The sequence below is a fragment of the Williamsia deligens genome, from assembly GCF_024171765.1.
GTDB lineage: Bacteria > Actinomycetota > Actinomycetes > Mycobacteriales > Mycobacteriaceae > Williamsia_A > Williamsia_A deligens.
Map to the genome: position 1 here is coordinate 57,106 of NZ_JAMTCI010000001.1, position 114,441 is coordinate 171,546.

The window sequence follows — 114,441 nt, forward strand, 5'->3', positions numbered from 1 at the left end:
CGCCCTGCACGCCGACGCTGCGGACGTCGGCCAGGAGCACCACCGGACACTGCCAGATGGTGGAGTCCAGACCGGCGGCGGTGAGCTCCTCGCGGGCGATGCGGTCGGCGGCACGCAACGTCTCGAGACGTTCCGCGGTGACCTCGCCGACGATGCGGATCGCCAGACCGGGGCCCGGGAACGGTTGGCGCGCAACGATCTCCTCGGGCAGACCCAGTTCGCGCCCCACCGCGCGGACCTCGTCCTTGAACAGCAGGCGCAGCGGCTCGACCAGGGAGAACTCGAGATCCTCGGGGAGTCCGCCGACGTTGTGATGGCTCTTGATGTTCGCCGTCCCGCTGCCGCCACCCGACTCGACGACGTCGGGGTAGAGCGTCCCCTGCACGAGGAAGTCGATGGTGCCCTCACTGCCGTCGAGCACGTCGGCGACCGCACCCTCGAACGACCGGATGAACTCGCGGCCGATGATCTTGCGCTTGGTCTCCGGATCCGTCTGACCGGCCAGTTCCCGGAGGAAGGTCTCCTCGGCGTCGACGGTGACCAGTCGCGCGCCGGTGGCGGCGACGAAGTCGGTCTGCACCTGCTCACGCTCCCCTGCGCGCAGGAGTCCGTGGTCGACGAAGACACAGGTGAGCCGGTCACCGACAGCGCGTTGCACCAGCGCCGCCGCGACCGCGGAGTCGACGCCACCGGACAACCCACAGATGGCCTTGCCGTCACCGATCTGCTCACGCACCTGCTCGACGAGTGCCTCCGCGATGTTGGCGGGGGTCCAGCTCGGCTCCAGGCCCGCGATCTCGTAGAGGAACCGGGTCAGCACCTGCTGGCCGTGCGGGGTGTGCATGACCTCGGGGTGGTACTGCACCCCGGCCATGTGGCGCTCGAGGTTCTCGAACGCGGCCACCGGTGCGCCCGGCGTCGACGCGGTGACCGTGAAGCCCTCCGGTGGTTGCTGGACGGCGTCGTTGTGGCTCATCCACACCGGCTGCGATCCCGGGAGTCCGTTGTGCAGGACGGAGTCACCGATCACCGACAGCGTGGTCCGGCCGAACTCGCGGCCGCCGGTGTTGGCGACGACACCGCCGAGTCCGGCCGCCATCGCCTGGTAGCCATAACAGATGCCGAAGGCGGGCAACCCCATCGTCAACATCTCGGGGTCCAGCCCCGGCGCGTCGTCGGCGAAGACGGATGCCGGTCCGCCGGAGAGGATCAGCGCGACAGGGTTTTTCGCCCGGATCTCCTCGATGGTGGCCGTGTGCGGGATGACCTCGGAGTAGATCCGCGCCTCGCGCACACGACGTGCGATGAGCTGGGCGTACTGGGCTCCGAAATCGACGACCAGGACCGGTCGAGGGGCGGCGGCGGCGATCGGGTCGGTCTCCTGCGTCACCCGGGTGAGTCTAGGCGCTGACGTCTGCCCGCTTCACATCCGCGGTCGCCGCGCCGGCCCCGTCGAACAACGATCCGCGCTGCGGTGTGCCGCCGTGGTTCACCGCGACGATCGGGAGCCGCAGTGCACCGGGAGCATCGGCCGGGACGACCGGTGACACGGGTGCGACGACCTCGATGCGCCGGTACGGCTCACCCTGACCGGGACGACGATCCGCCTCACCCTTGTTCGGCCACAGCGCGATGGCGCGCTCGGCCTGCGCGCTGATGCTCAGCGACGGGTTGACACCCAGGTTCGCGCTGATGGCGGCACCGTCGGTGACGTGCAGGGTCGGGTAGTTCCACACGCGGTGGTACGGGTCGATGACGCCGGTCGACGGGTCGTCGGCGATGACGCACCCGCCCAGGTAGTGGGCGGTCAGTGGCATGTTGAACACGTCACCCCAGGTGCCACCGGCGAGACCGTCGAGCTTCTCGGCGGCGCGCTGGGTGGCCTCGTTGCCGGCCGGGATCCACGTCGGGTTGGGCTCACCGTGTCCCTGGCGGCTGTTGACGAAGCGGTACCTGCCGATCTTCTGGACGAACGTCGTCAGCGAGTTGTCCTTGTTCTGCATCACCAGCATGATCACGGTCCGCTGCGACCAGTCCTTCACCCAGAACAGACGACGCAGCGCGCCGGGGTTCTTGCGCAACTCGTCGAGCCACTTGAGCATGCGCGGGCGGCCGGGAGCACCGTCGGTCAGCAGGGTCTGCAGCAGCGCCATCGCGTTGGAGCCCTTGCCGTACCGGCAGGGCTCGATGTGGGTGTCGGGCGCAGGGTGGATCGACGACGTGATGGCGACACCCTCGGAGAAGTCCTCCGACGGGTCGACTTTGTGGCGCATGGCCCCGAGGATCGACTCGGAGTTCGTCCGCGTGAGGTGGCCCATCGCGTCCGACAGCTCCGGCAGGGACCCGTCGTCCTTCGCCAGGTGCAGCAGGCGCTGGGTGTTGTAGGTGCCCGCGGCGACGATGACGTGTGCGGCGGTGATCGTGCGCGGCTTACGGCCCAGTCGCGTCCAGCTGCCGGTGCGCTGTGTCTGCACCCACCACGAGTCCTTCGCACGGTTGGTGCGCAGCCCGGTGACGGTGGTGCGGTCGAGGATGACCGCACCGGCGCGCTCGGCGAGACCCAGGTAGTTCTTCATCAGGGTGTTCTTGGCGCCCACGCGGCAACCGGTCATGCACGATCCGCACTCGGTGCACGCCGTGCGGTCGGGTCCGACCCCACCGAAGTACGGGTCCGCGACGGTCTCGCCCGGGGCGCCTGTGCCGCCGGTCTTCTCACCGAAGAAGACGCCGACCGGGGTGGGACCGAAGGTGTCGCCGACCCCCATGTCGTCGGCGATCTCCTTGAGGATGCGGTCGGAGGGGGTGAACGTCGGGTTGGACACCACGCCCAGCATCCGACGGGCCTGCTCGTAGTGAGGCGTCAGCTCCGACTCCCAGTCGGTGATGTGCCCCCACTGCGGGTCGCGGAAGAACGGGGTCGGCGGCTTGTAGAGCGTGTTCGCGTAGTTCAGCGATCCACCGCCCACGCCCGCGCCGGCGAGCACCATCACGTCGCGCAGCATGTGGATGCGCTGGATGCCGAACAGTCCGAACTTCGGGGCCCACAGGAACTTGTTGAGACGCCAGCTGGTCTTCGCGAAGTCCTCGTCCTCGAAACGGCGTCCCGCCTCGACGACCGCGACGCGGTACCCCTTCTCCACCAGGCGCAGCGCGCTGACGCTGCCACCGAAACCCGATCCGATGATCAGGACGTCGTAGTCGTGGGAACCAGAGTCGGACACCGTGCCACCTCGCGAAGTCGTGTGCTCGCATCACCGGACACGACCGGGGTCGCTGTGACGCGCGCCCCATCGTACAACGCGCGTTGTCAGATGGAGGCACTCGCGGTCGACAGGTGCAGGAGGTCTTCCGACACCTCCCAGAGCCGCCGTGCGTTCGCGGCGTCGACAGCGAAGGGAGCCACCCCGTGACGGCCGTCGGCCTCCGACCGTGCACCCAGGAGGGGGGCCGGACCGCAGTCCTCCAGGTACAGGCCGCCGACCCCCTCGAGGGCGGGATGCACCGCTGCCAGCACCGTCGTCGCGGCACCCTGCCCCGGCGTCTTGAGATCCGCCGGGGCGCCGGCCGACCGCCGGGCGGCGGCGAGCACCTCCGGGTCGACGTGGCGTTGCAGTCCCGTCGCGATGCCACCCGGCATCACGGCGTTCACGCGGACGCCGGCCGCCGACCACCGTCGGTCCGCCTCGACGGCGAATAGGGCGTTCGCGGACTTCGACTGGCCGTAGGCCAGGAAGGGGTCGTATTCGACGAAGGAGAAGTCCAGGTCGTCGAACAGGACCGGACACCGCTGGTGTCCCGACGAGGTCACCGAGACGACACGCGCACCATCGGCCGCGACGAGTGCACCGCGCAGGCCCGTCGCGAGCTGGAAGTGACCCAGATGGTTGACCGCGAACTGCATCTCGACGCCGTCGCCGGTCAACACGCGGGCCGGGAGCGCCATCACGCCGGCGTTGGCGATCAGGACGTGCAGGGGTCCGCGCCACTGCTGCACGAAGGCGTCCACCGTCCCGCGGTCGGCGAGATCGAGATGACGGACCTCGACGTGGGCGGCGGGATGCGCGGCCACGATGTCCTCGGCGACCGATGCGCCTGCCGCGGTGTCCCGCACCGCCAGGACCACGTGCGCACCATGGGCGGCGAGCACCCGCGCGGTCTCGATCCCGATGCCCGAGGATGCGCCGGTCACGACGGCCGTGCGCCCGCCCAGATCGAGGCCGTCGGCGACCTCCTCTGCGGTAGTCGTGGCCCCGAAGCCGGTCGGCAGCTCGGGCGGCATCGGGTGTGGGCGCGTCGTCATCGGATCTCCTCGGTCACTGAAACGTAGTAGCCCTACGCTTCGCGCCGACGATACCAGGAAAACGGAGGAGCACTACGGTTGTCGGCATGGCCCCCGCTCGCTCCGACGCCCGTGCCAACCGTGACGCGCTCCTGACGGCGGCGTCGCGCCTGTTCGCCGACGTCGGGGCGGGCGTCCCACTGGACGCGATAGCCCGCGCGGCCGGCGTGAGCATCGCAACCCTCTACCGCCACTTCCCGAACCGCGAGGCGCTGGTCGTCGAGGTGTACCGCTCCGAGATCGACCGACTGGGCGACACCGACGGCATCCTGCGCGAGAGCGACACCGCGGCGGAGGCACTGGCCGTCTGGGTGCGACGGTTCATCGACTACGCCGACACGAAACAGGTTCTCGGCGAGGTGATCCATGCACTGCCCGACGACGAACGGCCGTCCGCGCGGGCGACGGTCACCGCAGCGATCACCCGACTGCTCGACGCGGGGCGCCGCGACGGATCGCTCCGCGACGACGTCGACGCCGACGACCTCCTGCTGATGTTCGGCGGCGTGTGGTCGCTGCCCGAGGACTCCCGTCGGCGCGAACGGGTGGACCGTCTCGCCGCGTTCGTCCTCGAGGGTCTGCGCAGGAACGCCTGACGCGTCGCCGCACCCGCTCAGGTGCGGGCGGTGAGACCGACCTTCTGGAACTCCTTGAGATCGGAGTAGCCGGTCTTCGCCATCGAACGGCGGAGTCCGCCGACGACGTTCCGGTCACCGAAGGGCACCGACGACGGACCGTGGAGGACGCACTCGAGGCTGGGGTTCTCCCCCTCGACCGCGACCTGCATCAGGGCGCCCCGGGGAAGCGACGGGTGCGCGGCGGCGGCGGTCCAGAACCACCCGCGACCGGGCGCCTCGGCCGCTGCGGCCAGCGGGGTGCCCAACATGGCGGCGTCAGCGCCACACGCGATCGCCTTCGCCAGGTCACCGGAGGTGTGGATGTCGCCGTCGGCGATGACGTGCACGTACCGGCCGCCGGTCTCGTCGAGGTACTCGCGGCGGGCGGCCGCGGCGTCGGCGATCGCCGTGGCCATCGGGACGCCGATGCCCAGCACCTCGTTCGTGGTCGTGGACCCCTCGGTGGACCCGTATCCGACGATCACGCCGGCCGCACCGGTGCGCATGAGATGCAGCGCGGTGCGGTGGTCGTGCACGCCGCCGGCGACGACGGGGATGTCGAGATCGGCGATGAACGTCTTGAGGTTCAACGGTTCCCGGTCGTTCTTGCTGACGTGTTCCGCCGAGATGATGGTGCCGTGCACGACGAGCAGGTCGATGCCTGCCGACAGCAATGTCGGGGTGAGCTCCAGCGCGTGCTGGGGGCTGACGCGGACGGCCGTGGTGACGCCGGCGTCACGGACACGGGCCACGGCCTCGCCCAGCAACGCGGTGTCGAGGGGGGCGGCGTGCAGCTCCTGCAGCCGGGCGATCGCGGCCGCGGGATCCGGGTCGCTGTCGGCGATCTCCGCGACCTCCGCGAGACGGGCGTCGGCGTCGCGGTGACGCGACCACAGCCCCTCACCGTTGAGCACCCCCAACGCACCCGACCGACCGAGGGCGATCGCCGTCTCGGGCGAGACGATGGCGTCGGTGGGGTGGGTCAGGATCGGGGTGTCGAACCGGTAGGCGTCGAGCTGCCAGGCCGTGGAGACCTCGCTGGACGACCGCGTCCGCCGGGACGGGACGATCGTGATGTCGTCGAGCTCGAACGTCTGCCGGGCGGTCCTGCCCATGCCGATGTCCACCAGGTCTCGCACCGGTGTGCCTTTCCTCGATGTCCGGCCCCGCCGCGGGGCCGGTGATCGCGCGGGTCAGCGCGAATAGTAGTTGGGCGCCTCGACGGTCATCGTGATGTCGTGGGGGTGGCTCTCCTTGAGCCCGGCCGCGGTGATCTGCACGAACCGCGCCTGCTGCAGGTGCTCGATCGTGGCGGACCCGGTGTACCCCATGGCGGCGCGCAGACCTCCGCGCAGCTGGTGGATGACCTGGGTCAGCGGCCCACGGAACGGGACCCGACCCTCGATTCCCTCGGGCACCAACTTCTCCTCCGACAGGACGTCGTCCTGGAAGTAGCGGTCCTTCGAGAACGACTTCTTCTCGCCACGGCCCTGCATCGCACCGAGCGACCCCATGCCGCGGTAGCTCTTGAACTGCTTGCCGTTCACCAGGATCAGCTCCCCGGGGGCCTCCGCGGTCCCGGCCAGCAGCGACCCCAGCATGACGGTCGACGCCCCGGCGGCCAGCGCCTTGGCGATGTCACCGGAGAACTGCAGTCCACCGTCGGCGATGACGGGCACACCGGCGCGCTTGCACACGGCGACGGCCTCCATCACCGCGGTGATCTGGGGCGCACCGACACCCGCGACGACGCGGGTGGTGCAGATCGAGCCCGGTCCGACACCGACCTTCACGGCGTCGGCGCCGGCGTCGACGAGAGCCTGTGCCGCCTCACGGGTCGCCACGTTGCCCCCGACGATCTGCACGCGGTCACCGACCTCGGCCTTCAGCTTGCTCACCATGTCGAGCACGAGCCGGTTGTGGGCATGCGCGGTGTCCACGATGATCACGTCCGCGCCGGCGTCGGTCAGGGCCATCGCGCGAGCCCACTGCGCGTCACCGGTACCGATCGCCGCGCCGACGAGCAGGCGCCCGTCGGAGTCCTTGGTGGCGTCGGGGTGCTGCTCGGTCTTCACGAAGTCCTTGACCGTGATGAGACCGGTGAGGCGTCCGTTGCCGTCGACGATCGGGAGCTTCTCCAGCTTGTTGCGACGCAGCAGTCCCAGTGCGGCCTCGGCCGACACGCCCTCCTGGGCGGTGATCAGCGGCGCCTTCGTCATCACCTCGGCCACGGGACGGTCCTGGTCGACCTCGAAGCGCATGTCGCGGTTGGTGATGATGCCGAGCAGGTTGTTGTCGTCGTCGGTCACCGGCAGACCCGAGATGCGGAACCGCGCACACATGGCGTCGACCTCGGCGAGGGTGTTGTGCGGCCGACACGTGACCGGGTCGGTCACCATCCCCGCCTCGGACCGCTTGACGGTCTCCACCTGTCCGGCCTGGTCGTCGATGGACAGGTTGCGGTGCAGGACGCCCATGCCACCGGCGCGGGCCATGGCGATCGCCATGCGCGACTCGGTGACGGTGTCCATGGCCGAACTGACGAGCGGCACCTTGAGTCGGATCTGCTTGGTCACCTGCGAGGAGGTGTCGACGTCGCTGGGGATGACGTCGGACGCGGCCGGCAGGAGCAGGACGTCGTCGAACGTGAGGCCCAGCATGGCGACCTTGTCCGGGTCGTCACCGCCGGTGTGGACCCGGGGGGTGACCGGCGTGGGGGCGTCGGATCCGGTGTCGAGGTGGGAGGTCATGGATCTGCACCCTCTCCTGGTTGCTGTGGCCCTGATGTGTGTCGGCGGTACACGGTGTGCTCGGAGCGCCTGCACGAGCCGCACCGACGCACACTCGGCGGTCCACGGGGGTAGGTAACCATCGTATAAGCCCCGACGCCGTGCCCCCGCCGCGCCTGCGCTCAGTGCTGCGAGGAAGTGGCGCCGGGCCGCTGCTGCTGGCTACGGTTGACGTGTGCGTGACCACCTGCCGCCCGGGCTGCCCCCGGATCCCTTCGCCGACGACCCCAGCGACCCGTCGGCCGCTCTGGACTCGGTGGAACCGGCGACCCCACTCGACGCCGACGAGCGGTTGGCCGTCGAGGAGGACCTGGCGGACCTCGCGGTCTACGAGGCGTTGTTGGCCAGGCACGGCGTCCGCGGGCTGGTCGTCATCTGTGACGACTGTCAGCAGGACCACTACCACGACTGGGACATGCTGCGGGCGAACCTGCTGCAGCTGCTCGTCGAGGGAACGGTCCGACCCCATGAGCCGGCCGTCGACCCCTCCCCGGACGCCTACGTCACCTGGGACTACTGCCGCGGATACGCCGACGCGGTCATGCACACCACCGACGACGCCTAGTCGTCCCCGTCTTTGACGACGCCTAGTCGACTTCCAGGTCCGACGACGCCGAGTCGTCACGCGCCACCGGACCGACGGTCCCCGCGGATCAGCCCGCGGGTGTCGTCGTGGTCGTGGTGGGTGTCTCCGACACCGGCGTGGACGGCGCGGGGCTCTGTCCGGTCGCAGGCGGCTCCGACGTCGGCGGCGTGACGGGAGCGCGCAACAGCATCCGCGGGTCCTGCGCCGAGGTCGTGGTCGGGATCGTCGGGACGGCCACCACATCGCTCGGGACCTGGATCGTCGGGAGACCCGGGACCGACGGCAGGGCCGTGATCGACGTCAACGGGTTCTGCGGGATCGGCCCGACCTGCTCGGCGAGTCGTTGCGCCCAGTCCTGCATCCGCTGACGGGAGTCGAGGCCGGACATCTTGGGGACGTCCTTCTGGGCCGCGACGAGGTATTCGGCGGCCAGGCGCTTGTCGCCTCCGGACAGGGCCTGCTCGGCCTTCTCCATGTTCGACTGGACGCTCGACGACGCGATCGTCGCGCTGGCCTCCGAGCCGAACATCGTCTCCTTCACCTTCCACAGCGGATCGCCGGGGTCGGCGTTCTGCGCGAGGACGGTCACGGCGCCGAAGGCGACGACGGCGACAGCCGCGGCACCGGCCACGTAGCGCAGTCGACGCAGCGACCCCCGGCGTGACGCCATGCGGCCGGCCGCGGCGATCTCCGCCTCGACCTCCTCGAGCGTCGGGTGCTGCGGGAACGGCTGTGCGTCGATCTCGTGACGCCACCCGGCGAGCATGCCGGCCAGCTGGTGATCGGAGTCGGTCAGTTCCCAGCCACCGGGCAGTCGGTTGCGGGACAGCGCGTCGAGCAGGGCGTCGTCGGCGCGGACGGCGGCGACGTCGAGCGGTTCGCGGTCGGCCGCGGAGGACTCCGTCGGCTCGGGGTCGGACCCGGGGAAGGCCGCGTCTCGATCTCGTCCGGTCATCGACCCTCACCTGCTCTCGTCATCTCGTTCTTCAGCTTGTTCAGTGCGCGGTGCTGGGCGACCCGTACCGCGCCTGGTGTGCTCCCGACGGCCTCGGCCGTCTCCTCCGCCGACATCCCCACCACCAGCCGCAGGACCAGGATCTCGCGTTGCTTCTCGGGCAACCGGCTGAGCAGCTCCCCCATCCGACGGCTGGCGTCGGAGTTGAGGGCCAGCTGTTCGGGCCCGTCGTCGACGTCCATCGCCTCGGGGATCGTCTCCACCGGATCGGACTTGATCCGCGCGGCCCCCCGGTGCGCGTCGGCGACCTTGTGCGCCGCGATGCCGTACACGAAGGCCATGAACGGCCGCCCCTGGTCCGAATACCTGGGCAGCGCGGTCATCACCGCCATGCAGACCTCCTGCGCCACATCGTCGGCGGACAGCGTGTGCCGTTCGCCTGCCCCCACCCTGGCCCTGCAGTACCGCACGACCAGAGGACGGACCGTCTCCAGTACGTCGGCGAGAGCCGACCGATCGCCCCGCCCTGCGGCGGCGACAGCACGGTCGAGCTCGTCACCTGTGAGAATCATCGTCGCGTCGGGGTCCCTGCGTTACATCACGGTCGGTCGGGCACAGCCGGGCCCCGCGGAAGGGCGCGCACCGCACACGCGGGCAGTCGGCGTGATGGCAAGCTTAGCCACCGTAGTGACCTGCCTCGGCCGATCACACGACCCATGCGGCGCCGACACACGCCCGTCGCGACCCGGTGTGGACCGGGCCCGGTTCACACCGTGTCGACGGAGAACTGTGCTCCCCGTGCGATCAGAGTCCGGTACGTGTCGTCGCGTCGCGCGGTCCAGATCGCTCGTCCTGCTGCGTCGCCGTTCGCGCCGCCGACGTCGCAGAGCAGGCCGGCGACCGCCCACAGCAGAGGCAGTTGGCCCAGTTCCGTGGCCCGGCGGGCGGCGTCGAGTGCGGTCGACACCGCGCGCTCGAGGTCACCGGTGGTGGACTGGCAGGCCGCGAGGAGGACCTGGGTCTTGAGGCGGTGACGCAGCGACGGACACTCGTCGAGCAGCGCCGACGCCCGCTCGGCCACGGCGAGCGCGCCGCGGGCGTCGCCACGGTAGAGATGCCACTCCGCGCGCACCCAGGCGGCCCGCAGGTGCGGACGGTCGGAGATCCACCACTCCCGCCCCAGGTGACCGCCGTCGCGGATGGAGTCCTCGACCCGGGCCAGGAGTCGATCACTCGCGGAGAGGTCACCCGTGCCCAGGTGGTCCGCGGCGAGCCCGATCGTCGCGTCCAGTCGGGTCGACAGTCGGCGCGGATCGTCGTCACGGGCACCGTCGCCGGCCAGCATCGCCAGAGCCGACCCGTCGGCGGCCGCGGCCCATCCGTGCCCGCCGGTCTGCCGACGACAGGACGCCAGGGCGGTCGCCGCGACGGCCCGACGCGTGACGCAGCGGGCTCCCCGGCTCCGACGCAGCACCTCCGTGAGGTCGTACCGGGCGCGGGCGTACCGACCCTGAGCTGCGAGGGCGATCCCGCGCAGACAGAGGTCGTCGAGGTCGGTGGCGGCCGCGACCACCGCGGGGTCGTCGACATCTGCGCCCGGGTGGGCGCCGAAAGCGACGGACGACAACGGAAAAGGGGTCATCGAGTTCCGCCCACCCTTCCAATTAGCCAGAATTTAACCTGCTCGATACATCGCTCCCGCACGCCTTCGCGTCACCTGCGCGTCACGTCGATATGTCCACGATGTGTCATCGACGGCCGGCGACGTCATCCCGGGCCACCCATTCGACACCATTTCGGACGTGCGTCCCCGGTGTCGAAGTGCCTGCTCACGGCCGTTTATGACCAGAAAATTCACCACCGATATCCGTTATTCGAACCACATCAGACCATGCCTGATCGTGGAAACACACAATTAACGAACTGCATCATCAGGAAGGGTTGCAGCCGCGATGACGCTTTGTTGACTCGTTTTCCGACGGTGCCCTACCGTGATTCCTCGACGGGCGGGACAACGGTGTTCCCGACGCCCGCACGCACGATCGGAATTCCGGTGTCGCCCCTCGCCAGGCGGCGACGTCGAGTTCACGGCATCCCCAAGGAGAGCCCCATGCCTGCACCGAATCACCTCCCCGGTCCGAACGCCGACATCTGGGACTGGCAGATGAAGGGGTTGTGCCGCGGGGTCGACTCCTCGATGTTCTTCCATCCTGACGGCGAGCGTGGCCGCGCCCGCGCCCATCGGGAACGCCGTGCCAAGGAACTCTGCCATGCCTGCCCGGTCATCGCTCAGTGCCGGGAGCACGCCCTCGCGGTGGCCGAGCCGTACGGCATCTGGGGCGGACTCTCGGAGTCCGAGCGCAGCATCCTGATGAAGCGCGGTGTCGGGCGCCGCCTCGCCGGCTGATTCTTCCGGCGCCGGCGACACCGCCGCGCCGACCGCACACCGACCACCCACGACAGAGGGGCACCCGGGTCTCCCGGGTGCCCCTCTGTCGTACATCGGCGGATGGTCATCCGCCCCGATCAGTGCGCGTGACCGTGTCCGTGCCCGGCGTCAGCGCTCTCCGACGGCTTGTCGGTGACGGCGCTCTCGGTGGTCAGGACCATGCGCGCCACCGATGCGGCGTTCACGACCGCAGAGCGGGTCACCTTCACCGGGTCGACGATGCCGTCGGCGAGGAGGTCACCGAACTGCAGGGTCGCCGCGTTGAAGCCGTGCCCCTTCTCGGCGGCCGCCACGGTCGCGGTCACCACGGCCCCGTCGACGCCGGCGTTGGTGGCGATCCAGTGCAGCGGGGCGCGGACGGCCTGTCGCACGACGGCCACGCCGAGCTTCTCGTCGCCCGAGAGCGACGCCTCGAGCTCGTCGAGGGCGGCCGCGGCCTGGACGATGGCCGAACCGCCGCCGGGGATGATGCCCTCCTCGACCGCGGCCTTGGCCGCCGCCACCGCGTCCTCGACGCGGTGCTTGCGCTCCTTGAGCGCGGTCTCGGTCGCAGCACCCACCCGGATGACGGCGACGCCGCCGGCGAGCTTGGCCAGCCGCTCGGCGAGCTTCTCCCGATCCCAGTCGGAGTCGCTCGCCTCGATCTCGCGGCGCAGCTGCTCGGACCGGGCCGCGATCGCGTCCGCGGTACCGGCACCGTCGACGATGGTCGTGGCGTCCTTGGTGACCACGACGCGACGGACCGTGCCCAGCAGGTCCAGGCCGGCCTCGGCCAGGCTCAGTCCGATGTCGGAGCTGATCACGGTGGCGTCGGTGACGACCGCCAGGTCGTCGAGGAACGCCTTGCGACGGTCACCGAAGAACGGCGCCTTCACCGCGACGACGCGCAGCGTCTTGCGGATGGCGTTGACCACGAGGGTCGAGAGCGGCTCGCCCTCGACGTCCTCGGCGATGACGAGCAACGGCTTGCCCGCCTCGGCGACCTTCTCCAGCAGCGGCAGGAAATCCGGCAGGGAGCTGATCTTCTCGCGGAAGAGGAGCACCCGCGCGTCCTCGAGCACGGCCTCCTGCGAATCGGGGTCGGTGACGAAGTACGGCGAGAGGTAGCCCTTGTCGAACTGCACGCCCTCGGTGATCTCGAGATCGGTCGACAGACCGGAGCTCTCCTCCACGGTGACGACGCCGTCGGCACCGACGGTGTCCATCGCCCGGCCGACCATCTCGCCGATCTCCGGGTCGCGGGACGAGACCGTCGCGACCTGGGCGATGGCCTCCGCACCCTCGACCGGGGTGGCGGCGGCGAGCAACGCGTCGGACAGGGCGTCGGCGGCGCGGGAGATGCCCGAACCCAGGGCGATGGGGTTGGCGCCGGCGGTCACGTTGCGCAGCCCGGTGTGGATGATGGCCTGAGCGAGGACGGTCGCGGTGGTCGTGCCGTCACCGGCGACGTCGTTGGTCTTGGTCGCGACGGACTTCACCAGCTGGGCGCCGAGGTCCTCGAAGGGATCGGACAGGTCGATCTCACGGGCGATCGAGACACCGTCGTTGGTCACCGTCGGGCCGCCGAACGACTTCGCCAGCACCACGTGCCGGCCCCGCGGGCCGAGGGTCACCTTGACCGTGTCCGCGAGCTTGTCGACGCCGCGCTCGAGCGCGCGCCGCGCGTCGTCGGAGAATGCGAGTTGCTTGGGCATGGATCTTCGCTCCTGAAGGGTGTGCGGGAACGATTCCGCCCCGGTACCTGCTGATCAGGACCGGGGCGGAATTCGTGAGGTCTTACTTGCCGACGACCGCGAGGACGTCGCGGGCCGACAGGATCAGGTACTCCTCACCGGCGTACTTGATCTCGGTGCCGCCGTACTTCGAGTAGATGACGGTGTCACCTTCCTTGACGTCGACCGGCACACGGTTGCCCTGCTCGGTCACACGACCCTCGCCCACGGCGATGACGGTGCCCTCCTGAGGCTTCTCCTTGGCCGTGTCGGGGATGACCAGGCCGGAGGCGGTCGTCGTCTCGGCCTCGTTGGCCTGGACGAGGATCTTGTCCTCGAGCGGCTTGATGTTCACGCTCGCCACGATGTGAGCCCTCCACTTTCAGCAGATCGGGTCAGGCGGTGCGCCTGGCCCGGTTGTCGATGAGTTCCACGCTTGAGGCTCCGCGCTCGGTCCCGTCGTCGCGGGTGCCGGAACCGCACTCGGTGCCGATTGGCACTCTATACATGCGAGTGCCAGCACTCAAGTACTGCCGAGTGCCAGCACCCGCATGATCACGAGCCGCGGTTCAGCTCGTCTCGACGACCTCCCGACGACGGCGCCGGAGACCGATCACGACGAGGCTGTAGACCATCGCCACGATCGACAGCCCGGAGATCACCATGATCGCGGTGTCCACGCCGCCGGGCAGGGCGCCGGGGGCGACCGTGACCCGGGAACTGGTGACGATCGCCGTCACCACGGCGAGCATGATCGCGCCGCCCACCTGCACCGACGTGTTCACCAGCCCGGACGCGAGGCCCTGCTCGTGGTCGGCGACGCCCGAGGTCGCCTGGGCGTTCACGGCGGGGAAGCACAAAGCGAAACCCACGCCGAGAAGGATGATCGTGGGCAGCAGGAACTGTGCGTACCCCTGCCCCGGTGCGGTGCGCAGGAACAGCAGGTACCCGGCGACGAACGCCGTCAGCCCGACCGCGATGAGGACGGGCGTCGCGATGCGGGCCAGCACCCGGTCCATACCGGTCGCGCTGATGGCGACCAGGAGCCCCGCCGGCAGGAACCCGAGAGCCATGGCGATGGGCGACCACCCGAGCGTGTTCTGCAGATAGATGGTCACCAGGAACTGGAAGGCGACGTAGCCACCGAACATCGCCGCCGCGGCGACGTTGGCGTGCACGAGCGTCGCGGACCGCAGGATGCCCAGGCGCAGCAGCGGCGCGCCGTGCCGTCGCTCCACGACCACGAACGCGGCGAACAGCGCGGCGGCGACCACGAAGAGCACGACCGTCTGCGTGCTGGTCCACCCCGACGACGGGGCCTGGACGACCGCGTACACGAGCGCGAGCAACGCCCCGGTACTGGTCAGCGCGCCGGCGAGGTCGAACTGGGCGAAGCGCACCCGGGTGCGCGCGGACCGCGGGATCACACGGACCCCGGCGAGGAGCAGCGCCGCCGCGATCGGCCCCGGGAACAGCAGGGTCGCCTGCCACGACACCTCGGTGAGCAGTCCGCCGAAGACGAGCCCCAGCGAGAAGCCGCTGGCGCCGCAGACGGTGTAGATGCTCAGGGCCTTGTTGCGTGCGGGCCCCTCGGCGAACGTCGTCGTGATGATCGACAGGCCGGCGGGGACGGTGAAGGCCGCGGCCACTCCCTTGACGAAGCGCAGGGCGATGATGGCCTGGTCGACCTGCACGAACGCGCTGACCACGGATGCGGTGGCGAAGACCGCCAACGCCCAGAGGAACACCCTCCGTCGCCCGAAGAGGTCGCTCGCGCGTCCGCCCAGGAGCAGGAAGCCGCCGTACCCCAGCACGTACCCGGACACGATCCACTGCAGTTGCGATTGCGTCATCGAGAGATCGGCCCCGATGGACGGCAGGGCCACGCCCACCATCGAGACGTCGAGACCGTCCAGGAACAGCACACCCGCCAGGACCACGAGCAGGATCCAGGTCCGGGCGGCCCATCCCCCGCCGGTCGTGACGGTCAGGTGCGCGGGCGTCGCACCTGACCCGTCGTCCGTCGCGTCTTCTCGTCGTGTCCCCGCGTGCCGATCCCCAGCCTTCCGGGCTGCGGTGGTGTCCACCGCATCGACGGTCGGCCAGGGCTCCCCCGGGCGGATGTCTTCGAGTCTCACAGTCATGGCGGGAACTATATGCACACGCATCCAATGTGTCTACAAATAATTTGTCTGCAACAAATGCACGAACATAGGGTAGGATGCGGCCATGACCGCAGATGTGTCCGCGTCGACGATGACGACGACGCCATGCGCCGACGACCGGCTCGCCGCGGCATGGCAGCAGCTGTCCGTCCGTTACCACCGGGTGTCGTGCGAGATCGATCGCACGCTGCAGGCGGCACACGGTCTCACCGGCAGCGAGTTCGAGGTGCTCGAGCTCCTGGCCGCCGCGGACGACCACTCCCTGCGGATGAGTGAACTCGCCGCACAGGTGCACCTGAGTCAGAGCGCCCTGTCGCGGCTGGTGTCCGGACTGGAGAAGGACGGGTTGGTCGGGCGATCGATGTGCGCAGCCGATCGCCGGTCGGTGTTCACCGCCCTCACCGACGCGGGCCTGGCCCGGTACGAGGCGGCCAAGCCCGCCCACCGTGCCGTCCTGCGTGCGACCGCAGTCGACGACGACGGTCGTTCGCTCTGTGGGACGACCGACCTGACGGACTGAGCGTCGCCCCTACCGGTAGGCGCTGATCTGCACCGACATGCCGGGGTCGGTGGCGACCGTGATCGCGGACGGCTGCGCTCCCCCGCCGATCACGTGCGCGCCGAGCGTCGCGATCATCACGCCGTTGTCGGTGCACAGACGCGGACGCGGAACACGCAGCGTGATTCCTGCTGCGGCACAACGCTCTTCCGCGAGCGAACGGATCCGTGAGTTCGCGGTGGCTCCCCCACCCAGGACGAGCGTGTCGACGTCGAGGTCCTCGCACGCCCGCATCGCCTTCATGGTGAGCACGTCGGCGACCGACTCCTGGAACGAGGCCGCGACGTCGGCGATCGGGATCGGATCGCCTGCGCGGGTGCACTTCTCGACGAACCGGGCCACAGCCGTCTTGACGCCGCTGAACGAGAAGTCGTATCGGGCGTCACGGGGCCCGGTCATCCCCCGCGGGAACGCGATCGCCGTCGGGTCGCCGTCGGCGGCCGCGGCGTCGAGCGCGGGACCTCCGGGATAGCCCAGGCCCAGCAGGCGCGCCACCTTGTCGAACGCCTCCCCGGCGGCGTCGTCGACCGTGGTGCCGAGCTCGACGATCGGCGAGCCGAGGTCGTCCACCCGCAGCAGATGCGTGTGCCCACCCGACACCAGCAGCGCGACGCAGGGCGGCATCGGCCCGTGTTCGAGGGTGTCGACCGCGACGTGCCCACCGAGATGGTTCACGGCGTAGAGCGGCACATCCCACGCCGCCGCATAGGCTTTCGCGGCCGAGACACCGACCAGCAGTGCCCCCGCGAGCCCCGGACCGATGGTCACGGCCACGGCGTCGGGACGGTCGATGCCGGCGACCTCCCGGGCGCGGCGCATGGTCGGCACGATGGCCTCGAGATGCGCTCGCGAGGCGACTTCGGGGACCACCCCGCCGAACCGAGCGTGTTCGGCGACGCTCGACGCCACCTCGTCGGCGAGCAGCGTCACGGTCCCGTCGTCGGCCAGCTCGACGACGCCGACACCGGTCTCGTCGCAGGAACTCTCGATCCCGAGCACGATCATCGGGAATCCCCCTCCTGCTCGCCCGCCGGTGGTCGGCGCATCGTGTAGGCGTCGGCCCCGACGGGTTGGTAGTACCCCTTGCGCAGGCCCAGTCGGGTGAAGCCGACGGATTCGTACAGCGAGATCGCGGGGTCGTTGTCGGTACGGACCTCGAGGAATGTGGGCGCCCGGTTCTCGTCGGCGACGTCGAGCAGGACGCGCAGCAACGAGCGCCCCAGCCCTGTCCCCCGGTGCGCGGGATCGACGGCGATGGTGTGGATCTCGCACTCGTAGCCGCCCACCCGCCCGAGCAGGCTGACACCCGCGTAGCCGATCAGGGACCCGTCCTCGTCGCGAGCACCGACGTAGCGGTTGGTCGGTGCACCGATCTCCGCCACGAACGCCTCGGCAGGCCAGGGGGATTCGTCGGCGAAGATGGCGCGTTCGATCTCGGCGCAGCGCCCGGCGTCGTCGACGGTGAGCGGACCGATCACCGCGGTCACGGGCGAGCCCTCTCGACGGCGTCGGGCCGACGCAGGTACAGCGGAACCACCGGATCGTGCTGCCCCGACCGCAGCTGCTGCGCGGCCGCCGCGACGAGTCCCGCCACAGTCGGCGCAGCAGAGTCGGGCCGTGCGGTCAGTCCCAGCAGGGCGGCGTGATCAGGGGAACCGAGAACGGTTGTCGGCGAGTCGATGCGGTCGGCGATGTCGCTCGGAGCGTTCACCGACGGCCCATCGGTGCGCACGGTGTCGACATAACGGGCCCAGTAGACCTCCCGGCGGCGCGCGTCGGTGACGACGAGCGCGTCACCGTGGGCCGCATCCGGCACCCCGTGGACGACCGCGTCGAGCGAACACACGCCCACGACGTCGATGCCGAGTGCGTCGGCGAAAGCCACCGCACTGGCCATCCCCACGCGGAGACCCGTGAACGGTCCGGGTCCGGTCCCCACCACGACCGCACGCAGGTCCGCCCGCGCGACGCCGGCCTCGGTCAGGCAGTCGAGGACCAGGCTCGACAGGAGTTCGGCGTGCCCGCGGGCGGTCGGGACGTGGCGGTCGACGAGGACGCGCAGGCCGTCGTCGTCGAGTACGGCGACACCCACGACGAGCGTCGGGGTCGCGGTGTCGATGGCCAGGACGAGCACGGTGACCCAGGGTAGTCGGCGGCCACGCCCCACCCCGAATCCCGCCATCTCCCACCCGTCGAGTGGGCGGCAGGACCCGTCGAGTGGGCGGTAGGAACCGTCGAGTGGGCGGTAGGAACCGTCGAGTGGGCGGCTGGTGCCACGCGGCGCGTCCGAACGCCCACTCGACGTCCGCAAACGCCCACTCGACGTCCGCAAACGCCCACTCGACGTCCGGAAACGCCCACTCGACGCGTGGGTCAGGGGTCAGGGGGTGGCGTCGATCCAGCCCCACGCGGCCGTGCGCACATCGCTGTCGTCGTCGCGGCGCAGACGGACCAGCAGATGGCGGTCGGCCAGGCGCTCCACCACCCCGGCACCCCACTCGACGATCACGACGTCGGACTCGAGGTCGGTGTCGAGGTCCAGGGCATCGAGGTCGGCCAGGACGTCACCGCCCGTCGATCCCAGCCGGTAGGCGTCGACGTGGACCATCCCGATGCCACCCTCCCGACCCGGCCGGTGCTCCCTGGCGAGGACGAACGTCGGCGAGCTGACCCGCCCGGCCACACCCAGCCCGGCCCCGAAACCGCGCGCGAACGCGGTCTTGCCCGCACCGAGCGGCCCGTCGAGGATCACCAGGTCGCCGGGGGCGACGGTGCCGGCGATCTCGGCGCCCAGCGCCTCGGTGTCCTCGACCGTGGGCAGCGTGCGGTGGCCGGGGAGGTCGTCGCTCATCGCTGGACGCTGTGGGCGACGAGGCGTTCGATCGCGTCAGAGACCACGTCGGGCTTCTCGAGCGGCAGGAGGTGCCCGCTGTCGGGCACGCCGACGAGTTCGCAGTCGCCGAGTTCGGAATGCAGTTCCACCGACCGGGCGAGCGGGGTCAGACGGTCCTCGTACCCGCACGCGACCATCGTCGGTATGCGCCGCAGCGCCGCCAGGCCGGCCGTCTCGTCGTGGTCCTCGAGCGCGCGCAGGAAGTACACGAGTGTCTCGACGGGGGTGTCGTCGATCATCGACGCGGCGAACGCGCTCAGCGAGGGCGACCGGAAGGTCGAGCCGAAGCTCGCGGCGGTGAACACCGGCGCGACGATCGCGCGGGTCACCCCGCGTCCGGTCTGCACGGTCCGCGGCGCGCGGCGCACCGAGAACCGCAGCGCGTTCAGCAACGGGTTGCGCAGACCGCGTCCGATGCCGACGTCGGCGATCCCGCTGGCCGCGGTCGCGACCAGTCCTGCGGCGATCACTTTCTCCCCGAACAGTTCCGGCTCCCGTGAGGCCAGTGCCATCACCGCCATCGCACCCATGGAATGGCCCACGAGCACCACGGGACCGCTCGGCACGACCGCACGGATCACCGCGGCGATGTCCGCGCCGGCCTGAGCCGTCGTCATGCTCTCCGGCGTCGCAGCACCCGATTCCCCGTGGCCGCGGTGGTCGAAGAAGACCAGCCGCACGTTGTCACCCCACGCCTGCGCGAGCCACAGACGCTGGAAGTGCCAACTCGACATGCGCAGCGCGAACCCGTGGACGAACACCACCGAGATCGGCGCGTCGGGCGGTCCCACCTCCCGCACGGCCAGCGGCACCCCGTCGTCGGCGATGACGATGCTCGCGCGGTCGTCGTAGACCGCGTCGAACCCCACACCGTCGTGCGGATCGTCGGTCGACGACCGCCGGGTGAGGTCGCGGGCCAGACCGCCGACGGCGAGGGCGCCGAGTGTCGCGGCTCCCGCGGCGCCGGCGAGGATCCCGATCCTGCGCGGCCGTTCCGGGCTCATGTGCCCACCTCGTCCCGACTGTCGACATACCGGCGGACAGCGCGGCCCCGCACTCCGGACACGATCTCGTAGTCGATGGTCCCGATGGTGTCCGCCCACTCCGTCGCCGTCGGGCCACCCTCGGCCCCGTCGCCGAACAGGACGGCGCGGTCGCCGGGTCGGACGTCCGTCGACGGTCCGAGGTCGACGACGGTCTGATCCATGCACACGCGCCCCACACCGGGGACGATGCGCCCGCCGACGGCCACCCGCAACCGGTTCGACAGCAACCGCGGCACCCCGTCCGCGTACCCCGCGGGCAGCAGGCCCAGCGTCGTGTCGCGGGGGGCGACCCACGTGTGTCCGTACGAGACCCCCTGCCCGGCCGACACCCGCTTGACCGCGGACACCTCTGCCGACAGCGTCATAGCGGGCACCAGACCGAGATCGCCGTGCTCGCGCTCGAGCGGGGAGAACCCGTAGATGGCGATACCGGCCCGCACCATGTCACGGGAGAGGTCCGGACGGGCCAGGGCCGCAGCGGAATTCGAGATGTGCACCACATCGGGCGGCGCGCCCAGGGCGGTGAGCTCGGCGACACAGGCGTCGAGGCGCGCGGCCTGCTCGTCGTTGAGGGGGTGATCCGGGATGTCCCCGTGCGCCAGATGACACATCGCCGTGCCCAGGACGATCGTCCCGTCCGCCACCGCGCGGACGAGCGCGTCGCGGACGTCGGGCCAGTCGTGCGGCCCGACCCCATTGCGGCCCAGGCCGGTGTCGATCTTGACCCCCGCACGGGCGGGTGTTCCCGTGGTCTGTGCGGCTGCGAGGACGGCGTCGAGTTGCTGTCCGGACGAGACGACGATCTCGACGTCGGCGGCGAGTGCCGGGGCGAAGTCTGTCGAGGGCGTGTGCAGCCACGCGATCAGCGGAGCGCGGACACCACCGGAACGCACGGCCAGCGCCTCGGCGACGGTCGCGACACCGAGGGCGACCGCGCCCGCGTCCAGCGCCGCTCGCGCGACAGGGACCGCGCCGTGGCCGTAGCCGTCGGCCTTCACGACGGCGAGCACCGGCGCCCCCGATCGGCGGCCGACGACGCCGACGTTGTGGGCGATGGCAGCCAGGTCGACGCAGGCGTCGAGCGCTGCGGGTGCCGTCATCGATCGTGTCCGGACCCGGCGGACCGGATGTCACGGATGGCGGCGGGCACCGCGGCCAACAGATCGGAGGCGCCGATGGGTGCGCCGTGTCCCGTCGGATCGCTCCCGTGCGCCGCGAGGCGCGCCGCATCCGCATGCACTCGGGCGGCCGCCGCGGCGGCTACCCGCGGGGCCAGGCCGGACGCCAGGAGTGCGCCGGCGATGCCCGACAGGACGTCGCCGGCACCGGCGGTCGCCGCCCAGGACGATCCGGCGTCGTTCGCGATGACCGGTCCGGCGGCGTCGGACACCAGGGTCACGCGGCCCTTCAGCAGCACGGTGACCTCGAGGCGCGCGGCGAGGTCGCTGACAGCGGAGACCCGGTCCGCGCCGACCTCGTGCCCGGCCAGGCGGGCGAACTCGCCAGCATGCGGCGTGAGCAGCGTCGGGGCATCCCGGCCGGTGAGCCACTCGGGGTGGCGGGCGACGACGGTCAGTCCGTCGGCGTCGACGAGGACGGGCACGTCGGCCGCCAGGATCCGGCGGAGCAGATCCTCGGCGGCGTCGTCGGTACCCGCTCCCGGGCCGACGACCCACGCCTGCACGCGACCGGCCGCGTCGAGGTCGGGTGCGGCCACGATCTCCGGCCGCCGGGCGACCACCTGTTCCGCGGCCGACCCGACGTACCGCACCATGCCGGAGGTGGCGGCCACCGCGGCGCCGCTGCACAACACCGCGGCGCCCGGGTACCGGTCGGATCCTGCGATCACCCCGACGACACCCTGGGTGTACTTGTCGTCGACGGGACCGGGGACGGGCCACTCACGGGCGATGTCGCTGTCGGACAGGGCGACGAGTCCCGCTGCGCCCGGGTCGATCCCGATGTCCACACACACCACCCGGCCGCATTGCGACGACGCGAGGACGTGTGCGCGACGACGCGCGCCGAAGGTCACGGTGACAGCTGCGTGCACCGCGGGGGTGTGGATCTCTCCGGTGTCGGCGTCGACGCCGGAGGGCAGGTCGACCGCGACGATCGGGGCGCGCACACCGGCGAACACCCCAGCCGCCACAGGACGCAGCGGACCGCTCCCACCGAGTCCGACGACACCGTCGACGACGAGGTCGACGTCGGACGGCATCGTCGACACCCACCGGCCACCGGCCGCGGTGAAGGCTCTGCTGCCGGACTCGTGCGCGCGGTCCCGGTCGAGCGCGACGGCCACGACGGAGACCCCGCGGCGCACCAACCGGGCCCCGGCGTACAGCGCGTCGCCCCCGTTGTCCCCGGACCCCACGACGAGTCCCACCCGGGCGCCGTAGACGGCGCCACGCCGGGCGAGCAGCTCGGCGATCACCACGGAGGCGAGGCCCGCCGACGCGCGGCGCATGAGCACCCCGCCGGTGAGCAGGTCGCCGGTGGCCTCCTCGGCCGCGCGGATGGCCGATGCGGTGTGGAAACCGAGCATCGGCTACTCCACCGTGACGGACTTGGCCAGGTTGCGGGGCTTGTCCACGTCGTATCCGCGGGCCTGGGCCACCGCGGCGGCGAACACCTGCATCGGCACCGTCGAGACGAGCGGCTGCAGCAGGGTGGTGGTCGCGGGGATCTCCACGAGGTGGTCGGCGAATTCGGCGGCGACGGTGTCGCCCTCCTCGGCGATGACGATCGTCCGTGCGCCGCGGGCCTGGATCTCGCGGATGTTGCTCACCATCTTCGAGTGCAGCAGTGGCCGACCCTGCTGGGAGGGCATCACCACGATGACCGGCACGCCGTCCTCGATCAGGGCGATCGGTCCGTGCTTGAGCTCGCCGGCGGCGAAGCCCTCCGCGTGCATGTACGCGAGTTCCTTGAGCTTCAGCGCGCCCTCGAGTGCGACCGGGTACCCGACGTGTCGTCCGAGGAAGAGCACAGTGCGGCTGTCGGCGAGACCGCGGGCGAGCTCACGCACCGGTTCGACGGTGGCCAGGACCTTCTCGACCGCCTCCGGCATTCGCTCGAGCTCGCGGTACTCGCGGGCGACCTCGTCGGGGTACTTGGTGCCGCGCGCCTGCGCCAATGCGAGGCCGACGAGGTAGGCGGCGGCGATCTGCGCGAGGAAACACTTGGTGGAGGCGACACCGATCTCGGGCCCGGCGTGGGTGTAGAGGACGGCGTCGGACTCGCGAGGGATCTGCGCACCGTTGGTGTTGCAGATGGCCAACACCCGCGCCTTCTGCTCCTTGGCGTGCCGGACGGCCTCGAGGGTGTCTGCGGTCTCCCCCGACTGCGAGATCGCCACGACGAGCGTCGAGCGGTCGAGAACAGGGTCGCGGTAGCGGAACTCGCTCGCGAGCTCGACCTCGACGGGCAGTCGCGTCCAGTGCTCGATGGCGTATTTCGCGAGCAAACCGGCGTGGTACGCGGTGCCGCAGGCGACGACGAAGACCTTGTCGGTGTCGCGGAGGTCCTGGTCGGTGATGCGCTGCTCGTCGAGGATCACGCGGCCGTTCTCGAAATGGCCCACGAGGGTGTCGGCGAGGGCCTGGGGCTGCTCGGCGATCTCCTTGAGCATGAAGTAGTCGTGGCCGCCCTTCTCCGCGGCCGCGAGGTCCCAGTCGATGTGGAACGGCGTGCCGGTCCGGGGCGATCCGTCGAACCCGGTGATCGTGTAGCCGTCGGCGGTGATCACGACGACCTCGTCGTGTCCGAGCTCGACGGCGTCGCGGGTGTGGTCGATGAAGGCGGCGACGTCGGACCCGACGAACATCTCGCCGTCCCCCACCCCGACGACGAGCGGCGTCGACCGGCGTGCGGCGACGATGGTGTCCGGGTGGTCGGAGTGGGTGAACACCAGGGTGAACGCACCCTCCAACCGAGCGAGCACGGCGTAGGCCGCCCCGACGAAGTCGCCGGCGTGTGCGCCCGAGGAGTACTCGAGGTCGAGCAGGTGCACCGCGGCTTCGGTGTCGGTGTCGGAGGCGAACTCGACGCCGGCGGCCTCCACCTCGGCACGCAGCGGCGCGTAGTTCTCGATGATGCCGTTGTGGACGACCGCGACCCGGCCGTCCCGCGAGGTGTGCGGGTGCGCGTTGCGGTCGGTGGGACGACCGTGGGTCGCCCACCGGGTGTGACCCATGCCGGTCGAGCCGGCAAAGGCCTCACGCCCGACCGTGGCGAGCTGCTTGTCCAGGTTCTCCAGGCGTCCGGCCCGCTTCTCGACCGCGGTTCCGCCCCGCCCGTCGAGGATGGCGACCCCGGCGGAGTCGTACCCCCGGTACTCCATCCTCCGCAGCGCCTCGACGACGATCTCGAGGGCATCGCGGCGACCGACGTATCCGACGATTCCACACATTCGTGACAGGGTACTGCCGACGCCCATACGCTCGCGAAACCGTGGCGGCGCCCGTCCGGTGACGCCTGCCACCGTGACTGTCATAGGGTCGTCCCGTGGCCCCGGTGAAGAAGCTCGTCTCGCAGTTGTCCCGACGCGGCCCGCATCGCGTCCTGAGGGGCGACATGGCGGTGGTCGGTCTGCCCGGCATCGTCTACACCCCCGAGAACGGCTCCGACCTGCCCGGAGTGGCGTTCGGTCACGGGTGGCTCACCCACAGCCGGCAATACATCGGCACCCTCGAGCACCTCGCGTCGTGGGGCATCGTCGTCGCCGTCCCCGACACACAGCGCGGACCGCTGCCGTCGGACCGAGCCCTGGCCTCCGACCTGCGCACGGCGCTCGAGGTCATCAGCTCGGTCCGTCTCGGGCCCGGCCAGATCACCGTCCATCCCGAACGCCTCGGTCTGGTCGGTCACGGCATGGGGGCGTCTGCGGCGGTTCTCGCTGCCGGTGACACCGATCGGGCCCGCGCCCTCGCGGCGCTGTTCCCCGCCCCGACCTCCCCGGCCGTGCTCCCCGCGGCCCACCGGGCACGCGTGCCCGCCCTGGTGCTGGCCGCCCCGAACGACCTCGACAGCGTCACGTCCAACGCGCTGGCCATCCGTTCCGCGCTGCAGGGCGAGCATGTCGCGTTGCGCACGGTGCCGAAGGCGTCCAACCGTGGGCTCGTCGAAGGGTTCAGCGTCCGCAAACGTCTCGGCGACGACTCCGACCAGCGCAGGACCCAGAAGATGGTGCGCGCGATCACCACGGGTTTCCTCCTCGCCACGCTCGGCGACCCGGGTCTGCGGCGCTCGGTGCCGGGCGATGCGACCTACGCCGCGTTCGCCGACCCGTCGGAGGACATCGGCAAGCTCGTCGCGGTCGACCCCGAGGCCGTCGAGGCGCCCGACGCCGACCAGCTCACCCGCCTGCTGCGTCGCTGACCGCCGCGGCCTGTTCGGCGGACAGGACGTTCTGCGCGTTCGCGTCGTCCCCGTCCTGAGCGGCGTCGGACTCCCCTCGTCCCGTCTCGTCGTCGTCCGGGCTGCGCCAGCCCGACTCGGCCTCGCCACGGCGGACACGATGGCGGCGGTCCACCGCGTCGAGGGTGCTGCGCGTCCGCGCGACGATCGCCTCGATCTGGTCGGCCGGGTTCACCGGTCACCCGCGAGGGCGAGCCCGCCGTCGTCACCCGGGTCTGCGGAGCCCGACGGCCGCGACTCGTGGACGGCCGACTCCTGTGCTGTCGGTGGCGCGGCGGGTGCCCGTTCGAGGTCCGGCTGATCGACCGGAGGGTCATCGTCGACACGAAGGTTGAGCTGCGGGGCCGGAGCGGGCGCATCCGACGCGGGCGGATCCGGCAGCAGTGGCCGCTCGACGGCCGGAGGACTGTCGGAAACGGCCGGTCTGTCGGGCACTGCCGGCCGGTCGGGATCAGCGGGCCGGTCTGTATCAGCGGGTCGCTCAGCGACCGGAGGACGTTCGACGACTGCAGTCATGGTGGGCCCGGGGTGCGCCTGTGGTCCGTGGTCCGGCGAGGGCACGTGATCGCCACCATGCGGCGGGGACGCCGTCGTCGGGTCCGCGGGCGGGTGCAGGGCGGTGTCGACGAGGTGGGCAACCATGCTCGCGGCGCCCGCGACGGCGGTACCGGTCGCGGTGGCGACCGCGATCCCCGCTCCGGCCAACGCCGACACCATGGCCGACCCGTCGACCTCGATCCGCGTGGTCGGCGCGCGGGAGACGTCCGGCCGCGGACGCGCCGGCCCCGGGACCCCGATCGGGTCGGCGAGACGCCCGACGGCGCCGCCCAGCACGGACATCACCTCGGTCACCCCGGCCGCCGCGGCCGTGAGTGCCGCATCCACCGCCGCGACCGCCGCCTGCAGGATCGCGGCGATCGCCGACGCGTTCGCCGCGAGGTCGACGTGGGTGAGCTCGGCCAGGGCGCGACCTGCCACGACCGCGGTCGGGACCGCGGCCAGCGTCGCGTCGAGCGCGGTCCGCAGATCGCCGACACCCCGCGCGGCGGACTCCGTCGCGGACGCCGCGGTGCGCAGACGCCACGCGACCGCGTCGGCAGTGCCGCGAAGGTCGGACGCCGACGCGCCCGCCTCGCCCGCAGCCACGCCGCGGAACACGTGCGGCAGTTCGTCGGCGACGCGGTCGATGACGGTCGTCGCGGCACCCACGTCGTCGGCCAGGGTGCTCAGTCGACGGGCGTCGTGGGCGAGTGCGTCGACGTCGGCGGCGGCGATCGTGGCCAGCCTCGACTCCCAGTGACCGGGCGGTGGGATGGCCACGCCCACAGCCTCACCCAGGGGGGCCAGAGCGGTCACGAAGGCGACGGCACGGTCGGCCGCGGGCACGGGGGTCATGGCAGGGCGGAACCGGTCTCGGCGACAGCCCGTGCCGACGCCGTGTCCCGGGTGGCGATCGCGTCGGAGGCCTCCCGGAGCGCGTCGGCGAGGTACCGGGTGCGCGCGGAGAGTTCCGCGATCAGGGCCGGCACGGCCGCCACACCGGCCTCGTACTCGGCTGCGGCGTCAGTGGTGCCCTGCACGCGCTCGATGGGGTCGACGGTGAGCGCTCGAGACCGCGCGGCTCCGTCGGCGAGGCCGTCCGCCGCGCCCGCGAGGTCCGCGGCGAGCGCACGGACAGCCGCGGTGTCGATCTGGACGTGTCCGGTCATCCGCGCCTCCCCTGGTGCTCTCCTGCGTTGGACGCAGCACGAGCCGGTCCGGTTCCGGTGGGGGTCAGGATAACCCCGCCGACCGCGGGTCCGATCGGTGCGATCGAGGTCAGAGCAGGCCGTACGCGGCGACCGCATCGAGCAGTGCCCGTGGCCGGTCCGGGATCGGATCGGGCTGCACGAGCGCGAACCGACAGCCCAGCGCGCGGGCTCCGCCGTCGGCCTCCTCGCTGTCGCCGACCATGAGAGCGCGGTCGGCCGGGACCCCGAGGGCGTCGAGAGCCGCGGTGAACAGGTCGGGCGCGGGCTTCACCGCGCCCACCTCGTGCGACAGCGCCCACGCGGCGACGAGCCCGTCGAGGTCGACCCGGGCGAGGACCCGACGCAGGTCGAACGCGATGTTGCTGACGATGCCGACGGGGACGCCGCGGTCGTGCAGTGCGTGCAGCACCTCGGCCGTGTCCGGGTAGGGATCCCACGACGCCGGGTCCAGCACCCGTTCGTAGAGCGACTCGGCATGACCGGGCACCCGCAGCCCGCTCGCGCGCAGCACGGCGAGGTAGGCCCGGCGGTGCAGTTCCGGGTCGAGATCCCGGCGCTCCCAGGCGCGGACGTCGTCGGGGTCCAGATCAGACGGCACCCCGGTGGGCGCCGTCATCCGCCGGATCAGTTCCGCCTGCAGGCCGACGTCGATCGGCGACCCGTCCTCGTCGTGCAGTTCGGAGAACCACTCCGGACGCTCGGTGAACCGGAACAGGGTGCCGGAGAAGTCGAACAGCACCGCCTCCACGGGCGCCACACTCATCGGCCGACCGCGCCGACGACGTCGGCGATGCGACCGGCCACCTGCTGGGCGTGGGTCTGCGTCGAGGCCTCCACCATCACCCGCACCAACTGCTCGGTCCCGGAGGGACGGAGCAGCACGCGGCCGCCGTCCCCGAGTTCCCGCTCGGCCCCGGTGACGGCCTCGCGCACCGAATCAGCCTGTGCGACCGTGTGTTTGTCGACGACGGGGACGTTGATGAGCACCTGCGGCAGCGCGGTCACCACCGAGGCGAGCTCCGCCAGCGACTGCCCCGTCGCGGCCATGCGGGCCATCAGCAGCAGACCGGTGAGGATCCCGTCGCCGGTGGTGGCGTGCGCGGGGATCACGACGTGTCCCGACTGCTCACCGCCCAGCGAGAACCCGCCCGCCCGGAGCTCCTCCACGACGTACCGGTCGCCGACGGCCGTGGTGCGTACCGCGACACCGGCCTGCCGCATGGCGATGTGCAGGCCGAGGTTGCTCATCACCGTCGCGACGAGGGTGTCCTCGTGCAGATGGCCGGCATCCTTCATGGCCAGGGCGAGGACGGCGAGAATCGCGTCGCCGTCCACGGGACGTCCGAGGTGGTCCACGGCCAGACACCGATCCGCGTCACCGTCGTGCGCGAGACCCAGATCGGCGCCGTGACGCCGGACGGCGTCGGCGACGACGTCGATGTGCGTCGACCCGCACCCCTCGTTGATCGAGTAGCCGTCGGGGTCGGCATGGATGGCGACGACCCGTGCACCCGCGGCCTCGTACGCCTGCGGCGCAACGGAACTGGCGGCACCGTTGGCGCAGTCGACGACCACCGTCAGACCCGTGAGGGACGCGGTGGTGGCGTGCGCGAGGTGCGACAGGTAGTCGGTCGCCGCATCGGCGATGTCGACGACGCGACCGATCCGCGCGCCGGTCGCGCGCGCGCCGTCGGATGCGTCGTCCATCCGCGCCTCGACGGCGGCCTCGACCTCGTCGGGGAGCTTGTGCCCGCCGGCGGCGAACAGCTTGATCCCGTTGTCGGGCATCGGGTTGTGCGACGCGGAGATCATGACGCCGAACGCCGCGTCGTGGTGGGCGGTGAGGAAGGCGACCGCCGGGGTGGGCAACACCCCCACGCGCAGGGCGTCCACGCCGGCGGCGGTCAGACCCGCACACACCGCGGCCTCGAGCATCTCCCCCGACGCACGCGGGTCGCGACCCACCACCGCGACCGGTCGCGCGCCCGGCGATGTCGGAGCGATCCCGCTGTCGGCGATGCCGCTCGTCAGTTCCGCCGCGGCGGCGCGGGCGACCCGCATCGCCAGCTCCGGCGTCAGGTCGCCGTTGGCCAGACCGCGCACGCCGTCGGTGCCGAAATACTGTGCCACAGTTGCTGTTCCCTCCCGTGGTCGTCCGGGCCGATCACGCCCGGGATAGCACACGAGCAGGTGTCCGGTGGTGCTGGACACCTGCTCGGTGCGGTGCATGCACCGGTCGATGCCGGTGCGAGCGCGTCAGCGCTTGGAGTACTGCGACGCCTTGCGCGCCTTCTTCAGTCCGTACTTCTTGCGCTCGACGGCGCGGGGGTCACGGGTGAGGAAGCCGGCCTTCTTCAGCGCGGGACGATCGTCCGGCGCGACCTCGATGAGGGCGCGGGCGATGGCCAGACGCAGCGCACCGGCCTGGCCCGAGGGGCCGCCGCCGACGAGCTTGGCGAAGATGTCGAACGACTCGGTGCGCTCCACGGTGACCAGCGGGGCCTTGATCAGCTGCTGGTGGACCTTGTTCGGGAAGTACGCCTCGAGCGAGCGGCCGTTCAGGGTGAACTGCCCGCTGCCCGGCGTCATGCGCACGCGGACGACGGCCTCCTTGCGGCGACCGACGGTCTGGATGGGGCGGTCGATGTAGACCGGCGCGGCGACGGCGACATCGGTGTCGACGTCGGTCACCTCGGTGCCGGTGGCCTCGTCGACGACATAGTCGTCGGAGGCGACCTCGACGTTGTCGCCGATGGTGTTCTCGAGGGGCTCGGTCACTGGGACACCTGCTTGATCTCGTAGGGAGCGGGGCTCTGTGCGGCGTGGGGGTGGTCGGGGCCTGCGTAGACCTTGAGCTTGCTGATCATGGCGCGGCCCAGCTTGTTCTTGGGCAGCATGCCGTTCACGGCCTTCTCGATGACACGCTCGGGGCGGGTCGCGAGGAGCTCGGCGGTGGTGCGCTTGGAGAGACCACCCGGGTGGCCCGAGTGCCGGTAGTGGAAGGTCCGCTCGGCCTTGTTGCTGGTCACGGCGACCTTGTCGGCGTTGATGATGACGACGAAGTCGCCACCGTCCATGTGCGGGGCGTAGGTCGGCTTGTGCTTGCCGCGGAGAAGGTTCGCGGTCTGCACGGCGAGACGACCGAGCACCACGTCGCTGGCGTCGATGACATGCCACGCACGCGTGATGTCACCGGCCTTCGGGCTGTAGGTGGGCACAGATGTATCCGTTCCGTGTTCAGGTGGACCGGTCCTCGAGAGGATCGGGGCTGGTCGGGCGCTGCGGCAGGGGACCTCTCCCGGCGACCAGTGGGGACCCGGGAGCCCGGTGACCCTCAGGTCGGGACGAGCCTGACCTGCGGGTGCCGCGCACCAGCGGTCCAGAGTACGGGCCGCCTGCCTGACCGGTCAAAACAGCACCGACCGGTCCTCACAGGGGCGCTATCGCCACCGATCCGACGGCGGCGGCGCACGCGGCGTCCACCGACTGGCCCTGCGAGCCCGGCTGGCAGCCGATGCTGACCTGCAGCGCCGACTCGACGACGACATACCAGCGGATCGGGGCACCCGAACCGGGGGTCTCGCGATAGCTGATGACCTCGCGTCCGGCGTAGCTGGTGGTCGCGGAGAACTCGGCCACCGAGGCCGCGCCCCGTTGACCGAGTCGGTTGCGCAGGCTGGTCGCCACCGACGCCGGTGTCGAGTCGGCCCGGACCGAGTTCTCGACCACCAGCAGACGACGGTCGTCAGATGGTGCGGCGATGCTGGTGAAGCCGATCGCGCCGGTGTCGTCGGCCGGGTCCGAGGTGCGGTTCCATCCCGACGGCACGGTCAGGGTCACGCGACCGATCTGCGCGGTGACACCCGCCGGCGCAGTCGGCTTCGCGTCGTCGCCGCCACCGGTCCACACGACTGCGGCGACCACGGCGATCACGGCCACCAGCCCGGCCGCGACCGCGGCGGCGAGCGCGGCGGCGAGCGTCGTGCGCGACACGCCCCGACTGGGCGTGGGAGGGCGCGGGGCCGGTGGGCGGGCCGGCCGTCGTGGGCCGAATCGGTGCAGCACCGCGCGGTCGATCGCCGCGAGACGCCCCGTGGGTGTCGCGTCGGCGAGGAGGTCGAGCACCTCGCGGACACGGCCGTCGCGGTCCCCGTCGACGAGGATCGCCTCGACCGTGTCGTCCACGAGGTCGCCGAGGCTGTCGGCGGGGACATCGGCGTCGAGGACGTGGGTGCGGGCGATGCGCCACCGGTCACGGGCCCGGTGCAGCCGGTGGACGTCGACGCGGTCGTCGTGGGCCTCCACGACGACGCAGACCTGCACCGACGACTCGAGATGGGTGGCGGCGATCAGCGCGGCGCGGGGGAGGTCGTCGACGACGGTGGTCGCCGAGTCGTCCAAGACGGCGTGCACCGCGGCGAGGACGACGTCGACGCGGCGACTCCCCCACGTGCTGGGGTGGGCGACCGTCACCGACGCCGGCTGCGTCCCACCGAGGACCTGTGCGACCGACGACGCCCAGGCGTCGCGGGTGGACCGGCGGCGACCGCCGACCACCACCGACGGGGCGTCTATCGCCGCGACGAGGGAGCCGATCCGGACCCCTGAACCCGTGGATGCCTCGAGGCGTCCGTAGGCGACGTCCACGACGACCCCGACACGCGGGGACGTGTCGACGGCGTGGGTCACCGGCGGGTCAGCCTGCGGTACGCGCGGGCCGCAACTCGCGCGGCAGCGCGAACGTGAGCGTCTCGTTGGCCGTGGTGACCGTCTCGACGGAGGAGTACCCGTGCTCGGCCAGCAGGTCGAGCACACCACGCACCAGCACCTCGGGCACCGACGCCCCTGAGGTGACACCGACAGTGGTCACGCCGTCGAGCCAGGCGGCGTCGATGTCGCGGGCGTAGTCGACCAGGTGGGACGCCGACGCACCGGCCTGCAACGCCACCTCGACCAGACGGACGGAGTTCGAGGAGTTGCGCGACCCGACGACGATCACGAGGTCGCACTGCGGCGCCATGGCCTTCACCGCGACCTGCCGGTTCTGGGTGGCGTAGCAGATGTCGTCGCTGGGCGGGTCCTGCAACAGCGGGAACCGCTCGCGCAGCTTCGAGACGGTCTCCATGGTCTCGTCGACCGACAGCGTCGTCTGCGACAGCCACACGAGCTTCGACTCGTCCCGCACCTCTACGGCCTCGACGCTCTCGGGTCCGTCGACGAGCTGGATGTGTTCAGGCGCCTCGCCTGCGGTCCCCTCGACCTCCTCGTGACCCTCGTGGCCGATGAGGAGGATGTCGTAGTCGTCGCGGGCGAAGCGCTTGGCCTCCTGGTGGACCTTCGTCACCAGCGGGCAGGCGGCGTCGATGGTGCGCAGGTTGCGCTGCGCCGCCGACGCGTGGACGGCCGGGGACACACCGTGCGCGGAGAACACGACCAGCGCGCCCTCGGGCACCTCGTCGGTCTCCTCCACGAACACCACGCCGCGCTCGGTGAGCGTCTCGACGACGTGCTTGTTGTGCACGATCTCCTTGCGGACGTACACGGGGGCGCCGTGCTTCTCGAGGGCGCGCTCGACCGTCTCGATGGCGCGATCGACACCCGCGCAGTACCCGCGCGGCTCGGCCAGGAGGACACGTTTGCCGGAATCGCTCATGAGCCCAGGATACGGGCTGTGCGCGGTGCCGGGGGACGCGCCCGCGCGCCGCGGTGGTGAGGCCGGGGGCGATGAGGCAAGCTCGTGCCATGATCCGCCCACCCTTCGCCGCCCGTGTGATGACCGGTCTGCTCGTCACCGCCATCGAGGAGACGAGGAAGCTCCCCACCACCGCGGTGACGCTCCCCATGACGGCCGTGAGCACCACCGTGCAGGTCGCCATGCGACTCCAGCAGAACATCGCGGAGCTGGCGATCAAGGGCGACGACGCTCTCGACTCGTGGTTCCACCGCGCGGAGGAGCAGCCGTCGTGGGCCACGTTCGACGAGGACCTGCCTCACGAGGACCTACGAGACGACTTCGGCGACGAGGACCCGACCACGGCGGTGACATCGCTGAGCGCGGTCCCCGACCCGACACCGGCACCTGCCGCCGAGGCTCCGACGGCCCCGGCCGAGAAGGCCCCCGCCAAGAAGACGTCGGCCGAGAAAGCGCCCCCGGCGACGGCCCCGGCCGCGAAGTCCGCCCCGGCGAAGAAGGCACCGGCGACGAAGGCCCCCGCCGCGAAGTCCGCGGCCACGAAGGCACCGGCGAAAAAGTCCGCGCCGTCGACCGGCGACGCCCCGTCGGGCGACGGTCCGGCCGGCCCCGACGCCGACGCGATCACCGCGAAGGGACGTTTCGCGCTGTACAGCGCGGCGCCGGACACCGTGTTGCGCTCCGAGGTCGACGCCGACCCGACGCCCACACCGGCGGACGCACCGGAGATCGTCGAGTTCCTCGACTACGACTCCCTGACCCTCGCGCAGCTGCGCGCGAAGATCCGCAGCATCGACGTCGACGACCTGCGGACCCTGGTCGACTACGAGCGCAGCCACCGTGGTCGGGCCCCGTTCGCCACGATGCTCGACAACCGGATCGCCGCCGCCGGCGCCAAGTGACCCCGGGCCCCGGCGGACCGGGCCCCTCCAGCCCCGGCGGGCCGGGCCGATCCACCCCGGACGCCCCGTGGCCGGTCCGCACCCTCAACGCGAAGATCGGCGACTGGATCCACCGCCTCGGCCAGGTGTGGGTCGAGGGCCAGATCACACAGATCAGCCGCAGGCCGGGGACCAAGACCGCGTTCCTGCAACTGCGGGATCCCTCGGCCGACATGTCGATCACCGTGACGTGCCAGCCGATCGTCCTCGACCGCGCGGAGGTGCCGCTCACCGAGGGCGCGCGCGTCGTGATGGCCGGGCGCCCGTCGTTCTACCCCGGCCGCGCGTCACTGTCGTTGCGGGTCACCGAGATCCGTCCGGTCGGCATCGGCGAGCTGCTGGCCCGGATCGAGCGCCTGCGTCGACTGCTCGACGCGGAGGGGCTGTTCGATGCCCGCCTGAAGCGACCGGTGCCGTTCCTCCCACGAGGCGTCGGACTGATCACGGGCCGTGCCGGTGCCGCCGAGCGGGACGTCCTGTCGGTCGCCCACGACCGCTGGCCCGCAGTGCGTTTCGAGGTCCGCAACACCCCGGTGCAGGGTCCGACGGCCGTCCCCGCGATCCTGCGCGCACTGGCCGACCTCGACGCCGACCCGGCTGTGGACGTCATCGTCATCGCCCGGGGCGGCGGCTCGGTCGAGGACCTGCTCCCCTTCTCCGACGAGGCGCTGTGCCGTGCCGTGTCCGTCGCGACCACACCGGTGGTGTCCGCGATCGGCCACGAACCCGACCATCCCCTGCTCGATCTCGTGGCGGACCTGCGCGCCGCGACACCCACCGACGCGGCGAAGCGGGTCGTGCCCGACGTGGCCGCGGAACTCGCCGGCCTCACCGAGATGCGCGCCCGCAGCGCAGGCGCCCTGAGGAACTGGGTCGCCCGCGAGAAGCACGCACTCGACTCGCTGCGCGCACGGCCGGTCCTCGCCGATCCCCTGCGACTCGTCGACGACCGCATCGATGCCGTCGAGCGCGCGGTCACGTCCGCGCGGCGGGAGATCGCCCGGTACGTGGGCTTCGAAGAGCATCGCATCGAGAACTTCGCCGCCCGGCTGGCGACACTCGGTCCCGCGCAGACCCTGGCCCGCGGCTACGCGGTGGTGCAGCGGCTGTCGGGCGACGAGGATCCGCATGTCGTCGGATCCGTGGACGACATGCCCATCGGCACCCAGCTGCGGGTCCGCGTGGTCGACGGGGCGATGCGCGCCGCCGTCATGCAGCCCGACCGCCCGCTGCGCGCCCCGCGCACCGCACCGACGAAGGACGACCGAGGATGAGCCCCGACAAGACCACCGACGAGCCCACGCCCATCGACGAACTGGGGTATGAGCAGGCCCGCGACGAGCTGGTGGCCGTGGTGAAGACCCTCGAACAGGGCGGGCTCGACCTCGACGCGTCGTTGGCGCTGTGGGAGCGCGGCGAGGCCCTGGCCCGTCGGTGCGAGGACCACCTGGAAGGGGCCCGCCGGCGGATCGAGACCGCGCTCGGTGAGGTCCCCGACGACGAGGACGGCGATCTCGAGGACGATTCCGACGACGACGAGGACTGACGCCGGCGGCGTCCTGACGTGCCCGAGTCGGCGGCGGGTCAGCCGACGGGCTGCGGCAGCGACCGGCGCGGGAGGACCTTCCCGGTGACCACGGCCTGCGCGAGCGTGGTGAAGTCCTTCTCGGATGCCTTGCTGTACAGGCCTATCCGCACGTCACCGAGGTCGGCGACCCAGATCGTCTTGTCGTCGGCGGCCGCGTACCGCACCCACTGCTGCCCGGCGGAGTCGATCGTCCCCTTGCCGAGCGGTTGGTCGTCGTCGAGGTAGTCGACGAGTCCGTCCTCGGTGGCGTCGGTCTGGCTGAGCTGCATGTAGACACCGTCGGTGGTGATGTATCCCACCGTGGAGACCGTCCGCCCGTCGATGCCGGCGCGGCTGCCCGAGTTCGGCTTCCACCCCTGCGGCGTCTGCGGCAGGCGGATGGGGAACGCCATCGACTGCGCGTCGGCGGTGAGACCGCCCCGGACGTCGTAGGCAGGGGTCTTGTCGTCGCTCGCACCGCCGGTGAGGCCCACCGAGCAGTTGCCGGACACCAGGGCGATGAGCAGGCAGATCCCCAGCAACGGGATCAACGACCACACCATGTCCTTGTGGTCGGTGAGGATCCGGGGTTTGGCGGGCACCAGACCAGTATCCACGCCGGTCGTGACAGGATCATCCACAACCCCGAGCGGCCGCGCGCCTGATGGCGCACGCCGGTGCCCGTCCCAGGAGGAATCGATGTCGCAGCCCGTCCGCAACCCGCAGGCCCCCGATCGGAACCTGGCGATGGAGTTGGTGCGGGTCACCGAGGCCGCCGCGCTGGCCGCCGGCCGGTGGGTCGGTCGTGGCGACAAGAACGGTGGCGACGGTGCCGCCGTCGACGCCATGCGTCAGCTCCTCTCGACCGTCTCCATGCGCGGTGTCGTCGTGATCGGCGAGGGCGAGAAGGACGAGGCGCCGATGCTCTACAACGGCGAGGAGGTCGGCAACGGCGAGGGCCCCGAGGTCGACGTCGCCGTCGATCCCATCGACGGCACCACCCTGATGGCCGAGGGACGACCGAACTCGATCGCCGTCATCGCGGTCTCCGAGCGCGGCACCATGTTCGACCCGTCGGCCGTGTTCTACATGGAGAAGATCGCCGTCGGCCCCGAGGCCGCCGGTGCGATCGACATCACCAAGCCGGTCGAGTGGAACGTCCAGGCCGTCGCCAAGGCCAAGGGCATCGAGGTCGGTGACGTGACCGTCGTCGTGCTCGACCGTCCCCGTCACGCCGACCTGATCGGCGAGATCCGTGCCGCGGGCGCCAAGATCCGCCTCATCTCCGACGGCGACGTCGCCGGGGCGATCGCCGCCGCGGGCGAGTACAGCTCCGTCGACATGCTCCTCGGCATCGGCGGCACCCCCGAGGGCATCATCACCGCCGTCGCGATGAAGTGCATGGGCGGCGAGATCCAGGGTCGCCTCTGGCCCAAGGACGACGCCGAGCGGCAGAAGGCGATCGACGCCGGCCACGACCTGGACCGCGTCCTCAAGACCGACGACCTCGTCAGCGGCGAGAACATGTTCTTCTGCGCGACCGGCGTCACCAACGGCGACATGCTCCGCGGTGTCACCTACCGCTCGAACGGCGCGACGACCCGCTCGCTGGTCATGCGCTCCAAGTCGGGCACCATCCGCCACATCGAGGGCACCCACAAGCTCACCAAGCTGCGCGAGTTCGCCTCCGTCGACTTCGGCGAGTAGTACCCCGGCCGGGAACCCGCCGTGAGCCGCTCCGGTTCCAGAGTTCCCGCTCCGGTTCCAGGGTCCCGCTCCGGTTCCAGGGTTCCCGCTCCACTTGTTCGAGGACGCTCCGCCTGCAGGCGGAGCGTCCTTCGACATATGAAGCGTCTGCGTCGCACGACCCCTGTAGGTGGAGCGGGACCACCAGAAGTGGAGCGTCTGCCCTGCAGGTGGAGCGCGTCGGCGCGCACGCGGGACCACGCGGCACCCGCTGCGGATACCCCCACTAAAGTTGCCCGCATGAGCAACGACGCTGCGTCCGGCGAGTACCGCATCGAGCACGACACCATGGGCGAGGTCCGCGTCCCCGCCGCCGCGCTGTGGCGCGCGCAGACCCAGCGTGCGGTGGAGAACTTCCCCATCTCCCACCGTCCGCTCGAGCGGACCCAGATCCGTGCGATGGGCCTGCTGAAGGCGGCGTGCGCACAGGTCAACAAGGACCTCGATCTCCTCGACGCGGAGAAGGCCGACGCCATCATCGCCGCCGCCACCGAGATCGCCGACGGCGCCCACGACGACCAGTTCCCCATCGACGTGTTCCAGACCGGCTCGGGCACCAGCTCGAACATGAACGCCAACGAGGTCATCGCGTCGATCGCCAAGGCCAATGGCATCGAGGTGCACCCCAACGACCACGTCAACATGTCGCAGTCGTCGAACGACACCTTCCCCACCGCCACCCACGTCGCGGCGACGGAAGCTGCTGCCACGGATCTGATCCCCGCGCTGAAGCACCTGCACGAGTCGCTCGCCGGGAAGGCATCGGAGTGGCGTGAGGTGGTCAAGTCCGGTCGCACCCATCTGATGGACGCCGTGCCGGTCACCCTGGGTCAGGAGTTCGGTGGCTACGCCCGCCAGGTCGAGGCCGGCATCGAGCGTGTCGAGGCGTCGCTGGTGCGCGTCGGCGAGCTCCCCATCGGCGGTACCGCCGTCGGTACCGGCCTGAACGCGCCCGCCGGGTTCGGCAGCAAGGTCGTCGCAGACCTGGTGTCGCGTACCGGGGTCGAGCAGCTGAGCCTGGCCAAGGACAACTTCGAGGCGCAGGCCGCCCGCGACGGTCTCGTCGAGCTGTCCGGCGTGCTCAAGACGATCGCGGTGTCGCTGACGAAGATCGCCAACGACGTCCGCTGGATGGGCTCCGGACCGCTCACCGGACTGGGCGAGATCCGTCTCCCCGACCTGCAGCCCGGCAGCTCGATCATGCCCGGCAAGGTCAATCCCGTTCTGCCCGAGGCGGTCACGCAGGTCGCCGCTCAGGTCATCGGCAACGACGCCGCCGTCACCTGGGGTGGCGGCAACGGTGCGTTCGAGCTGAACGTCTACATCCCGATGATGGCGCGCAACGTGCTGGAGTCACTGAAGCTGCTCGCCAACGTGTCCCGGCTCTTCGCCGACCGGTGCATCAGCGGCCTCGAGGCCAACACCGACCGCCTCAAGACCCTCGCGGAGAGCTCGCCGTCGATCGTGACGCCGCTGAACTCGGCGATCGGGTACGAGGAGGCGGCGGCCGTCGCGAAGCAGGCCCTCAAGGAGGGCAAGACGATCCGTGAGACGGTCATCGACCGCGGGCTCATCGGCGACAAGCTCTCCGAGGCCGAGCTCGACAGGCGCCTCGACGTGCTGAAGATGGCCAACCTCGACCACGAGCGCTGAGCCGCACCACCCTCCCGCGACACCAATCGACTCCCGCGACTGTGATCACAGTCGCGGGAGTCGTTCTCTGTCGCGGGAACGCAGCGAGACGCCTCCCTCTACTGAAACCGCCTCCCGCGACCGTCGACACGGTCGCGGGAGGCAGTTCTGGTCGCGGGGGTGATGCCCCGAGGCGTCAGCGCTTGAGCAGGAAGTACGTCGGCTTCAGCTTGTAGTCCGACGTGAGCAGCGCACCGAAACGTGATTCGCGGTTGTTCAGCGAGCCGGGATCGTTGGCGGTGTCACGGATCGTGTAGACGAACGCCGGGCCGGCGAACGGCAACTGCGCCAACGCCGCGAGCTCGGACGCGATGATGTCGCGCTGACCGTCGGGGGTGTTGCCGCCGAAACGCGCACCGTTGGACGGCGCACCCAACTCGGTGAACCAGATCTTCTTGCCGGCGTCGCCGTTGCGCACCATCAGTCCACGGACCGCGGCGATGTCGGTGTAGGCGCCGTTCGGGTTCGAGCCGATGCCGCCGGGGAACACGTAGGGATGCAGCGCGAGAGCGTCGAAGGAGTTCTTCGCGCCGAAGCGGTACAGGTCGTTGACGAAGGCGACCGGCGAGTCCGACCCCTGCATCGGGCTGAGACCGGCGGCGATGACCGTCGAGTTCGGCTGCACGGCCTTGATGGCCGGATAGGTGGCCCTGATCAGGCGCGCGTACGCCGCCGACTTGTTCGGGATGTTGCCGAAGAAGATGGGCAGGTTCGGCTCGTTCCAGATCTCCCAGTTGTTCACCTGGGAGCCGTAGCGCTGCACCGCGCGCTGGGCGAACACCGCGAAGTCGTTCGGGTTGGCGGGCGGTGCGGTCTTCAGCAGTCCGCCACCCTGCAGCAGCGGGGTGTAGGCGATGAGACCCAACACCCGCAGACCGCGGGCGCGAGCGGCGTTGATGACCCGGTCCGACGTGCTCCAGTTGTAGACACCGGGGCTCGTCTCGATCTGGCTGCGGTCGATCCCGAGGCGGATCCAGCTCGCGCTGGTCTGTCGCACCGTGTCCAGCGTGCGGTTCAGGTCGCCCTGGGAGTACTGCAGGAACTCTGCACCGGTGGCGAAACCGTAGCCGGCCGCCGGCGCGACCGGGGCGGCCGACGCCGGCGAGCCGACTCCGAGAGCGAGTGCCATGGTCGCGACGGCGCCGACGACGAGAGCACGCAGGGAGGTTCTGTTCACGCGGACATTGTTACATCATCGATATCGAGGTCTCGCATCGAGAACGCTGATTCACAGGTTCCGACGTGCGCCGTCACGCCTGCTGGGAGGCGAGACCGATGCGGATCACGGGATCGCGGGACGGGTCGAGCCACTGCAGGATCGACACCATCGTCGCCTTGTCCACGGCGACACATCCCTGCGTGGGCGAGCCGTCGGTGACGTGCAGGAAGATCCCGGATGCGTACCCGGGCCGCCGCTGCGGGTTGTGGGCGATGTTGACGGCGTAGTCGTAGACAGGGCCGCTGTCGTACAGGTTCTCGCTGTCGCCACCGGGGCTCGCCACCTGGCGGACGTGGGTGTTGTACGTCGGCGAGTTCGGGTTCTCGTCCCACCAGTCCTGCTTGTCGGCCTGGAAGTAGGGCAGCTTGGTGCCCGGGTTGGCCTGGCGGCCGAAGGCCTGGTCGAAGGCGAAGGTGCCCTCCGGGGTCCGCGACACGTCGTCGCGCGGCGCCCCGATCCCCTGCGATCCGACGAACGCCTTGACCGGTCCGATGACGGGCTTCCATGCACCGTCCACCTTGTCGAAGGCGGTGAGCGTCCCGGTGGTGTCCGACCGCGAGTTCACCGTCACGGTGACCATCTGGGTCGTCGACGGGAAGTCCGCCGGCCCGGCGACCGTCTCACCGGGTGCCGCGGACGCGGGCCCTGCGGCCACCGCCAGTCCCACGACGACCGCCACGGTCGGTACCGACACCACTGCGACTGCAGACCTCAGTCGCCTCATAAACCACATACGTCTCTCTGACACCAGAGAAGTATGCGTCCGAGGAGGGGCGTAGACGATAAACGTCCGGTCACAAGGAGGCGGCCGATTCGTCACCACCGGCGTGTCGCGCCGACACGACGCGACCGCCGGTGGTGACGGACATCACGACCCCACCCCGTGGGGCGTCACGCGCCGGGCGCGAACTCCTCCAACATCTCCGTAACCAGCGCCGCGATGGGCGAGCGCTCGCTGCGGGTCAGCGTGATGTGGGCGAACAGCGGGTGGCCCTTCAGTTTCTCGATCACGGCTGCGACGCCGTCGTGGCGACCCACCCGCAGATTGTCCCGCTGCGCGACGTCGTGGGTCAGCACCACCCGCGAACCGGCACCCAGTCGCGACAACACCGTGAGCAGGACGTTGCGCTCGAGGGACTGCGCCTCGTCGACGATGACGAACGAGTCGTGCAGCGACCGACCGCGGATGTGGGTGAGCGGAAGCACCTCGAGCATCCCCCGTGACAGGACCTCCTCGATCACCTCGGGGGATGCCAACCCCTCGAGGGTGTCGAAGACCGCCTGCGCCCAGGGGCCCATCTTGTCGGCCTCGCTGCCCGGCAGGTAGCCGAGTTGCTGACCGCCGACGGCGTACAGGGGACGGAACACGACCACCTTGCGATGGGTCCGGCGTTCGAGAACGGCCTCGAGGCCGGCACACAGGGCCAGCGCCGACTTGCCTGTGCCCGCCTTGCCGCCCAGCGAGACGATGCCGATGGATTCGTCCAGCAGCAGGTCGAGCGCCACGCGCTGTTCGGCCGAACGCCCGCGCAGGCCGAACGCCTCGCGCTCACCGCGGACCAGCTGCACACGCTTCTCCGGGGTCACGCGCCCCAGCGCGCTCGACGACCCACCGAGAAGGCGGACGCCGGTGTGGCACGGCAGTTCCCGGGCGTCGTCGATGTCGGTGACACCCTCGGCGAACAGCGCGTCGATGGTCGAGCTGGCGACGTCGAGCTCGGTCATGCCCGACCATCCGGACACGACGACGTCCTGCGCCCGGTACTCGTCGGCGGCGAGCCCGACCGCACCGGCCTTGACACGCAACGGGATGTCCTTGGACACCAACGTCACGTCCTTGCCCTCGGCGCGAAGGTTCAGGGCGCAGGCCAGGATTCGCGCGTCGTTGGTGTCGGTGCGGAAGCCGGCCGGCAGGACACGCGGGTCGGTGTGGTTGAGCTCCACCTGCAGGGTGCCGCCGTCGGTGCCGATCGGGACGGGCAGGTCGAGCCGACCGTGGGCGAGGCGGAGGTCGTCGAGCATCCGCAACGACTCGCGGGCGAACCATCCCAGTTCGTGGTGGTGACGTTTGCCCTCGAGCTCGCCGATCACCACCAGCGGGAGGATCACGCTGTGTTCCGCGAACCGGCTGACCGCCCAGGGGTCGGACAGCAACACGGAGGTGTCAAGGACGTAGGTGCGAGTGGTCACGAGGGCTCCTCAGGTCGACGCGGCGCCCGCGTTGACTGATGTCGACACCGACCGGCCGGTCCATGGGACCGGGGCCGGTCCGTCTCGCGCTGGGTGACCAGCTCACGAATAGAACCTCCCGGACGAACCGCTTCCCCACGGCCCGTCACGCGTCAACGTACGCCCGCCGACTCGCCGCCGACGCCACCCGCGCACCGCGTGTCCGTGAACAACAGGTAACCGGCGGCGACGCCGCGGCGACGTGGCGACGACCTCGTCACCGAGTGGTCATCCGCAGGTCGCGGCACCTGCGCCTCGTCGTCGCCCGTGACTGGTCGGGTGGTCCCCATGACCCGTGTCGAGACCCCCGTCGTGTCCGTCGGCGCCGACAAGACCGTGCGCTCCGGCCTCACCCGGCGCCGGTTCCTCACCTGGACCGGCGTGAGCGCCGCGGTGGCGTTCACCCCCGGCCTGTTCGCGGACTCACTGTCCGCCGCCTCCCCGGCGCGGCCCGGTGACCACCCGTTCACGCTCGGTGTGGCCTCCGGGGATCCCCTCCCCGACGGCGTCGTGCTGTGGACACGACTCGCGCCGACACCGCTGGCCCGCGGCGCCGGGATGGGCGTCACCCCGGTCCCCGTCGCGTGGCAGGTCGCCACCGACGAGGCCATGACCCGCATCATCCGCACCGGCGTCGAGATCGCCACGGCAGCCGACGGTTTCACCGTGCACGCCGACGTCCGCGGTCTGCGCCCGAACACCGAGTACTTCTACCGGTTCCGTGCGAACGGTCACCTCTCCGACGTCGGGCGCACGCGTACCGCCCCCCTCGCCGGCGCCCCGCTGGCCGCGCTGACGTTCGCGTGGGCGTCGTGCCAGTCCTGGGCGGACGGCTACTTCCCCGCCTTCGACGACATGGCCTCCGCCGCACCGGATGTGGTGTTCCACCTCGGCGACTACGTCTACGAGAAGAGCGTCGGGGCGACCGGCGGTCGACGCAACACGACAGCCGTTCCGGCGTCGGCGCTGTCGGAGATGACGACGCTCGACGACTACCGCGAGCGCTACGCCCTGTACAAGCTGGACCCGCAACTCCAACGCGCACACCGGACGAGCCCGTTCATCACGGTCTTCGACGACCACGAGGTCGAGAACAACTGGGCGGGACCGATCTCCGAGGACGACGCACCCATCCCCGAGTTCCTCGCCCGACGCGCACAGGCCCTCAAGGCGTGGTGGGAGAACACACCGGTCCGCGCCGTACAGCGTCCCCGCGGTGCGGACGTGCAGGCGTTCCGGCGATTTGACTACGGCGACCTGGTGCGGTTCAGCGTCCTCGACACCCGCCAGTACCGCAGCGATCAGGTCAACGGCGACAACGACTCCCCGCAGAACGCCCTGACCGCGGACCCACGACGCACCATCACCGGTGCCCGACAGGAGCGGTGGATCCTCGACGGTTTCGCCTCGAGCCGTCAACGGTGGAACGTCCTGGCGCACCAGACCACCATCGCCGACCTGGCGCGGGAGAAGAACGGCGTCCGCGCGGTGAGCATGGACGGTTGGAGCGGGTACGAGGCGTCGCGCGCCCGCATCCTCGACGGCGCGCGCGACCGGCGCACGCGCAACCTCGTGTCCATCGTCGGTGACATCCACCGCAACGTCGTGTCCGACCTGCGGTCGACGTACACCCGCGACTCCCCCACCGTCGGTGTGGAACTCGCGGGGACGTCGATCGCGTCGGGCAAGGACGGGGCCGACAGCGACACCAGCGACCAGCAGTTGAAGGCCGCGTCACCGCACGTGCGGTTCGGCAACGCCCAGCGGGGCTACGTGCTCAACCGCGTGTCCCGACAGGCCTGGGAGGCGGAGTTCCGGGTGTCGGACTCCATCGCCTCACCGCAGGAACGGTTGCACCGTCGGGCGGTGGTCACCATCCCGGACGGACAGCCCCGGGTCGACGTCAGGGCCTGACAGGACCGGGCGGGGCCTGACGGGACCGGTCAGGCTTCGGCGCGCGCGAGCACCTTCTGGCGGGCGGCCTCGGCGTCGTCCCCGAGACCGTCGAGCGTCCGCAGGCCCAACGTGTCCACGAGAGCGACCGCGGCAGCACGGAAGGCGTCTGCCCCGATGTAGGACTCGGGGATGAGCCCGGCCTTGTCGGCGAGATCGACGATGTCGCTGCCGATGGGGCGGTTCAGGGAGAACGCCTCCTCGACGGCGATGACGGTCGCGTCGGGCTGTGCCGTCAGCGCGGCGTTGAGGAAGTTGGCGAAGGTGCTCGCCTGCACGGCGTCGTCGGTGGCGACGTTGCGGAGGATGCCGGCGAGGCTCTCCGACGCGACGTCCTCGGCGAGGTGCTTCGCGAACCAGGCCGACAGGTTCTCGTGCACGGCCATCACGGCGAGGCAGGCCGCCGGCGACATCGAGCGCGACTTCTCGTTCTGCTCGTAGCCGTGGGTCACATGCGACAGGCGCAGCGCCTCGAACCACTCGGGATCGACAGCGCGCGTGACCAGCAGGTGGTCGCGCAGTGCGATCGAGTGCCGGTTGTCCTCGGCGGTCCAGCGACCGACGAGGGCGCGCCACTCGGAGAACGGGGGGAAGTTGACGCCGAGGATGCGGTGGAACGACGGCAGGTTGTCCTTGGTGAGGAGCAGCGCGAGGACGGCCACCCGGGTCTCCTCGGGCATCGTCGAGTCCGACTCCTCCCAGTCGGCGCCGCCGAGGAACGCGTAGTTGCGACCGTCGTCCCAGGGGACGAGGTCATGCGGGTTCCAGGTGATGGCGTTGCGCTCGTGCTCCTCGGTCAGCTCCGGCAGCGCCTTCTCGAGCACCAGGATCAGATCGTCGTCAGCGTTGTCCGTCACGAGGAACCAGGATAGGCACTCGCGCGCCGCGTCCCCAATCCCCCGTCACGAACTGGGAGATGTCACGCACCCGGGCATGTCAGGCACGGACGGGGGTGCTGAGCATCCCCCACTCCTCGAGCCCGTCGTAGAGCGGGAAGTCCAGTGCGAGCTGCGAGACGCGACCACGCAGGGCGGAGACGTCGGACCCGGCGCCACCGGCCAGTGCGGTGGCGACGATGTCGGCGACCTCGGTGAACTGTTCGGCGCCGAAGCCACGGGTCGCCAGGGCCGGCGTCCCGATACGGAGGCCGGAGGTGACCATCGGCGGCCGCGGGTCGAACGGCACGGCGTTGCGGTTCACCGTGATGCCGACCTGGTGCAGGAGGTCCTCGGCCTGCTGACCGTCGAGTTCGCTGTGCCGCAGGTCGACCAGGACGAGGTGGACGTCCGTGCCGCCGGTGAGCACCGACACGCCCGCCGAGGCGACGTCGGAGCCGGTGAGGCGATCGGCGAGGATCCGTGCGCCCTCGAGGGTGCGCTGCTGACGATCGACGAACTCGTCGCTCATCGCGATCTTGAAGGTGACGGCCTTCGCCGCGATCGCGTGCATGAGCGGTCCGCCCTGCTGACCGGGGAACACCGCGGAGTTGAGCTTCTTGGCCCACTCCTTCTTGGCCAGGATCAGACCCGAGCGCGGACCACCCAGGGTCTTGTGGACAGTGGTCGACACCACATCGGCGTAGGGCACCGGCGACGGGTGCACGCCCGCCGCGACCAGACCGGCGAAGTGCGCCATGTCGACCCAGAGGTGTGCACCGACCTCGTCGGCGATGGACCGGAACGCCTCGAAGTCGAGGGTGCGGGGGTAGGCCGACCAGCCGGCGACGATCACCTTCGGCTTCTCGGCGACAGCGATCCGGCGCACCTCGTCCATGTCGATGCGGTGGTCGGACTCGCTCACGCCGTACGCCGCGGTGGCGTAGAGCTTGCCCGAGAAGTTCAGCCGCATGCCGTGGGTCAGGTGTCCGCCGTGGGCGAGGTCGAGGCCGAGCAGCTTCTCGCCGGGCTCCATGAGGGTCATCAGCACCGCGGCGTTGGCCGAGGCACCCGAATGCGGCTGGACGTTCGCGAACTCCGCGCCGAACAGCTCCTTGGCGCGGTCGCGGGCGATGTCCTCCACGACGTCGACGTACTCGCAGCCGCCGTAGTACCGACGACCCGGGTACCCCTCGGCGTACTTGTTCGTCAGGACGCTGCCCTGGGCCTGCAGCACCGCGCGCGGCACGAAGTTCTCCGACGCGATCATCTCGAGGGTGTCGCGCTGGCGGCTCAGTTCGCCGTTCATCGCGGCGGCGACGTCGGGGTCGATCTCGGCCAGCGAGGCGGTGGTCAGGTCGTCAGCGCTCATGGCCACAGTCTATGGCGAGACGCTCAGGCCGCGAGTTCGGCCCTGAGCTGCGCCGGTGTCAGCGGCTCGTCCAGGAGACGTCCGAACCGCCGCAGCCTGTCGGCGTGCGGGTCCGCGTCGAGCCAGTCGCCGAGCAGCCGGTACCCCTCGACGTAGGTGCTGATGTAGGCGCGCCACAGCGGCGAGGAGAGGAACCGCAGCATCTGCCGGGCACGGGCCGGCGTGGCGAGGAGCCAGCGCTGGAGGTACTCCCCGACGGTGTCGGCATCCTGTCCGCGGTCGTGCAGGAGCAGCGCCGCGTCCTGGCGGACACCGAGCAGTCCCCCGGTGGCGCGCCCGATCCGTTCGGCGCGGTCTCCGTCGAAGCGCAGCCCGAGATCGGCGTAGATCTCCTGCGCCCACCGTCCCCACCCGTCACCGACCGCGGCATGCAGAGCGTGGTCGGCCAGGCCCTCGGCCATCAGGCACTGCGGGGTGTTGACCAGGAACAACGTCTGTTCCTCCTGACCTCCGCCGACGAGGATCTGCTCCTTGCGACAGTGCTCGGTGTGATGGCCCGGGTAGGCCTCGTGCGCGATGAGATGCGGCAGCGAGGCCATGTACTGGGTGAGATCGCCGTTGATGGCCACCCGCGACCGGTAGTCGCCGAGGTAGTAGTTGAACCCCGACCACGGCTTGTCGGAGACGACCTCGATCTCGACCGTCTCCACGTCGGGCAGCGGGTGGGTCGCGCGGACCCGGTCGCGCAGGGCAGAGGTGAACGCGGCGACGCACTCGTCGAGGCGATCGGCCGGGATCTCGTCGGAGGTCCGATGGGCCTGGTAGCGCTCCGCCAGGGACGGGCCGGCGGGCAGCAGCGCGTCGAGTTCGGCGTGCGCGGCGCGGTAGACCTCGGGGTCCTCGAGGGCGATGTCGACGTCGAAGTAGGCCCGCACCTCGTCGACGAAACCGATCTCCTCCCCCGCGAAGTGACCCGCGGAACACTCCATCGCCGTCAGGTGGGCGTCGAGGAACCCGCGACGGTCGGCGGGCAGCGACGACCCGGCGATGTCGGTGCGGAGTCCGCGGATCCGGTCACGCAGGTGGGCGGGGTCGGGGCGGGGGCCGTCGACGGACTCGGCACGCAGGCGCGGGTCACCGGTGTAGGCGTCGACGAATCCGTCCTCGAGCCGGTCGAAGGCGAGGCCGACACGGAGGTACTCGGTGACGAGGGCGTCGCGGGGCATGACAGCGACGGTAGCCACCCCCGGGTTCCGGGGCGCGTCGGCATCGGTGACACTTGTCGGCATGTCGCGTGACACCCCGACCGGCTTCGGCCTCGTGATCGGGCTGTCATGTCACGGATGACCGAGCCGAGTCCGTACATCGAACTCGACCGTCGGCAGTGGCGGACGCTGCGGCAGTCCGTCCCCCTCGCGATGGATGAGCAGGAGCTCGGCACCTACCGCGGTCTGGGAGAACAGATCGACCTGTCGGAGGTCGCCGACGTCTACCTGCCCCTGTCCCGACTGATCCACCTGCAGGTCGCCGCGCGCCAGCGGTTGTTCGCCGCGACGTCGACGTTCCTCGGCGAGAGCAACCCGGAACGTCAGGTGCCCTTCGTCATCGGCGTGGCCGGCAGCGTCGCGGTCGGCAAGTCGACGACGGCGCGCGTGCTGCAGGCACTGCTCTCGCGATGGGACGCCCATCCCCGGGTGGACCTGGTCACCACGGACGGGTTCCTGTACCCCACGAAGGAGCTTCGTCGCCGGGGCATCATGCACCGCAAGGGATTTCCCGAGTCCTACGACCGTCGCGCGCTGCTGCGGTTCGTCACCGAGGTCAAGTCCGGGGCACACGACGTGAGCGCGCCGGTCTACTCGCATCTGTCCTACGACATCGTCAAGGGCGACCGACACCACGTCCGTCAGCCCGACATCCTCATCCTCGAGGGACTCAACGTCCTGCAGACCGGTCCGCGGCTGATGGTCTCCGACCTCTTCGACTTCTCCGTCTACGTCGACGCCCGCATCGAGGACATCGAGCACTGGTACGTCACCCGGTTCCTGGCGATGCGGTCGACCGCCTTCGCGGACCCGAACTCGCACTTCCACGCCTACGCCTCACTCGACGACACCGCCGCCACCGAGGCCGCGCGCGACATCTGGCACGGGATCAACCTGCCGAACCTGGTGCAGAACATCCTGCCCACGCGACCGCGCGCCACCCTGGTGCTGCGCAAGGACGCCGACCACTCGATCAACCGGGTGCGCCTGCGCAAGATCTGACCCCGCAGCGGTCGGATCCGACCCTCAGCGACCGAAGCGACGGCTGCGCGCGGCGTAGTCCCGCAGTGCGCGCAGGAAGTCGACGCGACGGAACTCGGGCCAGTAGGCGTCGGTGAACCAGATCTCCGAATACGCGCTCTGCCACAACAGGAATCCCGACAGACGCTGTTCGCCGGAGGTGCGGATGACGAGGTCGGGGTCGGGCTGTCCCCGGGTGTAGAGGTGGGCGTCGATCGCGTCGACCGTCACGGCGTCGACCAGGTCGTGCGCGTCCACCCCGTCGGTGACCTTGTCGGCCAGGAGCGAGCGCACCGCGTCGACGATCTCCTGTCGCCCGCCGTAACCGACGGCGACGTTGACCCGCATCCCGGGGCGGTCGGCGGTACGCTCCTCGGCGGTCTTCAGTCGCTGCGCCACCTGTTCGGGCAGCTGGTCCAACGTGCCGACGATCTTCACGCGCCAGCGCTGCCCGGGCGCGGCGATCTCGTCGACGATGTCGGGGACGATCTCCATGAGCGCGTCGAGTTCGTCGGAGGCGCGGCTGAGGTTCTCGGTGGAGAGCAGGTAGACCGTCACGGTCTCGATGGCCAGCTCCGAACACCACTGCACCATCTCGGCGATCTTCTGTGCACCGACGCGGTGCCCGTGGCTGACGTCCTCGAAGCCCGCCTCGCGGGCCCACCGCCGGTTGCCGTCGCAGATGATGGCGATGTGGCGCGGCAGCCGCTCGGGGTCCATGAGCTGGACCAGGCGTCCCTCGTAGACCCGGTACAGGGGTCCGCGTACGCCGGTGGGGATCAGCTTCACGCCAGCAGAGACTACTCGCGCAGTTTGAGGAAATCGCCGCCCCGCGCCCAACCTACGGTAGCGTAGGTTCGACGCCGTACGATTCGTCGATCCCTTCTCACCGGGAGGCTCCGAAGATGTCGCTCACATCGGGTGCGACCGACCGCACGCCGGAATCCGGATCACGTCTGTCCGACGCACTGCCCGACATCGTCACCGAGCTGAAACCGCGGATGCGGGGGTGGATCCACCTCTACTCGGGCTTCGTCGCCATCGCGACGGGGATCGCGCTCGTCACCGTCGCCGCCGCACTCGCGGGGCCGGTCGCGGCCGTCTCGTGCGCGGTCTACGCGGTCACCGTCTGCGGCGTGTTCGGTGTGAGCGCCACCTATCACCGCGTCCAGTGGTCGACGGAATCCGCGCGCCGGTGGATGAAACGCGCCGACCACTCGATGATCTTCGTGTTCATCGCGGGCAGCTACACCCCGTTCTGCGTGCTCGCCCTGCCGGCTCCGACCCGATGGATCGTGCTGGGCGTGGTCTGGGGCGGTGCACTCGCCGGTGTGGCCCTGAAGATGGCGTGGCCCGGCGCACCCCGCTGGGTGGGCGTCCCCCTGTACCTCCTGCTCGGGTGGACGATCGTGGTGGTGGCCCCGACGCTCATCCACTCGGCCGGGGTCACCGTCCTGGTGCTGCTCGCGGTCGGCGGGGTGTTCTACAGCGGCGGTGCGGTGCTGTACGCCACGCGGTGGCCCAACCCCTGGCCGACCACGTTCGGACACCACGAGTTCTTCCACGCCGCAACGGTCGTCGCCGCCCTGGTGCACTACGTGGCGGTGTGGATGGTCGTCGTCGCCGCCTAGTCGAGCTCGCGGTCGACGGTGGTGGGTCGCGGGGCGCTCTCCAGCAGGCGGAGGCTGTCGGCCGACGCGCTCCCGGGGACGGCTGTGTAGAGCAGCAGGATCTGAGCGCCACCGTCGGCGGCGAGCTCCTCGCAGTCCAGTTTCAGGGCGCCGACCTCCGGGTGCCGGAAGGTCTTGCGGTGCGAACGCGGGCGCCACGAGACGTCGTGGCACTCCCAGAGCCGGGCGAACTCCGGCGACCCCGTGCGCAGTGTGTGCACCAGAGCCGTCAGATGCGGATCCCTCGGGCGTCGCCCGGTGGCCGCACGGAGGATCGCGACGTAGGCGCGCGAGTACTCGTCGCAGTCCTCCTCCGGATGGATCGTCCGCGCCTGCGGGTCGAGGAACCACCGGTGGAAGCGAGAGCGTCGCGGATCGTCTGTGGCGAAACGTGATTCGTCACCGATCAGCGCCATCGCAGCGTGGTTCTGCGCCAGGATGTACCCGAGGTCGTTGGTCACCATCGCCGGGGTGTCGAGATGGTCGAGAACCCGTCGCAGGGCGGACGAGACGTGGTCACCGGAGCCGTCGTCGGGCGGCGGGACGTGACCGGCCAGGCGGTGCAGGTGGTCGCGTTCGCGGCGGCTCAGACGCAGTGCGCGCGTGATCGCGGCCAACATCTGCATCGACGGCTGCGGACCACGTCCCTGTTCGAGCCGCGTGTAGTAGTCGACCGACATGCTCGCCAACCGCGCGACCTCCTCCCGGCGCAGACCCGGCGTCCGACGCCGCGCCGTGCGTTCGAGACCGACGTCCTCCGGGGTCATCGCGGCGCGCCGGTGCCGCAGGAAGTCCGCCAACGAGTCCTTGTCCACGTCACCAGCATGACGGCGCACGCCTCCCGGAGGGAGGGTCTGGCGATCCCCCGACAGCCCGACCCCTGGTGCACCCGCGCCCCCACTCGCACGGTGGGGACATGACCACATCACGTCAGACCGAGAACACCACCACCACAGCCGTCGTCACCGGCGGGAGCCGCGGCCTGGGCCGGGCGACGGCCCTGGCCCTCGCCGACGCCGGCGTCGACGTGGTCATCACGTTCCGCAGCGGCGAGCAGGAGGCGACGGCCGTCGTGGAGGAGATCGAGGCGCGGGGTGGGCGCGGGACCGCGATGCACCTCGACGTCACGGCACCGTCGACGTTCGCCGATTTCCGCGAGCAGCTGAGCGCACACCTCCCCGACGGCCACTTCGACATCCTCGTGAACAACGCGGGGACCGCGCTGTACAGCGCTCTGCGCGACACCACCCCCGACGAGTTCGACGACGTCTTCGCCGTCCACGTCAGGGGCCCCTTCTTCCTCACGCAGGCACTGGAACCGCTCCTGCGGGACGGCGGGCGGGTGATCAACGTGTCGAGTGCGCTCACCCGCATGGCCTTCGCGCGGTCCGGCCCCTACGCGGCCGCCAAGGGTGCCGTCGAGGTGCTCACCCGCTATCAGGCACTCGAATACGGCGCGCGCGGCATCACCGCGAACGTCATCGCCGTCGGCCCGGTGCCGACCGACTTCGGTGGCGGCCACCTGCGCTCGGATCCCGCCCTGCAGGACGCGATGGTCGAGTCCGCGGCGCTGGGCCGACTGGCCACCCCCGAGGACATCGGTGCCGCGATCGCCGGGCTGACCACGGCGTCGGGCTCGTGGATCACCGGCCAACGCATCGAGGCGTCGGGGGGCGTCCGGCTCTAGGGTCGGCGGCGTGCGCGGCCCGCCCGGCGCGCGGCGGCGAGGTCGTGCAGGACATCGACGGTCGTGTCGAGATCCATGCAGGCGTCGGTCACCGACTGCCCGTAGACGAGCGGTCGCGCCGACGGGGACTGCGCACCCTCGACGAGGAAGCTCTCGAGCATGACACCGGCGATCGCCGTGCTGCCACCGGCGACCTGGGCGGCCACGTCCGTGGCGACGACCGGCTGCCGACGATGGTCCTTGCCGGAGTTGGCGTGTGAGCAGTCGACCATCACCCGTGGTGTGATGCCGGCGGTCGCGCAGGCCGCACTCGCCGCGGTCACCGACCCCGCGTCCGCGTTGGTGCCCGCGCGTCCCCCGCGCAGGATGACGTGGCATTCGTCGTTGCCGACCGTCTCCACCACCGCGGCGCGGCCGTCGCCGTCCACACCGAAGAAGGTGTGCGCCCCGGCTGCGGCACGGACCCCGTCGATCGCCGCCTGCAGGTCACCGTCGGTGCCGTTCTTGAAGCCGATCGGCATCGACAGGCCGGACGCGAGCTGTCCGTGCACCTGCGACTCCGTCGTCCGGGCACCGATCGCACCCCAGGCGACCGCGTCGGCGATGTACTGCGGGCTCGTCGGTTCCAGGAACTCGCAGCCGACGGGCAGCCCGCGGCCGACGATGTCCACCAGAAGCGTTCGCGCCGTGCGCAGTCCGCGCTCGATGTCGTGGGAGCCGTCCATGTCGGGGTCGTTGATGAGACCCTTCCACCCCACCGTGGTGCGGGGCTTCTCGAAGTACACCCGCATCACGACGAGGAGGTCGTCCGCGAGTCCTTGCGCCTCTGCGGCAAGGCGGTCGGCGTAGTCGAGCGCGGCAGCGGGATCGTGGACGGAGCAGGGACCGACGACGACCAGCAGACGGTCGTCGCGCCCGGCGAGCACATCGGCGACCTCACGACGGTGACCCGCCACGCGTGCAGCGGCGACGCCCGACAACGGGATCTCGTCGAGCAGTTCCCGGGGGCCGGGCAGCGGACGGATGCGGTTCACGCGGGTGTCGGAGACCGGGGATCGGTCGGTGATGACGGTCATGAGTGTGCCTTTCGGTGGAGGGCACACGTCGCGACTGCTACCGGGCGCCCAAACAGGAAAAGCAGCGACCCTGGTGGTCACTGCTTCGGGGCTCCGGGAGAGGTGGTGTGGCTACGTCAGGACAGACGTTCCATCGTCGGCTCCTCCCGGAGCCTCGATAAAACGCCAGCGATAGGCGCGGCCGGTCTCGATCACCCGGCCAGGTTAACACCAGCCCGTGGGCCCGGTTCCGACGACGTCAGTCCGGACCGGGGCGACGGTCCTCTGCCGTGTCCGGCCGGACATCGTCCGCGGGATCAGAGCCGCCGTCCGCACGGAGGGCCGGTGAGTCCGTGCCCTCGTCGGCGGCCTGGTCCGGGGCCGGGTCGTCGCGCGAGAACTCGGTCGGCAGCTTGCGCAGGTGCTTGCTCATCGAGCGGATGAGGAAGACCGTGGCCACGAGCAGCACCAGCACGATGAGCAGGCCGAGCGGTGAGGCCTTGCCGAATTCCGGCCCGTCGGCGTCACGGGCGAGCACGTCGACCACGGTTGCCGAGGTCATCGACAGTCCGATGCTCACGAGGCGTCCCCGCCCGGCTGGTCGTCGACGATCCCGGCGAACAGGTCGGTCTCGGGGATGGCGGTCTTCACCCGGGTCCGGGCCAGTTCGAACTCGTCGGTCGGCCACAACCGCTGCTGCCAGTCCATCGGCACGGCGAAGAACATGCCGTTGGGGTCGATCTGGGTGGCGTGCGCCCGCAGCGCCTCATCGCGTTGCGCGAAGTACTCGCCGCTGGTGACCTGCGTCGTCACCCGGCCCATGAGGTCACCGCGGCTCGGATCCCACTTCGACAACCACTCCGCGAACGGGCTCTCCTGGCCGTGCTTCTCGAACTCCTCCGAGAACAGCACCATGCGGTCGCGGATGAACCCGTGTGTGTAGTAGATCTTCGACACCGTCCACGGGTCACCGGCCTCGGGATACCGGTCGGGATCACCGGCCGCCTCGAACGCGGCCATCGACACCTCGTGGCAGCGGATGTGATCGGGATGGGGATACCCGCCGCGCTCGTCGTAGGTGATCATCACGTGCGGCCGGAACTCCCGGACCACCTCCACCAGTTTCCCGGTGGACTCCTCCAACGGGACCAGGGCGAAACAGCCCTCGGGCAGCGGGGGCAGCGGATCACCCTCGGGCAGACCGGAATCGATGTACCCCAGCCACCGGTGCTGCACGCCGAGCGCGACGGCGGCCTTCGCCATCTCCTCACGACGGACCTCGACCATGCGTTCCTTGATGCCCGGCAGATCCATCGCCGGGTTGAGGATGTCGCCGCGCTCGCCACCGGTGAGGGTCACCACCATCACCTCGTGGCCCTCGGCGGCGTACTTGGCCATCGTGGCGGCACCCTTGCTCGCCTCGTCGTCGGGGTGGGCGTGGACCGCCATCAACCGAAGGCCACTCACAGCACACATCCCCTTCACACGCTGACATCGTCGACGTGGTCCATCTTCCCACCGCCGCCGAGCAGCGTCGGTGGCAGGGCGCACGAGGGTCGACGCGACCGGCTGCGTGATAGTTGTGGTGTATGACCGTCGGCCCCGATCCGTCCTCCCCGGGAGCCGGCGTACCCGCCGGGCGCTACCCGACGGGCGCATCACCGCATCGTCGTCGTCAGTGGTTCATCGGACTGTCGATCCTCGTGGTGGTCGCCGGGATCGCGATCGCCTGGGTCGGGTACAGCCGCTTCGCCGACCCTCCGGTGGCCGGCGAGGGCACCGGGTACGACATCATCGACAGCTCGACGATCGACGTGTCGTTCACCGTCACCCGCAACGACCCGGCGCAGGCCGTCGCCTGCGTGGTCCGCGCACGGTCCCGCGACGGCGCGGAGACAGGCCGTCGCGAGGTCCTCATTCCCCCGGGCAGCTCGCAGCAGACGTCCGTGCAGTCCCGCGTCCGCACCTCCGGCGCCCCCGCCATCGGCGAGGTGTTCGGCTGTTCGACGTCGGTGCCGCCCTATCTGACCCAGGGCAACTGACCCGACGACGGATCGAGGCCCGGGTGTCGGCCGATCGCATGACCTTCGATAACAGCTCGGTCTCAGCCGCTTCCCTGCGCTAACGAACTCCCCGCTCCGAGCGAGATCCCGGTCACATGACCGACAGGATCGGAGCACCATGCAGATCTCGACCCGACACATAGCCACGATCGGACTCGCCGCCGCGGCAGTCCTGCTGACCGGCTGCGGCGGCGACACCCCGCGCGCCACCCCGTCCACACCGACGGTCACCCGCACCGTCACCACGACACCGTCGGAGACCGCCGCCGCACCGGCAACCGCGGACGACGCGACAGCACAGGACACCGACACCGCTGCACCCGTCACGACCGCCGCCGACACCCCGTGTGGCCCGTACGCCGATGCCGCGGCGAAGATCTCGGCGGCGAGTGCCCGCATCGCGCCGCCGTCGTCGCAGTTCGACTGGACATGGGCGCCCATCCGCTCGGACATGACCTCCTGCAACCAACTCTCCTGGGCGGAGCTCACGACGGCGCACGGGACCGCGTCCTCGTCCGATCAACTGCTCCTCTTCGGCCCCGACGGACGGTGGCTCGGCACGGGCATCCGGTGCAACGCGGGCCTCGCCTCGGTCACCGGATCGGGCCCCGACCACGTCGACGTCCACTACGGCTATTTCCACGGTAAGAACACCAGCACCGCCAACCCGGGCGGCGGGACCGATGTCACCTTCCGCTGGAACGGGTCGCGGGTGGTGATGGAGGGTGTGCTCCCCCAGGAGTTCCTCGATCAGTGCCAACGACCCAGCTGAGGCACCTGGTGGCATGATCGCCTCCCATGACCACCGCCAAGTCTGGGCGGCCGGTCCCACACACTGACACCGATCAGCGGGCCACGCGCCCGGTGGGTCCGGCCTTCGCCAGCCTCTCCAGTCCGTACTTCCCCACCCTCGTCGCGGTGTTCGTCGGGGTGATGCTCATCAGCAACATCACCGGCACCAAGGGCGTGACGCTCTTCCCGTCGCTGTCGTTCGATCTCGGACCACTGTCCGTGCACGGCCTCGTCACCGACGGCGCCTTCTACCTCTTCCCTCTCGCCTACGTCCTCGGTGACGTGATCAGCGAGGTCTACGGATTCCGCGCCATGCGTCGGGTGATCTTCTCCGGCTTCGGCGTGCTCCTGCTGGCCTCGCTGTGCTTCTGGATCACCATCGAGTTGCCGGCCGCCGATTTCTACGACGGCCAGGAGGCGTTCCGCACCGTCGCCGGCGTGGTCCCCCAGTTCCTCCTGGCGGGCCTGTCGGGCTACCTCGTCGGGGAGTTCCTCAACTCCTACGTGATGGTGAAGATGAAGGCACGCAGCGGCGAACGCCGACTGTGGGCCCGGCTCATCAGTTCCACCATCGTCGGGGAGTTCTTCGACACGCTGGTCTTCTGCTCGATAGCCTCGACCGCACTGGGCATCTCGACGTGGCAGGACTTCGTGAACTACACCGTCGTCGGGTTCGTCTGGAAGACCCTCGTCGAGGTGGCCGTCATGCCCATCACCTACGCCGTCGTGGCCAGGCTGAAGAAGGCCGAACCGAGCTACCAGGAGGCCCTCGCGGCGCGCCTGCCAGAGCAGTGACCAGCGGAAAACGCGGTGGTCGATCCGTACACATGGGGTAGTATCGACCGAAGCACGGCTCCGAGAGGGGCCGTGTTGCTGCATTCAGCAGGTGCTACGCAGCAGCACTGCGGCCCGACGCGGGCCACGAACGAGTTGGCGAGGAGCAAGGCGATGACCGACACACAGGTGACGTGGTTGACCCAGGAGTCCCACGATCGGCTGAAGATCGAGCTGGACTCACTCATCGCGAACCGTCCCGTCATCGCGGCCGAGATCAACGAGCGCCGCGAAGAGGGCGACCTCAAGGAGAACGGCGGATACCACGCCGCGCGTGAGGAGCAGGGCCAGCAGGAGGCCCGCATCCGCCAGCTGCAGGAACTGCTCAACACCGCCAAGGTGGGCGAGGCCCCGACGCAGTCGGGTGTCGCGCTGCTCGGCTCGGTCGTCAAGGTCTACTTCGACGGCGACGAGTCCGACACCGAGACCTTCCTCATCGCGACCCGTGAGGACAGCTCCGGCGACGGCAAGCTCGAGACCTATTCACCGAGTTCCCCTCTGGGGTCCGCTCTCATCGACGCGAAGGTCGGCGAGACCCGCGAGTACACCGTGCCCTCGGGTGCGGTCGTGAAGGTGACGCTGGTCAGCGCGGAGCCCTACCACTCCTGATCCACCGCACGTCCCGACAGCCCCCGTCCCCACGACGCGGGCTGTCGGCGTCTTCAGGGCCCGTGGGTCCCGTCGAGGTAGCCCGCCGTGGTCAGCGCGGCGCGGACGTCGGCCTGATGGTCGGGACCCCGCGTCTCGAGGCTGACGGTCACCTGGACCTCCCCGAACCGCAGTTCGCCGGCCACCCGTGAGTGGATGACGTCGACGACGCTCGCGCCGGTGTCGCGCAGCGTCTCCAGCAGCTGCGCGAGACCGCCGGGACGATCCGGGACGGTCACGGCGACCGTGAGATACCGTCCCGCCGCCTGCAGGCCGTGGGTCGTCAGGTGGGACAGCAGGAGCGGGTCGACGTTACCGCCGGAGAGGACCACGCACACCGATCCGGACCGACGCGGCGCGTCCGGGTGCATCAGGGCCGCGACGGCCACCGCGCCGGCCGGCTCGACGAGGAGCTTCGCGCGTTCCAACATCAACAGCACCGCGCGGCTGATCAGATCCTCGCCGACGGTGACGATCTCGTCGACGAGCGACTCCACGTGGGTGAAGGGGACGGCGCCGGGCATGGCCACGGCGATGCCGTCGGCCATCGTCGACATGGACTCCACCCGCACCGGTTTCCCGGCAGCGATCGATCCCGGACTCGGCCTGCACACCGATCACCCGCACATCGGGGCGGGCTACCTTGATCGCTGCCGCCACCCCGGCGAGCAGTCCCCCGCCACCGAGCGGCACCACCACGGTGCCGACGTCGGGCATCTGCTGAAGAATCTCGACGCCCACGGTCGCCTGTCCCGCGACGATGTCCTCGTGGTCGAACGGGTGGATGAGCACGGCGCCGGTCTCCGCGGCGTACTGCTGCGCCTCGACGAGGCTCTCGTCGATGATCGCCCCGGACAGCACGACCTCCGCGCCGTACGCGCGCGTCGCCGACACCTTGGGCAGGGACGCACCGGTCGGCATGTACACGCGCGCCGGGATGCCCAACGTCGTCGCCGACCACGCCACACCCTGCGCGTGGTTGCCGGCGCTCGCGGCGACCACTCCCCGCGCACGCTCGTCGTCGGAGAGCCCCGTGATCCGCACGTACGCGCCGCGCGGTTTGAACGAGCCCGTCCGCTGGAGGTTCTCGCACTTCAGCCACACGTCGCCACCGCACAGATCCGACAGCGCCCGCGACGCGACGACCGGTGTCCGCCGCATCACCGGCGCCAGCGTCTGCACCGCGTTGTCGATCTGGGCGGCCGTGATGATCACGCCCCGACCGTAGTCGCCAGGTCCGAGGGATTCCTGTCGCAGACGCCAGAGATCCCTTAGACGGCCACGGTGTGCTGGACACATGACGAACACAGCGACCATCACGATCACCGACACCACCGACGTGGACATCGCCCGGGACCTGCTCCGACGCGGTCACCGGGTCGTCGTCGAGGGCGACGACCTCCTGCTGCTCCTCGACGCGGTCAAGGGGTACGGGGCACCGCGAGCCCGGGTCGTCGTGATGACACCCGCGCGCGACTCGGTCGCGCTCGCCGCCTGACGGGGCGCTCAGCCCAGCGCGCTCTCCAGGTCACCGATGAGGTCGGCGACGTCCTCGATGCCGACCGAGAGCCGGACCAGGTTGGCGGGCACCTCGAGCTGCGAGCCCGCCGTCGAGGCGTGGGTCATCGCGGCGGGGTGCTCGATCAGCGACTCGATGCCGCCCAGCGACTCCGCCAACGTGAACACCTCGGTCCGCGCGCAGAACTCCTGTGCGGCAGCGGGTCCACCCGCCACGAGCACCGAGATCATGCCGCCGAACCGACGCATCTGTCGCGCCGCCACCGCATGGCCGGGATGCGACTCGACGCCCGGGTAGAGCACCTTCTCGATCTTGGCGTGCCCGGACAGGAAGTCGACGATCTTCTCCGCGTTGTCGCTGTGACGGTCCATCCGCACCGCGAGCGTCTTGATGCCGCGCATCGTCAGGTAGGCGTCGAACGGACCGGGCACCGCGCCCGCACCGTTCTGCAGGAACGCGAGGTCGGCGTCGAGGGACTCGTCGTCGGTCACCAGGGCACCGCCGACGACATCGGAGTGACCACCCAGGTACTTGGTCGTGGAGTGCAGCACCACGTCGGCACCGAGCGACAGCGGCTGCTGCAGGTACGGCGACGCGAAGGTGTTGTCGACGACGATGCGCGCACCGCCCTCATGCGCCACCCCCGACAGCGCCTCGATGTCACCGACGTTGAGCAGCGGGTTGGTCGGCGTCTCGACCCACACCAGCTTCGTCGCCGGGGTGATGGCGGCACGGACCGCGTCCACGTCCGACACAGGCGCCACGGAGTACGTGATGCCCCACTGGGTGAACACCTTGTCGATGAGGCGGAAGGTGCCGCCGTAGGCGTCGTCGGGGATGACGAGGTGGTCACCGGGACGCAGCGTGGCCCGCAGGAGCGCGTCGGTGGCGGCCATCCCGGACGCGAACGCCCGCGCGAACCCACCACCCTCGATCCCGGCGAGGTTGCCCTCGAGCGCCTGTCGGGTCGGGTTGCCGGTGCGGGCGTACTCGAAGCCGCCGCGCATCCCGCCGACGCCGTCCTGGGCGAAGGTCGAGCTCGCGTAGATGGGCGGGTTGACCGCGCCGGTCAGCGGGTCGGGTTCGTATCCGGCGTGGATCGCCTTGGTCCCGAATCCCTGCCACCGACCTGCGTCGGCCCGACTGCGCTGTTCAGACATGCGCCCAGCCTATCGCCGGGCGCATGCCGCGATCAGAGGCGGCCGGAGCTGACGAAGGCGAGCAGGTCGTGGCGGGTGATGACACCGATCGGCTTGCCGTCCTCCACCACCATCAGCGCGTCGGACTCGCCGAGGGCCTTGGTCGCCGCGGACACCTGTTCGCCTGCACCGATCAACGGCAGGGCCTCGCCCATGTGGGCCGAGACGGGGTCGGCGAGGCTGGCCCGCCCCTCGAAGACCGCGCTGAGGAGTTCCCGCTCGCTGACGGCACCGGCCACCTCGCCGGCCATGATGGGCGGCTCGGCCCCGACGACGGGCATCTGGGACACCTCGAACTCGCGGAGGATCTCGATGGCGTCGCGCAGCGTCTCCGACGGGTGGGTGTGCACGAAGTCCGGCAGCGACCCCGACTTGCCGCGCAGCACGTCGCCGACGGTCGGCTCGGTGGCCTCCTTGCCGTCCAGCGGGGTGCGCAGGAACCCGTAGCTGCGCATCCAGTTGTCGTTGAAGATCTTGCCCATGTAGCCGCGGCCGCCATCGGGCAGCAATACCACGACCAGCGCGTCGGGACCCTCACGCTCGGCCACGCGCAGCGCGGCGACCATCGCCATGCCGCACGAGCCGCCCACGAGCAGGCCCTCCTCGCGGGCGAGTCGACGGGTCATCTCGAACGAGTCGGCGTCGGAGACGGCGATGATCTCGTCGGGGATGGACGGGTCGTAGGCGCTGGGCCAGAAGTCCTCACCGACACCCTCGACGAGGTACGGCCGACCGGTACCGCCGGAGTAGACCGACCCCTCGGGGTCCGCGCCGATGACCTTGACCCGGCCGTCGGACATCTCCTTGAGGTAGCGGCCCGTACCCGTGATGGTCCCGCCGGTGCCGACACCCGCGACGAAGTGCGTGATCTTGCCGTCGGTGTCGGCCCAGATCTCGGGACCCGTCGTCTCGTAGTGACTCTGCGGGCCCGCGGGGTTCGAGTACTGGTTGGGCTTCCACGCGCCGTCGATCTCGCGGACGAGGCGGTCGGAGACGCTGTAGTAGCTGTCCGGGTTGTCCGGGGCGACCGCGGTCGGGCACACCACGACCTCCGCGCCGTACGCCCGCAGCACGTTGCGCTTGTCCTCGCCGACCTTGTCGGGGCAGACGAACACGCAGTGGTATCCGCGCTGCTGGGCGACGAGCGCCAGCCCCACGCCGGTGTTGCCCGATGTCGGCTCCACGATGGTGCCGCCCGGCTTCAGTTCGCCCGACGCCTCGGCGGCGTCGACCATCTTGACCGCGATGCGGTCCTTCGACGACCCCCCCGGGTTGAGGTACTCCACCTTGGCGGCGACCAGGCCCGAGCCCGGTGCCACGACCGAGTTGACCTTGACCAGCGGGGTGCCGCCGACCAGGTCGACGACGTGATTGGCGATACGCATCCCTCCATCGTTCCAGACCGCAGGAAGTGACGGGAGTCCGATATGTCCCCGCGGGCCCCTGTCGCGGGCGCCGCTATCCTGACGCCGTGCCACCTTCCCGCCGACGGATCGCACGCGATGTCGCGACGACTGCGGTGGCGACGGCCGGCAGCGCGGGCGCCGGGTGGGCGGCGTGGACGTTCCTCAACGGTCAGGCGGCGGTCGCGCGGCAGGTCATCCCCCACCGCACCGACAACGCCCCCAACGGCGACGGCCTCTACCGCCCCGACGGGTCCGGTCCCGAACGCATGCGCGCCGGGATGACCGCCGACCTGCACCTCATGGTCTTCGGGGACTCCACGGCCGCGGGCCTCGGTGCGGATGTCGCCGACGAGACACCCGGCGTCGTGTTGACCCGACTGCTGACGCACGAGACCGGCCGCACCGTGCGGCTGAGCACCAAGGCGATCGTCGGCGCGACGTCGCGGGGGCTGTCGGGCCAGGTCGACGCGATGCTCGTCGCCGGTCCACCGCCGGACGTGGCCGTCATCCTCGTCGGCGCCAACGACATCACCGCCGTCAACCACATCCGACCGTCCGCCAAACGACTCGGCGCCGCCGTGCGACGGCTCGTGGAGGTGGACGCGAAGGTCGTGGTGGGCACCTGCCCCGACATCGGGGTGGTCACCGCCATCCCGCAGCCGCTCCGCACGGTGCTGCGCCAGTGGGGTTTCCGGCTCGCGCGGGCGCAGGCCCACGAGGTCCGGGCCGCCGGCGGACGACCTGTCCCCCTCGCCGACCTGCTGGCGCGCGAGTTCCTCGCCGCACCCGAGCGGATGTTCTCCTCCGACCACTACCACCCGTCGGCGGCGGGGTACTCGCTCGCGGCGCAGACACTGCTGCCCGAGGTGCTCGCCGCGATCGGTGAATGGGGTAGCGCACCGCTGCCCGACCCGCCCGAGGTGTCGGAGTTCGCGGAGAACAACCGCCTGCTCGCCAGGGTCGCGCGGGCCGTCGGCCGTCCGGTGCGCCCGCGCCGGCGGATCGACGAGCCGGTGCTCCGCGAGCAGTCCGAGCCGACCGCGTAACGTCCCCTGCGTCGACCCGCAGACCAGCGGAAGCAGCCCGTCGACGGGCGGTTCCGCGCATCCTCGAGGAGCCCTCATGCCCGAAGCCGTCATCGTCTCCGTCGCGCGTTCACCGATCGGCCGCGCCGGGAAGGGATCGCTGCGCGAGGTCCGTCCCGACGAGATGGGCCGCCAGATGATCCAGGCCGCTCTGGACAAGGTGCCCGCCCTCGACACCGCCGACATCGACGACATCCACTTCGGCATCGGACAGCCCGGCGGCCAGGGCGGCTTCAACATCGCCCGCGTCGTCGCCGTCGAGCTCGGCCTCGACCACGTGCCCGGCGTCACGGTGAACCGCTACTGCTCGTCGTCGCTGCAGACCACCCGCATGGCGTTCCACGCCATCAAGGCCGGCGAGGGTGACGTGTTCATCTCCGCGGGCGCCGAGAGCGTCTCGAGCTTCGCCACCGGCAGCGCCGACGGCTGGCCCGACACCAAGAACCCCCTCTTCGACGAGGCGGGCGAGCGCACCGACGCCGCCGCGAAGGGCGGCGCGCCGGTGTGGACCGACCCCCGGCAGCAGGGACTCATCCCCGACGTCTACATCCCGATGGGTCAGACCGCCGAGAACGTCGCGAGCTTCACCGGCATCTCGCGCGAGGACCAGGACCGCTGGGGTGTCCGCAGCCAGAACCGCGCGGAGGAGGCCATCAAGTCGGGCTTCTTCGAGCGGGAGATCTCCCCGATCACCCTGCCCGACGGCACCCAGGTGAGCACCGACGACGGCCCCCGCGCCGGCACCAGCTACGAGAAGGTGTCGCAGCTGCAGCCGGTGTTCCGGCCCGACGGGACCATCACCGCCGGCAACGCCTGCCCCCTGAACGACGGCGCGGCCGCCGTGGTGATCATGAGCGACACCAAGGCCAAGGAGCTCGGGCTCACGCCGCTGGCCCGCATCGTGTCCACCGCGGCGACCGGGTTGTCGCCGGAGATCATGGGTCTCGGCCCGATCGAGGCGATCCGCAAGGCGCTCGCGATCGCGGGCAAGTCCGTCTCCGACATCGACCTGTTCGAGATCAACGAGGCCTTCGCGGTCCAGGTGCTGGGCTCCGCGAACGAACTGGGCATCGACCACGACACGCTCAACGTGTCCGGCGGGGCGATCGCCCTGGGCCACCCGTTCGGCATGACCGGCGCCCGCATCACCGCCACCCTGCTCAACAACCTGACCACCCACGACAAGACCTTCGGCGTCGAGTCGATGTGTGTCGGCGGCGGTCAGGGCATGGCGATGGTGCTCGAGCGACTCAGCTGACCTTCTCGCGCACCGGCGCGTTCTCGCTGCGCGCCGGTGTGCGGAGGAAGCTCACGATCACGATCAACGCGATCCCGAGGACGCCCGCGACGGTGAACACCGTCCGCACGCCCTCGGCGATCGCGTCGTCGGCTGCCGCGGGCGTCGCGCGGTCCCCGGAGGCGACCACGGTCATCACGGTGACGAACAGTGCGGTCCCGGTGGCGCCGGCGACCTGCTGGAACGTGCCGAGTGCCGCCGAGCCGTGCGAGTACCGTTCCGGCGCAACAGATCCCAGAGCCAGGGTCATCAGTGGGGTGAACGTGGCCGCGAGCCCCAGGCACAGCATCATGTTCGAACCGATCAACCACCACACGGTCGTCGACGAGTCCACCACCGATAGCGACCACACGCCCGCGGTGATGGCCACGGCACCCGGGATCACCAGCAGCCGGGGGCCGCGGAGGTCGTAGACGCGCCCGATGACCGGGGCGGTCAGACCCATCAGCAACCCACCCGGCAACGTGACGAGGCCGGTGGTGAACGGACTGAAGCCGAGGACCGTCTGCGCGAAGTAGGGCACGACGATGAACGTCCCCATCATCGTGGCCATCGCCACCACCATCGCCAGGATCGACAGCGAGAACGTCCCACTGGCGAACACCCGGAGATCGAGCAGTGCGCGGTCCTCCCGCGCGAGCAGCAGCTGCCGGGCGACGAACGCGGCGAGGGCGAGCGCGCCGACCGTGAACGGAATCCACAGGGGCACGGCCACAGCGTGATCGGCGGCCTCACCGATGCCGGCCAGGCCGTACACCAGACCACCGAAACCGAGCACGGCCAGCGGCACCGACAGCAGGTCGATCGGCGAGGAACTCGTCGTCCCCACCGGTCGGACGGCCACGATGCCGACGACGAGGGCCGCCGCCGCGATGGGGCCGACGACGCCGAAGATCCACCGCCAGCCGAGGTTGTTCAGCACGAGCCCGGACAGGGTCGGTCCGAGTGCGGGGGCCACGGCGATGACGACCGAGATGTTGCCCATCATGACGCCGCGTCGGTGCTCGGGCACCACGGTCATCACCGTGGTCATCAGCAACGGCAGCATGATCGCGGTACCGACGGCCTGGATGACGCGGGCCACCAGCAGCACCTCGAACCCCGGTGCCACGAACGCGACCGCCGTCCCGAGGGTGAACGCCGACATCGCGACGATGAACAGCCTGCGGGTGCCGTGCCGCTGGATGAGGAATCCCGTCAGCGGGATCACGACGGCCATCGTGAGCATGAACGCCGTCGTCAACCACTGCCCGACGCTGGGCGGGACGCCCAGATCGCGCTGGAGCACCGGGACCGCGACGCTCATCACGGTCTCGTTGAGGATCACCACGAACGTGGCGATGAGCAGCACGGCGATCACCACCACGTGCTCCCGCGACAGGCGGTCGTCGGCGATCGTCGGCGGTGTGCCGGGTGGCGTCTGCGCCACGGTCATGGCCGGGTCCTCTCGGCGTCGTCATCAGCCTGGGTCGGGATGGGTCATGGGTACAGACCCGACGCCACCGTGGAACTCATCGCCCGCGGCAGGAGTGCGACGCACGACGTGCGACGACGGTAACAACCGACCCGGGCATCTGCGACGGCATTTCGGTGCCCGACGAGAACAGCCCCGCACCGGTGTCGGTGCGGGGCTGTGGAACCTGTCGCCGGTGGATCCCGGCGCCCGGGGGTCAGTCCTGGTTGAAGTAGCTCAGCAGGCGCAGGATCTCGACGTACAGCCAGACCAGGGTGACGGTCAGGCCGAGGGCGATGCCCCAGGCCGCCCGGGCGGGCGCACCGGCGCGGATGAGGCGGTCCGCCGAGTCGAAGTCGACGAGGAAGCTGAAGGCCGCCAGGCCGATGCAGAACAGCGAGAAGATGATCGCGATCGGGCCGCCGTCGTAGAGACCCAGTCCGGAGCCGCCGTTGAAGAACCCGACGACGAGGTTGCCCAGGATCAGGACGATGACGCCCATCATGGCCGCGAACAGCATCCGCGTGAAGCGGGGCGTGACGCGGATGGCGCCCGTCTTGTAGACGACGAGCATGCCCGCGAACACACCGAACGTGCCCAGGACCGCCTGACCGATGAGGACGCCCGCGGACACACCGCTCACGGCGAGGTTGGCGAAGACGAACGAGACGGCACCGACGAAGAGGCCCTCGAGCACCGCGTAGGAGAGGACGATCGCAGGGTTGTCCTGCTTGCGTCCGAAGCTGGCGATCATCACCAGCACGAACCCGCCGATGGCGCCCACGAGGAGCAGCGGCATCGCCAGCGCGACGTTCTGATGGACCAGGAAGTAGGACACGACCGACGACAGGATCAGGACGCCGAGGGTCATCGCCGTCTTGGTGACGACGTCGTCGATGGTCAGCGCACGGGATCCGACCGGCTGCCCGGGGCGTGCGTACGGATCGACCTGCTGGGGCTGGCCCGCCTGGGTGTACATGGTCTGGCCGGCGCCCGCCATCCCGGTTCCGAAACCGGCATAGCCCCCGGCCTTCTGGTTGTCGCGGACGACGCCGCGCATCACCGGATTGCTGCTCTCTCGCACCGCAGTGGTCCTTTCGTGTCCTGCCCGTCCGGCCGGCGGCCGGTACCTGACAGATGCGTTCACCGAGTCCAACGACAGGGCCGTCGGAGAGGTTCCCGCCCGACTTTACTTGCTCTTGACCTTCGGCGCTGCGAAGCGTGTCCGTCAGAGGTGCGCGGCGTCAGCGGGGTCACACGCCAGGGCGAAGCCGCGGTCGAAGGCACGCAGCCGGTCGCCCTCCACGTCGTAGACATGTCGCGTGAGAACGTCGCGCAGTTCGGGCAGGACCCGGCCCGAGAGGCGCAGCACCCGGGGGACCACACGCGCGGGCATCTCCGCGCAGAGACGGTCGATCGCGGTGGTGTAGACCTTAGCCACGTCGAGGTAGTCGGATCGAAACTCCCGGTAGTCCCGGCCCTCGTCGGCGACCGCGAGATAGGCCTCGGCCAGTGCCCGCGGCATGTCCTCGGCCATGTGGGCCTGACAGGCGGCGGTGATCCCCGCCGCGACGTCACGGAACGACCGCGGGTTCGGGTTCTCCTCGCACGTCCCCCACGCCTCGCGCCAGGACCGCGCGACGGCACCGCCGGAGCGGTAGGCGTGCAGCGTGGAGACATGACGGCGGTGCAGCACGCACGCGAGGCGCAGCATCCATTCCGGCTCGGAGAACCGACCGGCATCGATCGCCCGGAGCAGCTCCTCGGTCGTCAGGGCGCAGAGCCGGGCGAACCAGTACTTCGGGTCGGCGTCGCGCGCCAGTTCCTCCGCGAGGAGCTGCTGATGCCCGAGATACCGCTGCAACTCGGGCCGCAGCGCGACGACCCCACCGGCCGACGGGCGACGACGCCGTCGGTACGGCAGCGGCTGCGGCGTGGACTGGACCAACTTGGACCGGGCCGACAGCCCCTCCAGGGAACGCTCGATCGACCGACGCAACCGCGGCTCGACCAGCGGCCCCACGGTCGGCGCGAAGTCGACGTTCACCGTGTACCGGACCGCACAACCGACTGCGGTCGGTTCGATCTCGACGTGGCAGGTGTACTCCCGCAACAGCGGAGAACTCTTGTAGATGCGGTAGGCGAACTGCGTGGGCTCCTCGGCGTGGGTCACCACCTCGCTGACCCAGGGCCGGGTCGGCAGGCCCACCTTGACCTCACGGGTCGCGCCGGGGCGGTCGAAACGACCGTCTCCCCCGGTGTCGCGGGCGATGGTGAGACCGGTCGACCACTCGTTCTTCACGGCGGGGTCGGTGAGCAGCCGCCACGCCTGCTCGGCACTGCAGTCGAGATCGGCAGCCAGATCGAAACGTGTCATGGTCGCTGTCCACAGTTGTCGTTCGCTTGTACGAGGTCGGCTCATCGTGCCGTCCCAGCACCCCTGGGTCAAGAGGTACGAGGGCCGCGTCCCCGCACGTGACCTCGGACACGACAGTTCCACAGACCCGCGACGCGGTCGAGGAGAACCCGCAGGTTGGTGACGGGTCACCTATGGACATGTCCGGCGGGACTGTCAGGATGGGCTCGGCAGGGCATCCTGCGTGGGCTTCACCGCGACGCCGACGAGGGAGCCACTGCTTTACGCAACAAATGATGTGTGATGTGAAACCATCCGCCCCCATAGCCCAATTGGCAGAGGCAGCGGACTTAAAATCCGCCGAGTGTCGGTTCGAGTCCGACTGGGGGCACCCGTGCACCACCCGTCAGTGGACACCGACCGGCGCCAGCGCCTCCCGAAGCCGGTCCGGGCCTGCACCCCCGCGGAGTCCGCGCATCATCACGACGCACCCGAGCGCCGACAGCACCGTCGCCGACGAGTACAGCGCCACATAGCCGACCGCGTCGCCGACGATCCCGGCGGCGAACCCGGCCACGCCCTGGACGACGACGACCGCCGAGGCGAGCAGGGTGTAGTCCGTCCCCGCGAAGGCGCGATCCGCGGAGTCCATCATCAGCGCGAACACCGCGACCGTCGCGATCCCGCCGCACACGTGCTCCCCCACCGTGGCCACGACGATCATCGGGAGACCGCCGAGATCGGCGGCCGCCGCGACGAACGCGACCAGCGCCGCGGACTGGGCGATCCCACCCACGAGCAACGCCGTCGGTCGTCCGACCCGGAAGGCGAGCAGTCCGCCGAGTGCGGCACCGACGAGAGCGGCACCCGAGGACACCGCCCCGTCGAGCAGGGCGATCTGTCGCAGGGTCAGCCCCAGGTCGGACAGGAACGGCCCGACGAGCGCCGACCCCATGGAGTTGCCGAACTTGTACGCGGCGACGAGACCGATCAGACCGAACACCCCGGGCCTGAGCAGACGTGACCACCACGCCACGGGTGACGCCGACCCCGGACGGGGACGCGGCGTGCCGCCGTCGCGGAGCCACAGCACCGGGATCGTCGTCAGCAGCAGTACGGCGGCCATGACGACGAACAGGATCCGCCAGCTCGTGAACGAGTACACCCAGAGCAGACCGCCACCGCCGGCGATCATCCCGAGACGGTAGGCACCGACCTGGATCCCGTTGCCCAGTCCGCGGCCACGCGCGTCGAGGGCGGTCACCGCGATGCCGTCGGTGGCGACGTCCTGGGTGGCCGCGAAGACGTTGATGAGCGCAACGCCGACGAACAGCGGCACCGTCGACGCGTCAAGATCGAGGCAGGCCAGTCCGAGAGCGATTGCGGCGGTGGCGATCTGCATCGACACCACCCACCGCTTCCGGGTGCCGAACCGGTCGACGCACGGCGCCCAGAGCACCTTCAGCGCCCACGGGGCGAAGAGGACCCCCGTGGCGCTGATGGCGACGAGGGAGTACCCCGACTGCCGGAGGACCACCGGCAGCGCCGTGACGAAGAAGCCGTACGGCAGGCCCTGCGCGAAGTACAGCGCGGTGAGAAGGGCGACGACGGACGACCGCGCCGACACCTCCCGGGCCGGCGCGGTCATCTGCTCGTCGTCACGAGCTCGGGATCAGGGGTCGGGGGTCAGCCGTCGACCTGGTCGCGCAGACCCTGCGTCGCCATCTCGATGATTGCCTTCTTGCCCTTGTTCAACACGAATCCCGGCACGGGGATCTTCGGGTCGAGGCTCATCTCGAACTCGACGTGGGTGCCACCGCCGTCGGCGTCGGTCAGCGTGTACTCGGCGTGCTGCGCCTTCTGCTGTCCGCCCTCGAGGAGATCCCAGGTGACGCCGGAGTCCGACCACGCGAACGACAGCGTCTGCTCGTCGCTGATCCCCATGAGCGACACCTTCATCCACGCCTTCGCGGGGCGTCCGTCGTCGTCCTTCTCGAGGACCTTCACCTCTTTGTGGATGGGAGACCAACTCGGGAAGTTCTCGATGTCGGCGATCGCCGCCAGCACATCGGCGCGAGCGGCTTTGACATCGACCTGTGCATGTCCGGAAACCATGCGATCAGCCTAACGTGACAACGACCGTTGCAACGTCGAGTGGCCTGACGCCGCCCCCTTTGTGGGACTGTTCACCGACCGGGGTGGTCGTATCCCGGCACAGCACACAGCGGCCACGATGCACAAGCCCGCAGCCACGTGGAACGCGAGGTCGTAGCTGCCGTCCGCGTCTCGGATGTACCCGGCACCGAAAGCCGCGACCGCCGCACCGATCTGGTGGGACGCGAACACCCAGCCGAACACCACGGGGGTCCGCTCGCCGAACCACTCGCGGCAGATCGCGATGGTCGGGGGCACCGTGGCGACCCAGTCCAACCCGTAGAACACGATGAACACCCAGGTGCTCGGTTCGGCGTGCGGCGACAGCAGCGAGGGCAGCAGGACCAGCGACACCCCGCGCCCGAGGTAGTACACGACGAGCAGGATCCGCGGACTGACCCGGTCGGTGAGCCACCCCGAGAAGACGGTCCCGGCGACGTCGAAGACGCCGATCGTCGCGAGGAGTCCCGCGGCCACCGTCGTCGGCATGCCGTGGTCGCCGGCGGCGGGGATGAAGTGGGTGCCGATGAGCCCGTTGGTCGTCGCCCCGCAGATCGCGAAACTGATTGCCAGCAGCCAGAACGCGCGCGTCCGCGCCCCGATCATCAGGCCCGAGAACGCAGCCGAGAGCGTGCCTGTCGGCAGGGCGGCGGCAGGGACGTCCTCGGTGGCCCCGAGAGGCCGCAGTCCGACGTCGGCGGGACGATCGCGGATGAACAGCAGGACGAGAGGCACCACGGCGATCGCCGCCGCGGTGACGATGAGCGAGGCCACCCGCCATCCGAACCGGTCGGTGGCCGCGGCGACGACGGGCAGGAAGATCAGCTGGCCCGTCGCGCTCGCGGCGGTGAGGATGCCGGTCACGAGCCCACGGCGCTCGACGAACCAGCGGGTGGCGACGGTCGCCACGAACCCCATCGAGATGGACCCGGTGCCCAGACCGACCAGCACGCCCCACAGCAGCAGCAGTTGCCATTCGGCGGTCATGGTCGCGCCCAGTCCGGTGCCCGCGCCGATCAGTGCGAGCGCGACGGCCAGGACCGGGCGGACACCGAACCGGTCCATGAGTGCCGCGGCGAACGGCGCGGTGAGCCCGAACAACGTCATGTTGATCGACATCGCGGCGCCCACGGTGGCGTGCGACCACCCGAACTCCTGGTGGAGTGGATCCATCATCACGCTCGGGACCGCGCGGAAGCCCGCAGCACCGAGGATGGCGACGAACGCGACGGCGGCGACGATCCATGCGCGGTGGATCCGACGGACCGGGGTCAGCAGCATGCGTCGACTCTGGCGGACCGCGCGGACGCAGACAATTGGCAAGATCGCCACAATGCGGGAAGATCCTGCCATGGCTCATCGCGTCGTCGTCCTGCTCCTGCCGCCGGTCGTCGGGTTCGACGCGACCATCGCGCCCATGGTCTTCGGGTATGCGGAGGGTCCGGCCGGGACGCCGCTGTACGACGTGGTCCTGTGCTCCCCCGACGGGCAGACCGTCCCGACCACGACGGGGTACGGCATCCACCCGGTCGCGGGCCTGGAGGCGCTGGCCGACGCCGACACGCTGATCATCCCGGGGACGCGGTACGCGCCGGCTCGTCACGAGGGGACGCTGGCCCCCGAGGTGATGACCGCACTCGGGACCGTTCCGTCCCATACGCGGTGGGTCTCCATCTGCACCGGGGCGTTCGCGCTCGCCGCGACGGGTCGGCTCGACGGTCGGCGGGCGACCACGCACTGGGCCACCGCGGAGGAGTTCCGACGGCTGTACCCACAGGTGCGCCTGGACGAGGCCGTGCTGTTCGTCGACGACGACGGCACGTTCACGTCGGCGGGTCTGGCCGCGGGCGTCGATCTGTGTCTTCACCTGCTGCGGATGGACCACGGCACGGCGGTCGCGAACGCGGTGGCGCGACAGTGCGTGGTGCCGCCGTGGCGAGAGGGCGGGCAAGCCCAGTTCATCAGTCCTTCGATCCCCGACTGCGCGGAGACCAGCACCACGTCGACGCGGTCGTGGATCCTGGAACACCTGACCGAGCCGCTCACGATCGCACGGCTGGCGGCCCACGCCCACATGAGCGAACGGACCTTCAGCCGACGGTTTGCGATCGAGACCGGCACGTCACCGGGAGAGTGGATCCGGGACCGGCGGGTCGACCGGGCGCGGGAGCTCCTCGAGGACGGCCTCACCCCGATCGACGAGGTCGCGCGGCAGTCGGGACTGGGCAGCGCCGACAACCTCCGTCACCACCTCCGGGCGGGACTCGGGATGTCCCCCACGGCCTACCGCAAGACGTTCGCCGGTCGGGCGTGACCCTGCCGCCTCAGGCGGCAGAGTCGCTGTGGTGGGGATAACGCCGCAGGTACCGGGTCCGCTGCACGCGGGCGATGTGCTCCTGCAGGGTCCTGTCGCCGCGCGCACGCGCACTGGCACGGATCGAGTAGACCGTGATGCCGTAGAGGACGACCCACACCACGAGTCCGATGGGCGCGGCCACGGAGTGACCGGTCGCGAGACCTGCGATTCCCAACGCCAGAGCTGCCGAACCGAACATGAAGGCGACCCACCCCACGGCGCCCCAGCGGGCGGCCTTGTGCAGGTGGTCGCGGCGCGTCTGCGCATCGTCGATCGGTGCAGAACCAGTCGTCCGCGCTGCTCGGGAAGCCATGGTTCCTCCTCACTTCTGTCGGGGACCGGGCCTGTCCGACCCAGTTTCTGAACGCACTGTCCAACTCGACGCGGAGGGGTGCTATTCCCCCGATCGCGCCTCAGTGATCCGTTCGGGCGTCGAACCCGTCGATGACCGACGCCATGTCCTCGCGGGCGTGCCCGGCGTCGACGGTCGCGGCGAACCGGCCGGCGACGGCGCGCATCACGGAGGAATCCATGTCGACCGAGTCCATGGCCGCGGCGATCAGACCGGCGTCCTTCAATGCACCGTCGGCACCGAACGACGCGGGGAACTCCCCGGCCAGCATGGCCTTGCCCTTCATCTGCGCGTAGCCCGAGTCCAGCGGTCCGCCCGCGATGGAGTCGAGGAACTGCTGGGGGTCGACGCCGAGGCGCTGGGCGAGCCCGATGGCCTGCGCGGTGCCGGTCACCAACGACAGGACCCAGGAGTTGGCGACGAGCTTCAGGCGATGTCCGTCACCGAGCTCCGGTCCCACCCACACCGTGGCGGCACCGATGGCGTCGAAGACCGGGCTCACACGCTCACGCAGTGCCTCGTCCCCACCGACGAGCACCGTCAGCTTCCCGTTCTCCGCAGGCTCTTTCGTCCCGAGCACGGGTGCGTCGACCATCGCGATGCCGTGCTCGGCGGCGAGGCGGCCGAGCCTGTCCACGCCCTCGAGTCCGACCGTCGAGGTCTGCACCCACGGCACACCGTCGCCGAAGTCCGCGGCGACGTCGCTGATCACCTCGTACACCGAGTCGGCGTCGTAGAGCATCGTGACGACGACATCCGCGCCGCGAACAGCATCCGCGGCGGTGTCAGCGACGGTCGCGCCGTCCGAGGCGAGCGCAGCCGCCTTGTCGTGGCTGCGGTTCCACACCGTGACGTCGAGCCCGGCGCGGATCATGCTGCGGGCCATGCCCGCTCCCATGATCCCGGTACCGAGAAGTCCGATTCGCGCCATTGTGACCACATCCCATCGCGTCAGGTGACATCTGCAGTGCCGGACTCGTGACGTGTGTCAGGGGAATCCGGCGACCGCTGCCTCAACACCGATGGCCACGACGAACTTCCCGGCCCCCGTGCTCACCCGCATCCGCATCCGCATCCGCCGAGTGGGCACGAACACCACGCCGAGTGGGCCACAACCGGCCGTTCACCGTGCCGAAACTCACCGCCGAGCGTGCAGCAGATCCCGCCGAGCGTGCACACGGCGCAGAGGCGACGGCGACAACTGCACGCTCGGCGGGATCAAGTGCACGCTCGACGGGCTTTTCCGCACGCTCGGCGGGTGTTTTCGGCACGCTCGGCGCTGGGGACGGACGCGCTGCGGGGTCAGTCGACGTCGACCTTCTGGTCGTCGGCCGCACCCGCTGCCTCGGGGTCGCGGGTCGGCAGGGGTCGCAGCAACGCCCACGCCACGAACACCGCGGCGACGGCGGCGAGGATCAGGCCCACCCACAGGTTGGCCGTCGTCCCGGCCTCGAGGTCGACGCGGTTGGCGTCCGACGGCTTGTGGGACTCGATGCCCAGGACACCGGGTGCCGCGCCCCCGATGATGAGGACGATCCCGTAGATGCCGAGAAGGGCGGCGACGATGATGCGGATGTCGAACAGGCGGGCGAGGACCTGCGCGCCGCGTCCGGCGGTGGGGTGTGGTTGCTCGGTGATCATGCGAGAACTCCTGGGACTCAGTGGAAGACGACGTTGAGGGCGATGACGAGCACCAGCGCGATCCCGGCCAGCGGGACGGGCCGTGCGTACCAGGAACTCCCGGCGTCGGCCGGATCGGTGAAGTGCGACTTCGGGGTCTCGGAGTACACGAGGCCGATGAGCTCCTTCGCCGGTTTCGACTCCGTCACCATCGTCACGGCCACGCTGACGAGGATGTCCACCACGAAGGCCGCGGACGCCGCGACGAACGGCATCCCCTGCCCGGGGAGGTCGATCACCCCGACCTTCGAGAGGATGAACACCGTGACGGCGGAGAGGGTTCCGGCCACCAGACCGGTCCAGCCGGCGGTCGCGGTCATCCGCTTCCAGAACATGCCGAGCAGGAACGTGGCGAACAGCGGGGCGTTGAAGAACCCGAACAGCGTCTGCAGGTAGTCCATGAGATTGGAGTAGCCCGACGCGATGAGGGCGGTGAAGATCGCCAGCACGGTCGCGCCGACGGTCGCGAGGCGACCCACCGAGATGTAGTACTTGTCCGGACGGTTCTTGACGATGTACTGCTGCCAGATGTCGTAGCTGAACACGGTGTTGAACGCGGAGATGTTCGCGGCCATGCCCGCCATGAACGAGGCGAGGAGTCCGGCGACGGCCACGCCGAGCAGCCCGTTGGGCAGGATGTCGCGGATCATCAGCAGCATCGCGTCGTTGTAGGTGACATCGGCGGCGTTGGGTCCGCTCTTCAGCGAGATCATGTCGCCGATCACCGCCGCGCAGATCATGCCGGGGATGACGACGACGAACGGGATGAACATCTTCGGGATGGCGCCGATGATCGGTGCGCGGCGCGAGGCGTTCATCGAGTTCGACGCCATTGCGCGCTGCACCTCGACGAAGTTGGTCGTCCAGTAGCCGAAGCTGAGCACGAACCCCAGACCGAAGACGATGCCGATCACCGACCACACGGGACTGTCGAAGCCACTCAATGCATTACCGGGCCAGGAGCTGATCTGATCGTGGATGCTGGCGGTGACCTTGTTGTCACTGGTGGTCGCGACGATCTTCTCCTTGAGCCCGTTCCAGCCGCCCACCTTGATGAGGCCGAACACGGTGAGCGGGACCAGCGCCGCGAGGATGACGAAGAACTGCAGCACCTCGTTGTAGATCGCGGCCGACAGCCCGCCGAGCGCGGTGTAGGTGAGCACGATCGCCGCGGCCACGATGAGCGAGACCCATTGGCTCCACCCGAGGATGACGTTGACGATCGTCGCCAACAGGTAGAGGTTCACGCCGGCGATGAGCACCTGGGCGACCGCGAAGCTGATGGCGTTGACCAGGTGCGCGCCGGTGCCGAAGCGCCGCCGCATGAACTCCGGCACGCTGCGCACCTTGGAGCCGTAGTAGAACGGCATCATCACGACGCCCAGGAACAGCATCGCCGGGATGGCGCCGATCCAGTAGTAGTGCATCGTCGCCAACCCGATCTGGGCACCGTTGGCCGACATGCCCATGATCTCGACCGCGCCGAGGTTCGCCGAGACGAAGGCGATGCCGGTGACCCAGGCGGGGAGGCGACGGCCCGACAGGAAGAAGTCCAGGCTCGACGAGATCTGGCTGCGGGCCAGATACCCGATGCCGAGGACGAACACGAAGTACAGGGCGATCAGCACGTAGTCCACGGCTCCGGCGTTGAGCCGGAGCACAGAGTCCGCGGCAAGCGTCATTCGACAACTCCTTCGGGTGGGCCACTGCCGTAGTGACCCGGGTCACGACGGATGACAACCTCACACATTTCCGAACAGATTTCAACACCACAGGTGTTGATACTGTGCGGATCGTCCCGTGCTGGCCCGACCACCTCCGGAGGTGCCGTGCTTCCCGCAGAGCGTCGCCGCCGCATCCTCGACGTCCTCGACCGCGAGGGGACAGCACGCGTCACCGACCTCGCCGACGAGCTCAACGTCTCGGAGATGACAGTCCGGCGTGACCTCGACGCCCTCCAGGACGACGAGGCACTGCACAAGGTGCACGGGGGTGCGGTGGCCCGCCACAACCGCGGCGAGGAACCCCGATCGGCGGCGAAGGCGGTCCGCGAGACCGCCGAGAAGCGCGCGATCGCGGCCTGTGCGGCGGACCTCGTCGAGGACGGCATGACCGTGGCCGTCAGCGCGGGCACCACCACCCTCGAGGTGGCCCGTCTGCTCCGCGACCGCGCCGGGCTCACGGTGGTCACCAACTCCATCCCGATCTTCGCCGAGCTGTCCGATCCCGATGCTGCACACCGCCGCGACCGACCACAGGTGGTGCTCACCGGAGGCACACGCACGCCGTCCGACGCGCTCGTCGGTCCGGTGGCCGACGCGTCCCTCGCCTCGTTTCGGGTCGACGTCACCCTGCTCGGCGTGCACGGCCTCGACGTCGACGCCGGCCTCACCACCCCCAACATGGCCGAGGCGGCGACGAACCGACGACTCATCGACATCGGCAGGACGCTCGTCGTCGTGGCCGACCACACCAAGTTCTCGGAGGTGGGCGCGAACGTGATCGCACCGCTGGACCGCACCGACACCCTCGTCGTCGACGACGGCCTGTCGGAACCGGCTCGCATCGTCCTCGGGCGGCGCATCCGCGACGTCCGCATCGCAGCGGTGCCGCGATGACACCGCCCGGGCTCCACTCCCCCGCGGTCACAACGCATCTCGCCGACGGTCGCGAGATCGACTTCTTCGCACTGCCGGGTCACACGCCGCGTCCTGTCCCCGACCGTCGGCCGCTGCCCGACCGTGCCGGCCTGCATTCGCAGATCCGATACGACCGGCAGACCGGGGACTGGATCGCGGTCGCCGCCCTGCGCCAGGACCGCACCTACAAGCCGCCGGCCGACCAGTGCCCGCTGTGCCCGTCGCCGGACGGCACGGTCAGCGAGGTCCCCGCACCCGACTACGACGTCGTGGTGTTCGAGAATCGCTTCCCCAGTCTCTCCGGTGCGGCGGCCGGGCGGCCGTTCGAGCTCCCCGACCCCGCCTCGGCCGACCTGGTCAGCGCCGTCGGACACGGTCGGTGCGAGGTGATCTGCTTCTCCAGCGACCACACCGCGTCGTTCGCCTCGCTCTCCCACACCCACGCGCGACTCGTCGTCGACGCCTGGCGGACGCGGACGGCCGCGCTGCTGGCGCTCCCCGGTGTGGCCCAGGTGTTCTGCTTCGAGAACCGCGGTGAGGAGATCGGCGTGACGCTGACCCATCCGCACGGGCAGATCTACGCCTACCCGTACCTCACGCCGCGCACTCGGTCGATGCTCGCGCACGCCGACGAGCACCGGGATCGGACCGGCCGCAACCTGTTCGAGGACATCGTCGACGCCGAGGTGACCGACGGATCGCGCGTCGTCGTGAATCACCCGCTCGTCGTGGCGTTCGTCCCCTTCGCCGCACGGTGGCCGGTAGAGGTCCACATTCACCCCCGGCGACGGGTCGCCAACCTCGTCGACCTCGACGACGACGAACTCGACGCACTCACGGCCGTCTATCTCGACGTCCTCCGTCGCTTCGACCGCCTCTACGACAGCCCGCTGCCCTACATCGCTGCAGTGCACCAGTACTCGGGTCGCGACGTCGACGCCGAGGGCGCCCTGCACATCGAGCTGATGTCGGTGCGACGGTCGGCGACCAAACTCAAGTTCCTGGCCGGATCGGAGTCCGCGATGGACGCGTTCATCACCGACGTCACGCCCGAGGACGTCGCCACCCGCCTGCGCTCGGCCGGGCCGTCATGACCCGCACAGTCGTCGCCCACGCCCCGGGCCGGGTCAACCTGATCGGTGAACACACCGACTACAACGACGGTTTCGCGCTCCCCATCGCCCTGACACGCCGCACCGACGTCGCGTTCGACTGCGACGGCTCGTCGACCGTCCGGGTGACGGCCGAGGGACACGGGAGCGCGACGTTCGAGGTCGAGTCCGAGCCCGGGGCGACGGAGGGCTGGACCGCCTACGTGGCCGGGGTGTTCTGGGCAGCCCGTCGTGCCGGGATCGACGTCGCCGGCGGCGAGCTGCGCGTCACCAGTTCGGTCCCGGTCGGCTCGGGACTGTCGTCGTCCGCGGCGCTCGAATGCGCTGTCCTCATGGCGATCTCCGCGTCGGCCGACGTCACCCTCGACCCGATCGAGGCGGCCCGGATCGCCCAGGTCGCCGAGAACGACTACGTGGGGGCCCCGACCGGACTCCTCGACCAGATCGCGGCGATGTGTGGACGCACGGGGCACGCGCTGCTCGTCGACTTCGCCGACACCACCGTCGAACCCGTCCCGTTCGACCCCTCCCCGGCCGGCGTCGAGCTCGTCGTGATCGACTCCCGGACCACCCACGGGCACGCCGGGGGCGAGTACGCCGATCGACGACGGTCCTGCGACCGCGCCGCCGCCGACCTCGGCGTGGCCTCGCTGCGAGCGATCGATGCCGATGACCTCGACGCGACGCTCGCGCGCGTCACCGATCCCGTCGACCGCCGCCGGGCCCGCCACGTCGTCACCGAGAACCAGCGTGTGCTCGACGCCGTCGGCGCCCTGCGATCCGACGACCTCCCCACGATGGGTCTGCTGATGGACTCCTCGCACGCGTCGATGCGCGACGACTTCGCCATCACGACACCGGTCATCGATCGCATCGCGGAGGTCGCGCGGCGGTGCGGAGCGCACGGTGCCCGTATGACCGGTGGCGGTTTCGGCGGCAGCGTGATCGCTCTCATGCCGTCCGACGCCGTCGATCCCCTCACCGAACAGCTCCACGACGAGGCGCAGGCGGCGGGCGCTCCTCCCCCCGAGGTCCGCGTCGCCCGGGCCGGCGACGGCGCCTCCGTCAGCGCGCGCTGACGCCCGGGGCGGCGAGATGCCCGGTTCGCCCGCACTTCTCGGCCACCGCCGTCCCTGTTCGGGCATCGGGCGCGCCCGATCGGCCGTCTCCGGGGACACTGGACCGATGATGCGCAGAGCGGTGTCCGTCGCCCTGACCGCTGCGGGGTGCGTGGTGCTGCTCGGGTCCGTGGCCGCTTGTGGGTCCGACAGCACCTCCCCCGCAGCCGATCCACCCGCGGTGACGGTGGTGGGCACCGGCGAGGTGCGCGGCGCCCCGGACACGCTCACCGCGACCGTCGGGGTGCAGTCGCAGGCGGCGGACGTGTCCGCGGCGATCGCCCAGGCCGGCAGCAGGGTCCAGGCGGTGACCTCGGCCGTGGAGAAGGCGGGTGTCGCGAGCAAGGACGTCCAGACCGAGCAGGTGACGCTGGACCCGCAGTACGCGGGCGCCGTCCCCGGAGGTGGTCCGTCCATCTCGGGCTATCAGGCGACCACCACCGTCCGGATCACCGTCCGCGACCTGACGCGCGCGTCATCGGTCCTCGGTGCCGCCGTCGACGCCGGCGGGAACGACGCACGCCTGTCGGGCGTGACGTTCCGCATCGACGACGACTCCCGCCTCCTCGCCGACGCGAGGACACGGGCGTTCGACGATGCGAGGACCCGCGCGGAGCAATACGCCAAGCTCTCGGCCACCTCGCTGTCCCGGGTCCTGTCGGTGCAGGAGAACGTGACCGGGCAGGAGCAGCCAGTCACCGCGGAGAGGTCCGCACAGGCGTCCACGGTGCCGATCGAGCCCGGACAGCAGAGCGTCTCGGTGTCGGTCACCGTCAAGTGGGGGCTGCGGTAAACGCCAGGGCCGCACGCGCGCTGCTGGTGATCGTGGTGCTCGCGCTCGTCGCCGGACTCGGCGGTGCCGCGTCGTCGACCGCGGTCGACGTGCAGGCGAACCGTCGCATCGGACCGGTGTTCCTCGACGGCGACAACCGACACACGTGCACCGCCGCGACCGTGCACTCCACCCACGGGGACCTCATGGTCACCGCGGCACACTGCCTCACCGGGATCCGTGGACCGATCACGGTCGCGCCCGGGTACGACCACGGGCGGGCGCCCTACGGGCAGTGGACGGTGAGCGCCGTCTACCTCGACCCCGACGTCTCCGCCGAGCCCGACGTCCTCGACTTCGCGGTTCTCCGCGTGAGCGACCGCGCGGGCCGGTCGCTGGAATCGGTCACCGGCCGCGGGTGGTCGCCGTCGCCGTATCGGCCGGGTCTACGGATCCGGGTGCTCGGATACGGCGCCGGTGTCGGTGACTCGCCGGTGGGCTGTCGGGCGCGTACCGCCACCGTCGAGGGGATCCCGACCATCCGCTGCCGCGGACTGGTCGACGGCACCAGCGGCTCCCCCTGGTTGGCCGGCAGATCGCTGGTCGGCATCGTCGGAGGGTTCCGACAGGGCGGGTGCGTCAGCTTCATCTCGCACTCACCGCCGCTCATCCCCCGGCTGGTCGCGTTGATCGAGCGCGCCGACCGCGCAGGACCCGGCGACACCCCGCCCGACACCTCGCCCGACGACTGCTGACGACGCGCGCCGCCGGCCGGGGGTCAGTACAGGTAGACGACGGCGTCGTCACCGCCGGTGCAGGTGACGATGCGCGCCTCGGCGGCGCACATCATGCGGATGCGCTCCCCCGTCTCCGGGCTCGTCGCCACCACCGGTCGGGGCAGCTGCCCGGGCCGGCCGCTCTCGCCGTAGGCCCGGCGCACCCGTTCGGCGAACCCACAGGTGGTCACCGGCGATCCCACCGAGGACGCGCGGTAGAGGTAATAGGGCCCGAACTCGACCGGACAGGCCGTCGAGCCTGCAGGGGCACCGGCGACGGTCGGCCCCGACGCCGTCGGGCGTGATGTCGTCGGACGTGACGACGTCGTGGTGGATCTCGACGGCGCCGAGGACGTGGTCGACGGCTCGACGGACGTCGGTCCGATGGGAGTCGAGTCCGGGGTGCTCGTCACCGTGACGGTGGACGGCGCGGTGTCGAAGGCCCCACCGGAGCCGCCGCGACCGAGCACGACGTAGCCGACGACGGCCGCCGCGGCCAGCACGAACACGACGATCCCGACGATGAGGACGACCACCGCCGGACGCGTCGGACCCGCGGGACGGACGGGACGCGGCGGCTCGTCGCTCATGTCGGCTGATCCTACGGAGCCGTGCGCCAGGAGTTCATGCCGAGGATGACCATCACCAGCTTGCGTTGGGTGCGGGTGATGAGTTCCGCGTCGTCCTCGGGCCCCCGGGACTCGAGCAGTTCGGCGACCGCGGTCAGCATCACCGTCACGAGGAGTTCGGCGGCGAGCTCGAGGTCCTCGGCACCCCACCGCGCCATCTCGGGGATGCGCGAGAGGTCGATGGCGAGCTCCTTGACGAACAGCCGGAGTTCGGTGTCGATCGCGCGGCGGATCTCGGTCACTCCACCGTGTTGTTCGCGTACCAGGAACCGGAACTGGGCCTCGTTGGTCCGGACCTGCCGGACGAGGATCTCCAGCGAGTTCGCCGCGGTCGGGACAGCGTCGCGGGCGGCCAGGTCCCGGCGGCCGTCGCGCAGCATCCGGCGCAGGATCCGCATCGCGTCCTCGACGAGGGTGACGCCGAGGTCGTCCATGGACGCGAAGTGGCGGTAGAACGCGGTCGGGACGATCCCGGCGGCCTTGGCCACCTCGCGCAGACTCAGGCTCGAGAAGGAGCGCTCGGCGACCAGATCGAGGGTCTCGTCGAGCAGTGCCTGCCGGGTCCTGCTCTTGCGGGCCGAACGGCTCTCGGTGGCGTCGACCGCCGGTCGAGACGGTGCGGCCTCGCTCCGCGAGCGACCGTGGCCACGCGCGGCGGACTGATCCCTGGGCCGCGACACGTGGACGAGTCTAGGCAACCACGAATCTGTGACAGCGGTTACACGGCGTCGGGGTTGACCGTCGCCGGTGGCAGGGTGGCACACTGTCAGTGCACACCTGTTCACTCAAACCGCTCACAGTGACGGTGATCAGATTACGCACCGACCCAGGAGGCGACGATGTTCGACCGCTTGCCAGCGATGTTCGGCTCGGTCATCGAGGCCGCGCTCGCACCGCACCCCGTGGACCGGTATCTCGAGCTCGTCGACCCGATGGTCACGTGGAGCGAGATGCGTGCCCGGGTCACCTCAGTCCACCGCCCGACCGCACGTGCCGTGAGGCTGACGCTGCAACCGACACGGCAGTGGGAGGGTTTCCGCGCCGGCCAGTACGTGCAGGTCAGCGTCGTGGTCAACGGCGTCCGCGAGACCCGGTGTTTCTCGCCGGCCAACGCCGAGGCGGGAGCGGACGGGACCATCGAGCTCACGGTCACCGCCCACGACGACGGCCATGTCTCACGTCACCTGTTCGACCACGCGAAGGTCGGTGACGTCGTGGGTCTCACACCCGCCACCGGCGACTTCGTCCTGCCCGAGCAGCGACCGGCCGCGGCCGTCTTCGTGAGCGGCGGCAGTGGCGTTACACCTGTGCTCTCGATGACGCGCACCCTGCTCGCCGAGAACCACCGCGGTCCGGTGCTCTTCGTCCACTACGCCGCCGGCCCCGACGACGTCGCCTACGCCGACGAACTGCAGACCATCGCCGACCGGCACGACCACGTCGACGTCCGCGTCGTGCACACCCGGGGCGAGGGAAACGGCGGTCTCACGGGACATTTCGCCCCCGAGCACCTCACCACGTCCGACGCGTTCGTCGACGATGCACCGGTGTTCGTCTGCGGGCCCGCCGCACTGATGGACGACGTGCGCGCCTTCTACGACGAGCGCGGCCGAGAGGATCTCGTGCACACGGAGGCATTCACCGCCCCGGCGGCGTATGTTCCCGACCCCGACGAGCCCGTCTCCGGCGAACTGCGGTTCACCGGCTCGTCGCGCACGGCGGACAACGACGGTCGGACGATCCTCGAGCAGGCCGAGTCCGCCGGTCTCACACCGGAGTTCGGGTGCCGGATGGGGATCTGCTTCTCCTGCACCGCACCGAAGAAGTCGGGGTGCACCCGCAACGTGCTCACCGGCGAGATCGACAACGACACCGACAAGCACATCCAGCTCTGCATCTCCGCGCCCGTCGGGGACGTCGAGATCGACATCTGACCAGTCCCCCGGCGCGACCATCGAACCACCTCAGGAGGAACCGATGACCATCATGACTCTCCCCACCGCCGTCGAGAACGACGACGCCCTCACCACCGACACCCTCACCGCGGACACCGAGGCGCCCGCGGCCCCCAAGAACCAGATCACGCTCTCCTACGAGCAGGTCGAGGAACTCGGCCGTGACCTCGACGCCCTGCGCGCCCGCGTCGTCGGCGACCTCGGTCAGAAGGATCGCGACTACATCTACTCGATCATCAAGGCGCAGCGGACCCTCGAGGTCGCCGGACGCGGGATGTTCTTCTTCGGGTGGTTCCCGCCCGCGTGGGTGGCCGGTGTCGCCGCCCTGAGCGTGTCGAAGATCCTCGACAACATGGAGATCGGCCACAACGTCATGCACGGGCAGTACGACTGGATGCGTGAGCCGTCGCTGAACTCGCGGGAGTTCGAGTGGGACACCGTGTGCCCCTCGGACCAGTGGCGCCACAGCCACAACTACATGCACCACACCTTCACCAACATCGTCGGCGAGGACCGCGACATCGGCTACGGCATCCTGCGGATGGACCGTGATCAGCGGTGGAACCCCTACTACCTCGGCAACCTCGTCTACGCGTCGGCTCTGATGGTGCTCTTCGAGTGGGGCGTCATGCTCCACGATCTCGAGGTCGAGAACATCGTCGCCGGCAAGCGCAAGTGGTACGACGTCAAGGGCCTCGTGAAGGGCATGTGGCGCAAGGCCGGCAAGCAGGTCCTCAAGGACTACGTCGTCTACCCGGCGCTGACCGGCCCGCTGCTCCCGCTGACGCTGGCGGGGAACTTCTCGGCGAACATCGTCCGCAACCTGTGGACCTTCTCGATCATCTTCTGCGGCCACTTCCCGTCGGGCGTCCAGACGTTCACCCCGGAGGAGTGCGAGAACGAGACGAAGGGCCAGTGGTACCTGCGGCAGATGCTCGGCTCGGCCAACATCGAGGGCAGCCACCTGTTCCACGTCATGAGCGGCAACCTGTCGCACCAGATCGAGCACCACCTCTTCCCGGACATCCCGGCGAACCGCTACCCGGAGATCGCCCCCGAGGTCCGCGCGATCTGCGAGAAGTACGGGTTGCCCTACAACACGGGTGGTTTCGCGCACCAGATCGGGTCGACGTGGAAGAAGATCGCCAAGCTCTCGCTGCCCAACTCCTGGACCTCGGACGACGTCGAGTTCAGTGTTAAGGTCGAGCGCCAGAAGGACACCGCGAAGGCATCCTGAACGCATCGGCACGAGGTACGGGTACAGCGCAACCGGAGGTGACGATGGTCGGGCGGTTCGAACGCAACAAGGACCTGCTGCAGGAGGCCGTGGAGTCGACGGCCACCCACGTGGGTCGGATCGCCACGATCATCACCGGGGCGGTCGCGGACATCACCCGCGAGATCGGTGACCTCGTCACCGACGGCCTCGAGATGCGGGACGCGGCGAAGCGGGCCGAACTCGACGCGGTCGAGGAACCGCCCGCCCTGCTCGCAGCCCGCGGCGACAAGGCATCCCTGCTCGACGATCTCGACGCCGGTGCCCGGCGGGACGACCGCGACGACGAGGTCGACGACCAGCGCGTCTGACCCGACCCATCACAGATGACACAGCGGCCCACGCGAGAGCGTGGGCCGTTGTCGTGTGTCCCGTCGTCTCCTCTCGTGGACTCGAACCGAGCGCCGCGGCGTACTACGTTTTCTCCATGATCCCGGCGAACCTGTCATGACCTCCGTCCACCGGCTGCGTGTGCCGGCGATGATCGTGCTGACCTTCGCGATGTTCATGGACCTCATGGACGTCACCATCGTCAACGTCGCGTTGCCCGCGATCCGCGGCGACCTCGACGCGTCACCGTCGCAACTCGAATGGGTTGTCGGCGGATACATCCTGGCCTTCGCATCGGTCCTGATCACGGCCGGTCGACTCGGCGACCGGTTCGGCAGGCAGCGCGTGTTCATCGCCGGGATCGTCGGGTTCACCCTGGCGTCCCTGCTCGCCTCACTCGCCCAGAGTGGTGACGTCCTCGTCGCCTCCCGCGTGGTGCAGGGCCTGTTCGCGGGCCTGATGGTCCCGCAGGTGCTCGCCAGCGTGCAGGCGCTGTTCCGGCCGTCCGAGCGGGCGCCGGTCTTCGGCGCCATCGGCATGGTGACCGCGATGGCAGCGGTCATCGGGCCGGTGCTCGGCGGGTGGCTCGTCACGTCCGATCCCCTGGGCGGGCAATGGCGTTCGATCTTCTACATCAACGTCCCCGTCGGGATCGTCATCGTCGTCGCCGCACTGCTCGTCGTGCCGAACACGACGGTGGACCGTCCCTCCCCCATCGACCCGGTCGGCGTCGTCCTGGCGGTCGGCGGCATCCTGCTGCTGGTCTATCCCCTCATCGAGGGACGCCAATTGGGGTGGCCCGCGTGGTCGTTCGTCCTCATGGCCGCGTCACCCGTCGTCCTCGCCCTCTTCGTCCTCTACGAACGACGGCACGGGGCCGACTCGGCGATGATGCCGATGCGCCTGTTCACCAACCGCGGCTTCGTCGGCGGCGTGGCGATCCAGTTCCTGTTCGCCGGGTCGATCAACTCGTTCTTCCTCATCCTCGCGCTCTACGTCCAGACCGGCCTGGGGTTCTCGGCCATCGGCTCCGGGGTGCTCACCCTCCCGTTCAGTGTCGGTGCCGTCGTCGCGGCCGGCGTCGCGGCGGCATTGATCTCCCGGGTCGGCAGACTCCTGCCGTTCATCGGTGGGATCTGCATCTCGGGCGGCACAGCGGGCACCATCTGGGTCCTGCACCGTGAGGGCACCGGGTACTCGGGGTGGGACACGGTGATCCCGATGGCCGTCGCGGGTGTCGGTCTCGCGTTGACCCTCGTGCCTCTGCTGGACATCGCGCTGGCGACCGTCACCGGCCGCGACTCCGGGGCGGCGTCGGGTGTGCTGAACACCTTCCAGCAGGTCGGCGGCGCCGTGGGCGTGGCCGTCGTGGGCGTGGTCTTCTTCGACAACGTCGGGCGGTACACCCCCGACGACCTCCTGCACGCGCTGGTCCTCGCCGCTGCCGTACCCGTCGTCGGGTACGCGCTGGTCGCCGCGGCGTCTGGACTCCTGCCGTCGCTCACGTCGGTGCGGGCGCATCTCGCCGCGGAGGCGCAGGCAGAACCCGACGCGGACACCGTCCCGGCGCGATAGAACGCGATAGAACCAGCGCGACGCGAACGATGGTCGCCCCGGACGGGGATGTCTACCCTGGTCGGGTGCTCCCCGAATCGCTCAAGTTCCCGAACCCGGTCAACGAGTACGCCGCTCGGTCAACGGCCGGTCTCGTCGTCGTCCTCGCGATCATCACCATCGTCGTCGACAACCCGGTCCTCTACGGGATCCTGGCCATCGGGTTCCTCCTTCGTGTGATCTCGGGACCGACGCTGTCGCCGTTCGGCCAGCTGTCGGTGCGGGTCATCGTCCCCGCGCTGGGCAGGACGAAGGTCGTCCCGGGCCCGCCGAAGCGGTTCGCGCAGGCCATCGGGCTCACCATCACGGGCGTCGCCTTCGTGTTCAGCCTCGCCGGCCTGGGTCTCGCCGCCCAGATCACCGTCGGTCTCGTCGTCGTGGCGGCCCTGCTCGAATCCGCGTTCGGCATCTGCCTCGGCTGCATCGTCTTCGGTTTCCTGCAGCGGCGGGGCGTCATCCCCGACAGCGTGTGCGAGGCCTGCAACAACATCTCGCTGCGGCAACCCGCCTGAGCTCGGACACCGCCGTCGCCGAACCCGTCAGGCGGACAGGGCGATCCCGTCGAGGATGTCCTTCTCGCTGACCACCAGGTCGGTGATGCCCGCGCGCCGCGCGAACTCGCGGGCCAGTTCCAGGGTCACGATCGAGCCGCCACCGATCACGTCGACGCGACCCGGGTGCATCGGACCGAGTGCCGCACGCTGCGCACGTGTCATCCCCACGAGCCCCTCGCACACCTGCGTGAGCCGGTCCATCGGGATCCGCATCCGGTGGATCCGTTCCGCGTCGTAGGTCGGCAGATCGCCGGCCAGCGCGGCGAGCGTGGTCATCGTCCCCGCGACCCCCACCCACGTGGCGGCACGCTCCACGGGGACCGCGTCGAACGCCGCCTGCAGCTCGGCGCGCGCCACCTCATGGGCGGTGGCGACCTCCTCGTCGGTCGGCGGATCCGAGGCCAGCACACGTTCGGTGAGGCGCACACACCCGATGTCCACCGATTTCGCCGCGACGACCTCGCCGTCGACGCCGAGGACGACCTCGGTGGACCCGCCGCCCAGATCGGTGACGACGAACGGACCGTCGGCGGGATCGAACTCACCGACAGCACCCGCGAACGACAGCCGCGCCTCCTCGTCGCCGGTGATGACCTCCGCGACGGATCCCTCGACCACCGAGGCGAGCACCTCCCGTGTCATGTCGAAGAACACGTGGCGGTTCTCGGCGTCGCGGGTGGCGGACGTCGCGACCATGCGCACGGCCTGCACCGCGTGGCCACGCATGATCTCGGCGTAGTCCTCGAGGGCGGCGCGCGTGCGTTCCAGTGCCCCCTGGGTGAACCGGCCCGTGGCGTCGACACCCTCCCCGAGACGCACCACAAGCATCTCACGGTGGACATCGGTCAGGACACCGTCGGTGCGTCGCGCGACGAGCAGCCGGATGGAGTTGGTACCGCAGTCGACCGCGCCGACGATCGTCATCCCGTGTCCTGTCCGTCGGGACCCGTGATGCCCGGCCAGTCGGCCGGAAGCGCGGTGCCCCGGAGGTGGTCCGACTGCGCGGCGACCGCGACGGTCTCGTCGCCCAGCGGGTTGACGCCCGGACCCTTGGCCAGCGAGTGCGCCATCAGGACATGCAGGCACTTGACCCGGTCCGGCATGCCGCCGCCGGTGAAGTCCGTCCCCAGCGACTCGATGGCGTCACGCTCGGCGAGGTAGTCCTCGTGCGCGCGCCGGTATGCCTGCGCGAGTGCGGGATCGGTGCGGAGCCGTTCGGTCATCTCCCGCATCAGACCCGCCGACTCCAGTCGGCTCGCCTCGGCGGTCAGACGCGGGTCGGTGAGGTAGTAGAGCGTGGGGAACGGGGTGCCGTCGGGCAACCGCGGTGCGGTCCGGACCACGGCCGGCACGCCGTCGGGTGTGCGGTAGCTGATCGCGAGGACGCCCCGCGGCTCACGACCCAGCTGCCGGGCGACCACCGCGAGGTCGTCGGCCGTGACACCCGTCGGCGTCGGGTCCGTCGTCGCCGGATCGGTCATCGTGCAGTCGGCGTCGACACCGCGTCGAGGAGGTTGGTGTACCAGGGATTCGACGCCTGCCGTTCCGCGCGTTTCTGGTCATCAGACTTCTCCGGCGGCGTGGGGAACTGCATCGCCAACGGGATCTCCCCCGGCCTGACCATGAGCAGGCGTTGCCGGGCCTGTTCCTCCACGTAGGCGGGGTCGTCCTGTTCAGCGACCTTCTGCTGCAGCTCGCCGACCTCGCGGCTGATCGAGGCGTTGGCCGACCGCAGCTGTTCCGCCTCCGACCGCTGGGCGAAGTACGTCCGCAGCGGCACGGCCAGCGTGAGTGCGACGGCGCTGATCACCAGGGCCAACAGCACCGCCTTCTTCGGGCTGAGCCCACCGACGGTGAGTCCGCTGATCGACGCGGGTACGCGACTGCGGGCGGCGACGACCGGACGCGACCGCTCCCGGATCTCCCGCTCCCCCGCCCTGGTCGGGGCGGCATCCGACGGGTCGACCGCGGCGTCGTCGGTCGGGATGTCGGTGACGTCGGGGCCGAGCGCGTCGTCGCGGGGATCAGGTCGGGGCGTACGCCGGCGGACATCGCCGGCGCGACCGTCGGGCCGGCGAGGGGTCCGACGGTCCTCGACGCGCCGGCGCGCGGACGACCCGGCCGCACGGCCGTCCCGTCCGCGGGATCCGGAGCGTCGCTGCGCCATCGTGTCCTCAGCCCTCGAACGAGAAGCGCGGGAACGCGAGATCGCCCGCGTAACGGGCGGCGTCGCCGAGCTGCTCCTCGATGCGCAGGAGCTGGTTGTACTTGGCGACGCGCTCGCTGCGCGCCGGGGCACCGGTCTTGATCTGGCCGCAGCTGCACGCGACCGCGAGGTCGGCGATGGTGGTGTCCTCGGTCTCGCCCGAGCGGTGGCTCATCATCGTCTTGTACCCGCTGTTGTGGGCCAGCGCGACGGCGTCCAACGTCTCGGTGAGCGTGCCGATCTGGTTGACCTTCACCAGCAGGGCGTTGGCCGCCCCGCGGTTGATGCCCTGCTCGAGGCGCTCGGGGTTGGTGACGAAGAGGTCGTCGCCGACGAGCTGCACCTTGTCGCCGATGGAGTCGGTCAGGGCGACCCAGCCGTCCCAGTCGTTCTCGTCGAGCGGGTCCTCGATCGAGACCAGCGGGTAGGCGTCGACGAGCTCGCCGTAGAACGCCGACATCTCCTCCGCCGTCTTGGTCTCCTTCTCGAACGCGTAGCCCGTTCCGGCGGTGTAGAACTCGGTCGCCGCCACATCGAGGGCGAGCGCGACGTCGCGACCGGGGGTGAGGCCGACACCGGAGATGGCCTCGAGGATGAGGTCCAGCGCGGCGCGGGTGCCGGCGAGGTCGGGCGCGAAGCCGCCCTCGTCACCGAGACCGGTGGACAGCCCCTGGGCCTTCAGCACCGACTTCAGCGAGTGGTAGACCTCGGCACCCCAGCGCAGCGCCTCCTTGAAGGTCGGCGCGCCGACGGGGGCGATCATGAACTCCTGGACGTCGACGCCGCTGTCGGCGTGGGCGCCACCGTTGATGATGTTCATCATCGGCACCGGGAGGATGTGCGCGTTCGGGCCGCCGATGTAGCGGAACAGCGGCAGGCCCGCGGACTCCGCGGCACCCTTGGCGATCGCGAGCGAGACGCCCAGCAGGGCGTTCGCGCCCAGGCGGGACTTGTCGGCGGTGCCGTCCAGATCGAGCAGGGCCTGGTCGACGACGCGCTGGTCGTCGGCCTCGATGCCGATCACCGCGGGGGCGATGTCACCCAGGACCGCCTCGACCGCCTTGGTGACACCCTTGCCGCCGTACCGGTCGCCGCCGTCGCGCAACTCCACGGCCTCGTGCTCGCCGGTGGATGCCCCCGACGGGACCGCCGCCCGGGTGAAGGTGCCGTCCTCGAGGGCGACCTCGACCTCCACGGTCGGATTGCCCCGGGAGTCGAGGATCTCGCGGGCCCCGACCTGCTCGATGATCGCCACGTTGTTGAGCCTTTCGTTCTGCGCAGCCGCCCGGTGGGTCACAGAGGAGCCCCGGGATCGTCGTGTCGAAGACTAGTGCGTGACACCGCCCGCACCCGGTCTGACTCGCCCGGGACACCGGACACCGGCACAGACGGCCCCGAGTCGGACGGTCAGAAGGCGACGTTCACCGAGTACGCGTTCGCTTGATCGCGCACGTCGAGCACGTATTTGCGTGAGTTGTTGTAGACGCGCACGGCCTTCTGCCACCCCTCCGGCGTCGTGAGGTCCCCGCCCGAGACGCAAAGGTAGCGGGCGGCGGAGAGCGCGGCGTCGTCGATGTTGTCCGGGTCGGCGACTCCGTCACCGTTCGCGTCGACGCCGTAGCGCTTCCACGTCTCCGGGATGAACTGGAACGGCCCCATGGCCCGATCGTGTTCGGCGTCGCCGTCCATCGCGCCGCCGTCGGTGTCGGCGATGGTGAGGTTGCCGGCGGTCCCGTCGAGCTTGACGCCGCGGATGGGCGGGCTGACCTCACCGTCGGGGGCGATCCTCGCGCCGCGGTATGTGCCGTGCTTGCTCTCCACCCCGGCCACACCCGCCAGGGTCGTCCAGGCGATGCCGCACTCGGGGTGCTGCTGGCGCTGGATCTCCGCCGCGTTGCCGTAGGACTCCATCGCGATGAGCGGGATGCCGGTCGAGGCGGCGATCGGGCGGGCCCAGGCCTCGAGCCGATCGGCGGTCCGACCCGGCGCGTTGACGTCGAGGTAGGGCACCGCGGCACCGGGCCCCGGCGGCAGACCCTCGGGGATGTCGACCGACGGTCGCCCCGGCAGATCGATGCAGGCGGACGTCGTCGTCGCGATCACCGCCATCAGCAGCACCACCGCCCAGCGCGTACCGCGCCGGCCCGAGCCCGACATCCACCCACTCCTCCCGCACCCACCGGTCACGGGTACAGGCTCTCAACTCTCCGGTCGCGATTATCGTTCCCACGCCGTCGGGAGTATTGTCCGCTGAGGGCAGCCTAACCGAAGGTTGCCCAGCCTAAGCTATAGCCAGCATCACCGTCGCCCCGCCGGGCGACCGTGCCGGAAGGGGACCCGAGGAGTGGGCAGTCCATCGGTGACCTCACAGCTGCTGGGAAGCGGACTGATCGGCGTACGGGAAGGACTCGAGACCGGGATCGTCGTCATGATCCTCGTCGCCTTCCTCGTCAAGTCCGACCGGCGTGACGCGCTCCGCTGGGTGTGGTTGGGCGTCGCCGCCGCGGTCGTCATGGTGCTCGCGGTGTTCGCGGGCATCCACTACGGAACGTCGACCATCTCCGGGCTCGCCGCCGAGGCCGTCGCGGGTGTCGCATCGCTGGTCGCGGTCGTCATCGTCACCGGGATGGTGCTCTGGATGCGCCGCGCGGCCGCCCACATCTCGACCGACCTCAAGGCGGGCATGGGCAGGGCGCTCGAGGTCGGCGCGCCCGCCGTGCTCCTGCTGGCGTTCCTCGCCGTCGGACGCGAGGGCATCGAGACGGCGCTGCTGATGGTCGGGTACGCCGAGAACACCTCCGGCAGCAGCTGGCCGCTCGTCGGTCTCCTCGTCGGCGTCGTCGTCGCGGTCGTCCTCACCATCGGCCTCTACCAGGGGACCGTGCGGATCGACCTGCAGAAGTTCTTCACCTGGACCGGCGCGTTCCTCGTGGTGGTCGCCGCGGGCATCCTCGCCTACGGCATCCGCGCCGTGCAGACCGTCGGATGGCTCCCCGGTCTCGGCACACGCGCGTTCGACATCTCCTCGGTCTACGACCAGTCGTCCTGGTACGGGACCCTCCTCGGCGGCATCTTCAACTTCCGGCCCGATCCCACACTGCTGCAGGTGATCGCGTGGTGCGCCTACCTCGCCGTCGTGATGACCCTGTTCTTCCGTCCCACCTCCGCGCCGCGTCGACAGACGACCGACGCGTCCACCCAGGCCGCGGCCGCGTGAGCGCGCCGACCTCCAGAAAGGCACCACCGGTGACCCGAACCGTCCTGCGCGCGACCACAGCCTGCGCCGCCATCGTCGTGGTCGCGGCGACCGCCGGCTGCACGGCGAAATCGTCGAGTTCCGACGGCGCGATCGCCGTGACGTCGACGGACTCGTCCTGCGACCTCGGTCGGTCCGACGCCCAGACCGGAACCGTCGACTTCGCGGTGACCAACAACGGCGACAAGGTCACCGAGTTCTACGTGTACGGCAACAACAACCGCGTGCTCGGCGAGGTCGAGAACATCGGACCCGGCCTCACCGGCAAGCTGACCGTCGAGATCGTCGACCCCGCCACCTACCAGGTCGCGTGCAAGCCGGGCATGGTCGGCGACGGCATCCGCAAGGACCTCACCGTCTCCGGCGAGAAGAAGGAGCGGCAGCAGGCGCCCGCGAGCGTCGAGACCGCCAAGCAGACCTACCTGACCTACGTCCGCGGGCAGCTCAGCGGACTCCAGGCGCAGACGAAGTCGTTCACCGACGCGATCGTCGCCGGCGACCTCGACGCCGCCCGCGCCCAGTTCGGCCTCACCCGCACGTTCTACGAGCGCATCGAGCCCGTCGCCGAGTCGTTCCCCGACCTCGACCCCGCGATCGACATGCGCTGGGACGACACCGCCGACGGCTCCGAGCCGTTCACCGGTTTCCACCGCCTCGAGCGTTTCCTCTGGCCGCCGAAGCAGTCCGACGTCGGAGCACAGGGCAGCGACGTCGCCGCCGCGGACCTCGCGAACGCGCAGAAGACCGACACCAAGCCCGAGATCGACAAGGTCGCCGCACAGCTGAACACCGACGTGGGTCGCCTCGTCACCGAGGTCGCCAAGCCCGACTTCACCTTCGAGACACAGTCGTTCGTGAAGGGCCCACAGGCCCTGGTCGACGAGATCGCCGCGACCAAGGTCGGCGGTGAAGAGGACCGCTACTCCCACACCGACCTGTTCGACTTCGCCGCGAACATCGACGGCTCGGAGACGCTGATCGCCGATCTGCAGCCGGTGATCTCGGCGAAGAACCCGGCGTTGATGGACAAGATCACCGCCCAGTTCCAGACGATCCGCAACGACATCAACGCGTTCCGCGCCGGCGACGGCTACGTCTCCTACGACACCGTCCCCGAGGACAAGCGCAAGGCACTCTCCGACCAGATCGACGCCCTGTCGCAGTCGCTGAGCCAGGTGCCGGGGCTGGTCCTGCAGCAGTGAACGGCAGGTTCTCGCGCCGGGCGTTGCTCGGCGGCGCCGGCGCAGGTGTGGTCGCCGCAGCAGCGGCGGGAGTCGCGGTGGGACGCAACACCGTCGACGAGTACGCCGCCCCCGGGATCGTCCCCTTCCGGGGCGAGCGTCAGGCCGGCATCATCACCGCCGCACAGGACCGCCTGCACTTCGCGTCCTTCGACGTCATCACCGACTCGCGGGACGAGCTGGTCGACATGCTGAAGCGGTGGACCGCCGCGGCCGAACGCATGACGCGAGGTGAGGAGACCGTCGAGGGCGGTGCCGTCGACCACGGCGAGTACATGCCCCCGGCCGACACCGGCGAGGCACTCGGTCTGCACGCGTCGTCGCTCACGCTGACCATCGGCTTCGGTCCCGGCCTGTTCGGTCCGAGCGCGTCGGACCCGACCCGCCCCGACCGGTTCGGCATCGGAGCGCACCGACCCGCCGCGCTGGTCGATCTCCCGGCGTTCGCCAAGGACGCGATCGAGCCCGCACGCAGCCACGGTGACATCTGTGTCCAGGCGTGCGCCGACGATCCCCAGGTCGCGGTCCACGCGATCCGCAACCTCGCCCGGATGGGCTTCGGTGTCGTCAGCGTGCGGTGGTCGCAACTCGGTTTCGGCCGGACGTCGAGCACCACGTCGAACCAGCAGACCCCGCGGAACATGTTCGGGTTCAAGGACGGGACCGCGAACATCCGCGCGGACCAGACCGACGTGCTCGACCGATGGGTCTGGGTCGACCCGGCCGACGTCCCCGGCAAGGCCGCGTGGATGGCGGGAGGTTCCTACCTCGTCGCCCGTCGCATCCGCATGGACATCGAGCCGTGGGATCGCGCGAACCTCTTCGAGCAGGAGGCGATCGTCGGGCGGACCAAGGGCGTGGGCGCCCCGCTGGGCATGACGAACGAGAGCGACACCCCGGACTTCGCCGTCGCGACGTCCGACGGTCCGACCATCCCCCGCAACGCCCATGTGCGACTCGCCCACCCCGACAACCTCGGTGGGGTGCAGATCCTGCGGCGGGGCTACAACTTCACCGACGGCTCCGACGGCTTCGGCCACCTCGACGCGGGACTGTTCTTCATCGCCTACTGCCGGGACCCCGGCGCCCAGTTCGTGCCGATGCAGCGGGCGTTGGCGAGCAAGGACGCGATGATGGAGTACCTCACCCACAACGGCAGTGCGCTGTTCGCCTGCCCACCCGGCCTCGGTTCGGGTGAGTGGTGGGGCCAACGCCTCTTCGAGTCCTGACCCACGCCTGGTCGGTAGGTTGGAGGTGTGGATCTCCATCGGTGGCGCAGTCGGCTCCCGGTGCGACGGCCCTCCGACGGCGAGATCGTCGGGTGGACGGTCACCGACCACCCCGACGACGACCGCGTCGACGCCGTGAACCCGGTCGGGCAGATCGTCGGCCGGGACCTCGAGTACGAGCAGGCGCACGACCTCCTCGTCGAGCGGGGGCTCGCATCCCTGGACGACCGCTGCTGGGCGTGCATCCCCACACCCATCACCCGCGACGCCGATCTCACACGGCCACAACCCGACTGGCGCTGGCGTCGGGTGGTGCTCACCCAGCTCGACGACACCCAGGTGTGGATCCGGCCGGCCCACCCGGCCTGGACCGAACGGCTCACCGAGGTCCCGTTGTGGCTCCCCGCCGACGACATCCTGCGCCACGACCCGCCCGCGACGGACGAGTGATCAGGCTCCTACGTACGGTCAGCGGAACTCGCGACGCCAGTCCTCGGCGTCGGGCGACGTGGTCCCGGCCGCGCGCAGACCCGACTCCGCCGCCCGGACACTCGTCATGAACTCGACGACGCGGGCACGCTGACGATCCTCGACACTCGCCTCGCCGTCGGCCGCGAGATCCGCGGCGAGGTGCACCGTCAGCAGGGATTCGGGGATCAGGTCGCGGGGGAACCCGACCGCGTCGAGCCGCTCGATCACCTTCTGCGTCAACGCCAGTGACGGCTGCGCCGTGGGCACGCCGTCCAGGACGGACTCACGACGCTTCTCGGCGGCCTTGTTCTGTTCCCACTGCGCGATCTGCGTCGCGAGGTCGGTCTCACCCGCCAGCACACCCGCCGACCGCGCCGAGATCTTCTCCGTGAACGTGCGTGCGACGTCGTCGATGTCGAAGGGGTGACCGTCGCTGTCGGCAGCGATCCGCGCGTGGAACAGCACCTGCAGCAACAGGTCCGACAACTCCTCGCGGACGTCGTCCGGGGAACCCGAGTCGATCGCGTCGAGGAGTTCGTAGGTCTCCTCCAGCAGGTACCTGCGCAGCGACTCGTGCGTCTGCGTCGCCTCCCACGGCCCCACCCGCCGTAGTCGGTCCATGAGGTCCACGGCGTCGAGGAGCGCCTCCCCCGGACGACGACCTGGCCCGGTCACGACGCCTCGGTGACCACGGGGCCGCGCATGTCGCGCGAGCCCGGATCGTTGCCGCTCACCACCGACATCACGTCGGCGACGAACTGGATCAGCTCGACGTCGCGTACCCGGGCACTGCCCAGTCCGGAGGTGCGCGGCACCGGGACGGTCAGCACCGAGGTGGTGGCCCGGTAGGTCGATCCCTGGAACACGCGCTTGACCCGGATCTGCTGGCTGTCGAGCAGGTCCACCGGCGCGATCTTGACCCCGGTGCCCGCCATGCCGACCTCGGTGATCCCCAGCTCGCGGGCCAGGATCCGCAGCTTCGCCACGGACACCAGACGCGAGACCTCCTCGGGCAGAGGCCCGTAGCGGTCCAGCATCTCGTCGACGACGGCGCGGACGTCGTCGTCGGTGGTGGCCGCGGCGAGCTTGCGGTACGCCTCGAGGCGCAGCCGGTCGGAGTCGACGTAGTCGGCCGGGATGTGCGCGTCGACGGGGAGGTCGATGCGGACCTCCTTCGACTCCTCGGACGTGATGGGCTGTCCGTCGGCGGCCGCGCGGTAGGCCTCGACGGCCTCCCCGACCAGGCGCACGTACAGGTCGAACCCGACACCGGCGACGTGGCCCGACTGCTCGGCACCGAGCACGTTGCCGGCACCACGGAGCTCGAGGTCCTTGAGCGCCACCGCCATACCGGCGCCGAGCTCGTTGTTCTGCGCGATCGTCGCGAGCCGGTCGTAGGCGGTCTCGGTCAGCGGCTTCTCGCCGCTGTAGAGCAGGTATGCGTATCCCCGCTCGCGACTGCGCCCGACACGTCCGCGCAACTGGTGCAGCTGCGACAGTCCCAGCGCCTCCGCGCGGTCGACGATGAGGGTGTTGGCGTTGGAGATGTCCAGACCGGTCTCGATGATCGTGGTGCACACCAGGACGTCGTACTCGCGGTTCCAGAACCCGGCGACGGTCCGTTCGAGCTGGTCCTCGCCCATCTGACCGTGCGCGACGACCACCCGTGCCTCGGGGACCATGTCCGCGACCATCTTCGCGGTGCGGTCGATGGAGCTGACGCGGTTGTGGACGTAGAACACCTGGCCGTCCCGGAGGAGTTCGCGCCGGATGGCCGCGGCGACCTGCTTCGGTTGGAAGGCACCGACATAGGTCAGCACCGGGTGTCGCTCCTCCGGCGGGGTGAGGATGGTCGACATCTCGCGGATGCCCGCCATCGACATCTCCAGGGTGCGCGGGATCGGCGTCGCGGACATCGTCAGCACGTCGACGTGCGTGCGCAGCGACTTGATGTGTTCCTTGTGCTCCACACCGAAGCGCTGTTCCTCGTCGACGATGACCAGTCCGAGGTCCTTCCACCGGACGGCGGTCTGCAGGAGGCGGTGTGTGCCCACGACGATGTCCACACTGCCCTCGGCCATCTCGTCGATGATCTCGCGGGACTCCTTGGCGTCGGTGAACCGCGACAGGCCACGGATGCGGACCGGGAAGCCGGACATGCGCTCGGTGAACGTCTGCAGATGCTGTTGGGCGAGAATGGTCGTCGGGACCAGCACGGCCACCTGCTTGCCGTCCTGCACCGCCTTGAACGCGGCACGCACGGCGATCTCGGTCTTGCCGTAGCCCACGTCGCCGACGATGACGCGGTCCATCGGGACCGCCTTCTCCATGTCGGACTTCACCTCACCGATCACCGTCATCTGATCGATGGTCTCGGTGAACCCGAACGCGTCCTCCATCTCCGCCTGCCACGGGGTGTCCGGGGCGAACGCGTGACCGGGCGCGGCATGCCGGGCCGCGTAGAGGGCGACGAGTTCGCCGGCGATCTCACGAACCGCCTTGCGCGCCTTGCGCTTGGTGTTCTGCCAGTCCGACCCACCCAGCTTCGACAGCGACGGCTGCTCACCGCCGACGTACCGCGACAGCTGGTCGAGGGAGTCCATGGGCACGAACAACCGGTCGCCGGGATGCCCCCGCTTGGACGCGGCGTACTCGAGCACCAGGTACTCGCGGCGTGCACCGCCGATGGTGCGTTCTATCATCTCGACGAACTTGCCGATGCCGTGCTGGTCGTGGACGACGAGGTCCCCGGCGGTCAGCGCCAACGGGTCGACGGTGTTGCGGCGTTTCGCCGGCATGCGCTTGCCGTCGCCCGCGGTGGCCACCCGTGTGCCGGTGAGGTCGGCCTCGGACACCACGACGAGCTGGGCTCCCGCGCAGACGATCCCGTGACGCAGCGGTCCGCACAACACCGAGACGACACCCTCCGCCGGTGCGTCGCCCTCGTCGGCGATGACGGCGGGCACCTCAGCCTCGGCCAGTCGCTCGCGGTACCGCTGCGCTGTCCCTTTGCCCTGCACGACGATCGCCGCGCGACCGCCGGTGCTGACATGCGCGCGGAGGGAGGCGAACGTGGTGGCCACCTCGTCCTCGGACCCCCGCGGCGCCGGGCCCGGGGTGACGTCGACGACGACGGTGTTCTCGTCGGTGTCGGGGCCCGTGGCCAGCGGGGTCACGGTCCACCAGGGGCGATCGCCCTCGATCGCGATGTCCCGCACCTCGTCGAGGGGTCGGTACGAGCTGGCCTGCAGATCGATGTCGCCGAGCGACGACCCCGCCGAGGAGGAGTCGAGCGGTGCGTCACCGCCGGTGGAGGCGGCCGTCCACGACGCCTCGAGGAACTCGCGACCGGTCGCGGAGAGGCCCGCGGCACGGGTGCGCACCTTCTCCGGATCGAGGACGACTACGTGCGTCGCCGCAGGCATCACCTCGGCGAGCAGGCGCATCCGACCGTCGACGAGTGCCGGGATGAGGGCTTCCATCCCCTCCACCGGGATGCCCTCGGCGAGCTTGGCGAACATCTCGGCGGTGGCGCGGTCCCCGGACTCACGAGCGCCCAGTGCGGCGGCCTTGTCGCGCACGGCGTCGGTGAGGAGCAGTTCCCGGCAGGGATGGACGTGGACCAGCGATGCGTCGACCTCGGGCTGACTGCGCTGGTCGGCCACCGCGAAGGCACGCTGCTCGGTGATCTCGTCACCCCAGAACTCGACGCGCACAGGGTGATCCGCGGTGGACGGGAACACGTCGAGGATGCCGCCGCGGACGGCGAACTCCCCACGCTTGCCGACCATGTCGACGCGCAGGTACGCCAGTTCGACCAGTCGACCGAGGAGCTCGTCGAAGTCGAACTCGGCGCCCTCCCGCAGCACGATCGGCTCGATGGTGCCCGCGTCGGGCGCCATGGGCTGGATCAGCGACCGCACCGTGGTGACCACCACGCGCACCGGCGGCCCGTAGGACTCGTCCTCGGGATGCGCGAGGCGATAGAGCACCTGCAGGCGTCGCCCGACGGTGTCGGCACTCGGCGACAACCGCTCGTGCGGGAGGGTCTCCCAAGACGGGAAGTCGACGACGCTCTCACCGAGCATCGCGCGCAGTTCGGCGGTGAGGTCCTCGGCTTCACGTCCGTTCGCCGACACGACGAGGACCGGCGCGGGCCGGGCGTCGTCGGACGCGGCCGCAGCGATCAGGAAGGGACGCGCGGCGTCCGGGGCGACGATGTCGAGCTGCGGACGGCCCAGCCTGTCGCGGATCTGCGCGATGGCGGGATCGGAACAGGCGATGTCGGTGAGACCGGCGAGCGGGGAACCCACGGCCAGAGTGGATGGCACTCTCGCCATCTTAGGGAAATGCGGTCGCCGTCCCGACACCGGCGGTGCGACGATGACCACATGCCGGACACGGGCCCCATGGACCACTCGATCACCACGGTCGCGCAGCTCGAGGCCGTCATCGGCCTCCCCAACGAGCGCGCCGCCACCAAGGTGCGGTCCCGCCTGTCCGACGTCCACCGCGACTGGGTGGCCCACTCGCCGTTCGTCGTCCTGTCCACGGTCGACTCCGCGGGCCGTGTCGACGTCTCGCCCAAGGGTGACCCGCCGGGGTTCGTGCAGATCCTGGACGACACCCGGATCGCGATCCCCGAGCGTCCGGGGAACCGTCGCGTCGACGGCTACCGCAACATGCTGTCGGACCCGCACGTCGGGACGCTGTTCCTCGTCCCCGGTCGCGGCGACACCCTCCGGATCAACGGGCGCGCCCGGATCGTCTCCGACGCGGAGTACTTCGACGCGATGGCCGTGCGGGGACGCCGCCCCGTGCTCGCCGTCGAGATCGACGTCGACGAGGTCTTCTTCCACTGCTCCAAGGCGTTCATGCGGTCGGATCTGTGGAAGCACGAGACGTGGCGTCCCGAAGCCCTGCCGAGTGCCGCGGAGATCGCACACCGGGTCAGCGGGGCCGACCTCGAGGAGTTGCGCGAGCACTACCGCGACGACAACTACCGCCGCCTCCTGTACTGAGCTCCCCGCGGGAGCACCTATATCGTTCGGCCATGATCTCGACCTGGACGGCGGCCCGCATGCCCCGCCTCGACGGCCGCACGCTCGTCGTCACCGGCGGCACACGCGGTATCGGTCTGGCGACCGCACACGCGGCGGCCGCCGCGGGCGCCCGAGTCGTCATGACCGGCCGGTCCGGTGATGCGGCGCGGTCGGTGGCCGCGACCGTCGCCGCCGAGACCCACGGCGCGGTCTCCGGCGCGGCACTCGATCTCGCCGACCGGGACTCGGTGCTCCGTTTCGCGGACTCCCTCGACGACGTCGACGTGCTGCTGCACAACGCCGGCATCATCCCGGCGCGTCACGAGTACACCGCCGACGGGTTCGAGTCCGCGATGGCGACCAATCTGCTCGGGCCGTTCCTGCTGACCAACGAGGTGCTCCCCCGGGTCCGTGACCGGGTCGTCGTGGTCACCTCGCTCGTCCACCGCCTCGGCGTCGTCGATCCCGACGACCTGCACTACCGGTCGCGACGGTGGAGCCGCAAGCGCGGATACGCCGACTCCAAACTGGCGAACGCTCTGTGGGCCCTGGAGCTCGACCGGCGTCTGCGCGCCGCGGGCTCGTCCGCCGCCGCGGTGCTGTGTCATCCGGGGGTCGCGGCCACCGAGATCACCAGCCTCACACCCTTGCAGAGCGTGAACCACGGTGTCATCTGGGCCGCGTCGCGCATCGCCAACACCCCGGAGCGGGCTGCCGACTGCGAGATCTACGCGTCGGTGATGCCGGTGCCACCCGGAGCCTTTGTCGGCCCGGGCGGTCGCGGCGGGGTGCGGGGCGCCCCCACCCTCGTCGGGCGATCCGCCGCGGCCGGCGACCTGCGACTCGCGGGCCGCCTGTGGGAGGCCGCCGCCGACGCGACCCGATCGGACGTCACGCTGTGAGCATCGAGATCCGGCCCGCCCACCTCGACGACGTCGAGCAGATCGCACAGATCTACACCCACTACGTCGAGACGACCGTCATCACCTTCGACTACACCTCCCCGTCGGTCGACGAGTGGCGCTCGCGCCTGACGGCGATCACCGGCCGGGGTCGCCCCTTCCTCGTCGCAGCCGACACCGACGACCCCGGCACGGTGCTCGGCTACGCCTACCTCGGTGACTTCCGCACCAAGACCGCCTACGACTGGACCACCGAGGACAGCATCTACCTGCGCCCGGAGGCGACCGGCCGTGGACTCGGGTCTGCCCTGCTGCGCGCACTGCTGACCGACCTCGACCCCGCCACCGTGCGCCGGGTCGTCGCGGTGATCTCCGTGATCGAGTCCGACGCGTCGATCCGCCTGCACGAACGCTTCGGCTTCGAGCGGACCGGCACCCTGCGGCGCATCGGGTGGAAGTTCGACCGCTGGATCGACTGCGCCGTGCTGCAATACGAGGTGCCGGGCACCTGAGCCCGACGCCCGCGTCCCCCGGCCGCGGGAACAAAGACGGACCGCGGTCCGTTTGGAGGAGCATGGTCACCGTCACGCGACCCCCTGCTCTCTTCATCAGTCACGGGGCACCGCCGCTCCTCGACGACCGCCGGTGGGTGCGCGAACTCGCGGAACTGGCCGGTGACCTGCCCGAACCGACGGCGATCCTGGTGCTGTCCGCACACTGGGAGTCGGCTCCGCTGACGATCGGCTCGACGGACGCGGCGACCCCGCTGACCTACGACTTCTGGGGATTCGACGAGCGCTTCTACCGGATCCGCTACGACGCACCCGGCGCCACCGAGCTCGCCCGCCGGATCGAGGCGATGATGCCCGACCCGCTCGCGGTCCGACATGACCCCGACCGCCGCCTCGACCACGGCGCGTTCATCCCGCTGACCGTGATGTACCCCGAGGCGCGGATCCCGGTGGTGCAGGTGTCACTGCCCACGCTGGACCCCGTGACGCTCATCGACCTCGGGCGGCGACTGCACGAGCTGCGCGACGAGGGTGTGCTCGTCCTCGGGTCCGGCTTCACCACCCATGGACTGCCGTATCTGACCGACCCGACACCCGACGCGACCCCGCCGGGGTGGTCACGGGAGTTCGACGCGTGGGCGTCGGAACGACTCGCCGCGGCCGACGTCGACGCTCTTGTCGACTTCCGCACGCGCGCACCGGGGATGCCGTACGCGCACCCCACCGTCGAACACTTCGCGCCGCTGTTCGTCGCGCTCGGTGCCTCCGACGATCCGGGTCAGATCCCCGACCAGGTCATCGACGGGTTCTGGATGGGCCTGTCGAAGAGGAGCATCACGCTGCGCTGAGGTCAGGGGGCCTCGTCGATGCGGGGATCCACCTCGAGGTGGGTCAGCCCGTTCCAGCACAGGTTCACCAGATGCGCGGCGACGACCTCCTTGGACGGCTCGCGCACGTCGAGCCACCACTGGGCGGTCACCGACACCATCCCGACGAGCGCCTGCGCGTAGAGCGGGGCGAGCGACGCGTCGAACCCACGCCGCTCGAAGTCCTCGGCCAGGAGGTGTTCGACCTGGCTGATCGCGTCGTTGAGGAGGCTCGAGTACTTCGGTGCGCCGCCCGTCGCCGGTGATCCGTGGACCAGGATGCGGAACCCGTCGGTGCGCTCCTCCATGTAGGTGAGCAGCGCGAGGGCCACCTGTTCGACGCGGAAGCGGGACCGGTTGTTGGTCAGCGACGACGTGACGCGCTCGAGGAGGGTCTCCATCTCGCGGTCGATGATGACCGCGTACAGCGACTCCTTGCCGCCGAAGTGCTCGTAGACGACAGGCTTGGACACCGCGGCCCGCTGGGCGATCTCCTCGACCGACGTCCCCTCGTAGCCGCGTTCGGCGAACAGCCCGCGCGCGACCTCGATCAGCTGCAGGCGCCGTTGGGCACCGGTCATGCGGGCGCGCGGCGCGGCGCGGACCTCACGCTCCGCGTCGGCGGGTCGGTTCACGGCCATCGTTCCTCCAGCTCAGGGTGAGAAAAGAACATGTTCTCCCAGTCCGGTCCCGGCCCACTACGGTGACTCCATGCTCAGTGTGCAGCAGATCTCCGACCGACTCGAACTCCAGCAACTGCTGACCGACTACGCGACCGCCGTCGACCGCCGCCGCTTCGACGACCTCCACGAGCTGTTCACCGCGGACGCGCACATCGACTACTCCGCGGTCGGCGGTGCTGTCGGGACACCGGCCGAGATCGTCCCGTGGCTGCGCGAGAACCTCGCCCTGTTCGCCGCGTACTACCACCTCAACGCCAACATCGACCTCTCGATCGACGGCGACGACGCGACCGGCACCGTGATGTGCTTCAACCCGATGGTCTTCGCCGGCGACGACGCCACGGTGCTCACCGTCGGCGTCTGGTACCACGACACCTACCGCCGCGTCGACGGCCGCTGGCGCATCACCGGCCGCGTCGAGGAGAAGTGCTTCATGCACTGACCCGCCACCCGCCGAGCGGGCAGACAATTCACGCCGAGCGGGCACAAAACGAGCGCCGAGTGGGCAGAAAGTTCCGGAACTGTGCTCCCCCACCAGGACTCGAACCTGGAATGCCTGAACCAAAATCAGAAGTGTTGCCGATTACACCATGGGGGAACGGCGGGCCGGACCCGCCGCTCGAGATTGTGCCACGGGTCAGGCGCGAGCACGGATCCAGTCGATCAGCTCGTCGATCGGCATCGGGCGAGCGACGTGGAAGCCCTGGACCAGGTCGGCATCGAGGTCGACGGCCAGCTGGGCCATGGCCTCGTCCTCCACCCCTTCGAGCACGACCTGTGCGTCGAGGGCTTTCGCCACCTCGATCGCGGCGCGCAGGATCTTGCGACCGCGCTCGTCCTCGCGCGCGCGGCGAACCAGGGAGCGGTCGACCTTCATCACGCCCGGTTCGAGACGGTCCAGCAGCTCGAGGTTGGAGTAGCCGGTGCCGAAGTCGTCGATGCTCACGATCGCGCCGAGCCGGCGCAACACCCCCAGGTTGTCCATCGCCCGACTCGCCGGGTCGAGCAGGGTCGACTCCACCACCTCCACGACGATCCGTTCGATACCGCCTGCGGGTGCCCACACCATGAGCCAGTCGACGATGTCCCGCTCGTCGAGCTCCGCCGCCGAGAGGTTCACGGCAACTCTCGGACGATCCACCCCCAGGGCGGACTGCAGCTCCGTGATGCCCTCGTCGACGAGCGTCAGGACCGTGCGGCCCAGCGCCCGCATCTGACCCGTCTCCGTCGCGTAGCCGATGAAATCGGCGGCCGTCATGAGCTCGCCGTCGTCGCGGCGCCACCGCACCAGCGCCTCGACCATCGCGACAGTCCCGTCGCGGACGTCCACCACAGGCTGGTAGTGCATGACGAACTCGTTCGAGATGAGCGCCGCACCCAGCTTCTGGCGCATCTCGGCCCGCTCGTCGGCGGCCTCGTTCATCGCCGCGGTGAAGTAGGCGTGACGGTCACGGCCCCGTTGCTTGGCCACGTACATCGCCGTGTCGGCGTTGTGCAGCAGTTCGCCGGCGGTCGACCCGTCCTGTGGATGCACCGCGATCCCGACCGACGCCGACACGTACACCAGAGAGTCCTGCATCGGGATCGGCTCACGGATGGCCGCCAGGATGCGGCGGGCGAGGGCGTCGAGTCCGTCGATGTCGTCGATCCGGGACACCAGCATCGCGAACTCGTCGCCGCCGAGCCGACCGACGACGTCCTCGTGACGTGCCGACCGGTGCAGTCGGGATGCCACGGTGGAGAGCACGATATCGCCCGCGCGGTGGCCGAACCGATCGTTGACGAGCTTGAATCCGTCGAGGTCGATCCACAGCAGCGCGATCCCCCGGGTGGCATTCGCCATCATCTCGTCGGCCCGCGTCCGGAGATAGTTGCGGGTCAGCAACCCGGTCTGTGGGTCGAACTGCTGGTGATGGGCGAGGCGCGCCACACTCTCCCGAAGCGCTGTCATGTCCCGGATCAGCGCAACCGTCCGTGGCGTATCGGCACCCGGCTCGAGGTCACCCACAGCGTGCATGTCGATCGTGATCCATCGGGCTTGCCCGTCGACGACGACGACCTGCACGTCCTCGTCCAGCAGATCGGCGCCACCCGTGGGGTCCTGGGCGGCCACCGACTCGAGCAGGAGCGAGAACGGGCTGCCGACAAGGGAATCCGCCGCATGCCCGAGGATCCCCTCGACGCCGGCGTTCGCGCTCACCACCCGCCCGTCGGCACCCAGGACGACGATCCCCATCTCCTCGGACTGCGAGACGGCCTCGAGGACGGCCGAACTGTGTGCAGCACGCCGCGCCAGCTCCCAGGTCTCGGTGACATCCCGGGAGCTGCCGTTGACACGTTCCGGGCCGTCGCCGTCAGGGGACATCCGTCGGGCCGACTCGCTGATCCCGCGGACACTGCCGTCGGGCCGGACCACGCGATAGTCGATCTGCCATCGCGGCTCGGCCGAGGCCCACGTCGCGCGGACACGTTCCCGGTCGTCGGGGTGGACGGTCGCGAGCAACAGCCCGGGCTCTGCGAGGACCGACTCGCGACCCACCCCGTACATCTCCTCGACCTGGGGGGTGACGAGGGTCAGCGTGCCGTCCGCTGTGCGCTGCCACACCATCTCCCGGACGGAACCGATGACGGCGTCGAGATTGTGCATCGCCGCCTCACGGGCCCGCCTCTCCGCTGCGATGTCGGCGACATCGGTGACGGTGACGATGGCGCCGTGCACGTCGTCGTCCGACCCGATGTAGGGCTGAACCTGCATGAGCAGATCGCGACGGTCGTTCGACAGTTCGCGCAGACGGGTCTCGCGGTGTGCCGCCGACGCCTCGAGATCGTCGGCGAGGCCCGGTACGGGGATGGTGGTCGGGACAGCGGTCAGGGACCGTCCGATGTCCTCGTCGATGAGGGAGAACAGGCGCACGGAGAGCGGGGTGTAGCGGGTCACGCGGAACTGCCGGTCGACGATGACCAGCCCGCTGGTGAGTGACGACTGGATGTTCTGCAGGTCGACGTTGAGCCGCTGCACCTCGTCGCTGCGCAGCCCGACCTCTGCGTTGAGCGTGGAGAGCTCCTCGTTGGTGGCCTCGAGTTCCTCGTTGGAGGCCTGCGCCTCCTCCGTGGTCGCCTGGAGTTCCTCTGCCGAGGCCTGCAACTCCTCGTTCAGTGCCTGCAGGTCCTCGTTCGAGGCGGTCAGATCGCCGATCGTCGACTGCAGTGCGTCCTGGGTCGCCCGCAGCTCGTCGGTCAGCGCCGTCTGCGTGGCGGACAGGACTGCGGGGTCGTCGACGTCGGGCGGCTGCGGCGCGCCCCGATCGGTGCGTGCTCGGAACGAGACGACCGTCCCGCCTCCCTCACCGACCAGGCGGGTGGCAGTGATCTCGACCGGATCCGCCCCCGGCCGATACATCGTCCGGGCGAGCGAACCCGGAGCGCTGAACCGCAGCTGGCTCAGCATCGTGCGGACCACGATGCGATATCGCTCCCGGATGAGGTCGCTGACGTGCCCGGTGTGTTGTCCGGGCCCCACGGAACACCACGGCGAGACATCCCCGACGACCTCCACGACCGCCTCGGCCCCGTCGAGGACGAGTGAGGGCGGGACCAGGGTGGCCAGTAGCCGGCGGAACAGCGTCGTGGGGGGTTCGACACCCCGGACGGCGGCGACGGCCGCGGACGGACCCGTCGACGGCAGGTAGGACCCGGTCGGCAGGGTCACCTGCCGGGGAATCGCCGTCCGGCGATAGACGCGACCGACCGCGTCGACGGTGGTGAACAGTCGGTTCACGTGCGGGATCCGCTCCGACTGGCCCAGCACGAGCAGCCCATCGGGCACCAGCGCGAACTGACACAAGGACAGGACCCGCTCCTGCAGGTGGTTCTGGAAGTAGATCATGGTGTTGCGCAACGAGATCAGCGACAGCCGGGGGAACGGTGGATCGTGGACCACGTTGTGCCAGGCGATGACCAGACACTCGCGGAGCACGGGGACGATCTCCCAGTCCGGGCCATGACGCTTCATCCACGCCGTGCGCAGGTGATCGGGGACCGACGCGACGACGGCATCGGGATACCGTCCGCGCCGCGCCACCGTGAGCGCCTCCTCGTTGAGGTCGGTGCCGAACACCTTCAACGTCGTGCGTACCTCCCGGCCGTGCTCCGTCAGCACCTGGGCCGCGATCATCGTGATCGTGTACGCCTCTTCGCCCGTCGCACACCCGGGCACCCAGATGCGCAGTTGCTCGTCGTCGGGCAACGCGTCAACGACGGTGGCGAGGTGTTCGCCGACCGTGATCCACACCGACGGATCACGGAAGAACGAGGTGACACCGACGAGGATGTTCGCGCTCAGGGCGCGCGCCTCGGTCGGGTCGTCGGCGATGCTCGCGAGGTACGCATCGACCGAGAGGCCCGAGAGGCGTTGCCGCCGTTGGATCTGCCGGAGGAGTGTCGACCGCTTGTACCCGGAGAAGTCGACCCCGGTCCGGTCGAGGAGCTTCGCGACGACACCGTTCACGGTGATCTCGTCCAGGCCGGCGGCAGACGGCGCGACGGTGTCGGGACCGGCGTCGGACCGCCGACCCAGCACGTGCAGGACCCCGGCGATCATGTCCTCGACGAAGAGGACCAGATCGACGGCCCCCGTTGCGATCCCGGCACCAGGCATCTCCGGGAACGCCGCCGTCGTCGGATCCTGCGCGACGACCATCCCGCCGGCGCGTTCCACGCTCTCGACGCCTCCGGCCCCGTCGTCACCCGAGCCGGACAGCAGTATCGCGATCGCTTCGGCGCCCAGGGACTCCGCGACGGACTCGAACAGGACGTCGATGCTCGGCGCGAGGCGATGACCCTCGGCGCTGGCGGTGACGCGAAGCTGAACGCCGTGCACCGAGACGTCGGTGCCCGGCGTCGCGACGAACACGACGTCGGCAACAAGTGCCGCTCCGTCGGTCGCCGCGACGACCTGCAGGTCGGTCACCTTGTCGAGGATCTCGGGCAGCACACTCTTGTCGGACGGCGAGATGTGCTGAGCCACCACGTAGCACAGGCCATCGCCGATCGACGCGTCGGCGAACAGACCACTCAACGCCACGATTCCGCCGGCGGAGCTCCCCACCGCGACGACCCTCGGCATGCGGGCGCCGCTGTCCCCCTGCTCCTCGGTCGACATGTTGACCGCCGTTCCCCTAGGTCATGGAAGCGTAAACCCCGGAACGGCCGTCCGAGACCCCTTCGGCCCGATGACGGTCAGTCGCGCGGGCCGCCTGCCACGTAGACCACCTGGCCGGAGACGAACCCGGCACCCTCGCTGATGAAGAACGACGCGGTGTGGGCGATGTCGTCGGGCTGGCCGACGCGCTGCACCGGGATCTCCTTCGCGTTGAACGCCTTGAAGTCCTCGAACGGCACGCCGAGGCGCTCGGCGGTCTTCGCCGTCATCTCGGTCTCGATGAAACCGGGGGCGATCGCGTTGGCGGTGACGCCGAACTTGCCGAGCTCGAACGCCAGCGTCTTGGTGAAGCCCTGCATGCCGGCCTTGGCCGCCGAGTAGTTGACCTGGCCGCGGTTGCCGAGCGCCGAGGTGCTCGACAGGTTGACGACGCGACCCCACTTGGCCTCGACCATGTGCTTCTGCACGGCGCGCGTCATGAGGAACGCACCGCGCAGGTGGACGCCGAGCACGGCGTCCCAGTCCTCGACGGTCATCTTGAAGAGCAGGTTGTCGCGGGTGATGCCGGCGTTGTTCACCAGGACGGTGGGCGCGCCGAGCTCCGAGGCGACCTTCTCGACCGCGGCGGCCGCGGACGCCTCGTCGGAGACGTCGGCGCCGACGGCGATCGCGGAACCACCCGCGGAGGTGATCGCCTCGACGGTGTCCGAACATGCCGACGCATCCAGGTCGAGCACGCCCACGGCCAGGCCGTCCGACGCCAGACGCTTGGCCACGGCAGCGCCGATCCCTCGTGCCGCTCCCGTCACAATTGCCGTTCTGCGCTCGCTCACCGGTACCTTCTCTCCTCGACTGATGTCGCGTCGCTGCGCTGTTCGTGGCGTCGACGCGTCTGCGGCCGCCCTGGCCTCACCTAGTTCTATCAGTGCGTAACATCGCCCCCGCGCGCCCGGCGCGAGGGGGCGCACGACAGGAGTTCGATGTCAGCGACGACACCCGACGACCGCGCGACGAGCGGCTCCGCCGTCGCGGTTCTCGTCCTCGCAGCCGGCGCGGGGACACGCATGCGGTCCTCGGTCCCCAAGGTCCTGCACCGCATCGGCGGGCGCACCCTGCTCTCCCATGCCCTGCACGCCGCGGCCGGTGTGCAGCCCGATCACCTCGTCGTGGTCGTCGGACATGACCGCGAGCGCGTCGCCGCGGCGTGCGACGACGTCGCCGACACGCTCGGCCGCCCGGTCGTCACCGCCGTCCAGGAGGTCCCCAACGGCACCGGTGGCGCGGTGGCCGCCGGGTTGTCCGCGCTCGCAACCGATTTCGACGGCACCATCCTGGTGACGGCGGGTGACGTCCCCCTGCTGACGAGCGACGCACTCGCCGCGCTGCGCGACGACCACGTCGCCGCGGGCGCCGACATCACCCTGATGACGTCCACCGCCCCCGACCCGACCGGATACGGACGTGTCCTGCGCACCCAGGACGGCCAGGTCACACAGATCGTCGAGGAATCCGACGCCACCCCGGAACAGAAGCGCATCACCGAGGTGAACTCGGGCGTCTACGCGTTCGACGCGAGGACCCTCGCCCAGGCGCTCACCGAGCTGGGCACCCACAACGCGCAGGGCGAGCTGTACCTCACCGACGTCGTCGCCGTCGCCCGCTCCAAGGGCCGCACCGTGCGCGCCGCCCACCTCGCCGACGCCGCACTCGTGGCCGGTTGCAACGACCGCCTGCAACTCTCCGACCTCGGCGCCGAGTTGAACCGCCGTGTCCTGCACAGCCTGATGCGCTCCGGCGTCACCGTCGTCGACCCGGCGACCACCTGGGTCGACGTCGACGTCCGCGTCGGGGTCGACGCGACCCTGCTGCCCGGGACGCAACTGCACGGCGCGACCGTCATCGGTGAGCACGCCGTCGTCGGCCCGGACACCACCCTCACCGACGTCATGGTGGGCGAGGGTGCGCAGGTCGTCCGCACCCACGGCAGCGAGTCCAGCGTCGGCGCCGGCGCGCAGGTCGGCCCGTTCGCCTACCTCCGCCCGGGCAGCGTGCTCGGCGCCGACGCCAAGATCGGCACGTTCGTCGAGACGAAGAACGCGACCATCGGCGCCGGCACCAAGGTGCCGCACCTGACCTACGTCGGCGACGCGACCATCGGCGAGCACTCGAACATCGGCGCGTCGAGCGTCTTCGTCAACTACGACGGCGTCGAGAAGAACCGGACGGTCATCGGTTCGCATTGCCGCACCGGGTCGGACACGATGTTCATCGCCCCCGTCACCGTGGGTGATGGCGCCTACACCGGGGCCGGTACGGTGCTCAGGCGAGATGTGCCCCCGGGCGCACTCGCCGTGTCCGCGGGGGAGCAACGGATCTTCGAGGGCTGGGTCGAGGAGCGTCGACCCGGGACCGCATCCGCGGAGGCGGCACGACGCGCCCGGGACGCCGGAGCGCAGGACGAACAGGAAGCGGACGAGCAGTGAACTGGACCACCGACAACCAGAAGAACCTGATGTTGTTCTCCGGTCGAGCTCACCCTGAGCTCGCCGACGCGGTCGCGAAGGAACTCGGCATCGAGGTCACGCCGCAGACCGCCCGAGACTTCGCCAACGGGGAGATCTTCGTCCGCTTCGAGGACTCGGTCCGCGGTTCGGACGCCTTCGTCCTGCAGAGCTGCCCGGCGCCGCTGAACAAGTGGCTCATGGAGCAGCTCATCATGATCGACGCGCTCAAGCGCGGCTCGGCCAAGCGCATCACCGCGATCCTGCCGTTCTACCCCTACGCCCGTCAGGACAAGAAGCACCGTGGGCGCGAACCGATCTCGGCCCGCCTCGTCGCCGACCTGCTGAAGACCGCTGGCGCCGACCGCATCATCACCGTCGACCTGCACACCGATCAGATCCAGGGCTTCTTCGACGGCCCGGTGGACCACATGCACGCGCAGGGCCAGCTCGCGGAGTACGTGCGGGAGCACTACGGCACCGACAACATCACCGTCGTCTCGCCGGACTCCGGCCGTGTCCGCGTGGCCGAGAAGTGGGCCGACTCGCTCAACGGCGCGCCGCTGGCGTTCATCCACAAGACGCGAGACCCGTTGGTGCCCAACCAGGTCAAGTCCAATCGCGTGGTCGGTGAGGTCGAGGGCCGCATCTGCGTCCTGATCGACGACATGATCGACACCGGCGGCACCATCGCCGGCGCCGTGCGCGTCCTCAAGGAGGCGGGAGCCGGCGACGTCATCATCGCCACCACACACGGGGTGTTCTCCGACCCCGCGGCCGAACGGCTCGCGTCCTGCGGGGCGAAGGAGGTCATCGCGACCGACACGTTGCCGATCACCCCGGACAAGCAGTTCGCGAACCTGACCGTGCTGTCGATCGCACCGCTCCTGGCGCAGACCATTCACCAGGTCTTCGAGAACGGGTCGGTCACCAGCCTGTTCAACGGCGTCGCCTGACCGTCGTGGGCGAGACCGCGCGGATCTACCACAACCCGCAGTGCTCGACGTCCCGGAGGACGTTGCAGCGCCTGCGCGACACCGGCGTCGAACCCGAGGTCGTGCAGTACCTGAAGACGCCGCCGACGCGCGACGAACTGGTCCAGCTGATCGCCGACGCGGGACTCACCCCGTCGCAGGCGGTCCGCCGCCGTGAGGCGCTGTTCTCCGAGCTCGCCCTGGCCGACGCCGACGACGACACCCTGCTCGACGCGATGGCCGCGAACCCCCGGCTCATCGAGCGCCCGTTCGTCGTGACCTCGAAGGGCACCCGCCTCGCCCGACCCGTCGAGACGGTCGACGAGATCCTCTGACCCGGCCTCAGGGTCGGGGGAGGTGAGGGCGGACGCCGGGCACCACCGCACCGCACAGTCCGCGCGCGAGCGCGGACGCGACCGCCGTGCCGTCGACCCTGTCGTCCCACACCGCGATCTTCCCGTCGCGGACGGTGGCCACCCCGTGGACCGGGAACTGCAGGTGCACCGGCCCCACCCGCAGGTGGTCGGTGCGCAGGGTCCGCACGACCTGCTCGGCGTGCGCGGTACCGACGAATGCGTCGTCGGTCGATCCGTGTACCGCGTCGGCGGTCACGTCGTGGATCGCGACGTCGAACCGCCCGCGGTCGCCGACGACCCGCTGCAGCCTGCGCGACACGCGGTCCCGGCCACGCCATGCGACCCCGTGGGCGAACCGGTACCGCACCTCGGGGGCGAGCAGATGGCGGGCGATCTCCGCGTCGCCGAGCGCCAGGGACTCCAGGAAGCGGATCGCCACGTCCTCCGCCGACCACAGGAGACAGTGCTGCATCGACGTCATCGCACCTCTCCTCCCGCCGTGTGGTGATCGGCCTGTGGGACGTCCATCGTCCGCGCGGATCGCGTCACGGGACCGAACTCGACATGGCCGACCGGCGAACAGTGCCTGAGGAGAGCCTGGGAGCGGATGCCGTCCGCGCGATGTGACACCGGCCCCGCAGCTCCACTACCCTGGCCGACGTTGTCACGGCGAGGGTGGGTCTCCCACCGTCATCGGCGCGGCTTCGCCGGTTCGGCCCTTCGGTGCTCCCGGCGTCCGCTGCGGTGTGCCGTGCGGACCCGCCACCACCGGATCGAGGAGAACCATGGCAAACGACACCCCGAAACTCACCGTCGGAACGCGTGACGAGCGCGGCAAGGGCGCTGCGCGCCGCGCACGTCGCGCCGGCAAGGTCCCCGCGGTCCTCTACGGCCACGGTTCAGACCCCCGCCACCTCGCGCTCCCGCAGCTCGAGTTCGCCGCGATCCTGCGCGCCAACGGCACCAACGCCGTCATCGAGCTCGACATCGACGGCACCAAGCAGCTCGCGCTGACCAAGCAGATCGACGTGCACCCGGTGCGCAAGTTCATCCAGCACGCCGACCTCCTCGTCATCAAGCGCGGCGAGAAGGTCGTCATCGAGGTCACCGTCGTGGTCGAGGGCGAGGCCGCCCCGGGCACCCTGGTGATCCAGGAGCTCAACTCCGTCGAGGTCGAGGCCGACGTCATGTCGATCCCCGAGCAGATCACCGTGTCGGTCGAGGACGCGCAGGTCGGTGTGCAGATCACCGCCGCCGACCTCGAGCTGCCGAGCGGAGTGACCCTCGAGACCGATCCCGAGACCCTCATCGTCGCGGTCAACGAGGCACCGACCGCCGAGGCGCTCGAGGCCGAGCTGGACCAGGACCTGCTGCCCGACGAGCCCGCTGAGGACGCCGACGGCGAGTCGGCCGAGGGCGACGCCGACAACGGCGACGCCGAGGCCGAGTCCGACGACGCATAAGTGCGACTGATCGTCGGCGCGGGCAATCCCGGCCCCCGCTACGCCGCCACGCGCCACAACATCGGCGCGATGGTCGCGGACGCGGTGGTCGCCCGCGCCGGCGAGGGGTATCGGACCCACAAGAAGTCGGGCGCTGACATCGCGACGGTGCGCGTCGGCGGCGAATCCGTCGTCGTCGCGCGCCCTCGCGTGTTCATGAACGAGCTCGGGCGCCAGGTGGGGCCACTGGCGTCGTTCTACTCCGTCGCACCCGGGGACGTGATCGTCCTGCACGACGAACTCGACATCGACTTCGGCCTGGTGCGACTCAAACGCGGTGGCGGCGAAGGTGGCCACAACGGTCT

111 protein-coding genes, 2 tRNA genes and 1 pseudogene (2 of these 114 cut by a window edge) are annotated in these 114,441 nt (G+C 70.2%); 47 read left to right on the plus strand and 67 right to left on the minus strand.

Annotated features, from left to right (window positions below):
- The 3 genes from guaA to LX14_RS00280 all read right to left on the minus strand — a co-directional run.
- Positions 1-1,390: the 5' portion of a glutamine-hydrolyzing GMP synthase gene (guaA, locus tag LX14_RS00270; RefSeq protein ID WP_253645300.1), read on the minus strand. It extends 194 nt beyond the left edge of the window; 1,390 of the gene's 1,584 nt are visible here — the first part of the coding sequence; its start codon is at positions 1,388-1,390; the stop codon falls past the left edge of the window.
- A 10-nt stretch (positions 1,391-1,400) separates the two neighbouring features.
- Positions 1,401-3,221 (minus strand): GMC oxidoreductase, encoded by a 1,821-nt coding sequence (locus tag LX14_RS00275; protein ID WP_253645301.1) that lies wholly within the window; start codon positions 3,219-3,221, stop codon positions 1,401-1,403.
- A gap of 86 nt (positions 3,222-3,307) precedes the next feature.
- Positions 3,308-4,300, minus strand: coding sequence for an SDR family NAD(P)-dependent oxidoreductase (locus LX14_RS00280; protein ID WP_253645302.1), 993 nt, complete (start codon positions 4,298-4,300; stop codon positions 3,308-3,310).
- 86 nt (positions 4,301-4,386) lie between these two features.
- Here LX14_RS00280 and LX14_RS00285 point away from each other — a divergent pair, with 86 nt between their 5' ends.
- Complete coding sequence (locus LX14_RS00285; protein ID WP_253645303.1) at positions 4,387-4,935, plus strand: TetR/AcrR family transcriptional regulator; 549 nt, start codon at positions 4,387-4,389, stop codon at positions 4,933-4,935.
- Positions 4,936-4,952: 17 nt separating this feature from the next.
- Here the strand turns inward: LX14_RS00285 and LX14_RS00290 are convergent, their stop codons facing one another.
- A complete protein-coding gene (locus LX14_RS00290; RefSeq protein WP_253645304.1) occupies positions 4,953-6,095 on the minus strand; it encodes a GuaB3 family IMP dehydrogenase-related protein in 1,143 nt (380 codons plus the stop codon).
- Positions 6,096-6,149: 54 nt separating this feature from the next.
- On the minus strand, positions 6,150-7,706 hold the full coding sequence (gene guaB, locus LX14_RS00295; RefSeq protein ID WP_301283136.1) for an IMP dehydrogenase: 1,557 nt from the start codon (positions 7,704-7,706) through the stop codon (positions 6,150-6,152).
- Positions 7,707-7,920: 214 nt separating this feature from the next.
- Between guaB and LX14_RS00300 the strand changes: the two genes are divergently transcribed.
- Positions 7,921-8,310 (plus strand): DUF5319 domain-containing protein, encoded by a 390-nt coding sequence (locus tag LX14_RS00300; RefSeq protein ID WP_253645305.1) that lies wholly within the window; start codon positions 7,921-7,923, stop codon positions 8,308-8,310.
- Between the two features lie 88 nt (positions 8,311-8,398).
- Here the strand turns inward: LX14_RS00300 and LX14_RS00305 are convergent, their stop codons facing one another.
- From LX14_RS00305 to LX14_RS00315, 3 genes are all read right to left on the minus strand, one after another.
- Positions 8,399-9,286, minus strand: a complete 888-nt coding sequence (locus LX14_RS00305; RefSeq protein ID WP_253645306.1) for an anti-sigma-D factor RsdA — start codon at positions 9,284-9,286, stop codon at positions 8,399-8,401.
- Positions 9,283-9,858 carry a sigma-70 family RNA polymerase sigma factor gene (locus LX14_RS00310; RefSeq protein WP_253645307.1) on the minus strand — a complete coding sequence of 192 codons (576 nt, stop codon included), beginning with the start codon at positions 9,856-9,858 and terminating at the stop codon, positions 9,283-9,285. The genes LX14_RS00305 and LX14_RS00310 overlap by 4 nt, the downstream gene beginning before the upstream one ends.
- A 194-nt stretch (positions 9,859-10,052) precedes the next feature.
- Entirely contained in the window at positions 10,053-10,928 is an 876-nt protein-coding gene (locus tag LX14_RS00315) for a tetratricopeptide repeat-containing protein (RefSeq protein ID WP_253645308.1), read from the minus strand.
- A 468-nt stretch (positions 10,929-11,396) separates the two neighbouring features.
- On the opposite strand from LX14_RS00315, the gene LX14_RS00320 reads away from it, so the two are divergent.
- The gene (locus LX14_RS00320; protein ID WP_253645309.1) at positions 11,397-11,693 is read left to right on the plus strand and encodes a WhiB family transcriptional regulator; all 297 of its coding nucleotides are present in this window, start codon (positions 11,397-11,399) and stop codon (positions 11,691-11,693) included.
- Between the two features lie 119 nt (positions 11,694-11,812).
- Here the strand turns inward: LX14_RS00320 and groL are convergent, their stop codons facing one another.
- From groL to LX14_RS00335, 3 genes are all read right to left on the minus strand, one after another.
- Positions 11,813-13,429: a chaperonin GroEL gene (gene groL / locus LX14_RS00325; RefSeq protein ID WP_253645310.1), complete on the minus strand. Its 1,617-nt coding sequence runs from the start codon at positions 13,427-13,429 to the stop codon at positions 11,813-11,815.
- An 82-nt stretch (positions 13,430-13,511) separates the two neighbouring features.
- Positions 13,512-13,811, minus strand: coding sequence for a co-chaperone GroES (groES, locus tag LX14_RS00330; RefSeq protein ID WP_253645311.1), 300 nt, complete (start codon positions 13,809-13,811; stop codon positions 13,512-13,514).
- Positions 13,812-14,016: 205 nt separating this feature from the next.
- Complete coding sequence (locus LX14_RS00335; protein ID WP_253645312.1) at positions 14,017-15,591, minus strand: MFS transporter; 1,575 nt, start codon at positions 15,589-15,591, stop codon at positions 14,017-14,019.
- Positions 15,592-15,676: 85 nt separating this feature from the next.
- Here LX14_RS00335 and LX14_RS00340 point away from each other — a divergent pair, with 85 nt between their 5' ends.
- On the plus strand, positions 15,677-16,132 hold the full coding sequence (locus LX14_RS00340) for a MarR family winged helix-turn-helix transcriptional regulator (protein WP_253645313.1): 456 nt from the start codon (positions 15,677-15,679) through the stop codon (positions 16,130-16,132).
- A gap of 9 nt (positions 16,133-16,141) precedes the next feature.
- Here LX14_RS00340 and tsaD read toward each other — a convergent pair whose 3' ends face one another.
- The 8 genes from tsaD to glmS all read right to left on the minus strand — a co-directional run bounded on the left by tsaD (position 16,142) and on the right by glmS (position 24,524).
- Positions 16,142-17,176 (minus strand): tRNA (adenosine(37)-N6)-threonylcarbamoyltransferase complex transferase subunit TsaD, encoded by a 1,035-nt coding sequence (gene tsaD / locus LX14_RS00345; protein ID WP_253645314.1) that lies wholly within the window; start codon positions 17,174-17,176, stop codon positions 16,142-16,144.
- A complete protein-coding gene (gene rimI, locus LX14_RS00350) occupies positions 17,173-17,649 on the minus strand; it encodes a ribosomal protein S18-alanine N-acetyltransferase (RefSeq protein ID WP_372505348.1) in 477 nt (158 codons plus the stop codon). Before rimI ends, tsaD begins: the two co-directional genes overlap by 4 nt.
- A gap of 5 nt (positions 17,650-17,654) precedes the next feature.
- Positions 17,655-18,305, minus strand: a complete 651-nt coding sequence (gene tsaB / locus LX14_RS00355) for a tRNA (adenosine(37)-N6)-threonylcarbamoyltransferase complex dimerization subunit type 1 TsaB (RefSeq protein WP_253645316.1) — start codon at positions 18,303-18,305, stop codon at positions 17,655-17,657.
- 246 nt (positions 18,306-18,551) lie between these two features.
- Positions 18,552-19,022: a tRNA (adenosine(37)-N6)-threonylcarbamoyltransferase complex ATPase subunit type 1 TsaE gene (tsaE, locus tag LX14_RS00360; protein WP_253645317.1), complete on the minus strand. Its 471-nt coding sequence runs from the start codon at positions 19,020-19,022 to the stop codon at positions 18,552-18,554.
- A complete protein-coding gene (locus LX14_RS00365; RefSeq protein ID WP_253645318.1) occupies positions 19,019-20,068 on the minus strand; it encodes an alpha/beta fold hydrolase in 1,050 nt (349 codons plus the stop codon). Before LX14_RS00365 ends, tsaE begins: the two co-directional genes overlap by 4 nt.
- A complete protein-coding gene (alr, locus tag LX14_RS00370) occupies positions 20,065-21,210 on the minus strand; it encodes an alanine racemase (protein ID WP_253645319.1) in 1,146 nt (381 codons plus the stop codon). The genes LX14_RS00365 and alr overlap by 4 nt, the downstream gene beginning before the upstream one ends.
- Positions 21,207-22,658: an NAD(P)H-hydrate dehydratase gene (locus tag LX14_RS00375; RefSeq protein WP_253645320.1), complete on the minus strand. Its 1,452-nt coding sequence runs from the start codon at positions 22,656-22,658 to the stop codon at positions 21,207-21,209. Before LX14_RS00375 ends, alr begins: the two co-directional genes overlap by 4 nt.
- A 3-nt stretch (positions 22,659-22,661) precedes the next feature.
- Positions 22,662-24,524 carry a glutamine--fructose-6-phosphate transaminase (isomerizing) gene (gene glmS / locus LX14_RS00380; RefSeq protein ID WP_253645321.1) on the minus strand — a complete coding sequence of 621 codons (1,863 nt, stop codon included), beginning with the start codon at positions 24,522-24,524 and terminating at the stop codon, positions 22,662-22,664.
- Between the two features lie 95 nt (positions 24,525-24,619).
- Between glmS and LX14_RS00385 the strand changes: the two genes are divergently transcribed.
- Positions 24,620-25,492 carry a dienelactone hydrolase family protein gene (locus LX14_RS00385; RefSeq protein WP_253645322.1) on the plus strand — a complete coding sequence of 291 codons (873 nt, stop codon included), beginning with the start codon at positions 24,620-24,622 and terminating at the stop codon, positions 25,490-25,492.
- Here LX14_RS00385 and LX14_RS00390 read toward each other — a convergent pair.
- The 9 genes from LX14_RS00390 to LX14_RS00430 form a co-directional block, all read right to left on the minus strand.
- On the minus strand, positions 25,470-25,706 hold the full coding sequence (locus LX14_RS00390) for a hypothetical protein (RefSeq protein ID WP_253645323.1): 237 nt from the start codon (positions 25,704-25,706) through the stop codon (positions 25,470-25,472). The genes LX14_RS00385 and LX14_RS00390 overlap by 23 nt on opposite strands.
- A complete protein-coding gene (locus LX14_RS00395) occupies positions 25,703-26,926 on the minus strand; it encodes a hypothetical protein (protein ID WP_253645324.1) in 1,224 nt (407 codons plus the stop codon). The genes LX14_RS00390 and LX14_RS00395 overlap by 4 nt, the downstream gene beginning before the upstream one ends.
- The gene (locus LX14_RS00400; RefSeq protein WP_253645325.1) at positions 26,923-27,240 is read right to left on the minus strand and encodes a hypothetical protein; all 318 of its coding nucleotides are present in this window, start codon (positions 27,238-27,240) and stop codon (positions 26,923-26,925) included. The genes LX14_RS00395 and LX14_RS00400 overlap by 4 nt, the downstream gene beginning before the upstream one ends.
- Positions 27,241-27,349: 109 nt before the next feature.
- Entirely contained in the window at positions 27,350-28,045 is a 696-nt protein-coding gene (locus tag LX14_RS00405) for an HAD family hydrolase (RefSeq protein ID WP_253645326.1), read from the minus strand.
- Positions 28,042-29,412 carry a phosphoglucosamine mutase gene (glmM, locus tag LX14_RS00410; protein ID WP_253645327.1) on the minus strand — a complete coding sequence of 457 codons (1,371 nt, stop codon included), beginning with the start codon at positions 29,410-29,412 and terminating at the stop codon, positions 28,042-28,044. The genes LX14_RS00405 and glmM overlap by 4 nt, the downstream gene beginning before the upstream one ends.
- A gap of 126 nt (positions 29,413-29,538) precedes the next feature.
- Complete coding sequence (gene rpsI, locus LX14_RS00415) at positions 29,539-30,060, minus strand: 30S ribosomal protein S9 (protein WP_253645328.1); 522 nt, start codon at positions 30,058-30,060, stop codon at positions 29,539-29,541.
- A complete protein-coding gene (gene rplM, locus LX14_RS00420; protein ID WP_253645329.1) occupies positions 30,057-30,500 on the minus strand; it encodes a 50S ribosomal protein L13 in 444 nt (147 codons plus the stop codon). The genes rpsI and rplM overlap by 4 nt, the downstream gene beginning before the upstream one ends.
- 211 nt (positions 30,501-30,711) lie before the next feature.
- Entirely contained in the window at positions 30,712-31,971 is a 1,260-nt protein-coding gene (locus LX14_RS00425) for a type VII secretion-associated protein (RefSeq protein ID WP_253645330.1), read from the minus strand.
- Between the two features lie 7 nt (positions 31,972-31,978).
- The gene (locus LX14_RS00430; RefSeq protein WP_253645331.1) at positions 31,979-32,935 is read right to left on the minus strand and encodes a 4-hydroxy-3-methylbut-2-enyl diphosphate reductase; all 957 of its coding nucleotides are present in this window, start codon (positions 32,933-32,935) and stop codon (positions 31,979-31,981) included.
- Between the two features lie 89 nt (positions 32,936-33,024).
- Here LX14_RS00430 and LX14_RS00435 point away from each other — a divergent pair, with 89 nt between their 5' ends.
- The 3 genes from LX14_RS00435 to LX14_RS00445 are packed head-to-tail and all read left to right on the plus strand — an operon-like array spanning position 33,025 to position 35,461.
- A complete protein-coding gene (locus LX14_RS00435; protein ID WP_253645332.1) occupies positions 33,025-33,876 on the plus strand; it encodes a lipid droplet-associated protein in 852 nt (283 codons plus the stop codon).
- The gene (xseA, locus tag LX14_RS00440; RefSeq protein WP_253645333.1) at positions 33,873-35,189 is read left to right on the plus strand and encodes an exodeoxyribonuclease VII large subunit; all 1,317 of its coding nucleotides are present in this window, start codon (positions 33,873-33,875) and stop codon (positions 35,187-35,189) included. The genes LX14_RS00435 and xseA overlap by 4 nt, the downstream gene beginning before the upstream one ends.
- On the plus strand, positions 35,186-35,461 hold the full coding sequence (locus LX14_RS00445) for an exodeoxyribonuclease VII small subunit (protein WP_253645334.1): 276 nt from the start codon (positions 35,186-35,188) through the stop codon (positions 35,459-35,461). Before xseA ends, LX14_RS00445 begins: the two co-directional genes overlap by 4 nt.
- A gap of 38 nt (positions 35,462-35,499) precedes the next feature.
- Here LX14_RS00445 and LX14_RS00450 read toward each other — a convergent pair whose 3' ends face one another.
- Positions 35,500-36,084 carry a DUF4245 domain-containing protein gene (locus LX14_RS00450; protein ID WP_253645335.1) on the minus strand — a complete coding sequence of 195 codons (585 nt, stop codon included), beginning with the start codon at positions 36,082-36,084 and terminating at the stop codon, positions 35,500-35,502.
- A gap of 97 nt (positions 36,085-36,181) precedes the next feature.
- Here LX14_RS00450 and glpX point away from each other — a divergent pair, with 97 nt between their 5' ends.
- Positions 36,182-37,189: a class II fructose-bisphosphatase gene (gene glpX / locus LX14_RS00455; protein WP_253645336.1), complete on the plus strand. Its 1,008-nt coding sequence runs from the start codon at positions 36,182-36,184 to the stop codon at positions 37,187-37,189.
- Between the two features lie 279 nt (positions 37,190-37,468).
- On the plus strand, positions 37,469-38,881 hold the full coding sequence (locus tag LX14_RS00460; RefSeq protein WP_253645337.1) for a class II fumarate hydratase: 1,413 nt from the start codon (positions 37,469-37,471) through the stop codon (positions 38,879-38,881).
- 175 nt (positions 38,882-39,056) lie between these two features.
- Here LX14_RS00460 and LX14_RS00465 read toward each other — a convergent pair whose 3' ends face one another.
- The 3 genes from LX14_RS00465 to phoH2 all read right to left on the minus strand — a co-directional run bounded on the left by LX14_RS00465 (position 39,057) and on the right by phoH2 (position 42,329).
- Complete coding sequence (locus LX14_RS00465) at positions 39,057-40,097, minus strand: hypothetical protein (RefSeq protein ID WP_253645338.1); 1,041 nt, start codon at positions 40,095-40,097, stop codon at positions 39,057-39,059.
- A gap of 73 nt (positions 40,098-40,170) precedes the next feature.
- On the minus strand, positions 40,171-40,833 hold the full coding sequence (locus LX14_RS00470) for a L,D-transpeptidase family protein (protein WP_308214053.1): 663 nt from the start codon (positions 40,831-40,833) through the stop codon (positions 40,171-40,173).
- Positions 40,834-41,030: 197 nt separating this feature from the next.
- Positions 41,031-42,329 carry an RNA 5'-3' helicase PhoH2 gene (gene phoH2, locus LX14_RS00475; RefSeq protein ID WP_253645339.1) on the minus strand — a complete coding sequence of 433 codons (1,299 nt, stop codon included), beginning with the start codon at positions 42,327-42,329 and terminating at the stop codon, positions 41,031-41,033.
- A 327-nt stretch (positions 42,330-42,656) separates the two neighbouring features.
- Between phoH2 and LX14_RS00480 the strand changes: the two genes are divergently transcribed.
- The gene (locus tag LX14_RS00480; protein WP_253645340.1) at positions 42,657-44,282 is read left to right on the plus strand and encodes an alkaline phosphatase D family protein; all 1,626 of its coding nucleotides are present in this window, start codon (positions 42,657-42,659) and stop codon (positions 44,280-44,282) included.
- A gap of 29 nt (positions 44,283-44,311) precedes the next feature.
- Here LX14_RS00480 and LX14_RS00485 read toward each other — a convergent pair whose 3' ends face one another.
- From LX14_RS00485 to LX14_RS00495, 3 genes are all read right to left on the minus strand, one after another.
- Complete coding sequence (locus tag LX14_RS00485) at positions 44,312-45,178, minus strand: acyl-ACP desaturase (RefSeq protein WP_253645341.1); 867 nt, start codon at positions 45,176-45,178, stop codon at positions 44,312-44,314.
- A gap of 79 nt (positions 45,179-45,257) precedes the next feature.
- Entirely contained in the window at positions 45,258-46,568 is a 1,311-nt protein-coding gene (gene glyA / locus LX14_RS00490; protein WP_253645342.1) for a serine hydroxymethyltransferase, read from the minus strand.
- A gap of 23 nt (positions 46,569-46,591) precedes the next feature.
- Positions 46,592-47,794 (minus strand): DUF885 domain-containing protein, encoded by a 1,203-nt coding sequence (locus tag LX14_RS00495; RefSeq protein ID WP_253645343.1) that lies wholly within the window; start codon positions 47,792-47,794, stop codon positions 46,592-46,594.
- A 108-nt stretch (positions 47,795-47,902) separates the two neighbouring features.
- On the opposite strand from LX14_RS00495, the gene coaA reads away from it, so the two are divergent.
- A complete protein-coding gene (gene coaA / locus LX14_RS00500) occupies positions 47,903-48,835 on the plus strand; it encodes a type I pantothenate kinase (protein ID WP_253645344.1) in 933 nt (310 codons plus the stop codon).
- Positions 48,836-48,859: 24 nt separating this feature from the next.
- Here coaA and LX14_RS00505 read toward each other — a convergent pair whose 3' ends face one another.
- Positions 48,860-49,642, minus strand: a complete 783-nt coding sequence (locus tag LX14_RS00505; protein WP_253645345.1) for an isoprenyl transferase — start codon at positions 49,640-49,642, stop codon at positions 48,860-48,862.
- Between the two features lie 116 nt (positions 49,643-49,758).
- On the opposite strand from LX14_RS00505, the gene trhA reads away from it, so the two are divergent.
- On the plus strand, positions 49,759-50,484 hold the full coding sequence (trhA, locus tag LX14_RS00510; RefSeq protein WP_372505217.1) for a PAQR family membrane homeostasis protein TrhA: 726 nt from the start codon (positions 49,759-49,761) through the stop codon (positions 50,482-50,484).
- Here the strand turns inward: trhA and LX14_RS00515 are convergent.
- Positions 50,481-51,338, minus strand: a complete 858-nt coding sequence (locus LX14_RS00515) for a helix-turn-helix transcriptional regulator (RefSeq protein WP_308214054.1) — start codon at positions 51,336-51,338, stop codon at positions 50,481-50,483. The genes trhA and LX14_RS00515 overlap by 4 nt on opposite strands.
- Positions 51,339-51,439: 101 nt before the next feature.
- On the opposite strand from LX14_RS00515, the gene LX14_RS00520 reads away from it, so the two are divergent.
- Positions 51,440-52,210, plus strand: a complete 771-nt coding sequence (locus LX14_RS00520) for an SDR family NAD(P)-dependent oxidoreductase (protein ID WP_253645346.1) — start codon at positions 51,440-51,442, stop codon at positions 52,208-52,210.
- On the opposite strand, the gene LX14_RS00525 is transcribed toward LX14_RS00520, so the two are convergent.
- From LX14_RS00525 to mca, 3 genes are all read right to left on the minus strand, one after another.
- Positions 52,207-53,286, minus strand: coding sequence for a 3-deoxy-7-phosphoheptulonate synthase (locus tag LX14_RS00525; RefSeq protein WP_253645347.1), 1,080 nt, complete (start codon positions 53,284-53,286; stop codon positions 52,207-52,209). The two genes, LX14_RS00520 and LX14_RS00525, sit on opposite strands and share 4 nt — an antisense overlap.
- A gap of 238 nt (positions 53,287-53,524) precedes the next feature.
- Entirely contained in the window at positions 53,525-53,845 is a 321-nt protein-coding gene (locus tag LX14_RS00530) for a hypothetical protein (RefSeq protein ID WP_372505219.1), read from the minus strand.
- The gene (gene mca / locus LX14_RS00535; protein ID WP_253645348.1) at positions 53,842-54,741 is read right to left on the minus strand and encodes a mycothiol conjugate amidase Mca; all 900 of its coding nucleotides are present in this window, start codon (positions 54,739-54,741) and stop codon (positions 53,842-53,844) included. The genes LX14_RS00530 and mca overlap by 4 nt, the downstream gene beginning before the upstream one ends.
- Positions 54,742-54,854: 113 nt before the next feature.
- Between mca and LX14_RS00540 the strand changes: the two genes are divergently transcribed.
- The 4 genes from LX14_RS00540 to greA all read left to right on the plus strand — a co-directional run bounded on the left by LX14_RS00540 (position 54,855) and on the right by greA (position 57,563).
- Positions 54,855-55,307 (plus strand): DUF4307 domain-containing protein, encoded by a 453-nt coding sequence (locus LX14_RS00540; protein WP_253645349.1) that lies wholly within the window; start codon positions 54,855-54,857, stop codon positions 55,305-55,307.
- Between the two features lie 139 nt (positions 55,308-55,446).
- Positions 55,447-56,100: an LppP/LprE family lipoprotein gene (locus LX14_RS00545; protein ID WP_253645350.1), complete on the plus strand. Its 654-nt coding sequence runs from the start codon at positions 55,447-55,449 to the stop codon at positions 56,098-56,100.
- Positions 56,101-56,126: 26 nt separating this feature from the next.
- Complete coding sequence (locus tag LX14_RS00550; protein ID WP_253645351.1) at positions 56,127-56,915, plus strand: queuosine precursor transporter; 789 nt, start codon at positions 56,127-56,129, stop codon at positions 56,913-56,915.
- 153 nt (positions 56,916-57,068) lie between these two features.
- Positions 57,069-57,563 (plus strand): transcription elongation factor GreA, encoded by a 495-nt coding sequence (gene greA, locus LX14_RS00555; RefSeq protein ID WP_253645352.1) that lies wholly within the window; start codon positions 57,069-57,071, stop codon positions 57,561-57,563.
- A 53-nt stretch (positions 57,564-57,616) separates the two neighbouring features.
- On the opposite strand, the pseudogene ilvA reads toward greA, so the two are convergent.
- A pseudogene (gene ilvA, locus LX14_RS00560) lies at positions 57,617-58,949 on the minus strand (threonine ammonia-lyase).
- Here ilvA and LX14_RS00565 point away from each other — a divergent pair.
- Positions 58,900-59,100: a hypothetical protein gene (locus tag LX14_RS00565; RefSeq protein ID WP_253645353.1), complete on the plus strand. Its 201-nt coding sequence runs from the start codon at positions 58,900-58,902 to the stop codon at positions 59,098-59,100. The pseudogene ilvA and the gene LX14_RS00565 overlap by 50 nt on opposite strands.
- 8 nt (positions 59,101-59,108) lie before the next feature.
- Here LX14_RS00565 and LX14_RS00570 read toward each other — a convergent pair whose 3' ends face one another.
- Positions 59,109-60,281, minus strand: coding sequence for a cystathionine gamma-synthase (locus LX14_RS00570; protein WP_253645354.1), 1,173 nt, complete (start codon positions 60,279-60,281; stop codon positions 59,109-59,111).
- 32 nt (positions 60,282-60,313) lie between these two features.
- Complete coding sequence (locus LX14_RS00575) at positions 60,314-61,705, minus strand: cystathionine beta-synthase (RefSeq protein WP_253645355.1); 1,392 nt, start codon at positions 61,703-61,705, stop codon at positions 60,314-60,316.
- Positions 61,706-61,791: 86 nt separating this feature from the next.
- Between LX14_RS00575 and LX14_RS00580 the strand changes: the two genes are divergently transcribed.
- The gene (locus LX14_RS00580; protein ID WP_253645356.1) at positions 61,792-62,772 is read left to right on the plus strand and encodes an SGNH/GDSL hydrolase family protein; all 981 of its coding nucleotides are present in this window, start codon (positions 61,792-61,794) and stop codon (positions 62,770-62,772) included.
- 76 nt (positions 62,773-62,848) lie between these two features.
- Positions 62,849-64,069 carry an acetyl-CoA C-acetyltransferase gene (locus LX14_RS00585; RefSeq protein WP_253645357.1) on the plus strand — a complete coding sequence of 407 codons (1,221 nt, stop codon included), beginning with the start codon at positions 62,849-62,851 and terminating at the stop codon, positions 64,067-64,069.
- Here the strand turns inward: LX14_RS00585 and LX14_RS00590 are convergent.
- From LX14_RS00590 to LX14_RS00600, 3 genes are all read right to left on the minus strand, one after another.
- On the minus strand, positions 64,062-65,543 hold the full coding sequence (locus tag LX14_RS00590) for an MDR family MFS transporter (protein ID WP_253645358.1): 1,482 nt from the start codon (positions 65,541-65,543) through the stop codon (positions 64,062-64,064). The genes LX14_RS00585 and LX14_RS00590 overlap by 8 nt on opposite strands.
- Before the next feature lie 235 nt (positions 65,544-65,778).
- Positions 65,779-66,645: a Bax inhibitor-1/YccA family protein gene (locus LX14_RS00595; protein WP_253645359.1), complete on the minus strand. Its 867-nt coding sequence runs from the start codon at positions 66,643-66,645 to the stop codon at positions 65,779-65,781.
- Between the two features lie 144 nt (positions 66,646-66,789).
- The gene (locus LX14_RS00600; RefSeq protein ID WP_253645360.1) at positions 66,790-67,938 is read right to left on the minus strand and encodes a DUF5995 family protein; all 1,149 of its coding nucleotides are present in this window, start codon (positions 67,936-67,938) and stop codon (positions 66,790-66,792) included.
- Between the two features lie 296 nt (positions 67,939-68,234).
- On the opposite strand from LX14_RS00600, the gene LX14_RS00605 reads away from it, so the two are divergent.
- A tRNA-Leu gene (locus tag LX14_RS00605) sits at positions 68,235-68,308 on the plus strand.
- A 15-nt stretch (positions 68,309-68,323) separates the two neighbouring features.
- Here the strand turns inward: LX14_RS00605 and LX14_RS00610 are convergent.
- From LX14_RS00610 to LX14_RS00620, 3 genes are read right to left on the minus strand one after another with little or no spacing between them, the layout of a single operon-like run.
- Positions 68,324-69,565: an MFS transporter gene (locus LX14_RS00610; protein WP_253645361.1), complete on the minus strand. Its 1,242-nt coding sequence runs from the start codon at positions 69,563-69,565 to the stop codon at positions 68,324-68,326.
- Positions 69,566-69,603: 38 nt separating this feature from the next.
- Positions 69,604-70,032, minus strand: coding sequence for an SRPBCC family protein (locus tag LX14_RS00615; RefSeq protein ID WP_253645362.1), 429 nt, complete (start codon positions 70,030-70,032; stop codon positions 69,604-69,606).
- A gap of 9 nt (positions 70,033-70,041) precedes the next feature.
- Positions 70,042-71,352: an MFS transporter gene (locus LX14_RS00620; protein WP_253645363.1), complete on the minus strand. Its 1,311-nt coding sequence runs from the start codon at positions 71,350-71,352 to the stop codon at positions 70,042-70,044.
- Positions 71,353-71,422: 70 nt separating this feature from the next.
- Here LX14_RS00620 and LX14_RS00625 point away from each other — a divergent pair, with 70 nt between their 5' ends.
- Positions 71,423-72,385 (plus strand): GlxA family transcriptional regulator, encoded by a 963-nt coding sequence (locus LX14_RS00625; RefSeq protein WP_253645364.1) that lies wholly within the window; start codon positions 71,423-71,425, stop codon positions 72,383-72,385.
- Positions 72,386-72,395: 10 nt separating this feature from the next.
- Here LX14_RS00625 and LX14_RS00630 read toward each other — a convergent pair whose 3' ends face one another.
- The 4 genes from LX14_RS00630 to LX14_RS00645 all read right to left on the minus strand — a co-directional run bounded on the left by LX14_RS00630 (position 72,396) and on the right by LX14_RS00645 (position 76,141).
- Positions 72,396-72,740 (minus strand): hypothetical protein, encoded by a 345-nt coding sequence (locus LX14_RS00630; protein ID WP_253645365.1) that lies wholly within the window; start codon positions 72,738-72,740, stop codon positions 72,396-72,398.
- A 100-nt stretch (positions 72,741-72,840) separates the two neighbouring features.
- Entirely contained in the window at positions 72,841-73,710 is an 870-nt protein-coding gene (locus LX14_RS00635; RefSeq protein ID WP_253645366.1) for an NAD(P)-dependent oxidoreductase, read from the minus strand.
- A 371-nt stretch (positions 73,711-74,081) separates the two neighbouring features.
- On the minus strand, positions 74,082-74,420 hold the full coding sequence (locus LX14_RS00640) for a hypothetical protein (RefSeq protein WP_253645367.1): 339 nt from the start codon (positions 74,418-74,420) through the stop codon (positions 74,082-74,084).
- Between the two features lie 17 nt (positions 74,421-74,437).
- Entirely contained in the window at positions 74,438-76,141 is a 1,704-nt protein-coding gene (locus LX14_RS00645; protein ID WP_253645368.1) for a sodium:solute symporter family protein, read from the minus strand.
- A gap of 147 nt (positions 76,142-76,288) precedes the next feature.
- Here LX14_RS00645 and LX14_RS00650 point away from each other — a divergent pair, with 147 nt between their 5' ends.
- From LX14_RS00650 to LX14_RS00670, 5 genes are all read left to right on the plus strand, one after another.
- Positions 76,289-77,077 carry a DeoR/GlpR family DNA-binding transcription regulator gene (locus tag LX14_RS00650; RefSeq protein ID WP_253645369.1) on the plus strand — a complete coding sequence of 263 codons (789 nt, stop codon included), beginning with the start codon at positions 76,289-76,291 and terminating at the stop codon, positions 77,075-77,077.
- Complete coding sequence (gene galT, locus LX14_RS00655; RefSeq protein ID WP_253645370.1) at positions 77,074-78,192, plus strand: galactose-1-phosphate uridylyltransferase; 1,119 nt, start codon at positions 77,074-77,076, stop codon at positions 78,190-78,192. Before LX14_RS00650 ends, galT begins: the two co-directional genes overlap by 4 nt.
- On the plus strand, positions 78,189-79,289 hold the full coding sequence (gene galK, locus LX14_RS00660) for a galactokinase (RefSeq protein ID WP_253645371.1): 1,101 nt from the start codon (positions 78,189-78,191) through the stop codon (positions 79,287-79,289). Before galT ends, galK begins: the two co-directional genes overlap by 4 nt.
- 106 nt (positions 79,290-79,395) lie before the next feature.
- Positions 79,396-80,121 (plus strand): SIMPL domain-containing protein, encoded by a 726-nt coding sequence (locus tag LX14_RS00665; protein WP_253645372.1) that lies wholly within the window; start codon positions 79,396-79,398, stop codon positions 80,119-80,121.
- Positions 80,106-80,855, plus strand: coding sequence for a trypsin-like serine peptidase (locus LX14_RS00670; protein ID WP_253645373.1), 750 nt, complete (start codon positions 80,106-80,108; stop codon positions 80,853-80,855). Before LX14_RS00665 ends, LX14_RS00670 begins: the two co-directional genes overlap by 16 nt.
- Before the next feature lie 23 nt (positions 80,856-80,878).
- Here LX14_RS00670 and LX14_RS00675 read toward each other — a convergent pair whose 3' ends face one another.
- Together LX14_RS00675 and LX14_RS00680 are read right to left on the minus strand one after the other, a co-directional pair.
- On the minus strand, positions 80,879-81,466 hold the full coding sequence (locus tag LX14_RS00675) for a hypothetical protein (protein ID WP_253645374.1): 588 nt from the start codon (positions 81,464-81,466) through the stop codon (positions 80,879-80,881).
- A gap of 11 nt (positions 81,467-81,477) precedes the next feature.
- Positions 81,478-82,185 (minus strand): TetR family transcriptional regulator, encoded by a 708-nt coding sequence (locus LX14_RS00680; RefSeq protein ID WP_372505221.1) that lies wholly within the window; start codon positions 82,183-82,185, stop codon positions 81,478-81,480.
- A 159-nt stretch (positions 82,186-82,344) separates the two neighbouring features.
- On the opposite strand from LX14_RS00680, the gene LX14_RS00685 reads away from it, so the two are divergent.
- From LX14_RS00685 to LX14_RS00705, 5 genes are all read left to right on the plus strand, one after another.
- Positions 82,345-83,439: a ferredoxin reductase gene (locus tag LX14_RS00685; protein WP_253645375.1), complete on the plus strand. Its 1,095-nt coding sequence runs from the start codon at positions 82,345-82,347 to the stop codon at positions 83,437-83,439.
- 43 nt (positions 83,440-83,482) lie between these two features.
- Positions 83,483-84,697 (plus strand): fatty acid desaturase family protein, encoded by a 1,215-nt coding sequence (locus tag LX14_RS00690; protein WP_372505222.1) that lies wholly within the window; start codon positions 83,483-83,485, stop codon positions 84,695-84,697.
- Positions 84,698-84,741: 44 nt separating this feature from the next.
- Positions 84,742-85,047 carry a hypothetical protein gene (locus LX14_RS00695; protein WP_253645376.1) on the plus strand — a complete coding sequence of 102 codons (306 nt, stop codon included), beginning with the start codon at positions 84,742-84,744 and terminating at the stop codon, positions 85,045-85,047.
- Between the two features lie 136 nt (positions 85,048-85,183).
- Positions 85,184-86,641, plus strand: a complete 1,458-nt coding sequence (locus LX14_RS00700; protein ID WP_253645377.1) for a DHA2 family efflux MFS transporter permease subunit — start codon at positions 85,184-85,186, stop codon at positions 86,639-86,641.
- A 29-nt stretch (positions 86,642-86,670) separates the two neighbouring features.
- Positions 86,671-87,192: a DUF4395 domain-containing protein gene (locus tag LX14_RS00705; RefSeq protein ID WP_253645378.1), complete on the plus strand. Its 522-nt coding sequence runs from the start codon at positions 86,671-86,673 to the stop codon at positions 87,190-87,192.
- Positions 87,193-87,219: 27 nt separating this feature from the next.
- Here the strand turns inward: LX14_RS00705 and LX14_RS00710 are convergent, their stop codons facing one another.
- The 5 genes from LX14_RS00710 to LX14_RS00730 all read right to left on the minus strand — a co-directional run bounded on the left by LX14_RS00710 (position 87,220) and on the right by LX14_RS00730 (position 91,549).
- Complete coding sequence (locus LX14_RS00710; RefSeq protein WP_253645379.1) at positions 87,220-88,158, minus strand: Ppx/GppA phosphatase family protein; 939 nt, start codon at positions 88,156-88,158, stop codon at positions 87,220-87,222.
- Positions 88,155-88,715: a DUF501 domain-containing protein gene (locus LX14_RS00715; protein ID WP_253645380.1), complete on the minus strand. Its 561-nt coding sequence runs from the start codon at positions 88,713-88,715 to the stop codon at positions 88,155-88,157. Before LX14_RS00715 ends, LX14_RS00710 begins: the two co-directional genes overlap by 4 nt.
- Positions 88,712-89,401 (minus strand): FtsB family cell division protein, encoded by a 690-nt coding sequence (locus LX14_RS00720; protein ID WP_253645381.1) that lies wholly within the window; start codon positions 89,399-89,401, stop codon positions 88,712-88,714. Before LX14_RS00720 ends, LX14_RS00715 begins: the two co-directional genes overlap by 4 nt.
- Positions 89,402-89,408: 7 nt before the next feature.
- Positions 89,409-90,695: a phosphopyruvate hydratase gene (eno, locus tag LX14_RS00725; protein ID WP_253645382.1), complete on the minus strand. Its 1,287-nt coding sequence runs from the start codon at positions 90,693-90,695 to the stop codon at positions 89,409-89,411.
- A gap of 152 nt (positions 90,696-90,847) precedes the next feature.
- A complete protein-coding gene (locus tag LX14_RS00730; protein WP_253647831.1) occupies positions 90,848-91,549 on the minus strand; it encodes a lytic transglycosylase domain-containing protein in 702 nt (233 codons plus the stop codon).
- A 250-nt stretch (positions 91,550-91,799) separates the two neighbouring features.
- Here LX14_RS00730 and efeU point away from each other — a divergent pair, with 250 nt between their 5' ends.
- From efeU to LX14_RS00750, 4 genes are read left to right on the plus strand one after another with little or no spacing between them, the layout of a single operon-like run.
- Positions 91,800-92,657 (plus strand): iron uptake transporter permease EfeU, encoded by an 858-nt coding sequence (gene efeU / locus LX14_RS00735; protein WP_253645383.1) that lies wholly within the window; start codon positions 91,800-91,802, stop codon positions 92,655-92,657.
- A 29-nt stretch (positions 92,658-92,686) separates the two neighbouring features.
- The gene (gene efeO, locus LX14_RS00740) at positions 92,687-93,898 is read left to right on the plus strand and encodes an iron uptake system protein EfeO (RefSeq protein WP_372505223.1); all 1,212 of its coding nucleotides are present in this window, start codon (positions 92,687-92,689) and stop codon (positions 93,896-93,898) included.
- The gene (gene efeB / locus LX14_RS00745; protein WP_253645384.1) at positions 93,895-95,166 is read left to right on the plus strand and encodes an iron uptake transporter deferrochelatase/peroxidase subunit; all 1,272 of its coding nucleotides are present in this window, start codon (positions 93,895-93,897) and stop codon (positions 95,164-95,166) included. The genes efeO and efeB overlap by 4 nt, the downstream gene beginning before the upstream one ends.
- Before the next feature lie 27 nt (positions 95,167-95,193).
- Positions 95,194-95,616, plus strand: coding sequence for a hypothetical protein (locus LX14_RS00750; protein WP_253645385.1), 423 nt, complete (start codon positions 95,194-95,196; stop codon positions 95,614-95,616).
- 18 nt (positions 95,617-95,634) lie between these two features.
- On the opposite strand, the gene LX14_RS00755 is transcribed toward LX14_RS00750, so the two are convergent.
- Both LX14_RS00755 and mfd read right to left on the minus strand, forming a co-directional pair.
- Positions 95,635-96,312, minus strand: a complete 678-nt coding sequence (locus tag LX14_RS00755) for a nucleoside triphosphate pyrophosphohydrolase (protein WP_372505224.1) — start codon at positions 96,310-96,312, stop codon at positions 95,635-95,637.
- Complete coding sequence (gene mfd / locus LX14_RS00760) at positions 96,309-99,977, minus strand: transcription-repair coupling factor (RefSeq protein WP_372505225.1); 3,669 nt, start codon at positions 99,975-99,977, stop codon at positions 96,309-96,311. Before mfd ends, LX14_RS00755 begins: the two co-directional genes overlap by 4 nt.
- A gap of 69 nt (positions 99,978-100,046) precedes the next feature.
- Here mfd and LX14_RS00765 point away from each other — a divergent pair, with 69 nt between their 5' ends.
- The 4 genes from LX14_RS00765 to LX14_RS00780 all read left to right on the plus strand — a co-directional run bounded on the left by LX14_RS00765 (position 100,047) and on the right by LX14_RS00780 (position 102,941).
- Positions 100,047-100,658 carry a pyridoxamine 5'-phosphate oxidase family protein gene (locus LX14_RS00765; RefSeq protein ID WP_253647833.1) on the plus strand — a complete coding sequence of 204 codons (612 nt, stop codon included), beginning with the start codon at positions 100,047-100,049 and terminating at the stop codon, positions 100,656-100,658.
- Between the two features lie 32 nt (positions 100,659-100,690).
- The gene (locus LX14_RS00770) at positions 100,691-101,581 is read left to right on the plus strand and encodes an SDR family NAD(P)-dependent oxidoreductase (RefSeq protein ID WP_253645387.1); all 891 of its coding nucleotides are present in this window, start codon (positions 100,691-100,693) and stop codon (positions 101,579-101,581) included.
- Positions 101,578-102,093, plus strand: coding sequence for a GNAT family N-acetyltransferase (locus tag LX14_RS00775; RefSeq protein ID WP_253645388.1), 516 nt, complete (start codon positions 101,578-101,580; stop codon positions 102,091-102,093). Before LX14_RS00770 ends, LX14_RS00775 begins: the two co-directional genes overlap by 4 nt.
- A 62-nt stretch (positions 102,094-102,155) precedes the next feature.
- Positions 102,156-102,941: a dioxygenase family protein gene (locus LX14_RS00780; protein WP_253645389.1), complete on the plus strand. Its 786-nt coding sequence runs from the start codon at positions 102,156-102,158 to the stop codon at positions 102,939-102,941.
- A 2-nt stretch (positions 102,942-102,943) separates the two neighbouring features.
- Here the strand turns inward: LX14_RS00780 and LX14_RS00785 are convergent, their stop codons facing one another.
- Positions 102,944-103,600, minus strand: a complete 657-nt coding sequence (locus LX14_RS00785) for a TetR/AcrR family transcriptional regulator (protein WP_253645390.1) — start codon at positions 103,598-103,600, stop codon at positions 102,944-102,946.
- A 70-nt stretch (positions 103,601-103,670) separates the two neighbouring features.
- On the opposite strand from LX14_RS00785, the gene LX14_RS00790 reads away from it, so the two are divergent.
- Positions 103,671-104,084: a nuclear transport factor 2 family protein gene (locus LX14_RS00790; RefSeq protein ID WP_253645391.1), complete on the plus strand. Its 414-nt coding sequence runs from the start codon at positions 103,671-103,673 to the stop codon at positions 104,082-104,084.
- An 84-nt stretch (positions 104,085-104,168) separates the two neighbouring features.
- On the opposite strand, the gene LX14_RS00795 is transcribed toward LX14_RS00790, so the two are convergent.
- The 3 genes from LX14_RS00795 to fabG form a co-directional block, all read right to left on the minus strand.
- Positions 104,169-104,240, minus strand: a tRNA-Gln gene (locus tag LX14_RS00795).
- A gap of 39 nt (positions 104,241-104,279) precedes the next feature.
- Entirely contained in the window at positions 104,280-108,803 is a 4,524-nt protein-coding gene (locus LX14_RS00800; RefSeq protein WP_253645392.1) for an EAL domain-containing protein, read from the minus strand.
- Positions 108,804-108,880: 77 nt separating this feature from the next.
- Positions 108,881-109,636 (minus strand): 3-oxoacyl-ACP reductase FabG, encoded by a 756-nt coding sequence (gene fabG / locus LX14_RS00805; RefSeq protein WP_253645393.1) that lies wholly within the window; start codon positions 109,634-109,636, stop codon positions 108,881-108,883.
- A 147-nt stretch (positions 109,637-109,783) separates the two neighbouring features.
- Between fabG and glmU the strand changes: the two genes are divergently transcribed.
- The 3 genes from glmU to arsC are packed head-to-tail and all read left to right on the plus strand — an operon-like array spanning position 109,784 to position 112,613.
- Complete coding sequence (gene glmU, locus LX14_RS00810) at positions 109,784-111,286, plus strand: bifunctional UDP-N-acetylglucosamine diphosphorylase/glucosamine-1-phosphate N-acetyltransferase GlmU (protein WP_253645394.1); 1,503 nt, start codon at positions 109,784-109,786, stop codon at positions 111,284-111,286.
- Entirely contained in the window at positions 111,283-112,260 is a 978-nt protein-coding gene (locus LX14_RS00815) for a ribose-phosphate diphosphokinase (protein ID WP_308214055.1), read from the plus strand. The genes glmU and LX14_RS00815 overlap by 4 nt, the downstream gene beginning before the upstream one ends.
- Before the next feature lie 5 nt (positions 112,261-112,265).
- On the plus strand, positions 112,266-112,613 hold the full coding sequence (gene arsC, locus LX14_RS00820; RefSeq protein ID WP_253645395.1) for an arsenate reductase (glutaredoxin): 348 nt from the start codon (positions 112,266-112,268) through the stop codon (positions 112,611-112,613).
- Positions 112,614-112,620: 7 nt separating this feature from the next.
- On the opposite strand, the gene LX14_RS00825 is transcribed toward arsC, so the two are convergent.
- Complete coding sequence (locus LX14_RS00825; protein ID WP_253645396.1) at positions 112,621-113,115, minus strand: limonene-1,2-epoxide hydrolase family protein; 495 nt, start codon at positions 113,113-113,115, stop codon at positions 112,621-112,623.
- 304 nt (positions 113,116-113,419) lie between these two features.
- Between LX14_RS00825 and LX14_RS00830 the strand changes: the two genes are divergently transcribed.
- Both LX14_RS00830 and pth read left to right on the plus strand, forming a co-directional pair.
- On the plus strand, positions 113,420-114,097 hold the full coding sequence (locus LX14_RS00830) for a 50S ribosomal protein L25/general stress protein Ctc (RefSeq protein WP_253645397.1): 678 nt from the start codon (positions 113,420-113,422) through the stop codon (positions 114,095-114,097).
- Positions 114,098-114,441, plus strand: the 5' portion of a protein-coding gene (pth, locus tag LX14_RS00835) for an aminoacyl-tRNA hydrolase (protein ID WP_253645398.1). Its footprint extends 223 nt past the window's final position; only the first 344 of its 567 coding nucleotides appear in the window; the start codon lies at positions 114,098-114,100; the stop codon falls past the right edge of the window.

Bases quoted from the DNA above. Each gene is read 5' to 3' on its own strand.
- LX14_RS00280 (WP_253645302.1), bottom strand. From the start codon at position 4,300: ATGACGACGCGCCCACACCCGATGCCGCCCGAGCTGCCGACCGGCTTC.
- LX14_RS00285 (WP_253645303.1), top strand. From the start codon at position 4,387: ATGGCCCCCGCTCGCTCCGACGCCCGTGCCAACCGTGACGCGCTCCTG.
- guaB (WP_301283136.1), bottom strand. From the start codon at position 7,706: ATGACCTCCCACCTCGACACCGGATCCGACGCCCCCACGCCGGTCACC.
- LX14_RS00305 (WP_253645306.1), bottom strand. From the start codon at position 9,286: ATGACCGGACGAGATCGAGACGCGGCCTTCCCCGGGTCCGACCCCGAG.
- LX14_RS00310 (WP_253645307.1), bottom strand. From the start codon at position 9,858: ATGATTCTCACAGGTGACGAGCTCGACCGTGCTGTCGCCGCCGCAGGG.
- LX14_RS00315 (WP_253645308.1), bottom strand. From the start codon at position 10,928: ATGACCCCTTTTCCGTTGTCGTCCGTCGCTTTCGGCGCCCACCCGGGC.
- LX14_RS00320 (WP_253645309.1), top strand. From the start codon at position 11,397: ATGCCTGCACCGAATCACCTCCCCGGTCCGAACGCCGACATCTGGGAC.
- groL (WP_253645310.1), bottom strand. From the start codon at position 13,429: ATGCCCAAGCAACTCGCATTCTCCGACGACGCGCGGCGCGCGCTCGAG.
- LX14_RS00335 (WP_253645312.1), bottom strand. From the start codon at position 15,591: ATGACTGTGAGACTCGAAGACATCCGCCCGGGGGAGCCCTGGCCGACC.
- LX14_RS00340 (WP_253645313.1), top strand. From the start codon at position 15,677: ATGACCGCAGATGTGTCCGCGTCGACGATGACGACGACGCCATGCGCC.
- tsaD (WP_253645314.1), bottom strand. From the start codon at position 17,176: ATGATCGTGCTCGGGATCGAGAGTTCCTGCGACGAGACCGGTGTCGGC.
- tsaE (WP_253645317.1), bottom strand. From the start codon at position 19,022: ATGAGCGACGACCTCCCCGGCCACCGCACGCTGCCCACGGTCGAGGAC.
- LX14_RS00365 (WP_253645318.1), bottom strand. From the start codon at position 20,068: ATGAGCCCGGAACGGCCGCGCAGGATCGGGATCCTCGCCGGCGCCGCG.
- alr (WP_253645319.1), bottom strand. From the start codon at position 21,210: ATGACGGCACCCGCAGCGCTCGACGCCTGCGTCGACCTGGCTGCCATC.
- LX14_RS00375 (WP_253645320.1), bottom strand. From the start codon at position 22,658: ATGCTCGGTTTCCACACCGCATCGGCCATCCGCGCGGCCGAGGAGGCC.
- glmS (WP_253645321.1), bottom strand. From the start codon at position 24,524: ATGTGTGGAATCGTCGGATACGTCGGTCGCCGCGATGCCCTCGAGATC.
- LX14_RS00395 (WP_253645324.1), bottom strand. From the start codon at position 26,926: ATGACCCCCGTGCCCGCGGCCGACCGTGCCGTCGCCTTCGTGACCGCT.
- LX14_RS00400 (WP_253645325.1), bottom strand. From the start codon at position 27,240: ATGACCGGACACGTCCAGATCGACACCGCGGCTGTCCGTGCGCTCGCC.
- LX14_RS00405 (WP_253645326.1), bottom strand. From the start codon at position 28,045: ATGAGTGTGGCGCCCGTGGAGGCGGTGCTGTTCGACTTCTCCGGCACC.
- LX14_RS00430 (WP_253645331.1), bottom strand. From the start codon at position 32,935: ATGAGCGATTCCGGCAAACGTGTCCTCCTGGCCGAGCCGCGCGGGTAC.
- LX14_RS00435 (WP_253645332.1), top strand. From the start codon at position 33,025: ATGATCCGCCCACCCTTCGCCGCCCGTGTGATGACCGGTCTGCTCGTC.
- LX14_RS00445 (WP_253645334.1), top strand. From the start codon at position 35,186: ATGAGCCCCGACAAGACCACCGACGAGCCCACGCCCATCGACGAACTG.
- glpX (WP_253645336.1), top strand. From the start codon at position 36,182: ATGTCGCAGCCCGTCCGCAACCCGCAGGCCCCCGATCGGAACCTGGCG.
- LX14_RS00460 (WP_253645337.1), top strand. From the start codon at position 37,469: ATGAGCAACGACGCTGCGTCCGGCGAGTACCGCATCGAGCACGACACC.
- LX14_RS00480 (WP_253645340.1), top strand. From the start codon at position 42,657: ATGACCCGTGTCGAGACCCCCGTCGTGTCCGTCGGCGCCGACAAGACC.
- glyA (WP_253645342.1), bottom strand. From the start codon at position 46,568: ATGAGCGCTGACGACCTGACCACCGCCTCGCTGGCCGAGATCGACCCC.
- LX14_RS00495 (WP_253645343.1), bottom strand. From the start codon at position 47,794: ATGCCCCGCGACGCCCTCGTCACCGAGTACCTCCGTGTCGGCCTCGCC.
- coaA (WP_253645344.1), top strand. From the start codon at position 47,903: ATGTCACGGATGACCGAGCCGAGTCCGTACATCGAACTCGACCGTCGG.
- trhA (WP_372505217.1), top strand. From the start codon at position 49,759: ATGTCGCTCACATCGGGTGCGACCGACCGCACGCCGGAATCCGGATCA.
- LX14_RS00520 (WP_253645346.1), top strand. From the start codon at position 51,440: ATGACCACATCACGTCAGACCGAGAACACCACCACCACAGCCGTCGTC.
- LX14_RS00525 (WP_253645347.1), bottom strand. From the start codon at position 53,286: ATGACCGTCATCACCGACCGATCCCCGGTCTCCGACACCCGCGTGAAC.
- mca (WP_253645348.1), bottom strand. From the start codon at position 54,741: ATGTGTGCTGTGAGTGGCCTTCGGTTGATGGCGGTCCACGCCCACCCC.
- LX14_RS00540 (WP_253645349.1), top strand. From the start codon at position 54,855: ATGACCGTCGGCCCCGATCCGTCCTCCCCGGGAGCCGGCGTACCCGCC.
- LX14_RS00545 (WP_253645350.1), top strand. From the start codon at position 55,447: ATGCAGATCTCGACCCGACACATAGCCACGATCGGACTCGCCGCCGCG.
- LX14_RS00550 (WP_253645351.1), top strand. From the start codon at position 56,127: ATGACCACCGCCAAGTCTGGGCGGCCGGTCCCACACACTGACACCGAT.
- greA (WP_253645352.1), top strand. From the start codon at position 57,069: ATGACCGACACACAGGTGACGTGGTTGACCCAGGAGTCCCACGATCGG.
- LX14_RS00565 (WP_253645353.1), top strand. From the start codon at position 58,900: ATGACGAACACAGCGACCATCACGATCACCGACACCACCGACGTGGAC.
- LX14_RS00570 (WP_253645354.1), bottom strand. From the start codon at position 60,281: ATGTCTGAACAGCGCAGTCGGGCCGACGCAGGTCGGTGGCAGGGATTC.
- LX14_RS00575 (WP_253645355.1), bottom strand. From the start codon at position 61,705: ATGCGTATCGCCAATCACGTCGTCGACCTGGTCGGCGGCACCCCGCTG.
- LX14_RS00585 (WP_253645357.1), top strand. From the start codon at position 62,849: ATGCCCGAAGCCGTCATCGTCTCCGTCGCGCGTTCACCGATCGGCCGC.
- LX14_RS00590 (WP_253645358.1), bottom strand. From the start codon at position 65,543: ATGACCGTGGCGCAGACGCCACCCGGCACACCGCCGACGATCGCCGAC.
- LX14_RS00600 (WP_253645360.1), bottom strand. From the start codon at position 67,938: ATGACACGTTTCGATCTGGCTGCCGATCTCGACTGCAGTGCCGAGCAG.
- LX14_RS00610 (WP_253645361.1), bottom strand. From the start codon at position 69,565: ATGACCGCGCCGGCCCGGGAGGTGTCGGCGCGGTCGTCCGTCGTCGCC.
- LX14_RS00615 (WP_253645362.1), bottom strand. From the start codon at position 70,032: ATGGTTTCCGGACATGCACAGGTCGATGTCAAAGCCGCTCGCGCCGAT.
- LX14_RS00620 (WP_253645363.1), bottom strand. From the start codon at position 71,352: ATGCTGCTGACCCCGGTCCGTCGGATCCACCGCGCATGGATCGTCGCC.
- LX14_RS00625 (WP_253645364.1), top strand. From the start codon at position 71,423: ATGGCTCATCGCGTCGTCGTCCTGCTCCTGCCGCCGGTCGTCGGGTTC.
- LX14_RS00630 (WP_253645365.1), bottom strand. From the start codon at position 72,740: ATGGCTTCCCGAGCAGCGCGGACGACTGGTTCTGCACCGATCGACGAT.
- LX14_RS00635 (WP_253645366.1), bottom strand. From the start codon at position 73,710: ATGGCGCGAATCGGACTTCTCGGTACCGGGATCATGGGAGCGGGCATG.
- LX14_RS00640 (WP_253645367.1), bottom strand. From the start codon at position 74,420: ATGATCACCGAGCAACCACACCCCACCGCCGGACGCGGCGCGCAGGTC.
- LX14_RS00645 (WP_253645368.1), bottom strand. From the start codon at position 76,141: ATGACGCTTGCCGCGGACTCTGTGCTCCGGCTCAACGCCGGAGCCGTG.
- galT (WP_253645370.1), top strand. From the start codon at position 77,074: ATGACACCGCCCGGGCTCCACTCCCCCGCGGTCACAACGCATCTCGCC.
- galK (WP_253645371.1), top strand. From the start codon at position 78,189: ATGACCCGCACAGTCGTCGCCCACGCCCCGGGCCGGGTCAACCTGATC.
- LX14_RS00665 (WP_253645372.1), top strand. From the start codon at position 79,396: ATGATGCGCAGAGCGGTGTCCGTCGCCCTGACCGCTGCGGGGTGCGTG.
- LX14_RS00675 (WP_253645374.1), bottom strand. From the start codon at position 81,466: ATGAGCGACGAGCCGCCGCGTCCCGTCCGTCCCGCGGGTCCGACGCGT.
- LX14_RS00685 (WP_253645375.1), top strand. From the start codon at position 82,345: ATGTTCGACCGCTTGCCAGCGATGTTCGGCTCGGTCATCGAGGCCGCG.
- LX14_RS00690 (WP_372505222.1), top strand. From the start codon at position 83,483: ATGACCATCATGACTCTCCCCACCGCCGTCGAGAACGACGACGCCCTC.
- LX14_RS00695 (WP_253645376.1), top strand. From the start codon at position 84,742: ATGGTCGGGCGGTTCGAACGCAACAAGGACCTGCTGCAGGAGGCCGTG.
- LX14_RS00700 (WP_253645377.1), top strand. From the start codon at position 85,184: ATGACCTCCGTCCACCGGCTGCGTGTGCCGGCGATGATCGTGCTGACC.
- LX14_RS00705 (WP_253645378.1), top strand. From the start codon at position 86,671: ATGGTCGCCCCGGACGGGGATGTCTACCCTGGTCGGGTGCTCCCCGAA.
- LX14_RS00710 (WP_253645379.1), bottom strand. From the start codon at position 88,158: ATGACGATCGTCGGCGCGGTCGACTGCGGTACCAACTCCATCCGGCTG.
- LX14_RS00715 (WP_253645380.1), bottom strand. From the start codon at position 88,715: ATGACCGATCCGGCGACGACGGACCCGACGCCGACGGGTGTCACGGCC.
- LX14_RS00720 (WP_253645381.1), bottom strand. From the start codon at position 89,401: ATGGCGCAGCGACGCTCCGGATCCCGCGGACGGGACGGCCGTGCGGCC.
- LX14_RS00730 (WP_253647831.1), bottom strand. From the start codon at position 91,549: ATGGCGGTGATCGCGACGACGACGTCCGCCTGCATCGATCTGCCGGGG.
- mfd (WP_372505225.1), bottom strand. From the start codon at position 99,977: ATGGCGAGAGTGCCATCCACTCTGGCCGTGGGTTCCCCGCTCGCCGGT.
- LX14_RS00765 (WP_253647833.1), top strand. From the start codon at position 100,047: ATGGACCACTCGATCACCACGGTCGCGCAGCTCGAGGCCGTCATCGGC.
- LX14_RS00770 (WP_253645387.1), top strand. From the start codon at position 100,691: ATGATCTCGACCTGGACGGCGGCCCGCATGCCCCGCCTCGACGGCCGC.
- LX14_RS00780 (WP_253645389.1), top strand. From the start codon at position 102,156: ATGGTCACCGTCACGCGACCCCCTGCTCTCTTCATCAGTCACGGGGCA.
- LX14_RS00785 (WP_253645390.1), bottom strand. From the start codon at position 103,600: ATGGCCGTGAACCGACCCGCCGACGCGGAGCGTGAGGTCCGCGCCGCG.
- LX14_RS00790 (WP_253645391.1), top strand. From the start codon at position 103,671: ATGCTCAGTGTGCAGCAGATCTCCGACCGACTCGAACTCCAGCAACTG.
- LX14_RS00800 (WP_253645392.1), bottom strand. From the start codon at position 108,803: ATGTCGACCGAGGAGCAGGGGGACAGCGGCGCCCGCATGCCGAGGGTC.
- glmU (WP_253645394.1), top strand. From the start codon at position 109,784: ATGTCAGCGACGACACCCGACGACCGCGCGACGAGCGGCTCCGCCGTC.
- LX14_RS00825 (WP_253645396.1), bottom strand. From the start codon at position 113,115: ATGACGTCGATGCAGCACTGTCTCCTGTGGTCGGCGGAGGACGTGGCG.
- LX14_RS00830 (WP_253645397.1), top strand. From the start codon at position 113,420: ATGGCAAACGACACCCCGAAACTCACCGTCGGAACGCGTGACGAGCGC.